The sequence below is a fragment of the Lentzea sp. NPDC006480 genome (genome assembly GCF_040611995.1).
Lineage (GTDB): Bacteria > Actinomycetota > Actinomycetes > Mycobacteriales > Pseudonocardiaceae > Lentzea.
This window is the reverse complement of sequence record NZ_JBEXPJ010000012.1, coordinates 1-99,895: the sequence shown is the minus strand read 5'-3', so window position 1 is coordinate 99,895 and position 99,895 is coordinate 1. Positions and strand designations below refer to the sequence as shown.

The window sequence follows — 99,895 nt, the reverse complement described above, 5'->3', positions numbered from 1 at the left end:
TGCCGCGGCCCATCACCGCGTGACACGACCAATCGACCAGGTTGGGATCTCGGTTCGTTATGCAGTACGCGTAGAAGTCGTCGACGCCCTGCGGCAACGCCCCGCCCGCCGTCATCGACTTCGCCGCGTACTGGCGCCCCGCCGAGTGGGCCGCCGCGGTGATCGCGGTGGACGCCGTCGCGTGGGGCGGCTCGGACCCCGGCCTGTTCAAGCGGTGGAGCCATCTCCCGGAGTGGACGCAGGTGCTCGTGCGCGCGACCCTGTTCCGGCTGGCCGTGCACGCGCTGCACCCGTTGTCAACGCCACAGTCCTTTGCGGGCTTGGAACGAGCTGCTCACCAGGTGACCGCACTGCTCTGAGCTGACAACTTTCCACGTTGGAAACATTGCGGAGCATTTGGTTAACGCGCGCTTCTTAGCGTCAGCGGCGTGACCCATTGCCCCTACTGCGCGCTGCAGTGCTCCATGAGCGTCATCGACGGCCAGGTGACACCTGGCCCCGGTGGGCTGTGCCAGAAGGGCTGGACGGCGGGGGAGTTGCTGCGCCATCCAGGCCGGTTGACGACTCCTCTGCTGCACGGCGAGCCCGCCTCGTGGGACGAGGCGATGGACTTCGTCGTTTCCCGCATCCGGTCCTACGAACCCGACGAGGTCGCCGTGTTCGGTGGCGGCGGCCTGACCAACGAGAAGGCGTACCTGCTCGGCAAGTTCGCGCGGGTCGCCCTGAAGACCTCGCAGATCGACTACAACGGCCGGTTCTGCATGTCGTCGGCCGCCGCGGCGGGCAACAAGGCGTTCGGGCTGGATCGCGGGCTGCCGTTTCCGTTGACGGACCTGCGTTCCGCGGACACGGTGTTGCTGGCCGGCTCGAACCCCGCCGAGACCATGCCGCCGTTCCTGCGGCACCTGGAGGGCGCGCGGCTGATCGTCATCGACCCGCGCCGAACGCCGACGGCCGAGCGCGCGACGCTGCACCTGCAGCCCGCGCCGGGCACGGATCTGGCGTTGGCGCTGGGGTTGCTGCACACGGCCGTGATCGAGGGCGTGATCGACAAGGAGTACGTCTCCTCGCGCACCTCGGGTTTCGACGACGCGTGGCGAGTCGCGGCGCAGTGGTGGCCGGAGCACACCGAACGCGTCACCGGGGTCTCCGCCGCTGATCAACGTGCCGCGGTGCACATGCTGGCCGGGCGGTCGTACATCCTGACCGGCCGCGGTACCGAACAGCACGCGTCCGGCACCGACAACGTCTCGGCGTGGATCAACCTGGCGCTGGCACTGGGTTTGCCTGGCCGCTCTGGTTCGGGTTACGGGTGCCTGACCGGGCAGGGCAACGGTCAGGGCGGGCGTGAGCACGGGCAGAAGGCCGACCAGCTGCCCGGCTACCGCAAGCTCGACGATCCCGTGGCGCGCAAGCACATCATGGAGGTCTGGGGCGTCGACTGGTTGCCCGGCGTCGGGCGCAGTGCGTACGAGCTGCTGAACGCCGACGACCTCAAGGCGATGCTGGTGTTCGGCAGCAACCCGGTGGTGTCGGCGCCGCGCGCGTCCGGTGTCGCTGATCGTCTCCGAGCGCTGGACCTGTTGGTGGTGGCGGACTTCGTGATGTCCGAGACCGCCGCGATGGCCGACGTCGTGTTCCCGGTGACGCAGTGGGCCGAGGAAGACGGCACGATGACCAACCTCGAAGGCCGGATCATCAGGCGCCGCAAGGCACTCGACCCGCCTGCGAACGTGCGCAGCGACCTGCACCTCATCCACGGGCTGGCCGCGCGCCTCGGCTGTGCGGAGAAGTTCCTGACCGAGCCGAAGGAGATCTTCGAGGAGCTGCGGAAGGCGTCTGCCGGTGGTCTGGCCGACTACTCCGGCGTCACCTACGAACGGCTCGACTCCGAGCAGCTGCACTGGCCCGTGCCGTCCGTCGAACATCCCGGCACGCCAAGGCTCTTCCTCGACCGGTTCGCGCACGCGGACGGCCTGGCGCGGTTCATCCCGGTCGACCACCGCGGCCCGGCCGAGCCGCCCGACGAGGAGTTCCCGTTGCAGGCCACCACGGGGCGCGTCCTGCAGCACTACCAGTCGGGTGCGCAAACCCGGCTGATCGGCGAGCTCATGAAGGCAGTTCCCGAGATGTACGTGGAAGTGCACCCCGACACGGCGTCACGTGCGGGGCTCTCGTCCGGCGAGCCCGCGCACGTCGTGTCCAGGCGCGGGACGGTGACGGCTGTGGTGCGGTGCGTGCCGAGCATGCGTGCCGACGCGGTGTTCCTGCCGTTCCACTTCCCCGGTGACGGGCGGGCGAACCTGCTCACCAACCCCGTGCTCGATCCCACGAGCCGGATGCCCGAGTTCAAGGTCTGCGCGGTGCGATTGGAGCGGGCAACATGAGGCGAGTCGTGATCGTCGGTTACGGCATGGCAGGCGCTCGGTTGGCGGACGAGCTGCGCCGCCGTGACCAGAACATCTCCATCACCGTCATCGGTTCGGAGCCGCACGCGGCGTACAACCGGGTGCTGTTGTCGACGGTGGTGGCGGGCGCTATGACGCCGCAGTCGACTCGGCTGCACGACGAGAACTGGGCCGCGGACCACAACATCGACCTGCGACTCGGCCAGGAAATACAGGAAGTCGACCGTCAGAACCGCGCGGTCGACGGAATTCCCTATGACGCCTTGGTCCTCGCGACCGGCAGCACCCCCTGGGTTCCCCCTGCCGAAGGCCTGCTCGAAGACGGCAAGCTCGCTCCCGGTGTGGTGGCGTTCCGGACGCTCGACGACTGCGCCGAGATCGAAGCCAAGGCGCACAAGGGCGCTCCCGTGGCGGTCCTGGGCGGCGGGTTGCTGGGCATCGAGGCCGCGCGCGGCCTGGCCGGACGCGGGTGTCTCGTCACGGTCGTCCACCCGGTCGGCCACCTCATGGAACGCCAGCTGGATCCCGGCGCCGGTGGCGTTCTCGCCCGCACGCTGGGGCAGCTCGGCATCGAGTTCCGCCTCAACTCCACGGCGGCCAAGTACCTCCCCGGCGACGGTCTGATCCTCGACGACGGCACGCACGTTCCTGCTGAGCTCGTGGTTGTTTCCGCTGGTGTGCGCGCTGAGACCTCGTTGGCGGTCAAGGCGGGGCTCACCGTCGACCGGGGCATCGTCGTGGACGACGCGTTGCGCACCAGCGACCCGCGCATCCACGCGATCGGCGACTGCGCGCAGCACCCCGGCACGGTCTCCGGCCTCGTCCAACCCGCGTGGGACCAGGCCGCTGTGCTCGCCGACCGCCTGACCGGCGCCAACCCGGCGTCCCGGTACCGCGGCACGTCTGTTGTCACCCGGTTGAAGGCACGCGATGTCGACCTGGCCGCGTTGGGTGATGTGCACACCGATGTGAACTGCCCGGACTCGGAAGTCCTGTGCTTCCAGGAACCTTCGCGCGGGCGGTACGCGAAGCTGGTGCTGCGCGACGACCGGGTGACAGGCGCGATCGTACTGGGCGCACCCGATGCGGCCGCGACGATCACGCAGCTCTACGACCGCGGAATCCCCGCTCCCACCGACCGGTTGGCGTTGTTGCTCGGACGTGCTCTGCCCGCGGAGGCGGCCAGCCCGGCCGATCTGCCGTCCAGCGCGGTGATCTGCCGCTGCAACACCGTTTCCAAGGGACAGATCGTGTCGGCCTGGCGCGCGGGAGCGCAGTCGTTGCCGCAGCTGGCAGAAGCGACCCGGGCGACCACGGGCTGTGGTGGCTGCAAGGACGCGGTGTGCGGGTTGCTCGACTGGCTCGGAGCCTCACAGCCCGCCTCGGCGTGATGTGCGCGGGAGTTGCCTCCGCCGTCATCGGCCAGAACCCCCTGTTAATGCGCACTTCTTAGGTTTCCCGGCAATCGCCGACCCCGCGGAGGAACTCATGAGCTGGATCGACCACTGGGAGCCGGAGAAGCCCGAGTTCTGGGAGTCCACCGGCAAGCGGATCGCCCGCAAGAACCTCGCGTTCTCCATCCTCGCGGAGAACCTCGGGTTCAGCGTGTGGGTGCTGATGAGCATCGTCGTGGTGAGCCTCGGCTCGGTGGGCTTCACCTTCAGCGTCGGCCAGCAGTTCTGGCTGCTGATCGTGCCGAACCTGGTCGGCGCCGCGCTGCGGGTGCCGTACACGTTCGCCGTGCCGCGGTTCGGTGGTCGCTTGTGGACGACGATCAGCGCCGGGCTGCTGCTGATCCCCTGCGCGATGCTCGCCTACGCGGTGTCCACGCCGGGCACGCCGTACTGGTTCTTCCTGGTCACGTCGGCCGCGATGGGCTTGGGCGGCGGCAACTTCTCGTCGTCCATGGCGAACATCTCGTTCTTCTACCCGGAGGGCAAGAAGGGCCTGGCGCTCGGCATGAACGCCGCCGGCGGCAACCTCGGTGTCGCGATCACCCAGCTGATCGTGCCGATCGTCATCACCGTCGGCACCGGGATCCACCTCGCCTACGCGGCGCTGATCTGGATGCCGTTCATCGTGATCGCCACCGCCTGCGCGTGGTTCTTCATGGACAGCCTCACCCAGGCCAAGCCGGACGGCACGTCGTACAAGCTGGCGCTCGCGAACCGGCACACGTGGGTGATGTCGTTCCTGTACATCGGCACGTTCGGCTCGTTCATCGGGTACTCGTTCGCGTTCCCGTCGCTGATCAAGATCAGTTTCGTGGACTACAAGGGCTGGGTGGCGCTCGCGTTCCTCGGTGCGCTGATCGGCTCGGTGGCGCGTCCGTTCGGTGGTTGGCTGGCCGACCGGGTCGGCGGCGCGAAGGTGACGCTCTGGACGTTCATCGGGCTCGGGGCAGGCACGATCGGGGTCATGGCCAGCGTGGAGATGAAGAGCTTCGAGCTGTTCTTCGCCTCGTTCATCGCGCTGTTCATCCTGGCGGGCGTCGGCAACGGGTCCACGTACCGGATGATCCCGGCGATCTTCAAGACGCAGTCGGACTGCGACAAGTCCGCCAAGCGCCAGGCCGCCGCGGTGGTCGGCATCGCGGGTGCGATCGGTGCGGCCGGTGGTGTGCTGGTGAACCTCGTCTTCAAGTTCTCCCTCGAAGGATCGAAGACGCTGACGCCCGCGCTGACCGCGATCCTCGTCTTCTACGGGCTCTGCCTCGTCACGACGTGGTGGTTCTACCTGCGGCGCAACGTGTTCGTGGCGCGTCCTTCGCTGGCCTACGCGGGCGTGTGACGCACACCGCGCTGAGCAGCGGAGAGAGTTTCCTTTAACACCCGCGAAATATCGCGGACCTTGGGATGACACGCTGCCCGGTGAGCATACGGGCAGAAGGAGGTACGCCCGATGACTCAGACTCTGGTCGTGATCGGCAACGGCATGGTCGGCCACCGGCTCGTTGAGATCCTTCGCGACTCGTCCTGGCGAATCGTGGTGTTCGGCGAGGAACCGCACCCCGCCTATGACCGGGTGGCGCTGTCGTCCTATGTGGACACGTGGAGCTCTGCCGACCTGGAGCTCACACCGTTGACCGGCTGTGAGCTCCGGCTCGGCGAGAAGGCCGTTTCGGTCGACCGGGAACGTCGTGTGGTGGTCGGCGCATCCGGTGTCGAGGTGCAGTACGACGCGCTGGTGCTGGCCACCGGTTCGGTGCCGTTCGTGCCGCCCGTGCCCGGCCGGGACCTGCCGGGCTGCCACGTGTACCGGACGATCGACGACCTGGACGACATCCGGGCGACCGTGGAGGCCGCCGACCGGCCCGGACGGCGCTCCGGCATGGTGCTCGGCGGCGGTCTGCTCGGGCTGGAGGCGGCCAACGCGTTGCGCGGCATGGGAGTCTCGCCGCACGTCGTGGAGCTGGCGCCGCGGCTGATGCCCATCCAGGTCGACGACGGTGGTGCCGGCCTGCTGAAGCGGCTGGTCGAGAAGCTCGACCTGACCGTGCACACCGGGACGTCGGCTTCTTCCATCGAACGTGATGGCGCGCGGTTGATCGCCAAGCTGGCCAACGGGCTCGAGCTGGACCTCGACGTCGTGGTGTTCAGCGCCGGTATCCGGCCGCGCACCGACCTGGAGCTGGGGCTGGAGCTGGGGCCGCGCGGTGGTTACCTGGTCGACGCCGCCTGCCGGACCGCTGATCCTCACGTGTTCGCCATCGGTGAGTGCGCTGCTGTCGAAGGCGTGGCCTACGGGCTGGTGGCTCCTGGTTACGCGATGGCCGAGGTGGTCGCTGACCAGATCTCCGGTGGCTCGAAGGTGTTCCCCGGTGCGGACGTGTCGACGAAGCTGAAGCTGCTCGGTGTGGACGTGGCGTCGTTCGGTGACGCGCACGCGCAGACCGAGGGCGCGCTGGAAGTCGTGGTGAACAACGCGGTCGCCGGCACCTACAGCAAGCTCGTGGTGTCCGACGACGCCAAGACGCTGTTGGGTGGCGTGCTCGTTGGCGACGCGTCTTCGTACTTGTCGCTGAGGCCGTTGGTGGGCAAGGAAGTTCCGGCTGGGCTGCTGCAGCCGGGTGGGTCTGTCGACGTCGAGATGCCTGCGGATGCTCAGGTCTGCTCGTGTCACGCGGTGACCAAGCAGACCATCACCGACGCGATCCACTCCGGTGTTGCCTGCGACATCGCCGAGTTGAAGGCATGTACGAAGGCCGGTACGGGCTGTGGTTCGTGCGTGCCGATGCTGAAGAAGCTGCTGACCGACTGCGGCGTCGAGCAGTCCAAGGCGCTGTGCGAGCACTTCACCTACTCGCGGGCCGAGCTGTTCGAGATCATCCGGGCGACCCGCATCACCACGTTCACGTCGTTGATCGAGAAGCACGGCACCGGGCGTGGCTGCGACATCTGCAAGCCCGCGGTGGCCTCGATCCTGGCGTCACTCGGCAACGGGCACATCCTCGGCGAGGCGCAGGTCTCGTTGCAGGACACCAACGACAAGTTCCTGGCCAACCTGCAGCGCAACGGCACGTACTCGGTCGTGCCGCGGATTCCCGGTGGTGAGATCACGCCGGAGAAGCTGATCGTGATCGGTGAGGTGGCCCGCGACTACGGTCTCTACACCAAGATCACCGGCGGTCAGCGCATCGACCTGTTCGGCGCGACCGTCGACCAGCTGCCGGAGATCTGGCGTCGTCTGGTCGACGCCGGCTTCGAGTCGGGCCACGCGTACGGCAAGGCGTTGCGCACGGTGAAGTCCTGCGTCGGGACGACTTGGTGCCGTTACGGCGTCCAGGACTCGGTGGGTCTCGCGATCGAGCTGGAGCTGCGATACCGGGGTCTGCGCTCGCCGCACAAGCTCAAGTCCGCGGTCTCCGGGTGTGCGCGTGAGTGTGCTGAGGCGCGGAGCAAGGACTTCGGCGTCATCGCGACCGAGAACGGCTGGAACCTCTACGTCGGTGGCAACGGTGGCTTCACGCCTCGCCACGCCGATCTGCTCGTGTCCGATGTGGACACGGAGGAGCTGATCCGGATCATCGACCGGTTCCTGATGTTCTACATCCGCACGGCTGACCGGTTGCAGCGCACTTCCGTGTGGCTGGAAGGGCTCGACGGCGGGCTCGACCACCTGCGTGAGGTCGTGGTGGACGACAAGCTCGGTATTTGCGCGGAGCTGGAAGCGGCGATGGCGTCGCACGTCTCCGACTACGCCGACGAGTGGCGTGGAGTGCTTGAGGACCCGGAGAAGCTGGCTCGGTTCACGTCGTTCGTGAACGCGCCGGGCACGCCGGATCCGACGATCTCGTTCCGCGCTGAGCGTGGTCAGCGCGTTCCTGTCCAGCTCGGGATTCCGGAGGTCGTCAGGTGACCGTCGTCTGTGACTTTGAGGTGTTGCGCCCGGAGCAGGGTGTGGCCGCGTTGCTGCCCGACGGCTCGCAGGTGGCGGTGTTCCTGACCGCTGACGGGACCCTGCACGCGTTGGACAACATCGATCCGTTCAGCGGGGCCGCGGTGCTGTCGCGCGGCATCGTCGGTGACCGAGGTGGCGTTCCCGTCGTGGTGTCACCGGTCTACAAGCAGGCGTTCGAGCTGGCGACCGGCAAGTGCCTGGACGAGCCCGCGGTTTCCGTTGCGGTGCACCAGGTGCGTGTGCGTGACGGCGTCGTGGAGCTGACATGACCGAGCCGCTGGCGGGCTTCACCATCGGCGTCACGGCGGCCCGTCGCGCCGACGAGCTCATCGCCATGCTGGAACGCAAGGGTGCGTCCGTGCTGCACGGGCCAGCTCTGCGAATTGTGCCGTTGCCTGACGATGCGACGTTGCACAGTGCGACGTTGGAGCTCGTGTCGTCCCCGGTCGACGTCGTTGTCGCCACCACCGCGATCGGGTTTCGCGGGTGGTTCGAGGCTGCCGAGGGGTGGGGGCTGGCCAGCCGCCTGCACCGCGCGCTTGAAGGTGCCGTGGTGTTGCCGCGGGGGCCGAAGGCGAAAGGCGCGGTGCGGGCGGCCGGGCTGGTCGAGGCGTGGTCGCCGTCGTCCGAGTCGAACGCCGAGTTGTTGCAGTACCTGCTGCGGATGGGGGTGACCGGTAAGCGGGTCGCGGTGCAGCTGCACGGGGAGCCGTTGCCGGACTTCGTGAACACGCTGCGGGCGGCCGGAGCTGAGGTCGTCGAGATTCCGGTTTACCGGTGGGAGCCGCCGGCTGATATCGGGCCGTTGGACCGGTTGATCGACGCGGTGCTGGCCGGGCAGGTGGATGCGTTGACGTTCACGAGTGCGCCGGCTGCGTCTTCGGTGTTGCGGACGGCTTCGTCGCGGTATGCCGATCTGGTGGCTGCTTTGCGGCGGGATGTTCTTGTGGTCGGAGTTGGGGCTATCACTGCCGGGCCGTTGGTGGCTGCGGGGATTCCTGTGGTGCAGCCTGCCCGGTCTCGGATCGGGTCGATGGTGCGGGAGTTGGCGGTCGAGTTGCCGGCTCGGGCCACGCGGTTGCGGATTGCGTCTTTTGATTTGGAGATGCGGGCTCAGGCTGTGGTGGTGGATGGGGAGTTGCGGCCCGTTGCTCCTGCGCCCATGGCTGTGTTGCGGACTCTTGTGGCTGCTCGGGGGCGGGTGGTTTCTCGGCAGGACTTGTTGGCGGCGCTGCCTTCTGGTGGGGAGGAGCATGCCGTGGAGACCGCTATTGGGCGGTTGCGGACGGCTTTGGGGGCGCCGGCCATGGTGTGCACCGTGGTCAAGCGCGGGTATCGACTTGCGATGGAGCCTGCATGAAGCTGGTGTTGGCGTTTCACGGGACTCGGGATCCGCGGGGTGGACTGGTTTGCGAGGAGATCGCGGACTTGGTTCGGTTGCGGATGGATGTTCCTGTCGAGGTTGCTTATGCAGACGTGAGGCAGCCTGACGTTCGGTCTGTGGTGGATGGGCCTTGCATCGTGGTGCCGGTGTTCTTGGCTGCTGGGTACCACGTGCGGGTCGACATTCCGGAGCAGATCGGGGGCCGGCCCGATGTGGTCTTGACGTCGCCGCTCGGGCTGGATGCCGTGCCTGTGGTTCGGGAGCGGTTGCGCGAGGCCGGGTTCCGGCGTGGGGATGCGCTGGTGCTTGCCGCTGCTGGCTCGTCTGATGCTCGGGCGTTGGCCTCTGTGCGGCGTGCGGCGGAACTTCTCGGCGCCTCCGCTGTGGGGTATGTGGCCACGGCGACGCCCCGTGTACCCGAGGTTGTTGATGAGGTGCGGGCTCGGGTACCGGGGCGGCGGGTTGCCGTTGCTTCGTGGCTCTTGGCACCAGGGACATTCCACGGGGCGCTGGCTCGGTGTGGTGCGGACTTGGTCTCCGAACCTGTTGGAGCGCACCCTCTCGTGGTCGATGTGTTGTTGCGCAAGTACTACGAGGCTCGGGCTTTGTTGTTGCAGACGGCTTGAGGCCGCCTGTCGGCGGGGCGCGTCGGTGCCCGTGAAGAGCGGCCTCGGCGTCGCCTCCCCTGCGGCATCGGCATTACCAGAGGCCTGGGGGCTCTGTTTCCTGCTTGCGGGCGTCTTCCCAGCGGTATTCGCGCAGGTTGATTTTGCCGTCCAGGTTCGGGACGCCCTCCTCGTGGAGGAGTTGTAGCTGGGTGTCCCGGAGGTGTGGGGCGCAGGTGCCGTCGGCCCTGAGGACGCGTTGCCAGGGCAGGTCGTGGCCGTCCTCGTTCAGGATGCGGCCGACCAGCCTTGGCGAGGGGGCCTTGGCGAGATCAGCGATGTCGCCGTAGGTGGCGACTCGTCCGCGTGGGATGGCCTTGATGAAGTCGCGGACTCGCTCGTGGATCTCTTCGTCCATGCGCCGAGTTTAGTCAGATCGACCTCGACCACGTGGCCACTGCGGAGAGGTAGCCGGGGGCGTTCGGGGCGTAGTTGATGGAGTGGCCGTAGCCGTCGAGGATGAAGGTGTTCAGGGAGGGGGCGGAGGGGAAGAACTGGCCTTCGTCGGCCTTCAGGGCGGCAGGGGAGGAGCAGTCGCTGCCCATCAGGGGGACGCCGGAGCCGCAGAAGTGGAAGTCGTTGCCGAGGGCGATCATCACCGGGACGTTGATGTTGCGAGAGATCGGGATGATGACGGTGTTCAGGAGGATGGTGTCGACTGCCTCGGTTGCGGCGAAGACGTCCTTGGTGGACTCGTCGAACGCGATGGCGCCGGGGACCAGGGGACCTGGTTTGTGGAACGAGTTGTAGCGGGTGTCGGGCATGGTGGTGAGGTAGCCGAGGTCCAGGCCCGCCGGGACCATGTTGGCCAGGACCGGGACGACGGTTATGTAGTTCATCTTGTGCGTGAAGCCGGTGACCAGGACGCCGTCGACGTCGTGCCAGGTGCCTGCCTCGATCATGGCCATGGCGGAGCCGATCGAGTGGCCCGCGACGATGACCTTGGAGAACCTGGGCTTCAGGGTTTGGATGACCTGGTGGACCGCGCTGGCTTGGGTTGAGGCGGTTACCAGGGCGCTCAGGGGTTTGGAGCTCTTGCCGGTGCCCAGGCGGTCCAGGGCGAGGGTGGCGAAGCCGGCGGCGTTCTGGGCGCGGGTGAAGGAGTGGGCGTCGGGGTCGAAGCCCACGTCCCAGTAGGTGCGGTCGTAGGTGCCGCCCGGGATCAGGACTTGGATCGTGGTGGCGCCTGCCGGCACGCAAAGCCTGGCGGCCATGGTTTCCAGGGAGGTCACCAGTGGGGTCAGGCCTATGCGGACCTGGTAGCTGACGTCTTGGCACGTGGATGTGGCGGCGTTTGCGTGTGCTGGGGCGGAGAACAGGAGAAGCAGGGCCGCGGCGCACAGGCTGCGCAGGCGCATGGGGGACCTTCCGGACTAGTTGCGGGGGACGGCCTTCATGAGGAGGCCGGTGGGGTACGGGGCGGACGTGAACTTCACGCGTGCTGGGCGGGTGGGGGTGAGGCGCCACTGTTGTGCGATGGTGGCGAGGGTTATGACGATTTCGGTGTGGGCGAAGGTGTTGCCCAGGCATTGGCGGTTGCCGCCGCCGAACGGGACGAAAGCGCCACGGGGTAGCGAAGAAAGAAAAGACGGAGTCCAGCGGTCGGGCTGGAAGCGCTGGGGGGACGGGAAGTAGCGCTCGTCGTGGTGCAGGGCGTGGGGGCTGATGATCACCTCGGCGCCTTGGGGGAGCGTTGCTTCGCCTAGTTGGACTTCGGTCAAGGTGCGGCGCATCACGAACCAGATCGGGTAGTGGCGCAAGGTCTCCTGGACGATCTGTCCTGTGTAGACGAGGTCGTCGACGTCGGCGTAGGTCACCGGGCGAGAGCCGAGGACCTGGTCGAGCTCGGTGTGCAGGCGGTGTTCGATCTCCGGGTTGCCGCCCACCTCGTACAAGGCCCAGGCCAGGGCTATCGCGGTGGTTTCTATGCCCGCGGTGAGGAGGGTCAGGACTTCGTCGTAGGTCTGCTCGTCGGTCATGCCTGCCAGGAGGAGCATGGAGAGGACGTCGCCGTGGTCGGTCGAGTCGGCGCGCCAGGCTTCGATCACTTGCAGCACAACGGCTTTCATGCGGGCGATCGCGGCGTCGAACTCGCGGTTGCCCGGGAGCGGGAGCTTCTCGACGAAGGACGGGGAGAGGGCGCGGATCATGCCCTGCTGGATGACGGTGAAGATGGACCGGCGGACCTCTTCGACGGCGCGGTGGCCGATCTCCGTCGAGAAGAGGGTCTCGCCGACGATGGTGACCGCGAGCTCCTGCATGTCGTTCTCGATGGTGCGGGTCTCGCCTGGTTGCCAGCGCGCAGCCAGCGAAGAAGCAGCACGAGCCATTGTCGAGGCATAGGATTCGATCCGTTCCCGATGGAACGCCGGCTGCATCAGGCGGCGCTGTCGCAGGTGGAACTCGCCGTTCGACAGCAGCAGGCCCGTGCCGAGATAGGGCTGGAACTTGTCGAACATCGCGCCCTTGCGGAACTTCGAGCCTTGGGAGACAAGGACTTCGTGCGTCAGGGCGGGAGACGTCACGAAGTAGGCGTGCAACGGGCCGAGGTCCAGGCGCACCACGTCGCCGTGCTCGTGCAGCGCGTCGGTGAACTTGGCGCGCTGGGTGAGCATCGCCGGGGTGTGCCCGAGTAACGGCCAGCGGCGTGGCGCCACCGGGACGGGCATCCAGACTCCTGGGAGTTGGGCCGAATGGGGACGGACCACACTAGGAGCCGTTTGGGGGAGGACGACAGTGCCTGATCGGGTGGTTCCGGGTCACTCTGATGGTTCAGCGCATTGTCCGCACGGGTGACTAAGCTCGTGCGTCATCCTCAGCAGAGCCACGAGACCGAAGAGGTGTTCACCGTGGCAGAGACCCAGAACTGGGTGCCGCTCGGCATCGACACGAACGTGCCCAGCATGGCCCGCGTCTACGACTACATCCTCGGCGGCGCCCACAACTTCGCCGCTGACCGGCAGGTCGGGTCCCAGATCGAGAAGCTGGTGCCCGGACTGCCCAGCGTCGCCCGGCTCAACCGGCGGTTCCTCGGCCGCGCGGTGAACTTCCTGATGGACCAGGGGATTCGGCAGTTCCTCGACATCGGCTCAGGCATCCCGACGGTCGCGAACGTGCACGAGGTCGCGCAGGAACGCGACCCGGCCGCGCGAGTCGTTTACGTCGACAAGGACCCGGTGGCGGTTGCGCACAGTGAGTTGTTGTTGGCTGACAACGAAAATGCCGCGGTCGTGCAGGCCGACATGCGCGACCCCGAGGCCGTGCTGGCGAGTCCGGAGGTGAAACGCCTGCTGCGCCTGGAAGAACCGGTCGGCCTGTTGATGCTGCTCATGCTGCACTGGGTATCGGACGAGGATGATCCGCAGAAGCTCGTCGCCACGTACCGTGACGCGTTGCCGGCCGGGAGCTTCGTCGTGATGACGCACGTGGCGAAGGATCAGATCGACGACACCGTCGACCAGGCCGCCGCCGTGGTGAACCGCAGCAAGAGCGCGGACCAGATGCACATGCGGACGCACGCGCAGGTCAGCGCGTTGTTCGACGGGTTCGAACTGGTCGAGCCCGGGCTGGTCGGCTGTGGTGAGTGGCGGCCGGACGGGCCTGGTGACATCGCGGACGAGACGTCCATGAACATGTTCTTGTATGCCGGGGTGGGTCGTAAGGGCTGAAACCACCCTGTAGTGTCGGAGGTTCACTCCGTCGGCTCAGTGGACGCCGACTCCCGGTAGGTAGACTGCCGGACACTCTTCAACCCATACAGGGCAACGGGAATGACGAAACCAAGCCGAAGACCCGATGCCGCTCCACCTACGGACACCGCCGCCGTCCGGGCGCGAGAAGCCTTGTCGCGCAAGTGGAGCTACCTGCTCAGCAGCGTCGTTGTCGTCGCGTTGAGCAGAGACGAGCTGGACGCCGAACTGAGCGCCCAGCTCGACGCGTTGTGTGCGGCGCTGCACAACGAGCCGTTCGACCCTGCTCCGTTCGAGGAGACGGGCGGGCGACTCGTCGCTCTCGGCTACGTCAACGAGCCCGGCCTCAGGCGGACCGTCGACGTGCTCGGCAAAGGCCTGCTGGCGCTTCCGGAGTTCCGCGCGTCGGACCAGCACACGGTCCGCGTGGTGGGCGGAATCGGTGCGCTGACTTGTGGTTTCACCGCCGCGCGCGCCCGTTCGATCCTGGACCAGCAGGAGAGCATGCAGCGTTCGTTGCTCAAGGCCGCCCATGACGCGCAACGAGATCAGCGGCAGAGCGAGGCCAAGTTCGAGGGCTTCGCGTCCTCGTCGACCAACGGCGTGCTGATCGTCGGCCTCGACGGACGGCTGGCCTGGGGCAACGACGCGATCGGCGTCATCCTCAACCACCGCCCGGAGCCGGGGAGCAGGCTCGTCGAGCTGATCGCGCCGACGTCCATCGTGGTGTTCCGCGAGATGATGGAACGCGTGCTCGCCGAACGCGGTGAGTTCGAGCGGGAACCGATGCAGCTCGTGCGCGGGGACGGCGAGTTCGCCAAGGTCACGCTGACGGCGTCACTGCTGCGCGACGACGAGGGCAAGGCCAGTCATGTCCTGGTGATCGCCGACGACGACACAGAACTTGCTTTGTTGCAAGGAGAACTGCGCCGGCAGTCGCTGCACGACGTGCTCACCGGCCTCCCGAACCGCCAGTTCTTCACCACTCACCTGGAAACCGTGCTGCGCAGGGCCGATCCCGAGTTCGGCGTCACGATCTTCCACCTCGACCTGGACGCGTTCGGCCTGGTGTGCAACAGCCTCGGCGGCCGCGTGGGCGAGAAGCTGCTGCAGCACGTGGCACGCAGGCTGCGCGCGTTGCTGTCGCGCGAGCAGGCGATGGTCGCGCGGTTCGACGGCGACGAGTTCGGCATCGTCGTGGAGAACACGGCTTTCACGCCGGACGTCGCGACGAGGATGGCCGCGATCAACGCCGACCTGGCCGACCCGATCTACCTGGACGACCACGGGCTCGCGATCTCGGTGAGCGCGGGTGTGGTCCACCGGCCGGCCCCTGACGTCGACCCCACCGAGCTGTTGCGCATGGCGGACCTGGCGCTGCGCAAGGCCAAGAAGGACCAGCGCGGCCAGTGGGAGTTGTTCCACCACGACCAGGACACCACGTTCCGCCGGGACGCGGCACTCGCCGTGGTGATGCCGGGAGCGTGGGAGCAGGGCGACATCGGCGTGTGCTACCAACCGGTTCGCGTGCTCGCGACCGGTGGGCTGGCGGGCGTGGAAGCCGTGCTGCACTGGGATCTCACGGATCGCTGCGCCGACCTCGCCGACGAGACCGGGCTCATCCTGCCGATGGGCGAGTGGCTGATCAGGATCGCGGCCGGCCAGGCGCAGTGGTGGCGGCAGCGCGGCGAGATCGACACCCAGTTCGGCGTCCGGCTCACCCGGCACCAGTCGACCGACGCGGACCTGGTCTCGCGCGTGTCGAAGGTGATCGAGGAAACCGGCATGCCGCACGAGAAGCTGACGCTGGCCATGCCGGTGTGCGTGCTGGACGTGGCGGACGCGGCGGAGAACCTGGCCACGTTGGCGGACCAGGGAATCCGGATCGCGCTCGACGACTTCGGGCTCGGGCCGCGGGACCTGGCGTGGCTCACGGAGCTGCCGGTCGTGTCGGTGCTGGTGCCGAAGGATCTGGTGCGGCGGCAGGATCTTCGTTCCGCGGCGTTGATCCCGGCCGTGCACGACCTGGGCGTGAACCTCTGCGTGGACGGCATCGAGACCGAGGAACAGGCGCGGTGGTGGACGGCAGCGGGCGCCGACCTCGCGATCGGCGCCCTCTACGGATCACCTGAGGCAGCAGGCGATCTGCTGAAGAAGCTGAACTAGTGGCGCTTCTCGGAACGTTGGCGAGGTGATCCAGGCTCAGCAGGGCACCACGATGCACCCGTCTGACCGCGAATTCTCCCCGGCACCGTTCCGAGCCACACCCCTAAAGGCTGCGCTGCCAGGCGACCACTGCCTCGTGGTAGCGGTCCGAGTCGGGCGCGAAGTTGAAGCAGTGGCCGTAGCCGGTGAGGACGAGCGCGTCCACTCGCGGCGCGTGTGAGTAGAACGGCCTCTCCGACGCGGCCAGCGCCTCGGACGACGAGCAGTCGGAGCCGAGCGGCGGGGTGCCGCAGAAGTAGTCCGACGTCGTCTGGATGCTCATGACCGGAGCGGTGATGTTGCGGCTGGCCGGAATCACGAGGTTCACCATCAGTGGTGTCGTCACCAGCTCGGCGGTCGCGAAAACGTCCTTTGTGGACTCGTCGTAGTCCACCACGGCGGGGTTCAGCGCGCCCGGCTTGTGGAAGCTGGCGTAACGGGATCCAGGCGTCGTCGTCAGGTAGCCGGGGTCCAGGCCGAGCCGGGCCAACTGCGGGTCGAGCGTGACCGGGATCGAACTGATGATCGTGGGCAACGCCTTGACGTAGTCCCACTGGTTGGTCATGCCGGTGATCAGCACCCCGTCGACGTCGTGGTACGTCGCCGCCTCGACGATCGCGACCACGGAGCCGAGCGAGTGGCCGCCCATGAACACCTTCTGGAACTGTCCGCGCATCCGTTGCACCACTTGGTGCACCGCCTCGGCCTGGCTCGGGACGGTGACCAGCAGGCTGAGCGGTTTGCTGCTCCGGCCGGTGCCGACCCGGTCCACCGCCATGGTGGCGATGCCGGCGTGGTTCATCGCCAGCCGGACGGAGCGGACGTCGGGCTGGACCGGGATGTCCCAGTACGCGCTGGTGTACGTGGCACCGGGAACGAGGACCTGGACCGATGTCGCGCCCTGAGGCACGCAGAGCCTGCCGTACACGGTCTGCTGGGTGAGGCCGAAGCTCACCGGCGTGTAGACGTCCTGACAGCTGATTTCGGCCGCGTTCGCCGGGAGGGGCGCGGTACCGAGCAATGCGAGCACTGCGACGGCACAGAGCCGACGGAGACGCATGAGGGAACAACCTCCAACTAGCGGGGAACGGCCTTCATGAACAGGCCGAGGGGGTAGACGGCGTTGGTGAACTTGGTGCGCACGGGCCGGTCGGGCACCAGCCGGTAGCGGGAGAAGACCGTCGCCACCGCGATGACGATCTCGGTCAGCGCGAAGTGGTTCCCGATGCACTGGTGGATACCGCCGCCGAACGGGACGAACGCGCCCTTGGGCAGCTGCCGGGCGCGTTCGGGGGTCCAGCGATCCGGGTCGAAGCGCTCGGGATCGGGGAAGTGCTCGGGGTTGTGGTGCATCGCGTGCGGGCTGATGATCAGTTCGGTGCCGGGCGCCAGGCGGACACCGCCCAGGTCCACCTCTTCGGCGACGCGGCGCATGAGGAGCCAGAGCGGGTACTTGCGCAGGACCTCGTTGGCGACCTGGCCGACGTAGGGCAGCTTCGGCACGTCGTCGATCGTCACGGGCCGCCCGGCCAGCACCTCGTCGAGCTCGGTCAGCACCCGCTGCTCGACCTCGGGGCCGGCGGCGATCTCGTGGAAGATCCACGCCAGTGCCAGCGCGGTGGTCTCGATGCCGGCCGACAGCAGCGTGATGACCTCGTCGAAGACCTGCTGGTCGGTCATCGGCTCGCCGGCCTCGTCCCTGGCCAGCATCAGCATCGACAGCAGGTCGCCCTGGTCGGTGCCGTCCGCCCGCCAGCTCGCGATGACCTCCTGCACGATCGCGCGCATCCGGGCGATCGCGGCGTCGAACTCGCGGTTGGCCGGGATCGGCAGCTTCTCGACGAACCCCGGCGAGAGCGAGCGGACGATGCCGTTCTTGATGATCACGAAGATCGACCGGCGGGCCTCGTCGACCGCGCGGTCGCCGATCTCGGTGGAGAACAGGGCCTTGCCGACGATGGTGACGGCGAGGCTCTGCATGTCCTCCTCGATCCGGCGCACCTCACCCGGCCGCCAGCCGTCCACCAGCTCCTGGGTCGCGCGGACCATGGTGTTCGCGTAGCCCGCGATCCGGTCGCGGTGGAACGCCGGCTGCATCATCCGGCGCTGGCGCAGGTGGAACGGGCCGTTCGACATCACCAGCCCGTTGCCCATGAACGGGCGGAACTTGTCGAACATTCGTCCTTTGTGGAACTTGGGCGCATCGGTGACCAACACCTGGTGCATCAGCTGCGGGCTGGTGACGAACAACGTTCGCATCGGGCCGAGGTAGATTTCGACCAGATCACCCTGACCTCGTAAATTCGCAGTGAACTCGAATCTTTTCCGCAGCAATGGCAGAGTGTGCCCGAGAAATGGCAGCCTGCCGGGTGCCACCGGGACAGACATCATCGCTCCTCGCGACGTGGAAAGAGACGGCCAACCTTAGGAGTCGTTCGGCCCAGAGTGACAGTGCCCGATCGGGTGGCGTGCGTTCACACCTGTGGACTAACCGCGCGCACTTCGTGCCTGCCTAAGCTGGTGCGTCCGCAACCTGAAGAGGTGGTCACCGTGGCTGACGAGCAGAACTGGGTTCCACAGAGCGTCGACGTCTCGGTGCCGAGTGCGGCGAGGCTGTACGACTACATGCTCGGGGGTGCGCACAACTTCGCGGTGGACCGGCTGGCGGCGGACAGGATGCTGACCGCGATGCCGCACGCGCGCAGTGCCGCCAGGGTGAACCGGGCGTTCCTCGGCCGCGCGGTGCGGTTCATGATCGAGCAGGGTGTGCGCCAGTTCCTGGACATCGGTTCCGGCATTCCCACCGTGGCCAACGTGCACGAGGTCGCGCAGGAGGAAGCTCCGGAGTGCCGGATCGTCTACGTCGACCGCGATCCGGTGGCCGTCGCGCACAGCGAGCTCATCCTCGCGGGCAACGACAGGGTCCGCGTGCTGCAGGCCGACCTGCGGGACCCGGACAGCATCCTGAACAGCCCGGAGGCACGCCTGCTGGACTTCGACCAGCCCATCGGCATGCTGATGCTGCTGATGCTGCACTGGGTGCCGACCGAGGCCGACCCGTGGGGACTGCTCAAGCACTTCCGCGAGGCGTTGCCCAGCGGCAGCTACCTGGCGATCACGCACTTCGCCGACGACCACGACTACGAGGGTGCCAAGAACGCGGCCGCGGGGATCAACAGGGCGGGCGGGGACCAGGTCGTCGAACGCAGCCGGGACGACATCGCGGCGTTCTTCGGTGATTTCGAGCTGGTCGAGCCGGGTCTCGTCAGATTCGCCGAGTGGCGGACTTCCGGACCGGGCGACATCTCCAGCGATCCGGCTATCAACAGGCTCGCTTACGCAGGGGTCGCACGCAAGCCATAGAGAATCTCGATGGAGTGATGCTCATTCACACGGTCGGTCGAAAAGAGACCGACGGACCGTGGGTAAGATGCCGAGTCATCTGAGCCCATTGCGAGGCAGCCCCGAATGCCCGAGCCGAGTCGAATACCAGACGTGACGCCCGCGCCCGAGGACCTGGTCCAGGCGCGGAAGTTGCTTGCCCGGAAATGGGCATATCTGCTGCAGAGCGCAGTGGCGATCCCGATGAGCCTGGACGGTCTCGGCGAGGCGCTGAGCTCCCGGCTCGACGAACTCTGCGCGATGCTGCACGAGGAGCCGTTCACCAGTGATCCGGCCGAGCGGATCGGCGCGGGTCTCGTGGAGCTGGGGTATCTGGGGGCGATCGGGCTGCGGCGCACGACGGAGGTGCTCGGCAAGGGGCTCTTCGCGCTGCCGGAGTTCGGGCAGGCCGGCAAGTACGCGCAACGGATCGCGCTCGCGATCGGCGCACTCGGGTCCGGCTTCACCGCGGCTCACACCGAGTCCGTCCTCACGCAGCAGGAAAGCCTCCAGAGGTCGTTGCTCAAGGCCGTGCGCGACGCCAACTGGAACCTCAAGGAGAGCGAGGCCCGCTTCAACGAGGTCGTCACGTCGTCCACCAACGGCGTGCTGATCGTCGACCTCGACGGACGGCTGCTCAGGACGAACGCGGCGGTCGGCGACATCCTCGAGCACACCCAGGACGAGCTCGTCGGGGTCCCGCTGCTCGACCTCATCGCGCCCGGTTTCACCGAGATGCTGAGTGACGCGATGGCCGACCTGATCAGCGGCACCGCGCAGCGGGTCAGGCAGTCGCAACGGATGCTGCGCAAGGACGGTGAGGCGGCGCGGTTGTCGCTCGCCATGTCGTTGCTGCGCGGTGCGGACGACGAGCCCATCCACTTCGTCGTGGTGGTCGAGGACGGCACCGAGCTGGAGCTGCTGCAGAGCGAGCTCAAGCGGCAGTCGCTGCACGACGTGCTGACGGGGCTGCCGAACCGGCAGTTCTTCACCACCCACCTGGAAACGGTGCTGCGCAAGGCAGATCCGGAGTTCGGGGTGACGATCTTCCACCTCGACCTGGACGCGTTCGGCATGGTGAGCAACAGCGTCGGCGGGCGGGTCGCCGAGCGGTTGCTGCAGCACGTCGCCCAGCGGCTGCGGGTGGTGCTGGCGCCGGAGCAGGCGATGATCGCCAAGTTCGACGGCGACGAGTTCGGGGTGCTGGTGGAGAACACGGCGACCACGCCGTCCATCGGCGAGATCATGAAGAGCATCAACGACGACCTGCTGCTCGAACCGACCTATGTGGACGGTCACGGGCTGGCGGTGTCGGTGAGCGCGGGCGTGGTGCACCGGCCGTCGGTGGAGGCCGAGCCGGTGGACGTGCTGCGGGCCGCGGACACGGCGCTGCGCAGGGCCAAGGTGCGCAGGCGCGGCCAGTGGGAGGTCTTCCACCCCGCGCAGGACGCGCTCGACCGCCGTGACCACGCGGTGGCGGTGGCGATGCCGGCCGCGTGGGAGAACGGCGAGATCACCGTGCGGTACCGGCCGATCGTGCGGCTGGCCGACGGCGAGGTCGCCGGTGTCGAGGCGGCGTTGCACTGGGACAGACCGGATGCCGAGGTGCTGGACCACGACGAGTGCGCGGAGCTGGCCGAGTCGACCGGGCTGATCCTGCCGCTCGGCGAGTGGCTGTTGCGGATCGGCGGCGGGCAGTCGGCGTGGTGGCGGCAGCGCGGGCAGTTCGACCGGTCGCTGGTCGTGCGGCTCACCGCGCACCAGTCGACCGACGCCGACCTGGTGTCGCGCGTGGTCGGCGTGCTGGAGGAGACCGGGCTGACGGCCGAACAGCTGGCGGTCAGCATGCCGGCGTCGGTGCTGCTGGTGACCGACGCGGCCGACAACCTGGGCACGCTCGCGGACATGGGTGTCCACCTGGGGCTCGACGACTTCGGGCTCGGTCCGCTCGACCCGGCCGCGGTGTCGGACCTGCCGGTGAAGTCGGTGCGGGTGGCGCGCAGCCTGGTCGAGCGCCGGTCTCCTTACGTGACAGCGCTGATGCCGTTGCTGAGCGGGTCGGGCGTGACCGTGGCGGTGGACGGGATCCGCAGCGCCGAACAGGCTTCCTGGTGGCTCGCGGCGGGTGCGGACTTCGCGACGGGCGATCACTTCGGGGCGCCCGGGACGCCGGCGGAGTTCCTGAAGACGCTGGAAAAGCGGTGAGGCAGGCGCTCTGGAGCGCCTGCCTCACATTCGCCGCGGGATGCGGAAGTTCTGGAACCCCGGTGACCGGACGGGGTCGGGGTCACGTCCGGCCACCGGAGGAGTCTGCTACCCGGTGAAGCCCGCGAGTGCCTTGGTGAACTCGTAGGTGCCCTGGTTGATGCCGCTGCACGAGTCGCTCATGGCGCCGCAGTTGCCCTTGTCCCGGTTGACCGCCCAGAAGGACACGCGGGACAGGTGCTTCGAGTTCGCCCAGCTGATGATGGACTTGAAGTTCGCCGGAGTGACGGTCTCGCCGGTGTCGGTCTTGCCGTTCATCGAGGACAGACCGCTGCGCCGGTACGCCGCGTCGTCGGAGAGCCCGTACGTGGCCTTGATGTGGTTCTTCAGGCCGTCGACCGCGCTCTTCGTCTTGGCGGCCATGTCGCCGCCGGAGCCGAAGTCGAACGGCATGACCGCGAACGTGTCGATCGGCGCGCCGAGCTCCTTGGCGCGGGTGACCAGGCGCTTGCCCCAGGTGTTCGGGCCGGTGGCCTCGGTCGGCATGGTGATGACGACCTTCACGCCCGAGTTGTTCTGCTTGATGATCTTCAACGCGCCGAGCACGCGGTCCTGGACCGTGTTGTTCTCGAACTCCTGCGCCTCGATGTCGATGTCGATCGCCTTGAGTCCGTAGGCGTCGATGACCTTCTGGTAGGCGCCCGCGAGTGCGCTTGCCGAAGAGCACTTCTGGCCGAGCTTGTTGCCGGACCAGCCGCCGATCGACGGGACCGCTTCACCGCCGGCCGCGCGGATGTTGTTGATCAGGGTCTTGTCGCTTCCGGTCAGCGAACGGGTGCCGTCCCACTTCGGGTTGCAGCCGCCGTCGCTGAGGATGAAGGCGAGGGTGAACGACTTGATGCCCGTCTGCTGCATCACGCTCGTCGCGCTGGGGACGCTGCCCCACTGGTAGAGGTAGGGCGCGGCGAGGATGGGGTTCACGGCAGCTTGAGCCTGCACGGGCAGAAGCATCGCCGTGCACGCGGCAGCGACTGCGCCGACGAGGAACCGCTTCATCAGTCCTCCAAGAACTGCTCGGTCCAGGGCGGCGGAGCTGGCAGTGAGAGGGCTCACAACGTCTTCAAAAATGGACTAGACCACCTCTCTCTGTCAAGAAGGTAGACGAAATCCGCATACGGCCCGTCCGGCGGGCGTCGCTGATCTTGTCGGTGCCGCGTGGTGAAATCGAGGCGTGGCACTTCCGCCCCAGCTGGTCCGCCGGAAGCCGGAGACGCGCCCGCGTCCCCGGTGGGACGCGGCTGCCCAGCGGGTTTTCGGTTCGCCGGGCTTCCTGCGGGTGCTGGGCGGACCGGGTACGGGCAAGACGACGCTGCTCGCCGAGCTGGCCGCGCACGTCGTGCTGGAGGAGGGGGCCTCGCCGGAGAACGTGCTGGTGCTGACCGCGAACCGGCGTGCGTCCGTGGCGTTGCGCGCCCACATCACGCGGTTGCTGACCGGCCGGCTGTCCACTGTGCGTGAGCCTTTGGTCCGGACTGTCCACTCCTACGCGTTCGCGGTGCTGCGGAACCAGGCGGTGTTGCTGGGGGAGCCGCCGCCGCGGTTGCTGTCCGGTCCGGACCAGGACGCGATGGTGCGCGAGCTGCTGGCCGGTGACGTCGAGCTGGGTGCGTCGAACTGGCCTGAGCGGTTGCGCCCGGCGCTGGAGCTGCCCGGGTTCGCGCACGAGCTGCGGGATCTGCTGTTGCGGGCTGCCGAACGCGGGCTGGGGCCTGAGGACCTGGTCGAGCTGGGCGAGGAGCACGGGCGCGACGAGTGGGTGGCGGCCGGGTTGTTCGGGCGGCAGTACGAGTCGGTGAACCTGCTGTCCGGCATGGACTCGGCGACGGCTTTCGCGCCCGCCTACGACGCCGCCGAGCTGGTGTCGTCGGCTTACGCCGCCTTTGTGAACGACGAGGAGCTGCTGTTCGCCGAGCGGCGGCGGGTGCGGTACCTGCTGGTCGACGACGCGCAGCACCTCGACCCGATGCAGTACTCGCTGATCAGGTCGCTGGGGTCGGGTGCGTCCCGGTTCGTGCTGGCGGGCGATCCGGACCAGGCGATCTTCACGTTCCGCGGGGCGTCGCCGGAGATCCTGCGGGACGTGGACGGCGAGACCGTGGTGCTGTCGCGGTCCCACCGGATGATGCCCGAGATCCGGGATGCGGTGGCGCGCTTGGCTGCCCGGCTGCCCGGTGCCTCTCCCGCGCGGTCCGTGCTGCCGGCCGAGGGCGAGGGTTCGGTGCAGGTGCGGCTGCTCGCGTCGTCCGCGCAGGAGGCGACTTGGGTGGCGGACCAGTTGCGGCGCTCGCACCTGGCCGACGAGGTGCCGTGGTCGCAGATGGCGGTCGTGGTGCGTTCGGCGACGTTGTCCTTGCCGGTGCTGCAACGGGCTTTGCTCGCGGCTGGTGTTCCGGTGTCCGTTGCGTCGGACGAGCTGCCGTTGGCGCAGCAGCCTTCTGTGCGTCCGTTGCTGGCTCTGGTGCGTGCTGCGGCGGTGCCCGGGTCGTTGGACGAGGACACGGCGGCGATGCTGCTGTCGTCTTCGTACGGTGGGGCGGATCCGTTGGCGTTGCGGCGGTTGCGCCGTGGTCTGCGCCGGCTGGAGATGGCCGCGGGTGGCGACCGCCCGTCCGGTGAGCTGCTGGTCGAGGTCGTGGAGACGGCCGACCGGCTGGCGGCGCTGGAGGACGTGGAGTCGCTGCCGGCCCGGCGGATCTCGCACCTGCTGGCGTTGGCGCGCAAGGCGATCGCCGATGGCAAGTCGGTGGAGGTCGTGCTGTGGGAGCTCTGGACGGCGACCGGGTTGCAGGACCGCTGGGTGGCGCAGTCGGCCCGGCGCGGCTTGCCGGGCATGCAGGCGGACCGCGATCTCGACGCGATCGTGGCGTTGTTCGAGGCGGCGGCGAAGTACGTCGACCGCCTGCCGGGCTCGGGAGTGGCGGGCTTCGCGGACTACCTGGAATCGCAGCGGATCGTCGGCGACACGCTTGCCGCCTCCGCGCCCACTGGTGAGGCCGTGTCCGTCCTGACCGCGCACTCCGCGGCCGGCCGTGAGTGGGAAGTCGTTGCCGTGCCTGGTGTTCAGGAGGGCAGCTGGCCCGACCTGCGGCTGCGCGGCACCGTGTTGGGCGTCGAACGCATGGTGGACGTCCTGGCGGGCCTCGAACCGTCGGTGTCGGCCGTGGCCCCGATCCTGGCCGAGGAACGCCGCCTGCTTCTGGTCGCCGCGTCCCGGGCCCGCTCGAAGCTGCTGATCAGCGCGGTTCGCGGTGAGGACGAACAGCCGTCGCGCTTCCTCGACGAGATCGAGTCGTCGACCGAGGAGGAACGCAAGCTTCACCGCCCCCAGCGCGGCCTGGTGCTGGCCGAGCTGGTCGGCGAACTGCGCCGGGTCGTGTGCTCGGACGCCGAGTCCTCGGAGCGTCGTTCGCGTGCTGCGGCTCAGCTCGCTCGCTTGGCCGAGGCGGGTGTGCCGGGCGCTCACCCGGAGTCCTGGTACGGCGTGGCTGATGTGTCCACATTGGACTCCTTGTGGACGGAGGAGCAGAAGGTCAGCGTGACGCCGTCGACCATCGAGGTGATCACGAAGTGCCCGCTGCGCTGGGTCATCGAACGCCACGGCGGCCAGGACCCGGCCGAACTGGCCTCGGTCACCGGCACCCTCGTCCACGCCCTGGCCCAAGCCGCCGCCTCGGGGGCCGACTCGGCTCAGCTCCGCGTGAAACTCGACGAGGCCTGGGCAGCCGTGGACGCCGGCGCCCCGTGGTTCTCCCGCCGCGAACGCCTGCGCGTCGAGCGCATGCTGGACACCTTCCTCGCCTGGCTGACCATGAGCCGCGCCCAGCTCACCCAGGTCGCGGTCGAGGAGGAGATGGTCGTAGAGGTCCCGAAACGCGACGGCGGCCCGTGGCTGCAGGTCCGCGGCCGCGTCGACCGCCTGGAACACGACGAGGACGGCCGCCCGATCGTCATCGACATCAAGACCGGCAAGAGCCCGGTCTCCCGCGAGGCCTCGCAGGAACACCCACAGCTCGCGGTCTACCAGCTGGCCACCTCGCTGGGCGGCTTCACCCACATCGGCCTGGGCACCGAACCCGGCGGCGCCCGCCTGCTGTACGTGGCCAAGGAGGACAAGAAGACAGGTGCGGTCGAACGCACCCAGGCACCGCTGGACGAGCAGGGTGTCCGGGCGTGGCTGGAGGTTGTGCAGGACGCGGCGGAGTCGGTGCTCGGCCCGGACTACACGGCGCGGGAGAACGCGGACTGCGACCGCTGCCCTGCCCGGACCACGTGCCCGGTCCACCCGTCCGGCCGGCAGGTGAGCGAGTAGGCCCGAGCAGCTGGGCGGTCGGCGCGAGGCTGCCCGGTACGCGTAGGCTGATCGCGGTTGACCTGCACGTTTCTCGTGTCCGAACGGTCGCCGAACACACGGGCTCGGGTGCTGCGGAAGCTCGTGGCACAGGTAGGAAGATGTATTGGTGACGTTGCTGAGGACCTGCGACCGGACTGTCGCCCCGCGCGACGCTCGGCATCGCCTCGTCCACCGGCATCGCGTCGCGCGGGGCCAGGGCGCCATCCGCGGGTCGTTCGCCGTGCGTCGCGCTGACCGCGGCTCCTCCGTCGTCCCTGAGCTGGCCGGCCGATGACCGTCAGTCCCTTCGAGATCGCCGAAGCGCTCGGGCTCAACAAGCCGACTCCCGAGCAGGCCGAGGTCATCGCCGCCCCCACCCAGCCGGCGCTGGTCGTGGCCGGTGCCGGCGCGGGCAAGACCGAGACCATGGCCGCCAGGGTCGTCTGGCTGGTGGCCAACGGCATCGTGCTGCCGGACCGGGTGCTGGGCCTGACGTTCACGCGCAAAGCCGCACGCCAGCTCGCGGACCGCGTGCGGGCACGGCTCAGAAGGCTCGCCGGCTCCACGCTCCTCGACGAGCTGGACCCCAGCGGCGAGCGGAAGATGGCCGTCCTCACCGGCGAACCCGTCGTGCTCACCTACCACGCGTACGCGGGCCGGTTGGTGACCGAGCACGGCCTGAGGCTGCCGGTCGAACCCGGTGTCCGGCTGCTCACCGAGACGGCGTCGTGGCAGCTGGCGCACCGGGTCGTGTCGACGTGGGCGAAGGACATCGACACCGACAAGGTCCCCGCGACCATCACCGGGTACCTGCTGTCGCTCGCGGGCGAGCTCGGCGAGCACCTCGTCACGCCCGAGGCCCTGCAAAGCCACGCGGACCGGCTGTGCGCGCTGATCGAGAACGCGCCGAAAGCACCCAGGCAACGGGACGCCCTGCCGGAGAAGCTGCAGGAGGTCATCCGCGCGCAACGGCTGCGCGTCGCGCTGTTGCCGCTGCTCGACGCCTACCAGCAGCGGAAGCGGAAGGAAGCCGCACTCGACTTCGCGGACCAGATGTCGCTGGCCGCGCAGCTGGCCGCGTTCAAGGAGGTCGCGGAGGGCGAGCGCGAGCGGTACGGCGCGGTGCTGCTGGACGAGTACCAGGACACCGGGCATGCCCAGCGCGTCCTGCTCAGGAGCCTGTTCGGCGAGGGCAAGCCGATGCCGGTCACGTCGGTCGGCGACCCGGCGCAGGCCATCTACGGCTGGCGCGGGGCGAGCGCCGCCAACCTGCCGCGGTTCGTGGACGACTTCCCGCCGACGAACAAGTTCGGGCTGTTGACCAGTTTCCGCAACCCGCCCGAGGTGCTGGAGCTGGCGAACGCGGTGTCGTTGCCGCTGCGAGAGGCCGGACTGGACGTCGAGGAGCTCAAGGCACGACCGGGGGCCGGACCTGGCGACGTCCGGCTCGCGCTGCACGAGGACATCCGCCAGGAGCTCGACTGGATGGCGGACAACGTCGCCGCGCAGTGGATCGCGCACCTCGACGAGGAAGGTGTGCCGCCGACCGCGGCCGTGCTCGTCCGCAGGAGGTCCGACATGTCGGCCATCGCGGCCGCGCTCAGGGACCGCGGGCTGCCGGTCGAGGTCGTCGGCCTGGGCGGGTTGCTGGACGAGCCCGAGGTGCGTGACCTGGTGTCAGCGCTGCGGGTGCTGGTGGATCCGCTGGCGGGAACGGCGGCCGCGCGCCTGCTCACCGGATCGCGCTGGCGGCTCGCGGCACGAGACTTGGCGGCGCTGTGGAGCCGGGCGCGCGACCTGGCTGGAGTCCAAAGCAGACAGTCTGTCGTGGACGATCCGTTGCTGGTGCTGGCGGACGCGCTTCCTGGCGAGCACGCGGAACAGGCCGGGCTGGCGGACGCGCTGGACGACCCCGGCGACCCGGACGCGTACTCGCCGGACGGCTACCGGCGCATTCGCAGGCTCGGCGGCGAGCTGGCGATGTTGCGGCGCAGGCTGGACCAGCCGCTGCCGGAGCTGGTGGCGGACGTCGAACGGACGTTGTTGCTGGACATCGAGGCCATGTCGCGGCCGGGCATGGTCGGGCGGGCGCATCTCGACGCGTTCTCCGACGTCGTGATGGACTTCGCGGCGGCCAGCCCGAGCGCGACGCTGCCGTCGTTGCTGGACTACCTGTACGCGGCCGAGCACGCCGAGGACGGGCTGGAGCCCGGCGAGGTCGAGGTGTCCGAGGACCGCGTGCAGATCCTGACCGTCCACTCCGCGAAGGGGCTGGAGTGGCGGATCGTCGCGCTGCCGCACCTGGTCAAGGACGTCTTCCCCGGCCGCAAGAAGTCGTCGTGCTGGCTGAAGGCGGTCACGGAACTGCCGGCTGACCTGCGAGGTGACGCGCAGGACCTGCCGGAGCTGAGGCTGAGTGCGGGCTTCAACCGCAAGGAGATCGACGAGGCGCTCGCGATCCACGCGGAGGAGTTCGAGGACCGCAGGCTCGTCGAGGAACGCCGGCTCTTCTACGTCGGCGTCACGCGCGCCGAGCACACGCTGTTCATGTCGGGGCACTGGTGGGGCGAGGCGGGCGAGAAACCCAAGGGCCCGTCCGTGTTCCTGCAGGAGATGCACGAGGTCCTGCAACGGGACAACCCGCCCGGCGACATCAGCACGTGGGCCGACGAGCCGGAGCCGGACACCCCGAACCCGCTCGCCGAGGACGTGAAGACCTCGCAGTGGCCCGCGGATCCGCTCGGCAAGCGCCGCGACGGCGTGGTCGAGGGCGCCGAGATGGTGCTGGCCGCGATCGACGCGCTCAAGAACGCGCCGCCCGAGCCGTTGCCGCTGATCTTCGACGAGCCGGAGCCCGAGCTGGTGGAGGACGAGGACTACCCGCCGCCGGACGAGCCGCCGGACGACGACTTCCCGCCGGAGCCCGAGCCGCTGCCGGACGACGTCGTGCCGGACGACCCGGAGATGCCCGAGGAGGACGACCCGGACGGCTGGGCGAAGGACGTCGACGTGCTGCTGGCCGAACGCGCGGCGTCGATGAACCGCCGCGAGCAGGTCGAGCTGCCCGACCACCTGTCGGTCAGCCAGCTCGTCGAACTGGCGAAGGACCCGGACCTGCTGGCCCGCAGGCTGCGGCGCCCGCTGCCGTTCCCGCCCAACCCGCTGGCCCGCCGCGGTACGGCGTTCCACACGTGGCTGGAGAACCGGTTCGGGGCGACGCGGCTGCTCGACATCGACGAGCTGCCCGGCGCCGGTGATGCCGACGCGGCGCCGGACGCCGATCTCGACCGCCTGAAGGAGGCGTTCCTGCAGAGCGACTGGGCGGACCGGACACCGCACGACGTCGAGGTGCCGTTCGAGGCGGAGTTCGACGGCATTTCGGTGCGCGGGCGGATGGACGCCGTCTACAAAGATCCGGACGGCTGGACCGTGGTGGACTGGAAGACCGGCGCGGTGCCGGACGCGGAAGCGCTCCCGGCGTTGTCGGTGCAGCTCGCGGCCTACCGGCTGGCGTGGGCGGCGTTGATGGGGGAGCCGTTGGAACGGGTCCGGGCCGCGTTCCACTACGTGCGGCACGACCACACGCTCAGGCCGACGGATCTCCTCGACGAGCAGGGCCTGAAGGATCTGATCAGGACTGTGGGCTAGGGATCTGATCAGGACTGTGAGCTCGTGATCGTCAGGACCGCATGCTCATGATCGCGAGTTGTCCACAGGTTGCGGCGCGCTGACCTGCGGTGATGCCGGGCGCGGTAAGCTGTGGACAGTCAGGAACCGAAAGTGCGTTTCAATCGTTGCGTGACAAGGAAGCGCGCGGGGGCAGCAGCGGCTCAGGTGCTCGCCGGCGCGTGCGACTCCTTGAGGACCCGTTCGTACAGCACCTCGAGCAGCCACCGTCCGAAGAGCGACGGCCCGAACTCCGGCGAGCGGTCCTCCGGCGGCACCATCAGGTCCGCCGTGGAGTCGTCCGCGACCACGACGCCGATGCCGTAGTAGTCGAGCTCGATGTACGACCAGGCCTGCGACTCGTCCGACCGCGGCAGCATCACCGCGCACGGGGCGAGCGTCAGCAGGGTGCCGCACGACTGCAGGGCGCGGTCCGTGGTGGACTCGCTGACCAGCACACCGACGAGCTCGACGGCCGCGACGGGCAGGCGGTCGTGGGCGGCGGGTTCGAACCAGGAGCGGAACCACGACGGGTCGGCGCGGGGCGGCCAGCCGTTCTGGGTTCTCCACTCGTGCACGTCGGGCAGCAAACGCACCACCGCGGACACCTGCTGGCCGAGCACGGCGACGTCGGGTACGACGACTCCGTCCCAGGCGAGCGCGTGCGCGGCGCGCTGAAGAAGCGTTTGCACAGGGCGCATCCTAGGGTTCCTCGCGCGAAAAATGACAGCGTTTGCGGGATACTTGGTTAAGGATTACCCAGGGTGGTCATGGGGCTGCTTTCGCCACTTTCCAGGCCCAAGCGACGAGTGGGATCTGCAGTGGCAGGCGACCATACGCCAGTGCGCGCGCTTTGGGCGACTTGGTGCGGAAATCCAGAGCCATTTTCACGTTTGCCGGGAACACCGCGACGAAGAACGCGGCGGCCAGCACACCGCCCAGCTTCCGCGTGCGAGGGACCGCGACGGCCGTGGCCAGGGCCAACTCGGCGACACCCGACACGTAGGTCCACTGCCGCGGGGTGCCCGGCAGGGAACGCGGGACGATCGCGTCGTAGTTCTTCGGCCTGGTGAAGTGGGTTACCCCGGCCAAGCCGAGCAGTGCGGCGAGCGCCATCGCCGACCGCGCTCGGGAACGGTTCGGTTCCATGCGGTCACCCTGTCATGCCTACGCCGCGTAGGCGAGACGGGGCTGGCCTATTCTCCACGGGCGTGGCAGGTGATTCTCATCATCCCGAACGCGCCCCAGAACGCGCCCCGGAACGTGCGGCAGAACGCGCTGCGGTCGCTGCGCTGAGCGATTCCTTCGTCGCCGGACTCCGCGAGTGGATCAAGATCCCGTCGATCGGCGTCGATCCTGACCATCGCGTTGACGTGCAGAGATCCGCCGAGTGGCTGGCCGATCAGCTCCGCGCGGACGGCTGGCCGGAGATCGAGATATGGGACCGCGGACCAGCGCTTCCCGCCGTGTACGCCTGCTGGCCGGCCGCAGATCCCGGTGCTCCGACCGTGCTCGTCTACGGACACCACGACGTGCAGCCCGTCGACCCGGTCGAACGCTGGCGCCACCCGCCGTTCGAGCCCGTGACCAGCGGCGACGAGTTGTTCGGACGTGGGGCGAGCGACGACAAGGGGCAGGTCGCGATGCACCTGCTGGCCGTGAAAGCACATCTGGCAGCAACTGGACAGAATGCGCCCAGCGTCACGCTGAAACTCTTCGTCGAAGGTGAGGAGGAATCGGGATCTCCGCATCTGCGAAAGCTGCTGGAGGATCACGCCGAGGCTCTTGTTTGTGATCTTGTGGTGTTCACCGACACCGCGTTGCACGAACGGGACGCGCCGACGGTCAACACCGGGCAGCGCGGAGTTCTCGGCGGCGAGATCACGTTCTTCGGCGGCACCGAAGACGTTCATTCTGGCCGGGCCGGTGGCGCGATCCCGAATCCCGCGACGGCGCTGGCGAAACTGATCGCCGCGCTGCACTCCGACGACGGCCGGATCGCGCTGCCGGGCTTCTACGAGGACGTGCGCGAACCGTCCACACAGGAGCGAGCCGACTACGCCGAGCTGCCGTTCGACGAGCAGAAGTGGTTGGCGCACAACGGCGGTGGCGCGCAGGCGATGGCCGGCGAACCCGGCTACACGACGCTGGAACGGATCTGGGTGCGGCCGACCGCCGAGGTCAACGGGCTGAGCAGCGGGTACACCGGGCCTGGCCTGAAGACGATCATCCCGGCGAGCGCGACGGCGAAGATCAGCTTCCGGCTCGTGCCAGACCAGTTGCCGGAGAAGGTCGCGGGCCAGCTGCGCGAGTTCGTCGCGAAGCACACGCCGGCGGGGATCCGGGCGGAGGTCGACTTCCGCGGTGAGGGCGTGCCGCCGTACGCGATCAGCCCGGACGACCCGGCCAACGCGACCGTGAAAGAGGCGATGGAGCTGGCGTTCGACCAGCCGGTGCGGTTCGCGAGGGCGGGTGGATCAGGACCGGCGGCGGTGCTGCAGGCGTGGCTCGGGGTGCCCCTCGTCTACCTCGGAGCGACCTTGCCGGATGATCGCGTCCACGCGCCCAACGAACGCGTTGTAGTGCCACTGCTCCTCAAAGGTGCGGAAGCGGCGGCTCACCTGTGGCGGATGCTCCCCGAGAGGTTGGCTTGATGGGCCTGTCTGACGAAGCGTCGCACTCGCTCGTCGGCGTGATCAGGATGCCGGACCAGGCGCAGAGCCCTGGCCGCGCCATCCTCAAACGCGTCATCGGTGCGATGGCTGCGCTGCTGCTCGCGGTCCTGATCGTCTACCTGGACCGGGACGGCTACCGCGACGTCAACGAGGACGGCGTCTCGCTGCTCGACTCCTTCTACTACGCGACGGTGTCACTCTCGACGACCGGCTACGGCGACATCACGCCCGCGTCGTCGTCGGCGCGGCTGATCAACGTCCTGGTCATCACGCCGTTGCGCGTCCTGTTCCTGATCGTGCTGGTCGGCACGACACTCGAAGTTCTCACCGAGCGCTCCCGTCAGGCGTTGCGCATTCAGAAGTGGAGGCGGGTCGTGCGGGACCACGTGGTGGTCGTCGGTTATGGCACGAAGGGGCGCTCGGCGGTGCAGGCACTGCTCGGCGACGGCGTCGAGCCGGGCTCGATCGTCGTCGTGGACACCGTGCAGGAGTCGCTCGACGCCGCGTCCGCCATCGGACTCGTGACCGTGCATGGGTCCGGTACGCGCAACGACGTGCTCCGCGTCGCCGGTGCGGCCCGTGCGCGCGCGATCGTCGTCGCCCCGAACCGGGACGACACGGCGGTGCTGGTGACGTTGACCGCCCGCGAGCTCGCCCCGAAGGCGCAGATCGTGGCGTCGGTGCGGGAGCGCGAGAACGAGCACCTGCTCAGGCAGTCCGGGGCGGACTCGGTGGTCGTGTCGTCCGAGACGGCCGGCCGGTTGCTCGGCATGGCCACGGCCACGCCGTCCGTGGTCGCGATGGTGGAGGACCTGCTCACGCCCGACGCCGGGCTCGCGATCGCCGAGCGCGACGTGGAGTCGAGCGAGATCGGCGGGTCGCCGCGGCACCTGTCCGACATCGTGCTGGGTGTGGTGCGGGGCGGGACGCTGTACCGGGTCGACGCTCCGGAGGCCGACGCGATCGAGCCGGGCGACCGGCTGCTCTACGTCAAGAAGGTGACTCCGCCCGGCGGGGAGTGACGGGCGTGCCCGCCTCGGCTGGGCCGAGGCGGGGCATCCGGCTCGTCACCGGCCCCAGGACGGGTCCCACTGGGTCCACGCCTGGTCCGGGTAGCGGAGGCAGGTGTACTGCACCAGCTGGGTGTTGTCGTTGTTCCCGCGAACGAGCAGGCACTTGCCGCTGTTGACGTTCCGCACCCAGAAGTAGACGGCGGGGTCCGTGTAGGGGATCAACTCCCAGTACTGGTCGGCGTAGTCCAGGCATTGGAACTGGACGACGGGTGCCTCGTTGTCGGAACCTCGGACGAGCAGGCACTTGCGGCTGTTCGCGTTGCGAATTTGGAACTTCCCCGCGCCCCTGTCGTCGAACAGCCACCTCTGGTCTTTGTAGTCCAGGCACTGGAACTGGACGATGCCTGTCTGGTCGGCCGTGCCCCGGGCCAATGCGCATTTGGTGCTGTTCCAGTTGAGCAGCTGGACACCGAGGTCGATCGGCGGAGCGCCACTGGCAGGCTGAACGACGCCTGCCAAGACGAGCGCTACCGCGAAAAAAGTGGTCGTGATTCGATTTCTTGCGCGCTTCACCGAGCCCCCAGGCTGAAAGATGCGACGACAGACCACGGTATTGGGGAGCCAGGTGGGGCGGAATCAGCCGAACGGAGCTAAGAAACCGGTTCCTGCTTGGGAGCGGGCATGACCGCGGGCGCGCGCAGAGGCGCGTAGCGGAAGAGGAACGCGTAGAAACCGCCCGCCAGCGCGGCCATGCACAGCAGCAGCGCGGTGAGGCGGCGCCCGACCGGCAGTCCGGCCGGCAGCGAGGCGGCGGACTGGACCATGTCGTTGCCGGTGGGGACGACCTCGACGGTCTCACCCTTGCGATGGCCGCAGCCGTCGAGCTTGGCCTGCTTCTTCTCGCCGCCCGCGTCCCACTCGACGGTGTCCGTGCCCTGGCCGCACGAACCGGTCTCGACGACGGTGGCGGCCACGGGTCTGGGGGGTTCCTCGGCGCCGAGCACCTTGGCAGGCGCCAGAAGAGCGATCGCGACCCCGATCCCGACCAGTCCGACGACCAGCAGGATGAACACCCATCTGTCCGGGCTTCGCGGAACCGCCACACTGCGATGTTCGCAGACGCGGCGGTCCGCGTGGAGGCCAGGTTTACTTGGGCAGCTGGCGCAGCTGCTCGACCTTGATGGTCTTGCCGTCGGACACGGTTCCGGTCAGCGCGACGAGGTCGCCGTTCTTCGGCTTCTCGTTGACCGCGGACAGGTCCAGCGGCGTCTGCAGGCCGTCGACCTGCACCAACGTGGCGTTGTTGCCGTTGACGTCCTTGATCGTGCCCCGCTCCTGCGCCTTGGCCAGGGCCACGTTCAGCGCCTTGCCGTCCTTCACGCGCACGGTCACGCGCTGGTCGGCCTTGAGACCGTTGAGGTCGCCGCCGCGCAGCTTGGTGGAGCCGTCAGTGGTCAACGACACCTCGCTGCCGTCGTCCTTGGTGATGTTGAGCTTGCCGGACTCGACCGACTTCACCCGTCCGACGACGAGCGTGCTGTCCTTCAGGTTCGCCTTGCCGGGCTTGCCGGGCTTACCGGGGTGGCGCTCCGCGAACGCCGCGGGCGGACCGTCGGAGTTGTCGGCCGCCGTTGCGACCGCGATGCCGCCGACGGTGAGTCCGACGGCCGCGACGATGGCGCCGGCCCACGCAGATTTCTTCGACATGGGGTTGAGGATCCGCGCGCATGCTGAGCGCGAGCTGAAGGCGAGTCGCCCGAAGTCCGGATGATCAGCAGAATGGTGAGGTGTCCGCCAGGGTGTTGGTGATCGAGGACGCCGAGGCGATCGGCGCCGCGGTGTCGTCCGCGTTGCGCGAGTCCGGCTATGAGGTGCAGCACCGGCTGGACGGGCGGCAGCTGGAGGCCGACCTGGGGCGTTTCCGGCCTGACCTGGTGGTGCTGGACGTGATGCTGCCGGGCCGGGACGGGTTCGCGCTGCTGGAGGTGATCCGGCGGTCGTCCGGGGCGGGCGTGGTGATGCTGACCGCGCGCGACGGCGTTCCTGATCGGCTGCGCGGGCTCTCGGGCGGGGCCGATGACTACGTCGGCAAGCCGTTCGTGCTGGCCGAGCTGGTGGCGCGGGTCTCGGCGGTGTTGCGCCGGCTCGGCCGGACGCCGTCCACCGTGCAGGTCGGGGACCTGGTCGTGGACGCCGACGCCGGTGTCGTGATGCGGGCTGACCAGGCCATCGAGCTGACCGCCACCGAACTGCGGCTGCTGGTGTACCTGGCAGCTCAGCGCGGGCGGGTGGTGTCCAAGACGCAGATCCTGACCGCGGTGTGGGGGTATGAGGACTACGACCCCAACCTGGTCGAGGTGCACATTTCCGCGGTCCGGCGGAAGTTGGAGGAGCACGGGGGCCGTCTGGTGCACACCGTGCGCGGCCTGGGGTACGTGTTGCGGGCTGACGAATGAGCCTGCGCACGGTGTCGTTGCGGCGGAGGGTCGCCGTTTCGGTGCTGCTGGTGCTGTTCCTGGTGCTGGTGGCGTTGGTGATCTCGGTGGACCGGACGTTCGCGGGGCAGTCCAACCGGGACGTCGACGTGGTGTTGATCGACGCTGCCAACCGGGCGACCGCGGCGCTGAACCGGGGGGCGCAGCCTCGGGACGTGGTTCGGCAGCTGACCAAGAAGAACCTGCACGTCACGGCTGAGCTGCCGAACGGGAACCGGTTCGGGGAGGCGCCCGACGAGGGGCCGTTCACTCGGAAGGTCCAGGTCATTCGCGGGACACGGTTCACGTTCTACGCCGATACCGAGGCCATTTCGCAGGCTCAGGGCCGGTTGCGGAAGCTGCTGATCCTGCTGGGGCTCGGGGCCATCGCGGTTACCGGGGTGTTGATGATCTGGGTGGTTCGGCGGGCGTTGGCTCCCTTGGACGCCATGACTTCGTTGGCTCAGGCCATTGCGGCTGGGCATCGTGGCGGGCGGTTGAATCCGTCTCGTACGGATACGGAGTTGGGGCGGACTGCGGCGGCGTTCGACGGGATGCTGGATTCGTTGGAGGGGTCCGAGCAGCGGACTCGGCGGTTTGTCGCTGATGCTGCTCATGAGTTGAGAACGCCGATCACCGGGGTGCAGGCGGTGGCTGAGGCGTTGGTGGCTGCGCCTGTTGACTCGCCTGATCGGGATCAGATGTCGTTCTTGCTGGTTCGGGAGGCTCGCCGGGCTGGGCGGTTGGTGGATGACCTGCTTGCGCTGGCCCAGCTTGACGCTGGGTATGAGATGCAGCGGGAGACCGTGGATCTGATGGGGCTGGCGCTGGCCGAGGTGGCTCGGACTCGGTTTGTGGCGCCTGATTTCGACATTGCCGCTGATGGGGTTTCGGCGGTTGTGGTGGGGGATGGGCAGAGGCTGGCTCAGGTTTTGGTCAACCTGGTGGACAACGCTCGGCAGGCTTCTGGTCCGCAGGGGGTGGTGCGGATTTCGGTGGATTCGTTCGGGTTCGTTGTTTCTGACAACGGGCCTGGGGTGCCGGAGGCGGAGAGGGAGCGGATTTTCGATCGGTTGGTCCGGTTGGATGACGCTCGGGATCGGCGGTCCGGTGGGTCTGGGCTGGGGCTTGCCATTGCCCGGGGGGTGGTGCGGGCTCACGGCGGGGATTTGATTTGTGAGCCGTCTGCGGGTGGGGCGGTTTTTCGGGTTTTCTTGCCCGGGGTGGTTTTGGGGCCTTTGGGGGAGCCGCCTTCGGCGGACGCGTCGGTTTCGTAGGTCGTCCGCTGGTTTCGTTGGCGGGCGATTCGGCGTCTGCAAGTACTACCAACACATGATCAAAACGCCTGTAACTACCGCCAACCGCGGTCAGGCGACTTGGGCCGCCGGGGCCGCGAAGGTGTTGCAGGCCGTGGTGGTGTTGGACTTGAAGCCCGTGCTTGCCCAGGTCGCCTGGTTGTTGGCTGAGCCGTGGGCGTTGTTCTCGGGCTTTTCTTCCACGGCGTACTGGAAGTCTTCCTCGGCCTGGCGGGCGAGGCTGGTGGTGACCGAGCCCCGGCCGGAGGTGCTGGTCAGGAACATGCCTGCGAAGCAGTTGGCCTGGAGTTCGATTCGGCGCGACATTTCCAGGCCCGCTGGGGTTTTCTCGCCCGCGTCGGTGATTTTGAGGTCGGCGGCGCGGAGGAGGCCGGTCAAGGCCTGGACGTGGTGGCCGTACTCGTGGCTGAGGGTGGCCAGGTGGGTCGCCGGGGCGTCGCCGCCGCCGTTGTCGCGCAGGCGCGAGGTCGGCATGTAGATGGTGCGGTTGCGGCCGCAGTAGTAGGCGACCGCGTGGTCGGATTCCGGGGCCGCGCCGCAGGGGCCGTCCTTCAGCGTCGGGGACGCGTCGAGGGAGGGCCTTTCGAAGGGCATGTTCGCGGCGGTCAGCAAGGGGCCCCAGGCGGCGTCCAGGCATTCGACGCCTGCTGTGTAGTAGGCGGCGAGTTGTTTGTCGGAGATACCGAAGACCGGGAGTTGGCAGGTCACTGGGGACAGGGAGGCCGCGGTGATGAGGAACGGGTGGTCTGCCAGGCGGTAGACGGCTCGCGGGCGGACCGGGGTCGACGGCTCCGTCGAAGGCGAGGGGGCTGGGCGGGAGCCCGCGAGGGCGTGGCCCGGTACCAGTCTGGGGCGGCTCAGTTGACCGATTCCGAGGACGAAGGCGACCACCAGCACGAACACGGCCCCGAGCACGACCGGGTTGTTCTTGGCTGGTTGGGTCACGATTTGTCCCTTTCGGGTCTAGGAGACTGAGCCCGCGTCCGCTGCCCAGGTGTTGCACTCGGAGGCCTTGTTCGAGCGGTAGCCGCGGTCCACCCATGCCGCGTTGTTCTCCGGAGTGCCGTGGTCCTTCGTCGGGTAGATGTCGTAGTCGCCTCGGTTGCCCGCGTCGGTCAGGCCCACTCGGATCACGTCGATGGGTATCGCGCCGTGGGACAGAGGGGCCAGGCTCATACCGCCGAAGCAGGTGGCTTGCAGCTCCATCCGGCGGTTCAGGTCGAGTCCCTTCGGAGTATCCCACCCACCGGCGTCGTACTGCGCGCGGTCCGAGGCTTTGAGCATGCCGGTGAGCCATTGGATGTGGTGGCCGTACTCGTGGGCGAGCTGGCCCAGGTACTTGCCGGGATGGTTCGGGTTGTTCGGGTTGCGTTCCGCGGCGTAGGCGTTGGCGGTCCAGTAGATGCCGCCCTGGCAGTAGCGCGCGGTGGAGTCCGGGCGGACGGTGCCGCACGGGTACTGCATCTGCTCGGTGACGATGTGCAGCTCAACTGGTTGGTAAGGCAGGTTGGCCGCGGCCAGGGCGGGCTTCCACATGCTCTCGATGCACGGGAGGGCGGCGCGCAGGAAGCGGTCCTGGCCCGCCGGGGAGTAGTCCATGGCCGGGAGCGGGCAGCCGCTGATGTTGTTCGCGCCGAAGTTCGGCTTCAGGAACGGGTGGTCGGCCAGGGTGTAGACGGCCTTCGGGCCCACCGGGGTCGCTTCGCTGGAGGGCGTGCGGGAACCCGACGGGCGGGACGACGGGCTCGTCGTGGTCGTCGTCGTGGCCTCGGTCGTCGTCGTGCCGGCGTAGGTGGGGCTGTAGGTCGTGTAGTTCGAGTAGCCCGCGTCCTTGACGTTGCTGTTCAGGGTGGCCGCGAAGACGCCGACGGCGCCCAGGCCGAGGACCACGACGCCGCCGATGATCAGGGCGATGATCGGGCCGTTGCTCTTGCGGCGGGATGGCGGCATGACCGGGTACGGCGCGTAACCACCGGGAGGCGCGCCCCAGGAGGGCTGCGGCGGTGGCATGACCGGGCCCGGTGGGGGCGGCGGGCCGTACTGGCCGTAGTGCGGCGGCGGAGGGCCCTGTGGGGGCATTCCGTACTGCGGTGGTGGTGGGCCTGGTGGCGGACGCTGCCCCAGTGGTGCGGGCATCGGCGGTGGGCCGACCGGGCGTGGCGGTGGCCAGTTGCCCGGTGGCGGAGGTTGCGTCATCGCCTGAGGTCCCCCCATTGGTGAGCCAGGGTCGGGTACGAGCATATGCGGAGCGAGATCGCGCGTCCCCCGACCGGGCTAACGCGTCCCGTCCACGTTCTTGAGACGCGCGGGGCGGGGGATCGGTTCATGCGACGTCGGCTGAGCTGGCGGCCCAGGTGTTGCATGCCTTGATGTCGTTCTGCTTGTGGCCGTGCATCACCCAACGGTCGTTGTTGGGCGCGCTGCCGTGATCTGCCGGCGTGCGGTCGTAGTCACCGCGGGTGCCCGCGTCCTGCAGACCGGTGTTCACGACGTCCATCGGGATGACGCCCTTGTGCGAGAACGGAGCGAGCGTCATGCCGCCGAAGCAGGTGGCCTGCAGTTCCTTGCGGCGGTTGAGCTCCAGGCCCTTGGCCGTGTCGAAGCCGCCGGCGTCGTACTGGGCCTGGCTCGCGGCCTTCAGGAAGCCCGCCAGCCACTGGACGTGGTGGCCGTACTCGTGGCTGAGCTGGCCGAGGTAGACGCCGGGGTGCCGGGTGCCGCCCTGCTCGTTCGCGTAGAAGCCCGCGGGCCAGTAGATACCGCCTTGGCAGTAGCGCGCGGTGGCGTCGGTGCGGACGGTGCCGCACGGATACTGCATGGTTTCGGTGACGAGGTGCAGCTCAACTGGTTGATAAGGAAGGTTGGCGGCCTTCATCGCGGGCTGCCAGGCCTTCTCGATGCACGGCAGCGCGGCGGACAGGAACGTCTCCTCGCCGGCCGGGTCGTAGCGCATCGGCGGCAACGGGCACGCGGCGAAGTCGTTCGCGCCGACGCCGGTGCTGAAGATCGGGTGGTCGGCGAGCTTGTAGACCGCCTTCGGGCCCGGCGGGGTCGTCGGCGTGGAGGACGACGTCCGCGTCGACGAGGTGCGGGTGGACGCCGTCGTCGTCGTGGTGGTCGTGGCCTCGGTGGTGGTTGTGTAGTTGAAGGTCGGGCTGTAGGTCGTGTAGTTCGAGTAGCCCGTGTCCTTCACCTTGTGGTTGAAGCTGGCCGCGAACACGCCGACCGCGCCGAGGCCGAGGATCACCACGCCGCCGAGCACCAGCGCCAGGACCGGGCCGCTGCTGCTCTTCCGGCGCGGCGGCATCATCGGGTACGGCGCGAAGCCCGGCTGCGGCTGGTGGCCCCAGGTCGGCCGCGGCGGCGGCATCACGGGACGCGGCGGTGGCAGGGGAGCGCGGCCGGGAGGCGGGCCGTAGGGCGGTGGGCCCATCGGAGGCCGCGGCGGGCCGGCGGGCGGAGGGCCGTACGGCGGCGGGCCTTGCGGCGGCGGGCCTTGCGGGCGGGCGCCGGGCGGCGGGCCTTGAACAGGGCGGGGAGGGATCGGCGGGCCGTACGGCCGTGCCGCGGGCACGGGTGGTGGGCCTACCGGGCGTGGCGGCGGCCAGTTGCCCGGTGGCGGTGGTTGCGTCATCGCCGAAAATCCCCCAGATGGCGTCTGTTCGAAAGTCCGCCGGAGCATATGAGGACTCCGCTATTGTCCGCAGCCGTGTTGAAGAACTGGGGAGTGACGATCTTCGCCGCCGCAGCGATGTCCGGATTGCTGACCGGAATCCCGGCCGTCGGCGCGCTCGCGCAGCCGCTTCCCGGGACGGTCAGCACCGAGGTGCGGATGAAGCTGGAGCGCGACTCCAGGCTGACCATCACCGAGACCGTCCACGTGCCGGACGGCAAGACGGTCAAGCGGACCGTCCCCTTGCGACTCGCGGTGGGCAACGACCTGGAGCGCCAGTACCAGGTCACCGACGCCCGCGTCGAGGGCAAGGGCAGTGCGTCGGTCAGCAGTGACCAGTTCACCACCACGTTCGAGGGCGGCCAGGCGACGCTGACCTACACGGTCGTCGGCGCGGTCGCCCCGGTCGGTGACGCGCTGGAGGTCCGCTGGCAGGTCGCGGGCGGCTGGGACACCGAGCTGGACAAGGTCGCGGTCACGTTCTCCGCACCGGACTCGCCGACTTCGGTCAACTGCCTCGCGGGCCCGGTCGGGTCGTCGCAGCCGTGCACGAGCGCGGATCTCGCGGACGGCAAGGGCGTGCGGGCGCAGGAGATCAAGCTCGGCGCCGGCGAACGCGTGGATGTCGCGATCGGACTGTCCGCCGGTGTCGTGCCGCCCAACGCGGTCGTGGTCGAGCAGTCCGGACTGGCCGCCGCGTTCGCGCTGACCCCGGTGAGCGGGATCGCGCTCGGCGGGCTGCTGGTGTTGCTGCTCGGCGGTGTCGCGCTGCTCTGGTACCTGCGCGGCCGGGACGTCGCGGCGCTCTCCAGCGAGGTCGGCGCGGTGTCCGTGCTGGTCCGCGACCAGGGCGGCCGGGTCGCGTTCGCCTCGCCGGACGGGGTGCTGCCCGGTCAGGTCGGCACCGTCGTCGACGAGCACGTGGACGTCGTCGACGTGACCGCCACGGTGATCGACCTCGCCGTCCGCAACTACCTCTGGATCGCCGAGACCGAGGGCCACGACTGGCAGATCGTGCGCCGCAACCCCGTCGACGCCTCGCTGTCCGGGTACGAGAAAGCCGTCTACGAAGCTCTTCTGCCGCAGGGTGTCGAGGCCGTGACGGTGTCCGAGCTGCGCGGGCGTCAGGTCGACCTGGCGCGGGTCCGCGACGAGCTGTACGCGGACGTCGTCGAGAAGCGCTGGTTCGTGCGCCGCCCGGACGCCGAGCGCAGTCTGTTCTGGTGGGTCGGCATCGGCATCGCGGTGCTCGGTGTGGTCGCCACGGTCGTGCTGGCGCTGACGATCGGCAACGCGCTGTTCGGCCTCGCGGTCGCCGTGGGTGGGGTCGCGCTGGCGTTCGGCGCCCGGTCGATGCCCGCCCGCACCAAGCGCGGCAGCGAGCTGCTGGAGCACGTCCGCGGTCTGCGCGGGTACCTCCACGGGGTGACGCCGCAGGACGTGCCGGAGGACGACCGCGAGCTCGTGTTCTCCCGGTCGCTGCCGTACGCGGTGGTGCTCGGCGAGACCGAGCGCTGGCTCACCACGTTCGGTCAGCAGGACCTCTATTGGTACGGAAATGCGTCCGACTTCCGGCGCAGCTTCCCCGCGTTCCTGGGGGCGCTGGACGGCGTGCTCGCCCAGGCGGGCCACCTTCGATCGCTCCGGACGCCGAACCCGTAGGCTGGCGGGCATGGCCTCACCCGAACTGCACAGGTTCACGCTGCCCAACGGCCTGCGGGTGGTGCTCGCCCCCGACGCCAGCGCACCGGTCGTCGGCGTCAGCGTGCACTACGACGTCGGCTTCCGCTCCGAGCCGGAGGGGCGCACCGGTTTCGCGCACCTCTTCGAGCACCTCATGTTCCAGGGCAGCGAGAGCCTGGAGAAGCTGGCGCACTTCCGACATGTGCAGTCGTCGGGCGGCACGTTCAACGGGTCGACGCACCCGGACTACACCGACTACTACCAGGTGCTGCCCTCGGCGGCGCTCGAGCGGGCGCTGTTCCTCGAGGCCGACCGCATGCGCGCGCCGAAGATCACCGAGGAGAACCTCCGCAACCAGATCGACGTGGTGAAGGAGGAGATCCGGCTCAACGTGCTGAACCGCCCGTACGGCGGGTTCCCCTGGATCCTGCTGCCCGCGGTGCTGTTCAAGACGTTCGCCAACGCGCACAACGGCTACGGCGACTTCGTCGACCTGGAGAGCGCCACGGTCGACAACTGCGCGGAGTTCTTCGACACGTACTACTCGCCGGCCAACGCGGTGCTGACGGTCGCGGGCGACCTCGACGTCGAGATCGCGAAGGCGTTGGTGGAGAAGCACTTCGGCGACGTGCCCGCGCGGCCGAAGCCGGAGCGCCCCTCGTTCGCCGAGCCGGCCCCGCAGGGCGAGGTGCGGCACGAGCACGGCGACGCGCTGGCCCCGCTGCCCGCGATCGCGATCGGCTACCGCGTGCCGGACCCGGTCACCGACATCGACGGCTACCTCGCGTACCTGGTGCTGGCCGGCGTGCTGACCGACGGCGACAGCTCGCGCCTGCAGCAGCGGCTGGTGCACCGCGAGGGCATCGTGATCGACCTGAACGCGGGCTGCGGCCTGTTCGGGCCGCTCGAAGCCCGCGACCCGGACACGTTCAGCATCACCGCGATCCACACCCCCGAGGTCTCCCACGAGCAGGTCGTCGCGGCCATCGACGAGGAGCTGCAGAAGCTCGCGCAGGAGCCGCCGTCGGCCGAGGAGCTCGCGAAGGTCACCGCTCGCTGGGCGTCGACCATGCACAAGGAGCACGACCGGCTCACGAACCGCACGCTGGGCCTCGGCTCGGCGGAGCTGCTGTTCGGCCGCGCCGAGCTGATCTACGAACTGCCTGAGCGGATCGCCTCGGTGACCGTGGACGAGGTGTCCGCCGCGGCTAAGGCGCTGCGTCCGGACGCTCGCGCCCTTCTTCTCGTCAAGCCCACCGGAGGAGCCCAGTGACCGCGTCCACTTCTGCGGCCAAGACCCACCGTTCCGCCGAGGAGATCGGTCGCACCGCCGTCGGCCCGCGTCCGTTGCCGGAGCTGGGCTTCCAGAAGGCCGCCGCAGATCTGTCCACTGTGGACACGACGCTGCCGAACGGCCTGCGCGTCATCGCGATCCGCCGCGCGACCGTGCCGATGGTCGAGGTGCGCCTGCGGGTTCCGTTCGCGGACCCGGCCACCTCCAGCGTCGGCTCGCACCACTCCGCTCAGGCCGAGGTGCTCGCGAACACCGTGCTGACCGGCACGGCGACCCGTTCCCGCGTGCAGATCGACACCGAGCTGGCGCTGGTCGGCGGCGAGCTCGACTCCGTGGTCGACCCGGAGCGCCTGAGCTTCACCGGCAACGCCCTGGCCACCGGTCTCGGCACCGTGCTGGACGTGCTGCGCGACGTGCTGACGTCCGCGTCGTACCCGGCCGAGGAGCTGGAGCGCGAGCAGGCCCGCCTGGTCGAGCGCATCGCTCTCGCCCGCTCGCAGCCGAGCGTCATCGCGCGCGAGGCCCTGCAGAAGCTGCTGTACGGCGACCACCCGTACGCCAAGGAGATGCCGGAGGCCGACGAGGTCGCCGCCGTCACCCGCGACGACGTGCTGGCGTTGCACCGCAAGGCGTTGCTGCCGCGCGGCTCGGTCATGGTGGTGGTCGGCGACGTCGACCCGTCCGAGGCCGTCGCCCAGATCGGTGAGGCGCTCGGCGCGTGGCAGGGCGAGGGCGAGGCCGTCCAGCTGCCGCCGCTGCCCGCCGTCTCCGGTGGCGACGTGCTGCTGGTGCACCGCGCCGGTGCCGTGCAGTCGCAGATCCGTCTTGCGGCACAGGCAATTCCGCGCACGGACCCGCGTTACCCGGCGCTGCAGCTCGCGAACCTGGTCTACGGCGGGTTCTTCTCCTCGCGGCTGGTCGAGAACATCCGCGAGGACAAGGGCTACACCTACAGCGCTCGTTCGCACCCCGAGTTCACGATCCACGGCGCGACTCTGCTGATCGACGCGGACACGGCCTCGGACGTGACGGCGGCGGCGTTGCTGGAGACCCGCTACGAACTGGCGCGGCTCGGCATGGTCCCGCCGTCCGAGTCCGAAGTGGACGTTGCCCGCAGCTACGCCATCGGCACGCTGCTGACCACCACGTCGTCGCAGTCCGGGCTGGCCTCGTTCGTGGTGAACCTCGTCGGTCTCGGGCTCGGGATCGACTGGCTGATCGCGCACCCGCAGCGGCTGCAGGCCGTGACGCCGGAAGAGGTCGCCGCGGCGGCGCTGGAGTTCTTCGCTCCCGGCAACTTCACCGGTGTGCTGGTCGGCGACGCCGAGACGTTGAAGCCGAAGCTCTCGGCTCTGGGCGGGGTCTCGTTCCAGTGAGCTTCGATCTTGTCGGTCTGCCCGCGCTGTCGCGGTTCGCGATCGACCGGTGTGAGCCGTTGCGCGGTGACGAGGAGAAGCTCGCCGCGCTCTGGCCCAAGGCCCGGATGATCGTCGTCGACACGCGCGGGCGGACGCTGGTCGCGGATCGCGGTGCGCGGGTGGTTGACCGGCCCGCACTGGATTTCGGCGACCAGCCGCCCGTGAACGCCGTCCTGCTGGGAGAGCAGGACGGCGTGGCGTACTTCGCGGTGCTGATGCCGGCCGAGGACGGGGACGAGGTCCCCGCCTCCCGTGCCTGGGGTCCGCCGGAGCTGACGGACGAGCCGCAGTGGCTGGACCTGCGGCAGGCCGGGGCCACTTTGGACGACATGTCCGCGGGGTTGTTCACGACCGCGGCGGCGTTGTTCCAGTGGCACCGGCTTGGCAAGTACTGCGCGAAGTGCGGTGCCCGGACCGTGCTGGAGAAGTCCGGGTGGACCTCCGTCTGTTCGGGGTGCGGGCGCGAGGAGTACCCGCGCACCGACTCCGCGGTGATCTGTCTCGTGCACGACGGCGCGGACCAGGTGCTCGTCGCTCGCGGTCCGGAGTGGCCGGAGGGTCGCTTCTCCGTGCTGGCCGGCTTCGTCGAGGCGGGCGAGTCGTTGGAAGCCTGTGTGGCGCGGGAGATCTTCGAGGAGGTCGGGGTGTCCGTGCGGGACATCCGGTACCTCGGGTCGCAGCCGTGGCCGTTCCCGCGGTCGTTGATGATCGGGTTCGAGGCCGTGGCGGATCCCGCGGAGCCGTTGCGGCTGGCCGACGGGGAGATCGCCGAGGCCAAGTGGGTCTCCAGGGCCGATGTGCGCCAGGCGATCGAGGTGCCGGGGAGTGTTCCGGGGCTCGGGCTCGCCGGCGGTGCGTCGATCGCGTTCCGGATGCTGCAGAGCTGGGCGGCCAGCTGACCGAATTGCGCTGAACGGCCTCTTCCGGTGTGGTCTAGTTGGACAGATCACACCCATTCTGAGGGGGCTGGATGAGCAACCCGGAGCTTGAAGCGCGCAACGCGGCGTTGCGCGGCCAGGTGGACACGATGCTGGCGAACCTGGAACGGCAGACCGCACAGCTGAAGCAAGCCCAGGCCGAGGCGATGTCCAAGACCGGGCGGGCGACCTCCCAGGACGGCCTGGTCGAGGTCACGGTCAACGCCGGTGGCATCGTCACCGGGGTCACCTTCGCGCCGGCCGCGTTCGAGCGCAGCACGCCCGAGAAGCTGGGCCAGAGCGTCGTGGCGACGATCCAGCGCGCCGCCCTCAACGCGCGCGAGCAGGCAGACGCCGTGCTCGCCCCGTACCAGGAGGGCATTCCCGACCTGCCCGACCTGTTCCCGGGCATGCCGTCCATCAAGGACCTCATCCCGGCTCCGCCGCCGATCGTGCCGCCGACACCGCAGCAGCACAACGAGGACGAGCCGCCGGAGTCCTTCATGGACCGTCGCGGGAGCCAGTGGTGACCGGCTTCGAGGTAGATCCCACGGCACTGCGCGCGGCCTCGCCGAAGTTCTCGGCGGCGGGCGACAAGCTGCAGACCGCGTGGGAGGCGCTGCGCGGCGTGCTCGACGCCAACAACGGCTGCTGGGGCGGCGACGACGCGGGCAAGCAGTTCCAGCAGTCGTACCTGCCGCTCGCCGACCAGGCGCGCCAGGCGTTTCCGGTGCTCACCGAGGGCATCCACTCGATCCGCACCGGCCTGGACGCCTCCGCGGACACCTGGGAGGCCGCGGACAAGGGCGGCGCCCAGTCGTTGGGAGGTAAGTGAGTCGTGGGCATCGAGATTCCGGGCGCTGTTCAGTGGCTCACGCCGATCGTGGTGGGCGCGGACTGGCCGGAGGGCGACGAGACCAAGCTGCGCGCCATGAGGGACGCGTGGCAGGCGGCCTCGAAGGCGGTCGAAGAGGTGCTCGGCGACGGCAACGGCGCGTCGTCGGCCGCGCTGGGCTGCATGAGCGGGCAGACCGCGGAGAAGTTCAAGGAGTACTGGCAGAAGTACACGGAAGGCGACGCCTACCTCGTCAACCTGCAGCAGATCTGCGCGGACCTGGTGCAAGGCTGTGACAGCGCCGCGCTGGGCATCGAGTACACGAAGCTCAGCATCATCGCCGCGCTGATCATCCTGGCGGCGCAGATCGCCGCGATGATCGCCTCGGCGGTGGCCACGTTCGGCGCGTCGACCGCCGGTATCCCGATCGCGCAGGCCGCCACTCAGATCACCGTCCGGATGGTCTTCCAGCAGCTGGTCAGGCAGATCATCATCAACGTGGCGATCAACGTCGGCGTCGACGCGGCCATCCAGACCCTCCAGTTCGCCACCGGCGAGCGGAAGTCGTGGGACGTCAGCAAGACCGTGGACGCGGGCATCGCGGGCGTCGCCGCCGGTGTCGCGTCGGGAGCGGTCGGCGTCGCGAGCCCGCTCGGCGGCGCCAGCAAGAACTTCGTCCAGGCCGCCGCGACCGGTGCGGTGGAAGGCGCTGCTTCCGGTGCGCTGGGCAACGTGCTCAACAACGTCGCGCACGGCAAGGTCAGCGGGGAGGACTTCCTCAGCGCGGCCGTGTCCGGCGCCACCTCAGGCAGCGTCGGTGGTGCGATCGGCGGGATGCAGACCCGCCACGAGGGGCTCTCCCAGACCTGGGAGACCGGGACGTCTCCGGACGGCCAGTACACAGCGGGCGCGAACACCCAGGGGCACGGCTTCCAGACGCCTGACGGGTCGATCGTCCGCGCCAACACCGACACCAACCCGTACGAGGGAGGCTGGCGCTCGGACAACGCCGGCAAGTACATCCCCAGCGACGGCGGTCCGAACAACGTCAACGATCCCGAGGACAGCGACTACCAGGTCAAGTCCTCGGCGAACCCGCCGCGGATGGTGGGCCGGCTCGATCTGCCGGACCCACCACCCAGGAAGTAGCTAACGCCAGGGCTGCCAGCCGGGGATCGGGGCGTGATCCGCGCGGATCTCGCCCCAGTCCGGGCTCGCCGGCGGCAGAACGTGGTGCTCCGCGACGCGCATGCGTTCGCGCACCCGCCACCAGTCGGCCAGCAACCCCGTGGTCAGCGCCGCCGTGATGAGGATGCCGACCCAGAAGCGCGGGCCGATGCTCAGGAACGACCACGCGAAGTTCGCCGCGACGGATGCGGCGAGCAGCCGCCACCCGATGCCCGCGGTCGTGTAGTTGCCCCGCCGGTTCGCGGTCGTCTGGCGCACCGCCCACGAGCGCAACTTCCGCCATTCCTCATACGACATCGAGGTCGGCTGCGTCGGCGTGCCCTGCCGCGACCTGATCAGCTCCGCTAGCTCACCAGGCCGCGTCGCGGGCAGGATCCACTGCTGCGGTCGTGCGACCAGGCGCAGCATCGGGCTGTTGCCGACCGGCATCCTGATCCCACCGGGAACCGGCCACGCGTGCAGGTCAGGAGAGGTGCCTGGCTGGATCAGCGTGAGGTCGCCGAGCCACATCGCCCGCGGGTGGACACCACCGTCGTGCGACTTGTTCAGCTTGTGCACCAGGCGATCCCGCTGCACGTACAGCGATGCCCCGTCGCGCAGTGGCACGCGCACCTCGACGTTGCGGCCGAGGTGGGCGCCCAGCCGGAACATCCGGCCGCCCAGGTACCCCAGCAGTGGACACAACACCAGCAACACCGGGATCCAGACGTAGCCGCCCTTGCCGATCAACCAGAGCACGCTCACCGGCACCGGCAGCAGCGCGACCCGGCCCCAGGTCCGGGGCACGTTCCGGTTCAGCACCCACACCACGCCCGCGACAGCCGCGAACACAGGCGCGATCCACGGCACGCCAGGTGTGGTGAGCAGTGCGATCGCGGGCAGCGCAACGGTTCCCGCCAACGCGAGCGTCGCGCCGACCAGCCACCGCATCGCGAGAGGCGGCCCGGTGAGCTCCACGGCGGGGCCCTGGACCGGTGTGGTGCGCTCGCCCACGGGCGGTGGCGCTGCACCGGCTTCACCACCGTTGTCCGTGACGACAGCTGTCGAGTGGACGTCGGGCAGACCTGAAACCCGTGATCGCACAAGGGCGACGAACCTCTCCGGCTCCTCAACCGGCAGGACCTGCTCGCCCTTCGTGGTTCGCAGCACCACGACATCGCCTTCGGGCACGGACAGGCCGCGGCCGTCGGTCAGCGTGATCCACGGCGCCTCGCCCGGTACCGCGGCTCTCGTGCTGATACCGAGCAGGTCGTTGAACCCGTACGACACCTTCGTCGGTCCGCTGGACGCCATCCGCCCGCCGCCGGACAGCGCGGTGATCTCGAGGCCGTTCGCGGTGACCTCGACCGCGTCGTTGTACCAGCTGGGCTTGGGGTCGGCGCGGAACTCGAACAGCACCTTGTTCGGCGCGCGTTTCGAGACCAGGTGCGCGAGGTAGGTCGCGACGAACGGGACGCCGAGCAGGATCGGCATGTTGACCGCGGGCGACTTGCTGCCCACGACGATCACGGCGGTGATCGCGACGACGGCCGACCCGCCCAGCGCGACGAGGGGCCAGTGGTGCGGTTTCACGGCCCTCATGATGGCAGTGGACGGTCGTCGACGACGTTCTTCATGACCAGTGTCGACCTCATCCGCTGCACACCGGGCAGCTTCACCAGCTCCTCGTCGTAGAGCTGTTGGTAGGCGGCGAGGTCTGTGGTGGCGATGCGCAGGAGGTAGTCCGGCTCGCCGAAGAGTCGTTGTGCCTGCAGGACGTTCGGGATGGCGGCGACGGCTCGTTCGAAGTCGGCGACGGTGCTCTCGTTCTCCCAGTGGACGGTGGCGAAGACGAGGGCCTCGAAGTTCAGGCCGACCGCTGCCGGGTCCACCACGGCTCGGTAGCCGCGGATCGCGCCATCGCGTTCCAGGTCGCGCAGGCGGCGGTGGCACGGGGAGATGCTCAGGTTCACCCGCGCGGCCAGGTCGGTGACAGTCAGGCGGCCGTCCTGCTGCAGCTCGGCAAGAATCTGTCGGTCCACGGCGTCCATGGGGTCATTCTTCCCCCAAAAGCGGCTTCTGCGGGGTAAAGACGGAAACACCTTTGGGGCGTTGCTTCCTAGTCTTTCGGGTGTGGAACTGAGCACGGTGGTGGCGTTTCTGGCGATGGACCTGTTGCTGGTCCTCACGCCCGGCGCGGACTGGGCCTACGCGATCGCGGCGGGGTTGCGCGGCCGGTTCGTGCTGCCCGCAGTGGCCGGGCTGGTGGCCGGGTACGCGGGCTACACGGTGCTCGCGGTGGCCGGGCTCGTGGTCGTCGTGGCGAGCTCGAAGGGGCTGCTCACCGCGTTGACCGTGGCTGGAGCCGCGTACCTGGTGTGGCTGGGGTTCGGGGTGCTGGCGCGTCCCGCGAGTCCTGGTGCGGCCGAGGAGCTGGCGGCCTCACCGGGACGGGTGGTGCTCAAGGGGGTGGGGATCAGCGGATTGAACCCCAAAGCGATGTTGATGTTCGTGTCGTTGTTCCCGCAGTTCATCGACCCGAGTGCGGGCTGGCCGGTGGCTGCGCAGACCGCCTTGCTCGGGGCGTTGCACATGGGGTTGTGCGGGGTGGTCTACCTGGCGGTCGGGGTGTTCGCGAAGGCCGTGCTGACCACCCGGCCGGGGGTGGCTCGGGTGGTGTCGCGGGTCAGCGGGGCGATGATGATCGGCATCGGTGGGGTGTTGCTCGTGGAGCGGATGGTCGGGTGAGTGCGTGGACGTGCGGGAGCGGATTCAGAGCAGTTTCGACCGGCAGGGGTTGATGGCTCACCTCGGTGCGCGGCTCGGGGAGGTCGTACCTGGACGGGTGCACGTCCTGTTGCCCGCGCGGGCCGAGGTGACGCAGCAGAACGGGTACTTCCACGCCGGGGCCACCAGCGCGATCGCCGACAGCGCCGGTGGGTACGCGGCGTTCACGGTGTTCGACGCGGACACCTCGGTGCTGACGGTCGAGTTCAAGATCAACCTGTTGGCGCCCGCGATGGGGAAGTACGTCGAGGCGGTGGGGACGGTGCTGAAGCCCGGGCGGACGTTGACCGTGTGCCGCCTCGACGTGTTCGCGGTGCAGGGGGAAGAGCGGAAGCTGGTCGCCGCCGGCCAGCAGACGCTCATCCAGGTCGACGCTCGGCCCGACCGGTGATCCAGTCCGCGTAGCTGTGCCAACCGACCTCGGGGAACTCGGCGTGCAGGGCCGGGATGTCGAGCTCCAGGCCGGTTTCGGTGAAGTAGCGGAACATCGCGGCCAGGTCCGGGGAGTAGGTCTCGGCCTGGGCGAGCGATAACTCGATGAACTCGGTGCCGCGGATCGCGGCCATTTCGGGACCGGTCAGCCGGTCGCTGGCGATGTCGACGCGCCGGTTGCGGAAGCGGGCCGGTTGTTCGAAGGCCAGCGCGGCCATGGCGGCGATGTCTTCCGGGGCGATGAGGTGCAGCTTCAGGATTGGCGGGATCGGTAGTGCGACTGGGCCTTCGCGGCCCATGAAGGCGGCCGGGCCGAGCACTGTCCAGTGTGGATGGTTGACGGCCAGATGCCGTTCGATTTCGGCTTTGGTGTCGAAGTGCGGGATTCCGGTGTGGCGATCGGCGTTGGTGGCCGAGGTGAAGACGACGTGCGGGACGTGCCGGGCGGCGTCGACGGCGGCTTTGCCCTGAGCTGCTTCGGACGGGCCGCTGAGCGGTGTCATGAGGAAGAGACCGTCGACGTCGGCGAAGGCTTGTTCGAGCGTGGCCGGGTGGTCGAAGTCGCCGTGGACGTCGTTGGGGTGCTTGGGGTTCCGGGTGACGCGGCGGACTTCGTGGCCGCGTTCGGTCAGGAGCCGGGCGACCGCGCCGCCCTGGGTGCCGGTCGCGCCGGTCACTGCGATTTTCACGTGGTGATCCTGGAGATGTAGCCGTCTGGGCGGATGGTGGCCTCCGCGCCGTCGATCGCGATGCTGGTGCCCTTGCCGTCGGAGAGGTCGAGGCCGGGGACGAACGTGCCGGCGAGCGGGTGGTCGGAGCCGGTGTCGTAGCGGATGTCGGTGCCCTGGACCATGGCGGAGACGCGCTCCTTGACCTGCGGGAGGTCGAGGAGGTCGCTGAAGAGCGAGTAGAGCTCGCGCGTGTGCGGGTCCGGGCGGGTCAGGGCCACCTGGGCCATGGTGTTGTGCAGCACGCGGGCCGCGACCGGGTGGCGTTCGGTGGTGTAGGTGTCGATCAGGCCGGAGTCGCCGGTGGCGAGCTTCCAGCCCAGGTTGAGCACGTCCTGCAGGCCCAGGTTGAGGCCCTGGCCGCCGAACGGGGAGTGGATGTGGGCCGCGTCGCCCGCGAGCAGGACGTTGCCGCGGCGGTAGGTGCCGGCCTGGCGGGTGTTGTCGGTCCAGATCGTGGCGGTGTGGACGGCGGAGATGCGCACGTCCAGGCCGCTGACCCGGCGAAGGGCGGCTTCGAGGATCTCGGGCGTCGCCTCGCGGTCGGCGGGCGGGCCGTCGAACTCGAGGATCATGACGCGGCCCTTGAGCGGGCCGGACGCGAAGACGCCGGTGGGGGTGCGGTGCCAGCCGCGCGGGAGTTCGCCGTCCAGGTCGACGACGGCCTGGTAGCCGGTCAGCGTCGGGTCGGTGCCCGGGAAGTCGAAGCCGGCGAGCTTGCGGACGGTGCTGCGGCCGCCGTCGCAGCCGACCACGTAGTCGGTGCCGAGGTCCAGGGAGCTCACCTCGACGCCGCGGCGGATCTCGACGCCGAGCTCCAGCGCGCGGGCTTCGAGGATTCGTTCGAGTGCTTGCTGCGTCAGCATGACGATCGGCAGACCGTCCAGTTTGAACATTCCGGCGAAGTGGCCGGTGGAGCCGTTGGGGCGCCAGGCGAGGCCTTGTGCTTCGGCTTCGCTCGCGGCGTCGATCGCGGGACCGAAGCCGCGCATGGCGAGCATCTGGTAGGTGCGGCCGCTGATCATCTGGGCCTTGATGGTGTCGGCCTGGGTGGTGAGGCGTTCGAGCACGGTGGTGCGGACGCCTTGGAGGGCGAGTTCGGTGGCGAGCAGGAGGCCGACCGGGCCCGCGCCGACGACGGTGACGTTCCCAGAGATTTTCATGCTCAACATTTGAGCGTGAAAACGTCGCGGCGTCAAATCTGATTTAGGATGGGGAGGTGACCGAGCCGATCTTCTCGTGGCTGTACGTGCAGCAGGGCGTCGATGCCGTGAAGGCCGCGATGGGGCGGCGGATGGAGGCGGAGGCCGGGTGCTCGTTGCTGGAGCACGTGGCGCTCTACCAGCTGTTCCGCAACGGCGGACGGCTGCAGATGTCCGAGCTCGTGGAGCTGCTCGACGTCAGCCCGTCCGGCATCACGCGGCTGGTCGAGCGGCTGGTCAAGCGCGGATGGGTCACGCGCGAGCAGCCACCGGACAACCGGCGGCTGGTCTACGCGGTGCTGACTTCTGCCGGCGAGGAGGCGTGCCGGGGCGTCACCGCGCGGGTGTACCGGGCGTCGGTCGCCGAGGAGTTCACCGGCCTGCTGAACGAGCGCGACCTCGCTGACCTGCGCCGGATCGGGCGCAAGCTGATGGAGGGGCACGGGCGGTGGGACGTGAAGAGGTTCGCGCCGTCAGAGGAGTGACGGCAGGACGTGCTCCTCGGTGACCATCAGGCCCGTGGTGGCCATGGTCTCGGCCAGGTGAGGATCCCAGCTCGCGGCTTCCGGCCTGGTGTTCAGAGTGGGCAGCTCGACACCGCGGGCGATCAGCGTGGCGACGGCCTCGCGGTAGTCGGCGGCGGACATCCGCCACGCGGATCCGCCGGTGTGAGCCAGGATCTCGTTCGTCGTGCGGATGCCTTCTGGCGTGAAGTCGTTGTGGCAGTGCACGATCTTGCCGTCGAGGTGGTGCTCGGCCTGCGGGGTCAGGCCGTTCGGAAGCACCATCAACGGCCCGGGCACGCCTGATTCGAGCAGGCGAGGGCTGCGCACGACGGTGATCTCCCGCGCTTCCAAGGTGTCGTTGAGGGTCAGGTAGCCCTGCGAGGTCAGCACCGGGTTGCGGTAGGCGTCGGGGAGGACGCCCGCGCCTTCCCAGTCGGTGCCCATGAGCTGCAGTGCTTTGTGGACGATCCGGGTCAGCGGCCGGCCGTCGTCCAAGTCGTTGCCCGCCAAGGCGAAGCGGGTCGTCCAGCGTCCTGGCTGGAGCCGCGCGAGGATCGCTGCGGCCTGGTTCGCGATCATCGGCAACGCGGGCTGCGGGATCTTGCCGTACCTGCGGACGTGCTCGATCCACTCGGCGGCCCACGGAGCTTGCAGCAACCCGTGCTCGCGCAACGCGAACTTCAGCACGGCGTCCGCGGTCGAGGCTTCCTCGTTCGTCGACATGCCGACCGGCCGGCCGTGCACGGACTCCAGCACCTCGGGCAACGTGCTGCCGTGGGCGCGGAGGTGTTCGTCCAGGCGCGCCAACGAGATCTGCCGGCGGGCCGGGTGTGCGATCGGCTTGCGCAGCAGTTCACCGAGGGCCGTGGCGGTGTTTTCGTCCTCGACGCGGAAGCTGAACGCCGAGCGGCCGCCGCCCTCCATCGTCTCGCGGGCGAGGCGCCAGAACTCGGCCAGCTCGGGGCGGTCGTGCTCGATCACGAGGCCAAACATAGGCCTTGACACGCGCAGGGCGTGAGCGGACCGTACCTAACCATGAGCGCCGTACCTAATCGCGATAGGCAAGCCGAACGGCGAGAGGCCACCCGAAGAGAGATAGTCGACGCCGCGTGGGAGATCGCGCGCCGCGACGGGCTGGCCGCTGTCACGTTGCGCGAGGTCGCGGCCATGATCGGGATGCGCTCACCGTCGCTGTACTCGCACTTCGACTCCAAGAACGCGATCTACGACGCGATGTTCGGCCAAGCGTGGACGCTCTTCCTGGCCGAGATGAAGGAGAACCTCGCGCTGCTGCCGGAGGCACCGCGCGAGGCGGTCCTGACGATCGCCGAGCAGTTCTACGCCTTTTCGCTCGTCAACGTCGCGCGCTACCAGCTGATGAACCAGCACGCCATCCCCGGCTTCACGCCTTCCGAAGCCTCCTACGCGCCGTCGTTGGAGGTGATGGGCCTGCTGCAGGACACGTTCCACCGGCTCGGCATCACCGACGGCGCCGACATCGACCTCTTCCTGGCGCTCGGCGGTGGGCTGCTCGACCGGCAGCTCGCGAACGAGCCCGGTGGCGACCGCTGGCTCCGTCAGCTGCCACGCGTGATCGACATGTTCGCCGACGACATCGGCCTGCCCGGACCTCCGCTGAGGAGCACACGATGACTGCCGCACTCGACACCAGACCCAGAACGTCCGCCCTCGACCGCGACACCGCGATGGAGCTCGCCAGGACCGAGTACGAACGGGTCGTGGCGCTGTTCGAAGGACTCAGTGCGCAGGACTGGGCCAAGCCCACGGACTGCCCGGAGTGGGACGTGCGCGAGATGGCCGCGCACATGCTCGGCATGGCGGAGATGTCCGCCTCGATCCGCGAGAGCGTGCGCCAGGTCAAGGCCGCGGAGAAGGCCGCCGGGGTGTTCATCGACGCGCTGACGGCTCTTCAGGTGACTGAGCGCGCGGACATGTCCCCGGCCGCCATCGCCGCCCGCTTTGCCGCGGTCGCCTCTCGCGCGGTGAAGGGGCGCCGCCGCACGCCGTGGTTCGTGCGCAGGCAGAAGATGGGCGCCTCACAGGAGATCAACGGCCGAGACGAGACGTGGTCGCTCGGCTTCCTCATCGACGTGATCATGACTCGTGACCCGTGGATGCACCGCGTCGACATCTCGCGGGCGGCCGGGGTGCCGTTGGTGCTCACGGCGGACCACGACGGCGTGCTCGTCGACGACGTCGTCCGCGAGTGGGCGGCACGGCACGGTCAGCCGTTCACGCTGAGGCTGACCGGACCTGCGGGTGGCCGCTGGGGTTCTGGCGGGCCGCAGCTGGAGTTCGACGCGGTCGAGTTCTGCCGCGCGTTGTCCGGAAGGGGACACGCCGCTCTGCAGACTGAAGTACCGTTCTAAGTGATCATCTTCTCATCTGCGTCGCCGGGGCATCCTGGGCGGCCCGACTGGCGTGTAGGGGTCATGAAAAGAATTCGGCTGCTCGCCGCAGGGGTCACCGCGGCAGTCACGGCACTCCTCCTGGCGCCAATGCCCGCGCACGCGGACCCGCGGGCCGAGATCGCCCCCGATGCCCAAGCGGCGTTCGCCGTGTTCGACCGCAAGACCGGGCGCACCACGATCGCGTGGGACGAACACAAGCAGTTCCGTTCGGCGTCGGTCGTCAAGATCCTCATCGCGCTCGACTACCTGGAGAAGCGCGGCCCTGACGCCGAGATCCCGCCGGCCGACCTGGTGCGACTGGAGCCGATGCTGAGGTCGAGCGACGACGACGCGGCTTCGGAGCTCTGGGTCCAGGAGGGCTGGGAGAAGATCGTCGAACGCATGGTCGTGAAGCTGGGACTCGAGGACACCGCACCGCCGGTCAACGTCGGGTTCTGGGGCTACACGGCACTCAGCGCGGCCGACGTCGTCAAGATCTACCGCTATGTGCTCGACCAGGCACACCCGAAGTTCCGCGACTTCATCATGGGCAACCTGCACCAGGCGACGAAGTGCGCGACCGACGGCTTCGACCAGTCGTTCGGCCTGCCGAGCGTCGTGCACGGCGAGGTGGCCTACAAGCAGGGGTGGTCGCGGTTCGGTGACACGCCGCCCAGGCCGTGTGTCGAAAAGCCGAAGCCGCCGACCTACCCCGGTGTCGGCAAGGACGGTCCGGTGGGCGAGGGGCAGCGTTCGGCCGCCGACGTCGACCTGACGCGCCCGGCGATGCACACCACCGGCACCTACGGGCACGACGACCGCAAGATCATGGTCGTGCTGACGCTGGAGCCGGTGGGCACCACCTGGGACGTCTCCGCCGATCGGATCACCAGGCTCACGCACGCCGTGCGCTTGGCGGACCTCATCTTCGACTGATCCCGCGAACCATGAACGGCTCTTTCATGGACCTCAGGTCCGCGAAAGAGCCGTTCATGGCAGCTGTTCTAGGGGTCGATGCGGTCAAGGGCGGCGCCGTCCCAGGTGGTCTGGGTGCAGGCGACGCCGCGGCCGTTCTTCGGGCGCAGCACGTCGTAGATGTGCATGCGCGGGATCTTGTCGGACACGCCCCAGCCGCTCGGCCAGGTGATCACCCAGTCCATGTCGAGGTCGACCAGCAACCCCAGCATGCGCGCGATGGTCGGGTCGTCGAGCCGTTCGAACGCCTCGTCCAGCAGCACCAGGCGCAGCGGGTCGAACTCGTCGCTCACCGCGTCGTAGAAGCTCGCCGCCGCCGCGAACAGCGTCACGTAGGAGATCAGCCGGGTCTCGCCGGACGAGAGCTGGCGCAGCCGCCGTTCGCGCGGGTTGCCGTCCGGGCCGGTGTCCGCCACGGTCACGGTGAACTGGTGCCACGTCCGGTAGTCCAGCGCCCGCGACAGGATCTCCGCGTAGCCGCCGGAGTGCGTGTCGCGCTCGTTCTCGATCCGTTCGGTGAAGACCCGGCGCAGCGTGGCGTCCTGCTCGGGCGTGCGCTCACCGAACGGCAACCGCACCAGCGCAAGCGCTTGCCTGGTCGAGTCGTCGAGGGCGCTGGACGACTTCCAGGCCAGCTTGACGTGCACGCCCTGGCTGGAACGGGCCTGGCCGAGCACCTCGTTCATGCGCTTGGTCAGGTCCTCGGCGACGGTGATCTGACCGCGCAGCCACTCGGCCAGGTCGCGGATCAGGTAGTCGGCGAAGATGCCCTGGTACTGCTCGTCGAGGAACCCGCGCTGCTCGGCGAGCTTCGTGGTGACCTGGCGGGCGGCGACGGCGACGGGCTTCGCGCCCTCCTCGCCGGTCACCGTCACGGTGAGCAGGCCCGCGTGCTGCTCGGCGGCGATGTCGTGGCTGCCGGCGAGCGAGGTCTGCAGGGCCTGGAGCTTGGCGATCACGGTCGCCTCGGTGCCGCCTCGACGGTCGCCCGCCTCGGCGATGGCCTGGCGCACCGACGACTCTTCCGGGACTTCCTGGAACGCCGCGGCCAGCAAACCGGGAGCCTTCAGCGTGGCCTGGAAGTTCGCCGTTGCACGCTCAAGGCCCTCCTCGGACTCGGCGACCTGCGTGGAGTTGGTCTCCAGCAACGCTTCCAGCTTCGCGGCCTGCTCACGCGCCGTCGTGATGCTCTCGCGCACACCCTTGAGATCCTCGCGCATCTTCTTGCGCGACTTCTCCAGCTGCGTGAGCTGCTCGCTGATCTCCTTGGCCTCACCGCCGACCGCGTCGGTCAGTTCGGCCAGCGTCCCGGCCTGGGCCGCGTAGTCGATGCACCGGGCATCGGCGTCGGCCTCCGCGGTCTGCCGGTCCGCGACGGCCTCGTGGTAGCGGTGCGAGGCATCCGTGAGGTCGGAAATCGTGCCCTGACAACGCCTCTTCACCGCGTCGCCGAGCAGGTCGGCCGTCCGCTGGGCTTCCGACGCGGCCGCTTGGGCCTGTCGGAGAGCCTCGGTGTCGGAAGGCAGGCCGGCATCGCCTGCCTGGCGGGTCAGCTCGCTCCGAGCCGCTTCCAACCGTGCGTTGGCGTTCTCCAGTGCGTCACGCAGCTCGAACGTGCGCTGCTGCGACCGGGCCGCGGACTCCTCGGCGGCCTGCACCCGGCTGTGCTTCGCGATCAGCTCGCTGTCGCCGGGGAACGCCGCGACGTGCGCCTCCCACGTGGCGACGTGCTCGTGCGCGCGGGCCAGTTCGTCCTCGGCGGTGCCGAGCTGCGCGCGCAGCTCGGCGAGTTCTTCTTCCAGGGCGGCGATTCGGCGGCCACGGGCGGCTTCGCGCGCGCCCGCACCGATGAACTCGGCCTCGGGCTTGGTCCACTGGCCGGTCAGCACGCCCGCGCGCCAGTCACCGGTGGTCGTCATGTCGTCCAGCGACACCGCGCGCAGCAGGTCCGCGACGAGCGACTCCGGCACCGGCGACCCCTCGACCGCGGGCACCAGGAACTCGGCCAGCGACCGGCCGTCGACCGCTTCTCGTGGCACGGCGAGGACATCGTTCAGGTCACTGCCTTGAGGCGTCACCCAGGCGTCGAGCAGGCCGCTCGCCTGCAGTGCCGCCTCCAGCCCGGCGCGCTCGTCGTCGTTGAGCGACGGCGCGAAGTCCACGAGCCGGTAGAAGGGTGCGCCGACAGCGGTGTCGCGCGAGGCCGACGTGTACTGGCCCGGCACCGGCACCCGCTCGTTGCCCGACCGCAGGCCAACGAGTTCTTCGTCGAGCGTGTCGAGGCGGGTGCGCAGTTCGGTGCGCTGCTGGGTGAACGCGTGCGCCGCGTCGCGAGCCGCCTGCACCAACGGGCCGACCCACTCGCGTGCGGTGCTGCTCAACGCCTTCGCCGCAGCCGGATCCGGGGTTTGGGGCAGCACCAACGCGTCTGCCGGGCGTTCGTCGAGCAGAGGCCCGCTCGACGTCCACGCGTCGACCTGGTCCAGCCAGGTCTGCACGACCTCGGCCAGCTCCTGCAGCTCCTGGTTGCGCAGCGCGGTCGACTCGGTCGCGCCGAGCTGGGCGTCGCGGGCCTTCTGGCGCAACGACTCCACCTCGCGCTGCTGCGCGTCCAACGCCATAGCTTGCTCGTGCAACGACAGCGCGAGCGCACCTCGTTGGCGCGCAAGGGAAGCGATGCCCGAGGTCTGGTCGGTCACGGACGCCAGCGCGGCCAGCACGTCCTCGGTCGCGGCGGCGGGAGGCACGCGGCGTTCGATCGGCAGCGGTCCGGCCTCGGGATCCGGCTTGGCGCGCACGGAGTCCGTGGTCACCGTGGCCTCGGCGGCCGGCACCTGCGGGACGTCCGGCGCGAGGTCGGAGTCCATGCCCGCGAGCCTGAGGTTCTCGCGCAACGGGTCGCTCAACGCGTCGGCGGCCTGAAGGTCTTCCGCCAGCCTGCGCAGCAGCCGCAGCACGTTGTCGACGGACGCGTCTTCCTGGGCGCGCTGGCGGTGAGCCGTTTCGAGGGCGGCGACGGCGGAAGAACGCTTCTCCGCAACGAGGTTCTCGCGCGTCTTGAGGTCCTGGAGATCGCGGAACGCCGGCAGTTCCTTCAGCGCCGCGATCGTTTCCTCGGCCTGTTGCTCGCCGGTCTCCATGTCGACAAGTGCCTGCTCGGAGGCCGCGCGCTCCATCCGCGTGACGTCCAGCTCCTGCGTGAGCTTCGACTGCTCGCGCCGCAGCTTCGTCACGGACCTCTCGGCGGCTTCGAGCCGTTCGGAGGCACTCCTGAGCCCGCCGAACGCGTAGTCGCTGTAGGTCTTGAGGAACGTGCTGAGAGCACTGTCCGCGGAGGACAGTCGCACGATGTTCTCGCGGATCGACTCCAGGTCGTCGAACGACGTCGCGAGCTGCTCGACCATCGTTTGGTCCAGCGGCGGCAGGGCGTCGCTGAGGATCTGCTCCAGCTGCCCTTCCAGCACCTTCAGGCCGACGTCGGGGTTGCGCAGCGTCCGCTGGAGGTGCAGCAGGTCGCCGTAACGCGCGGCGGGCACGCCGTAGACGGCGTCGGCGATCTTCGCGCGGAACGCCGGCTCCTCGAACATGCAGTCCGCGCCGATGAGATCACGCAGCTGAGCCGGGCCGTGCGGGACGCGTTCCGGGCCCGCGAGCTGCAGTTCCGTGCCGACGCGCATCGGCGTGACGAAGCGCCACGAGTCCGTGATGGCCTGCGAGGTCTTGGACGCCTTCACGCCGAGTCCGCAGGTGAGGTACTCGTTGCCGGAGTGGTCAGCGGCCTCGCGGATCAGCTCGACCCACGCGTAGCCGATGCGGTTCGGGCCGCCGTCGTAGTCGTCCAGCATGAGGCGCCGGATGCTGACCGTGTCGAAGCCCTTCGAGCCGAGCTGGCGCAGGTCGCCGTCCAGGCACAGCGGCAGCAGCAGCTCCAGCGTGCGGGACTTGCCGGAACCGTTGGTGCCCTGGAAGATCGCGCGGCCACCGGAGAAGTCGAACGTCTGCTCGGTGTACTGCCAGATGTTGACCACGCCGCCGCGGTGCAGCCGCCACCTGCTCATGAAACATTCTCCTCGTCGAACAGGGACCAGCCAGGCACTTCCGGCACCACAACGGGTTCCGGTTGTTCACGTTCGGGGTCGCCGTCGGGTTCCGGCAGCCAGCGGTTCGCGGCCGCGCTGATCGACCAGCCTTCGTCGGTCTTCACCGCGAGACCCATGCGGCGCAGCAGTTCCGTCACCTCGGCGACCAACCGGTCGAGGTCGTCGGTGAACTGCTTCGACCACGCGGCAGGGTAGTCCTCCACGAGTTGGGCGCAGACCTCGCGGATCCGTTCGGTGGCGACGACGTGTCGTGCGGGCGGGTCCTCGGAGTCGTCCTCGACCAGGTCGGGCAACGCCAGCAGGGCGATGCGCGCGACCGTGGAGACGCCGGGGAACGACAGGTCGGTCAGGAAGTCCTCAGGGTCGGCGGCGAGCACGCCCTCGACGCGGCACTCGGTGTAGAGACCGAACGCCTGCTCCAGCAGCGCGGTTTCCTTGCGCTGGTTGCGCCTCAGCCACTCGGCTTGCTCGTCCGGCAGGTCCGCGTAGAGCACGAGCGGCGTTTCGACGAGCTTGCGCCGGACCGCGTGCTCCGTGCCGCGGGGGCCTGGCCTGGCGGCGAGTTCGATGAGGTGCTCGGGGCTCTGGGCCTCGCCGACCGGGCCGGTCACGAGCTGGCCCAGCAGGTCGGTGTCGATGGTGATCAGAGCTTCCTGGGGGAGCACGTCCTGCGCGACCGAGCCCTCGGTTTCCATCAGCACGCCAAGGGAGACGAGGTGGCGGAGTGCTGCCGTGAGCGCTCGCCGTTCGGTGACGTCGTCCGGTGCGTCGATGCCTGCTTCCGCTGCGGCGGAACGGATGTCGGCCACGAGCCTGGACAGCAGCGTCTGGCGGCCGATGCCGGTGAGGACGGCGAGAGTGAGCGCCAGGTAGGCGTAACCGCGCGGGGACATGCTGAGCACGCCGCGGGTGTCGTCGTGGCCCGGGCCGGACTTGTAGAGGCGGGCGAACCGGCGCTCCACGACCAGGCGGTAGCCGAGCAGGCCCGCGAACAGGTCCTGGAGCACCACGCGGTGCCGGTAGACGAGGCTGAGCAGTTCGCCGTCCGGGCCGTCACTGCGCAGGAGCGGCCTGCGCAGCAACGTGCGGGCGCACCGCACCACGTTGGCGGCGTCGATGTCGGAGAGGTTGTCCAAGTGGTTCATTGCTTCAGGGCCACCGTCGCGTCGTGCAGGGTGAGCGTCCCGGCGGCGGAGCGGATCTGCGTCGTCGTGCCGTGGGCGATTTCGAGTTTGAGGCCGCGCACGGGGTCGCTGGCCGATCCGCTGTCGTGCGGCGAGTCTCGCTGGGCCATCGCGAGCGTCAGCAGCTCGCAGAAGACCTCCAACGCGCCGTGCGTGAGCGTGGTGTTCTCCAGGTTTCCGGCGGCCTTTGTGAGCTCCGAGACGTGCCTGGCGCGGATCTCGTCGGCTTCCCGCGCCTCCGCGAGCAGCGACTGCTCGGTCATCGGGTCGTCGAGAATCCTGGACGGCTTGCCGCGCGCGCCGCGGTCGCCTCGGGTCCGCACCGACACCGTGACGTCGCAGGCCGGGCCGTCGCGCCACGGGGTGCGCTCGTTGTCCGAGTCGTGCTCCGGAGCGGGGGAGAGGTGCCGGGAGCTGTAGAGCCCGAACGCCGACGCGTAGATCTCGTGGGCTTCCTCTCGGGTTGAGCTGTCGAACCAGCCGGCGAGTTTGAGCAGCTCGGCGCGCCTGCCGGGAAGGAGGCCGCCGCCGGACGTCGCTCGCTTCACGCTGGCCAGCAGGCTGCCGATCGCGCGTGCGGTGGCTTCGCGGAGAGCTGTCACCTGGCTCGGACGGCCTGGGCGGTCGACGAACCAGTCCGTGAGCTCCTGCCAGTCCTCCGGCGTGCGGCCGCGGGCGCGTTCGACGCTTGCGCCCAGGTCGGTGCTGAGCAGCCGCAGGAGTTCGGTGCGGGCCTTGGTGAAGCCGGCGAGGGCTTCGGCGATCGGGGGCGTGTACTTCAGAACGTCCTCGACGACGCGCTGGATGTACTCGACCAGCAGGTTCCGGAAGCCCGCGATCTCCTCGGGCGCTAGGTGGTTCCTGGTGACGACCTGGCCGAGGTAGGCGTAGAAGTCGCGGACCGTCGCGGCCAGTTCGGCGTGCTGCAGGAACAGGGTGGTGACGCGTTCGGCCAGGAGTTCCTTGGTCTTGTCGCCTTCGTTGAGCAGCGCTACCGACAGGCTGCCGCCCAGTTCGTTGAGGCCGCGTTCGATGGCGGGGAGCAGCTCGCGGGAGACCTCGCGGGCGCCTTCCGGGACCCTGAGCAGCTCGTCGACGTCTCGCTGGACGCGGACGGCGAGCTTCGAGACCTGGTACCTGACGCTGCCGTGCTGGAACTCGGCGATGCTGGCCGCCACGACCTCCCTGCGGCCCTGGACGAGATTGCCCCACTCGACCAGCTGCTTCAGCCGGTTGATGACGTTCTCGATGCGGCTCTCGCCCTGTTCGACCCTGCCCTCGCGCTCCTGGCCCGCCAACGCGCCGGCGACCTCGCCCGCGGACAGGTCGGCCAGCAGCGTGGAGGTGAACAGCCGCATGATCGCCAGGTACGTGCGCTGATGATCGCGCGCGTCCAGATAGGCGTACAGCTTCAGCCGCTTGTGCTCCACGACCGGCCACCCTAATGCGCGCGCCGCTGTGCTGCGGCGCTACCGTGCCTTCGACGAGCTGGGGAGGATGCCGTGGGCGCGGGTCGCGCGTTGGGGTTGTTGCTGGGCGTGGCGGCGGACGCGGTCTTCGGTGATCCGCGCCGATTTCACCCGGTAGCGGCATTCGGATCCACTGCTTCGGCTCTCGAGAAGCGCTTGTACGCCGACTCACAGGCCGCCGGTGTCGCTTATACGGCCGTGCTGGTCGGCGGAACCGTGGCAGCTGGTGTCGCTGTTGAGCGGCTGGCCCGGCGGCACTGGCTTCTGCAGACCTTGACCACGGCCGTGGCGACCTGGACCGTGCTCGGCGGCAGCTCGCTGGCGGGTGAGGGCACCTCGATGGGCCGCGAGCTGGCCGATGGTGACCTCGAGGCAGCTCGTTCGCGGCTGCCTTCGCTGTGCGGCCGGGACGCTTCCCGCCTGGACACGCTCGGTCTGGCGCGGGCGACCGTCGAATCCGTGGCCGAGAACACCTCGGACGCCGTGGTGGCGCCGCTGTTCTGGGGTGCCCTTTTCGGCGTGCCCGGTCTGGTGGGCTACCGGGCGGCCAACACGCTGGACGCGATGGTCGGCCACAAGTCGCCGCGCTACCTGCGGTTCGGCTGGGCGTCCGCGCGCCTGGACGACCTGCTGAACCTGCTGCCGTCGCGGTTGGCTGCTGTGCTGACCGTCGGTGGCGCGCCGGTGGTGGGCGGCTCGGCTTCGGCGGCTCTGGAGACGTGGCGCCGCGATGCCTCAGCGCACCCGTCGCCGAACGCCGGCCAGGTCGAGGCGGCTTTCGCGGGTGCTCTGGAGATCCGCCTGGGCGGCCGGACCGTGTACTCGCACGGTGTCGAGGAGCGCCCGGTGCTGGGCCACGGCCGCAACCCGGACTCAGGTCACGTGACGCGTGCCGTGGAGCTGTCCCGTGTCGTCGGCTTCGGCGCCGCTCTCGTCAGCGCCGTCGTCGCCTTCTTCCGCAAGTAGCTCGGCGATCGACTTCCGCTTCTTGGTGTTCTCGTAGAGCACGCCACCCGGCCGTGCCTCGCGAATCGTGAAGTACAGCCAGCCGCCGACCGCCATGACCCCGAACGCGATCCACTGCAGCGCGTACGAGAAGAACGGCCCGCTCTCGATCCGCGGGAGGGGCAACGTGTCGAGCGCGCCCGGCTGGTTCTCGATGAGCTGGAAGTAGCCGGGCTCGATGTTCGCGCCGACGGCCTTGTTGTTGATCGAGTAGATCTGCTTCCTGCCGTCCTGCTCGAACGCGGGCTGCTCGTTCGACTCGTTCGGCCTGGCCAGGCCGATGATCGTGACTTCGCCTTGTGGGGGTGCGTCGAAGTTCGGCGGCTTGATGCCGTTGACCGGCCGCACGTACCCGCGGTCGATGAGGACGGTCTGGCCGTTGGTGGTCTTGAACGGTGTGATGACCTCGAACGCGGCCTCACCCAGGACGGTCCGCAGCCGTGCGAGCGCTTCCAGTTCCGGGACGTAGTGGCCCTTGATCTCGACCTTCTGCCACTCGTCGTGCTGCGCGCCGAACGGGACCGGGTCGCTCTTGAGCGACTTGGTGATGGCGGCGTTCTGCGCCTGGCGCTCGTCGTTGCGGCCGAACTGCCACGGGGACAGGAAGTAGACGCAGGCGCCCGCGAACACCCACACGGCCAGGGTCAGCGCCAGCCAGCCCGGCTTGAGGAGGAACTTGAACCGCACGACCTCACGGTAGTTGCGTGAGCCGGACCTCGTGGAACTGGGTCACGAACCCCTCACCGTGCGGGCTGGCGGCCATGATCCCGACGAACGCCTCGGTCGACGGCGGGAAGTAGGCCTTCCGCATCATCACCGTCGGCTCCGCGCCGTCCAGCCCGTACTTGACGACCACCGCGTCGCCCTTGCGCTCCGCAGTCACCGTGAACGTCTCGAAGGCGTCGACCACGGCCAGGTTCCAGTCCGAGAACCCACGGGCCACGACCGTGCTGGCCTGCCGCTTCCCGTCGAACACCTCGACGCCCGCCTTGATCCAGTTCTCGTCGTCGATGACGAGACCGATGCCCGCGTGGTCGTACTGGGCGGGGAAGTCGCCGCTGAACGTCGCCGTGACGGTGAAGTCGCCGGCCAGCCGCACACCGTAGACGTGACCGTTGGTGTGGATCTCGCCGTTGCCGGTGAGGCGCCAGAAGTCAGTCTTCGGTTCGGCGTGCACGGTCAGGGGATCGGTCGACCAGTTCCGCGGCTCGTTCAGCCACGTCCACCCGGAGAGGTCCATGAACGCCATCGTGGCACGGCCCTGCGGAACGATCGGCGTTCCGCAGAGCCGCGAACACTCACCTGGTCAGGGTGAAGTGGGCGATCAGGTCGGTCCGAAACCCGTCGAGGTTGAACTCCAGCGGAGCAGTGGTGTCGATCGACGAGCCGTCGAGTTCCCAGTGGTCCATCTTCCAGCCGGGCAACGGTACGGCCACCGCCTTGATGTCGACGCCGTGGCCGTAGGTGTGAAGGGGCGAGTCGTAGCCTTCGGGCTCGACATCCGGATAGAGAAGTATCGAGCCCCCTTCGCCAAATCGGTTGCCCTTGACACGTGCTTCGAGCACGACCGCGTCGACGCCCGGCACGAAGTGCGCGGTCACCGAATGGGATTGGCACATCGACACCGAGAGCTCAGGCTTTCGGTGTTCGCTGTCGGTGCCGTCGATCGTCCAATGGTCGAAGACCCAGCCCGGTGCGGGCTTCGCGGTCAGCGTGGCTGACGTGCCCGCCGCGAACGGGCCGGTCGACCCGACGACCTCGCCGGCTCCTCGCGGGGACGCGGACAGCGTGAGTGCGTGCTGCGCGGGGGCGGCCGGGTCGACCCGGTACTGGGCGAGCACCGGGGCGGTGAGGTTCAGCACTCTGGCCGAGTTGGCCGCGTTCGGCTTGCCGAGCCTGACTCCCGTCGGAACTTCGTTGTAGCTCAGGTCCGGGTTGGAGTACCGCATGATGCCGACGCAGCCGTAGCAGGCAGCCGGGTAGGTCATGATGTCGTACCAGTTCCCGCCCACGCTGAAGTGGCCGCGGTTGTCGAGGTAGGCGGTACCGCGGCGGGCCGAGGCGCTGTCGGGCAGCGTGTAGTAGTCGTGGTCGAGCCCGAAGTTGTGGCCGAGCTCATGGGCCATGATCCGCCTGACGTTCCACAACGAGGACGCGCCGAACGCGAGTCCGTCCGTCTTGGCCGTCCCGGCCATCGACGGCTGGCTCGGCTTGTCGCCGACTCCCGCTGCTTTCGCCGACTGGGGCTGCGACACCACGATGTGCACCAGGTCCGCGTGGTGCTCGTCGCGCAGCGCGGGCACCTGGCGGAACGCCGGATCCTCGGGGTCCTTCAGCCTGTCCCGCGCGGTCTCGACGTCCTCAGGCCTGTCGCAGGACGCCAGGCCCGCCGGACAGGAGTTGTACTCGGTCGCCTCGAACGTGTGCACCAGGCGCACCTGGGCGGACACGTCGCTTTCGGTCAGCGCCTTGTTCATGGCGGCCACGGCTTCGGAGATCGCGGCATCGATCGGTTTGGCGTCGCAGTCGGCGGCGCGGGCTTTGGTGCATGCCTCCTGCTTGGCCGCCGGGGTGTAGGCGACCATCACCGTCACCTCCGAGATCGCCTTGGCCGGATCCTCGGCCGGCTTCGTGAGGCGACGGACCGGGGCAGGAGCGGGTCCGTGTTCGGCACCTGTCTGCCGCACCACCGCCTGTCCGCGCCCGGCGCCAGTGATGTCGTACTTGGTCGCGCCGCGGTCCACCGTGCCGGACAACGCGGCAGAGCCGGTGTCACCGCCGCAGACCCCGGACACCGCGAAGGTGACGTCGTGGTCCGGTTCACCCGTGACGTGCCCGCTCCAGGTCAGCACTCCGATGTCGTTGACAGCGACTTCGTCGGCGGTCGCCCGCACCGAGACACCGGGGAACAGCGCGACCTCGCGCTCGTCCGGTGCACCGGTGCGGGGTGAGCAGAGCCCTGCGAACGACGACGGGTCCAGCTGAGTGGTGCCCTGCCGGACGACCTGGGGCGCCGCGGCCTCCTGGACGGCGGCCTGACCGCTGGAGATGTGGAATCCTGCCGCGAGCGTCAGAGCCGCTGTCACGCCTGCGATCCGACGACTGGGTCTCACCATGCCACTTCTCACTTTCCGTGATGAATTGGACACGGCAAGTATTGGGCGGCTGGTCGGGGACCGCAGATGACCTGCGGTAGCCCGGTCGATTGCTTTTTGACCGCGTCGCCGGGCGGTGTCAAGCCACGAGGGTCACGCCTTGCTGAAGATTCGCTGAGGCTTCAGAGCTGTTCGCGCACCCACGTCAGCATCCCCGGCATCGCCGCCTCGATCATGACCAGCACCTCGTCGAACCCGGAAGGGTCGCCGTAGTAAGGATCCGGCACGTCGACGCCATCAGCGTCGGGATCGAAAGAGCGCAACAAACGGACGCGATCAGGATCCGCCATCCGGCGCAACGCACGTGCGTGTCCGGAGTCAAGTGCGATCAACAGATCGGCGTCCAGATGCGACGGACCCACCTGCGCGGCCACGTGCGAGGTGGGATATCCGTTGTCCGCCAACGTCTTCAGTGCCCGCGGGTCGGCCGGGTCGCCCACGTGCCACCCACCGGTCCCCGCGCTGGACACGGTGACGAAAGACGACAATCCTTCGCGCGACAGCCATTCTTCGAAGACGAGCGCTGCCATGGGGGACCGGCAGATGTTGCCGGTGCAGACAAAGGCGACCTTCACACGCCACACGGTAACGCTCAACCGCTGTCGCAAGATGTACGGACAAACGACATGGAGGCCGCCCATGCAGACAGGTACCGACGTGCCCCCGCAACGGGAGATCATCGGGTGCACCGACGCCCTCGGGCGCCGTCGCGCGTTCGAGGTGTACCTCAACGAGAAGGGTCGCGTCTGCTTCCGCACCCCGCCCGGTGAGTCGGCGCAGCTCGACGCTTTCCAGCTGGACGAGCTGATCAGCCACCTGACTGAGCTCCGCCGCTACATGCAGTGACGCGCCCGTCTGAGCTGGTCGCCTAGAATCAGCCGCGATGACCAGCCCAGACCTGCGCCACCACGGTGACGTCGACGCCGCACCGGGCCTCGCCGACTTCGCCGTCAACGTGCGGGTGCCGCGCCCGCCGCGTTGGCTGCGCGACCGGCTGGCCGCGGCGCTCGACGACCTCGGGCGTTACCCCTCGAAGCAGGCCGAACGAAGAGCACGTGAGGCCGTCGCACGCCGTCACGGACGCTCGCCCGACGAGGTTCTGCTGCTCAACGGTGCCGCGGAGGGCTTCGCGCTGCTGCCGAAGCTCTCCCCGCGCCGCGTCGCCATCGTGCATCCCGGGTTCACCGAGCCCGAAGTGACCTTTCGCGATGCCGGAATCCCGATCGACCACGTGCTGCTCGACGGCGACTTCCAGCTGCGGAACACGCACGTGGAAGCCGATCTCACCGTCATCGGCAACCCGACGAACCCCACCTCGGTGCTGCACGCCGGAGAAGCCCTCAAGGCCCTGCCCGGCAAGCTCGTCGTCGACGAGGCGTTCATGGACGCCGTGCCGGGCGAACCGGAGTCGCTCGCGCACGACCCCGACGTGCTGGTCCTGCGCAGCCTCACCAAGACGTGGGGCCTGGCGGGGCTGCGGGCCGGTTACTTCCTCGGCGACCCGGAGACGCTCGCGAAGCTGGCCCACGGACGCCCGCACTGGCCCGTCGGCAGCCTGACGCTCGAAGCGATCACCGCGTGCTGCGAACCGGAAGCGCTCAACGCCTCCGCGCAGTTCGCGAAAGAAGCCGAAGCGCACGCCGCCTACGCGGTGCAGCAGCTCGAAGACCTGGTCGTCGTACCGCCGAAAGCGCCGTTCGTGCTGATCAGGGTGCCGAGAGGCACGCGTGAGGCGTTGCGGGACAAGGGGATCGCCGTGCGCAGGTGCGACACGTTCCCCGGCCTCGACGACACGTATCTGCGCGTGGCGATCCGGCCGCCGGAGGAGTTCGCGGTGTTCGTGGACGCGTTGCGCGTCGTGATGGAGGAACTGGCGTGAAGCTCGCCGACGTGATCGTGGCGCTGGAGACCGCGTATCCGCCGAAGACCGCCGAGAAGTGGGACGCGGTCGGCCTGGTCTGCGGTGATCCGGACGAGGAGGTCACGAAGATCCTCGTCTGCGTCGACCCCACCCGGTCCACTGTGGACGAGGCGGTCGAACAGCACGCGCAGCTGCTGCTCGCCCACCACCCGCTGCTTCTGCGCGGCGTCAACGGTGTTCCGGCCGACGAGCCCAAGGGTGCGTTGGTGCACAAGCTGATCCGGAACCGCGCCGCCTTGTATTGCGCCCACACCAACGCCGACAGCGCCCTGCCGGGTGTCTCGGACGCGCTCGCCCAGGCCATCGGACTGACCGTCCTGAGCCCGCTCGAAGCGGCGGAGCCGGGCGGCGACACCGGATCGGGCCGCATCGGTGAGCTCCCGGAAGCCGAACCGCTGCGCGTCTTCGCCCAGCGCGTGGCCGACGCACTGCCCGTCACCGTCCAGGGCGTCCGCGCCGCCGGCGACCCGGAACGCCTGATCAAACGGGTCGCGGTGTGCGGCGGCGCGGGCGACAGCTTCCTCGCCACCGCGGCCGGTGCGGGTGTCGACGCCTACGTGACCGCCGACCTCCGCCACCACCCGGCGAGCGAGCACATCGAGTCCGGTGGGCCCGCGTTGGTGGACGTGGCGCACTGGGCCAGCGAGTGGCCGTGGTGCGAGCAGGCGGCGGAGATCCTGCGAGCGGCCTTCGGCGGTAGGGTCGAGGTACTCGTCTCCACCCGGCGGACCGATCCGTGGACCGTCGGTGCGACGAGCTCAGCAGCAGGAGGACATGCGTGAAAGCCGATCCCGCAGTGCAGCGCAGGCTGCTCGACCTGGCCCAGGTCGACGCCGAACTGGCGCGCGTGACCCACCGTCGCCGCACGCTGCCGGAGATCGCGGAGATCGCCGAGGCCGAGCAGCAGGTGCGCGCGAAGCAGGACGCGCTGGTCGCCATCGAGACGACCCTCGGCGACCTGGACCGCGACGTGAAGCGCCAGGAGACCGAGATCGACCAGGTCCGCGCCCGCGAGGAACGCGACCGCAAGCTGATGCAGTCCGGCTCGGTCGGCGCCAAGCAGCTCACCGAGCTCGAACACGAGCTCGCCACCCTCCAGCGCCGCCAGGGCGTTCTCGAAGACGACCTCCTGGAGCTGATGGAACGCCGCGAGGCCGTCGAGGCCGACGTCTCCTTCGCCCGCGTGGAGCTCGACAAGTCCCGCGAGACCCACGAGGACGCCACCCGCCGCCGCGACGCCGCACTGGCCGACCTGGAGGCGACCGAGACGCGTCGCACCGCCGACCGCTCGACGATGACCAAGGGCTTCCCGGACGACCTGCTGAAGGCCTACGACCGCCAGCGCGAGCAGCGCGGCATCGGCGCCGCGCTGATCCAGTCCCGCCGCTGCGGCGCGTGCCGGATCGAGCTGGACCGCAACGCCGTCTCGAAGCTCAAGGACGCCGCGGCCGACGAGGTCGTGCGTTGCGAGGAATGCGGCGCCATTCTGGTCCGCACCGCGGAATCGGGTCTCTGAGCGTTTGTAGGGGACGTGTAGAGAGGCTGGCTAGCTTCCTCCCGTAAATCGTATTTCGGGAGGTAGACGTGCTGCGCAACACCTTGTCCCTGGCCGCCGCCGTGGCGATGCTGGCCCTGGCCGCTCCCACGGCGTCGGCGGCCACCAGCGTCAGTTTCACACCGCAATCCGTCCTCGGCCCCGGCGTGCCGAGAGACGGCAGCCGCACCGACCAGAACGTCGTGGCGCTCGGCTCGGTCACGCTGGACCTGACCGCCACCCAGTCCGCGCAGGTCGTGTCGGTGATGCGGGTGAACTCCGCGACCATCCGCACCCTGTTCGACAACGAGATCGTCTGCTCGTGGGCGGGCGGGAGCAAGAACGCCGTGCTGGGCCAGAACGTCTACCACAAGGGCAGCGGCTCGCCCCAGTGGGAAGACCTGACGCTGACCACGAGCCAGCTCGTCCACCCCGGCGTCGCCGCCCGCGTCACCTGCACCGCGTACATCCGCACGGCCTCGCTGGGCTGGGACGACTCGACGGTGAACCTGGTCAGCGGCTCCCTGCGCAGCACCCCGATCGCGGGCAAGGCGATTCAGGCCGCGGTGCCGGTCACCGTCCCGCTCGACGCGCAGAACCCGATCACCCGGCAGCCCGCGGTCCCGATGTTCGACGCTCCGGCCAAGACCCTCGACGTGGTCGCCGACACCGAGTACATGGTCTGCAACACAGCCACGCCGTGCGACAAGACGAAAACGTCCAAAGCCGCTTTCACGCTCATCGTGAACCAGTGGAAAGCCGACGGAACGCTGTGCCAGACCGACTCCGTGGCCGCTACCCCCGACACGCCCTACTGGGTGCACCACGCCGTAGTCCCGTTGAAGATGACCGGGTTCACGGTGAAGACCGACAACGGCTGCATTCCGCGCTTCAACGCCTACGTGCTGGTGAAGTGGCTGTCCGGTGAGACCGGCGCCGTGCAGGGCGTGGCGGCCAACCTGACCGACGCGCGCGGCTCGGCAGGCCGGCACAACTCGGACATGAGCGCGATCTACGTGGTTCCCAGGTAGCCACCGCTGCGGATCAACCGCGGTGGATGAGGCCCAACTGCTGCGCGCGCAACACGGTCGACACGCGATCGTTCGTGCCGAGCTTGCGGTAGAGGTTCTCGCGGTGCTTGTTGGCGGTGCCGGGCGCGATCTTGAGCCGCCGCGCGATCGCGGTCGCCGTGAGGCCCTCGCACATGAGCGTCAGCACGGTGAGCTCGCGAGGCGTGATGCCATGTGCGGCGGGGTCGGTCCCGCCGGACACCTTGCGAGACCGTCGCAGCTGGCGGTGATGCGCGTCCGCCCGCAGCAACAGCGGCTGCACGCGCCGCAGGTACGCGCGCTCTCTCCGGTCGAAGTCACGCCCGGCCCGGCCGAGCAGGATCGAGTGGAGCACGCCCGCCGGCGCGCCCAGCGGTAGCGCGATGTTGTGCGTGGCGCCGGTGAGCGAGTGGACGCTGTCGTACACGCCCGTCTGCCGCCAGACCCGCTGGCTGACGAAGTCCGTGACGGCGAGCGGCGTCCGGTCGCCGGTGGAGACGTAGTGGCGGGCGAGCACGTGTTCCGGCGCGTACTCGGTGAGCAGGTCGTTCAACGGCAGCTCGCCGATGTGGTGCGGCGCGAAGGCGGTGATCCGGCCGGCATCGGCGAGGATTCCCATGCAGCAGTCCAGCGCGTCGGCCAGCTCCGCCACGACCATCGGCCAGGGCGGCTCGCCACCGGGATCTTCGAGCAGTGCGACGGCGAGGTCGAGCATCCGTTCGTAGTCGCGGGCGAGCAGGTCGGACATGCGCACGAGTATGCCGATCAACGCCCGCGACGAACATGCGGGCCCAGCCCTCAACTAGCGGTTGGCACAGCCGGTGCGGGCGGGGCCATACGCAGACTTTCCCCTGACCCGCGAGGCTCGGCTCGACCATGCTCACGGGCGCCGGAAGCCACCGAGGGGGTGGGGGCGCAGGGGCGGGTGCGCGGCGGCATCCGCCCCTTCGGTCAGTCAGCTCTTCGGTGTGTCAGCCTTACGGCGTGGCGACCCAGAACGTGTAGTCGGCCGTGTAAGGGATCGACGCGGTGGCACCGTCCTTGCACGCGCCGGTCGGCGAGACACCTCCGGTGGTGTTCAGCCGCTGGACGAAGGTGACCTCGCCGAGCAGCCCGGGAGCGCGGTTGGCGGTGGCCCTCAGCAGCACCTGGGGAATGGCGAGCGGCACCGGTGAGCTCGCGACGGCCGCCGCGGTGACCGAGCTGCCGTCCACGACCGAAGTCCACACGGGCCCTCTGCTGTGCAGCACCACGGCCCGCCCGTAGCTCTCCAGGATCGCGTCGGGCTGCAGGAAGCCCCAGGAACCGTTGGCGCACTGGTAGGTCTGGACGCCGTGCGCCTGCAGTACGGCGATCTGTCTGTTGCCGGCCGGCACCTTGATCGCGTCCGGGACCTGCGTCGCGGAGGTGTTCGGTGCGCCGCCTGCCGGTGCGGTGGCGGCCACGAGCCCCACCGCTGCCATCGCGGCGACGGCCAGCCCGGCGGCGATTCGTTGGATGTTCGTCATTTCCCCCTCTTTCGTCTGGATCCTCGATCCGAGACGGGCACCGTGACACGGAGGGCTGACGTGGTTCGGAAACGGCGCTGAAACCCGCTGCTGAAACCTACTGGGGTCGTTCGTCGGCGTGGAGCTTGGCGCGCAGCCGGTCGGCGTCGGGGTGGGCGAGGTCTTCCAGGATCGCGAGGGCTTCCCGCCAGGCCTCACGTGCCGCGCCCGGCTGACCGGCTGCCTGCCTGGTGTCGCCGAGGTTTCCCAGCGTCGCGGCCACCTCGTAGCGGTCGCCGAGGTCCCGGTACAGGTCGAGTGCGCGCTGGTAGCTGTCGATCGCCTTCGCGTGGTCACCGAGGTGGTGGTAGGTGTAGCCGAGGCTGTCCCAGGCGCCGGCCTCGCCGTCCTGGTTGCCGAGTTCCTGTTGCAGGGCAAGGGCTTCGCGGCAGCATTCGAGCGCTCGCCGATGGTCGCCGAGGTCGACGGACGCCATGCCGATGTTGTTGAGCGCGAAGGCCTGCCCGCTCTGGTGGCGCACCGACCGGTACAGCTCCAGTGCCCGGCACGTGTGGTCGAGCGCCTCGGCGGTGCGGTCCTCCTGCGTGAGGATCCGGCCCAGGTCCAGGTGGATGTCGGCCCGGTTGACCGGGTCGTCGTCCAGCGCGAGGGCCAGCCGCAGGTGCTCGAACGCCTCCGCGGAGTGCCCCAGTTGCAGGTGGGGCCAGGCGAGGCACCGATGGGCCGCCGCCTGGGCGACCGGGTCCGCCAGTCGCGTGGTCGCCTCCACCGCGAGCTGCCAGACGGCGGCCCAGTCGTGCCAGTGCCCCTGACGGTTGAGATAGGTGTGCGACGACCAGGCGAGCCACCAGACGTGGTGGTCGAGGCCCTGGCCCGCGGCCTGGCGCACGGCGGCGAGCAGGGTCGCGTGCTCGGCGGTGAACCACGCGAGCGCCACGTGGTGGTCGGCGAGGCGCTCCACCTTCACGCCGTGCTCGGGCTCGGTCAGCGGGAGCGGGCCTCGTTGCGGGCTGAGCAGCCTGGCGGCGTGGTGCGCGGTGTGCAGGTAGTGGTCGAGCACGCGGCGGATCGCGGCGGCGCGCTGCTCGGCGGAGTCGGTGGTGTCGGCGAGTTCGGTGGCGTAGACGCGCAGCAGGTCGTGGAAGGTGAACCGGGCGGGTGCGTGCTCCACGAGCAGATGCGCGCGGGCCAGCTCCGACAGCAGGTGCCGCGTCTGACGCCCCGGCAGGCCGCTGAGGCTCGCCGCCGCCGCGACCGACACGTCCGGTCCGCCGTGCAGTCCGAGCAACCGGAACAACCGCGCCGCGTCAGGTGTGAGCGTGCGGTACGACCAGGAGAACACCGCGCGCACGTCCGCAGCGGGGTCACCACCCGCGAGCGCGTCCAGCCGCTCCCGGCTGTCACCGAGCTCGGCGGCCAGCGCCCGCAGGCTGAACTGCGGATGGGTGGCCGCGCGGGCAGCCACGACGACCAGCGCGAGCGGAAGCCGCACGCACAGGTCGCCGATCTCGTCGGCGGAGTCCGGCTCGGCGGCGATCCGGTCGGCACCGACCCGGAACGCCAGCAGCTGCCGCGACTCGCCGGTGGTGAGCAGCCCGAGCGTCAGCGGGCGCGCACCCTCGACCCCGACCAGGCCGGACAGCTGATCCCTGCTGGTCACCACCACGACGCTGCCCGGCGCACCGGGCAGCAGAGGCCGCACCTGGCCTGCGTCGCGGGCGTTGTCCAGCACGATCAGCATCCGCCGTTCGGACAACAGGCTGCGGAACAGGGCCGCCCGCGCGTCCACGTCGTCCGGAACCTGTTGCGGTGACACGTCGAGCGCCTGCAGAAACCCCAGCAGCGCATCGGCCGGGCTGGTCCGCGAGCCGCCGGGGTCGTACCCGTGCAGATCCACGTACAACTGCCCGTCGGGGAACGCCCCGGCCACCCGATGCGCCCAATGCACCGCGAGCGCGGTCTTGCCGACCCCCGCGGATCCTGCCAGCACCGCGACGACAGCCGTGGACGACACCTCCGGCAGCGCGTCCAGCCAGGCGATCTCCCGCGCACGCCCGGCAAAGCCCCGCACCTCCCGCGGCAGCTGTGCCGGCACCTTCGGCCGCGTGGTCAGCCGCACCGGACTCAGCTCGGCGTCCTGGCGCAGGATGCCCGCCTCGAGATCACGCAGCGCCGCACTCGGGTCGATGCCGAGGCTGTCGGCGAGCGTGGTCCGCAGCCGGCGGTAGACGCCCAGCGCGTCCGTCTGCCTGCCGCTGCGGTACAGCGCGAGCATGAGCTGGGCGTGAATCCGCTCGTCCAGGGGCTGTTGCTCGGCGAGCTGTGTCAGGTCCGGCACGAGCACCGCGTGCTCACCCAGTTCCAGCCGGACCTCCAGCAGCGCCCGGACAGCCTGCGACCGCAACTGCTCCAGGCGTCCGGCCTGCCCCTCCAGCCACGCGAGCCCGGCCACGTCCGCCAGCGGCGCACCACGCCACAGCTCCAGCGCGGTCCGCAACCGCTGCGCGGCGGCCGCTCCGTCCTGCACCCGCATGCCCTGGCGGATCAGGCTTTCCGCGTGCTCGACGTCGGTCCCGTCGGAACCCAGGTCGAGCAGGTAACCAGGCGGTCGCGCGACGATCGACGTCTTGTGCCCCAACAGCTGACGCAGATACGACACGTGCCGCTGCAGCGTGTTCACCGCCGCCGAATGCCCGTCGTCACCCCAGACGCCCTCGACCAGCCGCTCAACGCTCACGACCTGGCCGTGGTGCAGCGCCAGGACGGCCAGCAGGGCCTTGCGCCGCAAGCCCCGAACCGGCCGCGACTCCCCGTCCACCACTACATCGATCGGTCCGAGCAACCGAACCCGCACGTGGTGCGCTCCCCTCGCAGCCCGAACCCTCGAGGGTAGTCCGCGGGCGCGGTGCTGTGAGCGGACTTCGACACAGGCCCTAGCTCGCGAGAGCCGGCTCGTTCGCACCGGACAGACGCTGTGCCCTGAGCGCGAGGACGATCAGGACCGCGGGCGCGAGCACGTCGTAGACCAGGATGCCGCCGGTGTTGCCCGGTGCGTGGTTGCCGGCCGCGAACCACTGGTGGACGTGCCCGATCACCGCGCCCCACAGGAACATCCCGGCACCCAGGCCGACGAGCACGCGTTCCCTGGTGGTGGCCGACGAGGACGCCGCGCGGAAGGCCAGCACCGCGAGGGCGAGGTTGGCGAAGGCGATCTCGAACTCGAACGGCGTGCGGGCGAAGCCGATGGTGGCCGCCATCTCGTCCGGGACGACGAGGAACGCGATGACGAGCCACAGACTGCCGCAGCCGAGCGCGGCGCCGGCCCACCACCGCTGCCAGGTCTCGAGCGTCGCCGCGCGGGACGGGCTGTGGCGGGTGCGCACGACCGCGCCGACAACCGCGATCAGCAGCCAGAGCAGGGGAAACGAGGTCTTGGTGAGGTAAGAGAGCATGTCCATGACATCGAGTCTTGCATGGTTAATATTAACCGCGCAACATTCATGTATGATCGACACCGTGGACGACGGACTCGCGGACCTGTTGCACCGGGTCGTGTACCTGCTGGGAGAAGCCGCCCGGCAGCGGGAGGGCGACCAGGACGGGCTCACCTACAGCCAGCTGCGGCTGCTGGGCACGCTGGAGGAGATCCAGCCGGCGACGCAGCACCAGCTCGCGCAGGCGTTGTCGGTGTCCGACCCGGCGATCAGCAGGGCCCTGCGACCGCTGGAGGCGGCAGGCCACGTGGAGGTCCGCGTCGACCCCGAGCACGCGCGGCGCCGTCTGGTCAGCCTCACCGAGGCCGGCGGCAAAGCGTTCCACGACAACGGGAAGCCGATGTACGACGAACTGCGCACCGCCCTGCTCGGCGCGGGCTTCCCCTACGAGCGGTACCTCAGCGACACCCTGCGCCTGGCCGAGATCCTGGAGGACCCTCCGCGGCGGACCTGAAGCGGGTCATCGCGTCGTAGGCTGGTTTCCGTGACCACGACCTCAGCCGCCGCGACGATGAAGATCGGTGAACTGGCCCGGCTGACCGGGGTCAGTGCCCGCTCACTGCGGTACTACGAGCAGCAGGGGCTGATGCACAGCACGCGGTCGACCGGCGGGCAGCGGCACTACGCGGCGACAGAGGTCGCGCGGGTCGAGATGATCCGGCGGTTGTTCGACGCGGGACTGAGCAGCAAGGTGATCGCCCGGCTGCTGCCCTGCGTCGACAGCGACGACGGTGAGGTCGCCGAGGACGCCTTCACCACGATGCGCGGGGAACGCGACCGGCTGACCGCCGACATCGGCCGGCTCGTCGAGGCGAGGTCCGCCCTCGACGAGCTGATCGAGCTCAACACCCGGTACCGCGACCGGATCGGCACCACCTGAGCGCGAGTCAGAGGCTCAGGTCGATGACGAGCTTGCCCGAGGTGTGGCCTGACTCGACGAGCGCCAGAGCCTCGTCCGCGCGTGCGAGTGGGTACGTCCGCGTGATGTGCGGATCCAGTCGACCGGCGGTCATCAGCTCGGCGACGCGTTCGAGATTCGCCCGGTCGAGGCGGCGGCGCACCACCTCACCACCCAGCTCGGTCACGGACGGGTCCCCGACGGAGACGATCGCCCTCGCCAGCGGCGCGACGGTGCGCAGAGACTCGCCGCCGACGTTGTCGGCCACGGCCGCGAAGCCGTCCGGAGCGAGTGCGCGGAGCCGGCCCACCACGTCGCCGTCGGTGTAGTCGACGAAGATCGCGCCGGTCGCCGTGACGAGATCTCTCTTGGCCGCACTGGCCGTGCCGGTCACGACCAGCCCCCGATCCCGCGCGAGCTGGGCCAGCGCGATGCCCACGCCACCGCCGATCCCGTTCACCAGCAGCGACGCTCCGGCGGGCAGGTCGAGGTGGTCGAGCACGTCCAGCGCGGTGGTGCCGGCGACGGGGATCGTCGCCGCCCAGACGTCCGGCAGCGCGTCGGGGATGCGGGTGGTGGACTCGCCGAGCAGCAGCGTGGTCTCCGCGTACGTGCCCGCACCGGTCAGCGCGAACCCGGTGACCCGGTCGCCGACGGCCAGCCCCGTCACGTCGGCACCGACGGCGAGCACCGTGCCGGCCGCCTCCATGCCGAGGACCTGGGGGAAGGGCACGTGGCCGTTCAGAGCGGTGCCGTGGCCGGACCGCAGCTTGTGGTCGAGCGGGTTGACCCCTGCCGCCGCGACGCGGACGAGGACCTCGGCAGGGCCAGGCGCGGGATCCGGCCGCTCGAAGAACTCCTGCACTTCGGCACCGCCGAACGCCTTGTACCCCAACGCTTTGCCCATGGTGGTTCGCTCCTCGCGCCGTCAGTTCCAGGACGACGCGAAGCTATTCGCTGACACCGGTGTCAGCTTCCACCCGTTGTGACGTAGGCGACTGAACACTGTTGGTGGGGGTCGAGCTTCGGTGCGAAAAAGCAGAAGAGGCCGTCTACAAGACGACCTCTTCTGCATCTGTGTCCGAGAGGGGACTTGAACCCCTACGCCCTTTCGGGCACTAGCACCTCAAGCTAGCGCGTCTGCCATTCCGCCACCCAGACTTGCTCAACCATCATAACGGATGCTTCGAGCTGGTCTGCACGGGGGTCGGGCTCGGGTGGCCGGAGGAACGACGGTGCGCTCGACGAACGGCAGGCAGGTGGCGACTTCGTTGCCATCACGGGAAAATTCCTGTCTGACTGGACTTGTGTTGCCCACCGCGCGAGGTGTGTCGGCAGCGCTCTTCCTCCTGTGGTGATGCATACACTCCGGCGATGTCGACAGGTCATCGACCGCACGAGGTGCGCAATCAAGCCGACCTCGCCAATGCCATGGCGAGCATCAGGGCCGGTGCGCAGATCAGCTTCGGTGCGATCGCGGAGAAGTCCGGCTCGTCGACGGTGTCGCGGATCTCCAAAACCACTGCGAAGAACTTGACCACACCGGGGAAGTCGCTGCCTGCGGAAGGAAGCCTCCGGGCCTTCTTGCACGCCTGCGAGGTCGAGGAGGTGTTGGTCGACGAGTGGTGCGAGGTGCTGGGCAGGCTCCGGGATGACGGTGGCGGATCCCCCTACGTCGTGGCGCGGCAGATTGCGGTGGCGGTACCACTCGAAGGTGCTGTGTGGACGGACATGGTCTCGCAGGCGCTCTTCAAAAGAGTCCTGGCCGGAGACGCTGCCGGAATCCTGTCGAAAGTCAAGGATCTCGTCGAACTTGCCGCCACGGTGCTGGGCGCTGCGTATGAGACAGGCCCGGCCTACACGCTGCACGGCGTCTCGCACGCCATCGCTGTGGTGGGCAGGCTGGGCGAGCTGTTGGGTGCGGATGTCAAGAAGCTCAATCCACACGAGGCAGGACTGCTGGTGGTGGCCTCGTTCCTGCACGACGTGGGACGGGTTCCCTTCTTGCCGGTGGACGTCTCGCCGCGGAACGTCCGCCGGTACCTCGAACAGGCGGGCGAAGCCGGACCGCATCTAGACGTGGACTCGCTGACTGGTCCTGTGCTGGAGGACTACTGCAGGTGGGACAGGGCGCGCCGACTGGACGAGTACCTGAAGCAGGTGCCCCCTGGGCTGCTGGTGTGGGACGGCGTGCCGATGCGGGAGTCGATCAGCGTCGTGTGCGCCGGACAGGCTCGTGCCCGAGGCGAGGGTTCGCCGCCGGATCGGTTCCCTGGTGTCGACCTCGCGTTGTGCGTGAGCTTGCTCAGGCTGGCGACGCGGCTCGAGCTGTGCAGCGTCCGCACCGCTCGCGACATCTTCAGGAGACTGGGCGTCGAACGCCGAGCCGAGCCCCGGCGCGGTCCGGACGACCTGGAACTGCGGCACGACATCCGTCGCCTGGTCCTGAAGCCCAGGAGGGGCAACACGGACTACGTCGTGGAAGCCGAAGCCATCGTGCTGCGCCCCGTGGTCGAGTTCGACCTGCGCGGCCTCCTCGGTGAGCTCAAGGACGAGTTCGTGCGCTGTCAGGCCGACAGGGCAGCTTGGAGCAACGTGTGGCGGAGGTTGCCGCTGCCGAACTCCGTCGACCTGTCTGGGGTGAAAGGGGTCGGCTACACCTACGAGAAGCTGTCCTTCGAACTGGTGCGCGACGACGTGCTGCAACTGCTCGGCGGCACCAAGCTCTACGGAAATCCGAACGTCTTCGTCCGTGAGTTGTTGCAGAACGCGATCGACGCGGTGCGGCTGCGCAAGATCGTGGACCCTGGCTGTGACAGCGGGTCCGTGGCGATCTCCTCGTGGGAGGAGGACGGCGCGATCTGGTTCCGGATCGACGACAACGGCACCGGCATGGACATGCACACCATTCGCGAGTACTTCCTGCAGATCGGCAGGTCGTACTACAACTCGGATGAGCTGCACCGGGAGCTGGGGCAGCTCGGCGCCCGCCGATCGAGGTTCAGTGCGATCGGCAGGTTCGGCATCGGGGTGATGTCCTGTTTCATGCTGGGCGACCGCATCGAGGTGAGCACGCGCAAGTTCACCTCGCACGGCGAGCGCGGCAAGGCCGTGCGGCTGTCGATCGACCGGCAGGAGGATTTCGCGACCCTTCGCTGCGAGGGGCAGGGTGACGACCCCATTCCTGCGGGACCGGGCGTCGAGCCGCTGGACTTCCGTGAGACGAGCGGCACCACCGTTGCCGTCCGCATCGACGCGGCGAAGCACTACGTGCCGCCGAAGGTTCTGCTGGAACATGCCGCCTACTTCCACTTCACGGCGGAATGCGCCCTGACCCTCAACGGAACGGAGCACCAGGGCGTCGACCTCCACACCCAACTCCTCGGAGAGGTGCAGTCCAGAAGCATTGGCTTCGGGAAGAACGATCATGCCGAGTTCACAGGCCGTTACCTGAGGAAAGTCAGGGTGTTCGCCGTGCCGCTGGATCTCACCCGGCACTCTCCGGATCCTCGCGTGCAGGGACAGGTGGCGGCACTTGTCGCGTTCGCGCCTCCGGCAGAAGGCGTGACGCTCCTCCACCTGTTGTCACCTGCCAAGCGTGCGAAGCTGACTCCGCTGGTCCGCGAGTCGATCGCGGGGGTGCCGATTCGTATCGAGGTGAAGGTCAACCTCGAGCGCGTGACCCTCGTGTGTCATCTAGAGGAGCCGATGCACGAGATCCGGCAGAAGCTGGGCGTGCGAGGCACCCTTCCCCGTGATGTGGACGACCGGCAGGCCTACATAGCTGCGGCCCTCGAGAAGAAGCACGGTTTCAAGTTCGGCAGCCTGGACTGCAAGGTCTTGGCTGTACAATCAAGCGAAATAGAGTTTGCGGAGGATTTTGACGGATTCGGATTGGCCACACTCATCTCCAAGAGGCGGTGGTGGGCGCACAACGGTGTGACACTTCCTACCCTGCGTCGGTACGAATATGTGGACGATGATCTGGGCAAGGACTATCAGGATTACGAAATCGATATGACGGAGGTGCAGCTGACGTCATCGCGCCCTTCGCTCGCGGGGCCGATCTTTCTGGTGGGAAATCTGAGCTACCTGGATGACCTTCGCCCAGATCTTTCTCTCGCCAGGAACGAGCTGGAATTGATTTCGCCCGCCATGGTCGCAGCGCTGGTGCTCGCGCTCCGCAAGGCGATTCCGCCGGACCTCGCCGCAGAAGCGGCGGAGGCTTTGTACTCGTACAGCAGGACTGATCAGCCGATCGAGTCGTATGAGTCGGTGGACCTAGAGTCCGTCCTGCCTGTATTGGATGAGGGTTACGATGGTTGGACGGCGGAGCCGGTTCTTCCGATGGGCTTCGCGCGAGTAACTGTCGCTGATGTGGTGGAAGCGGCCACGCGGGGTGAAGTGGTTCTGGACTTCAACGACCGCTTGTGGAGTTACTACCCGCAGGTGTTCGATCTGATCGGCGCTGCTCTGGCGCAGAAGTCGCTCAACTTGCGGTGGCGTGCACATGCCGACTCGTGGCCGCCGGGGGAAGTTGTGGTGACATCTGGTCTGCCGGCGCCGGTCGCGGACGTGCTTCGGTTCTTTCCTCCTCTTTCGTTCATGCTCCACGAGACGGACGTGAGCCTGCGTGCCAACTTTGGTCCGTGGAACACCTCGCATCCGCTGTGCCGCTGGTTCATCGCTCGAGGTCCCGAGCTGAAAAGGCGAATGCCTGGACATTTCTTCGAGTTGCGCGAGGTGTTTCTGTGCTGCTCGGCTTGGCCACTTTTCAATCTTGCTGTCAACAACGAGAAAAAAGGGTTGCTGAACTTGTCGGACCTCATCGCCGACTACGACGGAGACGAATATTACGATGGCGACGGTCTCTCCGATGCCGAAGCGCTCAAGATCGCGGTCGAGCTCGTGAAGCTCGTCGTCACTCGCATCGTCGCTGCCGCGCCCGACCTGGCTCCACCACGCGAGGTGCTGCAGTTCCTCGGCCTCTGACGATCAGCTGTGTCCCTTGGGCGACTGCGCCAGTACGAACCCGAGGATCGCGAGCAACATCGCCTCGGTGCCTGCGAACGTGACGGCGCCGGCGACGATCGCGTCCACGAGGCCGTGGTCGGTGGCGCGAGAGAGGATCCCGCCAGCCAATCCGGTGATGATGCTGGACAACACCGTGATCGTCAGCCACATGATGCGTTCTTTGGTCGTCATGCCGGTTCCTCCGAAGGTGCTCGTGCTGTGCCCTCAGGAGATCAGTTCACTTCGTTCATCAGGAGGAGTTGAACGAAGTGCACGGGTGGTGAACGGTGAACGACTTCGCTCGGATGCCTACTATCGACGCGTGAAGGTCATCGTCGAGGCTGACGGCGGCTCGCGGGGCAACCCCGGGCCGGCCGGTTACGGGGCCGTTGTCCGCGACAAGCTCAGCGGGGAGACGCTGGCCGAGCGCAAGGGGTTCATCGGGGTCGCCACGAACAACGTGGCCGAGTACCAGGGGCTCATCGCCGGGCTCAGGGCGGCGCAGGAGCTCAACGCCGAGAGCGTTGACGTGCGGATGGACTCCAAGCTGGTCGTCGAGCAGATGTCCGGGCGCTGGAAGATCAAGCACCCCTCCATGCAGCCGCTCGCCCGAGAGGCGCAGACACTCGCCAGAGCGTTCGGGAAGATCACGTACGAGTGGATTCCGCGCGAACGCAACCGGCAGGCCGACCGGCTCGCCAACGAGGCCATGGACGGGGAGACCAAGACCGACACGACAAAAGAGGGCGACAAGCAGCCGCACTGGAGCGGCGCGACAGGTGAGCCCACCAGGCTGATCCTGCTGCGGCACGGGCAGACCAAGCTGTCGGTCGAACGCAGGTACTCGGGGCGCGGCGATCACGAGCTGACGGAACTCGGGCTGCAGCAGGCCGAGAAGGCCGCCGGCCGTCTCTCCAAAGTGGACGGCATTGCGGCGGTCATCTCCTCGCCGCTGCGACGAGCGAAGCAGACCGCGGAGAAGCTCGCGCAGAAGACGAACCTCGAAGTCGTCACCCACCAGGGGCTCATCGAGACCGACTTCGGGACGTGGGAAGGCCTGACGTTCGCGGAGGCGGCGGAACAGGACCCCGAGATTCACCGCAGGTGGCTGAGCGACACGAGCCAGAAGCCGCCCAACGGGGAGAGCTTCGACGAGGTCCACGCGAGGGTCCGGAAGGCCCGTAGCGAGATCATCGCCAAGTTCGGCGGCAAGACGCTCGTGGTGGTCAGTCACGTCACGCCGATCAAGACCCTGCTGCGCCAGGCCCTGGACGTCGGGCCGCAGTTCCTGTTCCGGATGCACCTCGACCTGACGGGTGTGTCGATCGCCGAGTTCTACCCGGACGGGCACGCGTCGGTGAAGCTGGTGAACGACACCTCACACCTCGGTTGACCAGGGGCGAAGTAGTCCTTCGGCGGCTTGCCGGGCGGGCGGGCGGCCGACACGATCCGAAGACATGAGAGCCAACACCCTGCGCACGACTCTCGTTGTCCTCACCCTGGTCGCGGCCGTTTCGCCGAGCACGGCGGTCGCGGCGCCGGAGAACGTCAGCCGGATCCTCGACCGGTACGCCCACGACCTCGCCACGAACACGGCCGACAAGGCGAACACCGAACGGCAGATCGCCAGAGCCAAAGGCCTGCCGGACCACGAGAAGCTGATCACGGAGAAGCGAGTCGGTGCGGCGAAAGGCGAACTGCTCGTCGCGGCCGCACCCGACGACGACAACGCCAAGACCATCACCGCCTACGACCGCGTCGGCCGCAAGCACGAACTGACGACGACCGAGGAACCTGACCAGCCGCTGCTGCTCGTCGACATCGACGTGCAGAAGGTGGTCAACCTGGGCATGGACGTGATCCGTCAGGCGATGCCCACCACGCAAGCCGCGCAAGCCGGCTACTGGGCCACCCAGGTCACCAGGGTCCGGGTCAGCGACGTCCAGGAGCCCTGGTTCAAGGGCGACGCCGAGATCTTCTCGCTGGTGTCCGGTTTCGGGCTCGACGGCAAGGTCCGCGTCGACCCGGTGACCATGCCGTACCTGGACGAGGAGAACACCACCTACTCGCCCAACCAGCTCCTCGTGCACTGGAACAACTACAAGTACGACCTCGCCGACGTCGTGATGATGGAGGACGACGGCGACACCAACTACAAGGCGCTCGCCCAGGCACTGGCAGCCGCGTTGCTGACCATTGTGGACGGTGGCGCGTACATCCCGTTGGTGAGCGCGGTTCTCGACGCCATCCCGGACAGCTGGTACACGGACGACCCGGACTACGTCGAGTCCTGGTACACCCTGGCCGAGCAGGGCTCCGGCGTCCTCAACGGCGCATCCGGCAGAGGCTGGCTGGAGACCAGGCCCTACTGGGTTCGCGAACTCTAGGAAGCCCGGCGCAACCGAGGAGTCAGGGCAGCGACGAAACGGTCGGCCGCCGCGTCCAGCAAGGCGGCCGACTCGGGCGAACCCACCAACCGGTCCAGCACGAACTCGCCGCGCACCACCTGGTCGGCGCCCTTGGCCGCGAGCAGCGGGTGCAGCGCGTAGTCCATCGCCACCAGGAAGCCCTGGTTGCCGCCCGTCGCCAGCGGCAGCACCGCGCGGCCCCGCAGAGCCTTCTTCGGCAGCAGGTCGAGCAATGCCTTGACGAGCCCGCTGTAGGCGGCGCGGTACACGGGCGAGGCGACCACGACCCCGTCCGCGGACAGGACAGCACTCACAGCCGAGGTGATCGCCGGGTCGCGGAGATCCTCGGTGAGCAGCGACAACGTGGGCAACGAGCGCACGTCGAGCAACGTCACGTGGTGGCCCGCGGCCTCCAGGACAGAGGACACGTGCGACACGACGACACCGGTCGGCGCGCTGTGGGACGGCGCGCCGGAGATGATCAGCAGCTCGGACATGTCAGGTCCACCCCGTCGCGACGTCGTGTGATGGCACCGAGTGAACCAACGTCCGGACCAGTGAACAACCAGTCCCAGAGCCTGGGATATCCTGGCGGGCGCGGATGAGTCGGCAGGGCGGCCGCGGCGAGGTGACTTGTCGAGGAAAGTCCGGACTCCACAGGGCAGGGTGGTTGTTAACGGCAACCAGGGGCGACCCTCGGGACAGTGCCACAGAAAACAGACCGCCTCGCTTGTCGAGGTAAGGGTGAAACGGTGGTGTAAGAGACCACCAGCGCCCCAGGTGACTGGGGCGGCTAGGTAAACCCCACCCGGAGCAAGGCCAAGAGGGCCCGCGAGGGCCTGCGCGAGCGTTCGAGGGCTGCCCGCCCGATGCTCGCGGGTAGGCCGCTAGAGCCTGTCGGCAACGGCAGGCCCAGATGGATGGCCGCCAAGTGGGACTCCGGTCCCATGAACAGGATCCGGCTTACATGCCGGCTCATCCGCCTGTTCGTGAGAAAACCCTGTATGCATGAATGCATGCTGTCCCACCTGGAGTGCGCCCGCTGCGGCCGCCGGCACGACGCCGATGTCGTCCAGAACCTCTGCCACGAATGCGCGTCGCCACTGCTGGCCCGCTACGACCTCACCCGAGTCGGCAGGCCCACCCAGGACAACAGCCTCTGGCGCTACCGGGACGTCCTCCCGGTGCGCAACCCGGACCCGAGCTTCAGCCTCGGCGAGGGCATGACCCCGCTGGTTCCGCTGCCCGCGCTGAGCCGGCAGCTCGACGTCCACCTCCTCATGAAGGACGAGTCGCTCATCCCGACCGGCTCGTTCAAGGCCCGCGGCGCGGCGGTCGGCGTGGCACGGGCGAAGGAACTCGGCGTCGAAGGCATCAAAATGCCCACCAACGGCAACGCGGGCGCCGCCTGGGCCCTCTACGCGGCACGGGCCGGCCTGCGCAGCGTCATCGCCATGCCCGAGGACGCCCCGCTGATCACCCGCGAGGAGGTCGAGGCGAGCGGAGCCGAGCTCCGGATCGTCCCCGGCACCATCGCCGACGCTGCCCAGGCCATCAAGGACGTCGATCTGTTCGACGCCTCGACGCTCAAAGAGCCCTATCGCATCGAAGGCAAGAAGACGATGGGCTACGAGATCGTCGAGCAGCTCGGCTGGCGCGTCCCGGACGTGATCATCTACCCGACGGGCGGCGGGGTCGGTCTGATCGGCATCCACAAGGCGCTCAACGAAATGCGCGAACTCGGCTGGATAGAAGGAAAACTCCCGCGTCTCGTCGCGGTGCAGTCGACCGGTTGCGCGCCGATCGTCAGGGCGTTCGACGAAGGCGCGACCGAGTCGGCCTTCTGGGACAACGCCTTCACGGAAGCGTTCGGGATCAACGTGCCGAAACCGTTGGGGGACTTCATCATCCTGCAGGCCATCAGGGAAACCAATGGCACCGCGATAGCCGTGGACGATGGGCAGATCCAGGAAGACCGCACCGAAATCGCGCGCACAGAAGGTGTTTTCCTGTGCCCGGAAGGCGCCGCCACCATCAGTGCCGTGCGGACACTCCGCAAGGACGGCTGGCTGAACGAGAACGACGAAGTCGTCGTGCTGAACACCGGAGCGGGCATCAAGTACCCAAGCGTCCGCCTCTAGGTACTCGCAACCCCTAGGCGCGTTACAGAATTTCGGCCGTTCGAGTGGTGCCGCGACGGCAACGACCCACTCTCGGTATCACGGCACAGCACGGCAAATCCTCCTGTCAGACGGCCGGCCCCTGCAGCCGGTCGTCCCCAAGGGAGGGAAGAGACATGCAACGCAAGCTGACCGTGGTGCTGGCCCTGTCCAGCCTCGTCACGGCTGGGGCGGTGGGCGTCGCCACCGCCGACGCCGCGGAGCTCCCCGTCTACGGCGTGAAGAGCGCCGGCCTCGACCAGGAGCAGGCGCAGAAGCTGCAAAGAGCCTTCGGCCTCAAAGACGTCCAGAGATCCGAGTACGGCGCGGTGTCCTTCGCGGACGAGCAGCGCTTCCAGTACCTGCCGACTGTCGACAAAGGACAGGGCAGGCCCGACGAGGACGGCAACGAGACCAAGCAGAGCGGACTCGATCTCGAAGCCATCAAGCGCATCAAGACGATCCCGGCGGACGAGGCGGCCAAGCGCGCGCAGGAGGGCCTCAGGGCAGCCGGTGTGTTGCCGGAGAACGCCACGCCCACCGCGCAGTACACGACGTTCGAGCTCGCGGATGCCAACGGGCGCACCGCACTCACGGCGAACCTGGACACGGCGGTCTCGTACTCGTTCCAGCTCGGCGGCATCCCGCTGGAGGGCGAGGGCGCGAACATCCGGGTCTCGTTCGACGCGCAGGGCGTGACGTCGGTCAGCCACGCGGCCCGCACCTACGGCCAGGCGGGCACGGCCAAGGTGTACGACCTCGCCACCGGCGCGAAGCTCTGCCAGAAGTACCTCGGCGCCGAGGTGAAGCCGGACGTCAGCTACGTCTACGTGGCCCCGGCTCTCGAAGACAAGGTCGACCGGATCGAGCCGTCGTTCCGCTGCGCCGGCCGCACCCAGGACGGTGGGGCACCGCAGGCCATCACCCTGCCCGCCACGATCGGCGCCGAACTGCCGCAGCCGGGACCGGGCCAGGAACCCAGGCCGGACGCCCAGTTCAAGATCCAGGCAGCCGGCACGCAGGTCGGCAGCGAGGGCACCGGCAACTGCGCCGGCCTGCCCAACACCGCCGCCAACATCGGCACGTTCAACTCCGAGGCGAGCAGCCACGGCATCGCCCGCGACTTCAGCTGGCTCGACGGCAACGCGTGGGAGAGCGACTTCAAGGACCCGATGTTCGCCGGCGGTGACGACACCAACTGGACCGACGACGTCGACATGACCTACTGGCAGGGCCACGGGTCGGGCACCGGCTTCTACTTCTCCGGCTGCTCCAACCACAACGACACCAAGCTCGCGAACACCGACGCGCGCTGGGGCCAGAACGACGTCGAGTGGATGAGCCTCTTCACCTGCCTGATCCTGGAGGACGTCACCGGCGGCCAGACCTGGGCGCAGCGCTGGGGCCAGGCGTTCCGCGGCCTGCACCAGATCAACAGCTTCACCACGGTCAGCTACAACTCGGCCAACCACGGTGGCAAGTTCGGGCACTACATGTGGCGCTCGCCGTTCCTGTGGTGGAACAACCCGATGAAGGTCCGCGACGCGTGGGCGCAGGCCAGCATCGACACCCAGCCCGCCTCCGTCCGCTGGGCCACGATGGGTCCCGTCACGTCCACGGGCGCGCTGGGCAACTACGACGACTACTTCTGGGGCAAGGGCTCGGTCGGCCCGGACTACACCGCCGGCAACCTGTTCTGGCGGATCTCCGGCGCCTCCTGACCGAGGTCCCGCAACCCACCAGCTGAAATGAGGAACAAGGCCACCGCCGCGACCCCGACCGGGGACGCGGCGGTGAGCTGTGCCCCGGCATCGCCCACCGCTACCGTCCGCCGCGAACCGAACGGCCTACGACACGCCGGGCACGCTGAACGCGATCAGGTTGGATGTCGCCGCCCGTTCGGTGAGCGTCAGGGGCCCAGGCGCTTGGCCGGCCGTCCAGAAGGCATGCGCAGAACAGGCCTGAAGGGCTCGCCCGCGTTGTAGAGCTCCTCCAACTCGGTCACATAAGCCAGCACGGCGGGATTCACGATGTCGGCCAGCGACCGCACCCCGGCCTGTGGCTCGTAGGACGCCAGATAGGTGGCCGCCGCACGCGCGCGCTCCAGCACGGACCTGTCGAAGTTGATCGTCCTTTGGACCCGGCGGGTGGTTTGTCCGCCCTCCCCGGTAGGCTGATCCACGCCTGGAGCACTAGGGGAGGCTGTGATTCCGTCCACACTTCCGTCCGGCGCGAGGTCAGGTTCGAGCATGGGCGAATCTCCTCGGAGTCGTCACTGCGGGTCGCCCCCTCGGAGGGGCCGCGAACCGGCCGATCAGGGCTTTCACATGAGTGGACACGTGCGCGTGTTTAGGACGCACGCACTGTGTGTGACCAGGGCGTTCGCAGTCGGGTGAACATTGCCAGCGACGGAGAGAATCTTGGTCCGGGTGTTCCCCACTGACGTCTCCTCAGTGATGATGTGTCGGCCAGATTAGACGTAATTCCTCCCAGGGGGAACGGCCAGATGATCTACAGCCCGCACCAACAGCTTCACACCTCGTGACGAACTCGTGTTCTACTCGTAGCGCAAGCCCGAGCGCACTCTGGAGTACCTAATGACCGCCATGGACCTGGTGACACTCGCTCAGCAGCAGCCGACGGTGCCGGGCACAGGCAATGTCCGCGGCTGGATCCTGGACAACATCGTTCCGCTGCTTCTCCTCACCGTCGCGCTCCTCCTGCTCTGGCTGGGAGGTGGCAAAGGCGACAACGCGGGCGTCATGCGCCGCCTCGGTGGTGTGATCGTCGCTTTGGCCATCATCGGCCTCGCGGTCACGACCGACGCGGGCTCGAACATCGGCAAGTGGCTCGCCGGCTTGTTCGTCGGAGGCTGACACGTGCGGGTTCGCACTGACGACGAGGTCTACCGGGTCGACGCCGTCTGGCTCGGCCCGCCCAAAGCGACTTTCCCCTGGCGCGCGCGATACGTCGCGTGGGGCGTCGGGATCGTCGTTTTCCTCGTCGTACTCACGATCGAACGGCAGATGGGCGTCGGGTTCGGGTTCTTCTCGACCGCGTGGGCCCTCGTCGCCACGATCCTCCTCACTCGCTTCATCACCCAGCGGATCAGTCATGAACGGCCCCTCACGGCCGTCATGTCGATGTGGGTCCGCGAGCTCACCGCACCTCGAGAGCGCACGGCAAGCACCGGCGGAGCGGCCAGTGCCGCCCGGATCCGGGTCAGTCCGCAGCGGCCTCGTCCCAAGTTGAGCAAGAAACAACGGGCGAGACAGCAGGCCCAGCACCGCCGGACGTCAGCCAGCCGTAAGAAGGAGGTTCGCGGTGTTCGGACGCCGGCGAGACCGTGACCGTCGCTCCGCCCAGCACATCGCCCAGCACGCCGCGGCCGACCCCCGTGAGCGTGACCGAGCCGCATACTCCAAGCGCGGACGCCGCCTGCCCGGCGAGCAGTCCGTGCCGAGCTACACCCCGTCGATCGCCGCCCGCAGCATCGACGGTCACCTGCTGCGCACCGGCCAGGAGGTCTACGCCTGGTACCGGCTCGCGCCGCAGCGCTGGTCGTTCCGCAGCGACTCGCAGCGCCAGGACCTGATCGCCGCGATCGCGGGCCAGTACGCCGAGCTGCAGGGCCGCTGGATGCACCTCCGCGTCACCACGCGGCCGTACCCGATCCGCATGTGGGCCGAGGCGCACGTGCACAACGCCGTCAAGCGCCTGCCGGACACGCCCGGCACGCTGTCGTTCGACGACTACATGGTCGGCGAGCAGCAGCAGCTGATGGGCCGCTCGATGGCCGAGAAAGAGGTCTACCTGGGCGTCCAGGTGCAGACCCGCAACATGATGGACCGCGCCGTCGAACGCGCCGCCCCCGTGCTGCGCAGGGTCTTCCCGGACGCCGTCGACGCCGAGCTGGTCGCGCTTGACTCCGAGGTCGAGCACCTCGACCAGGTGATCGGGTCCGCGGGTCTCGAAGGCCGTCCCGCGACGGCCGAGGAGATGTCCTGGCTGATGCACCGGTCGTGCTCGCTGGGCCTGCCCGCGCCGCGCAACCTGCCCGCCGTGCCGGGTGCCGCGTGGGAACCGGAGGACCTCGCGTCGTTCACCGACGCCGCGGACTTCCACCAGGAGCCCTACTCGCCGACGGTCACCGTGCGCGGCCGCACCGGCTCGAACGCGGGCATCAAGCGGCACGTCGCGGTGCTCACCGTCGGGCTGATGCACGGCCTGCAGATCCCCGAGGTCGACGACCCGTGGGTGCAGCGCGCCGACCGGCTCCCGGCTTCGGTGGAGTGGTCCGCCCGCATCTACGTGCGCAAGCCCGAGGAGGTCTCGGGCGAGCTGTCGCGGCAGATGAGCAAGGTGCGCTCGCAGGTCCGCCACTACACCGACGAGCACGAGCTCGACCCGCCGCAGTCGCTGGCCCGCCAGGCCGGGCGGGTGCTGGAGATCGACGACGAGATGACGTCGGGCTTCACCGCGCTGGGCACCAGGGTGCGGTCGTGGTGGCGGCTCGCGGTGAGCGGCCCGACCGAGCGCGAGGCACTGCGGCTCGCCCAGTCGTTGCTGGAGCTGTACAAGCCGAAGATCGCGATCGAGCACCCCGAGGCGCAGTACGCGATCGCCCGCGAGTTCATCCCCGGCGAACCGCTCTCGAACGGCGCGTACCTGCGTCGCGGCTCGGTGTTGTGGGCCGCGTCGGCTGTTCCCACCGCCACGGCCGAGGTCGGTGACCGCCGCGGGATTCTGCTCGGCGAGACCGTCACGGCCACGCGCCGCCCGGTCGCGTGGGACCCGTGGATGGCGCAGGAGCTCCGGGACGCTTCCGGTCTGACGGCCATGGTCGCGGGCCTCGGTGCCGGTAAGTCGTTCCTCGGCGGCGGCATGGTCTACAAGACGCTGCGGGCCGGCGCGCACTGGACGTTGCTCGACCCGTCCGGTCCGCTCTCCGCGCTCTGCGACCTGCCTGAGCTGCGGCCGTACGCGCGGCCGATCAACCTGCTCAACGCCCAGCCCGGCATCCTCAACCCGTACCGGGTGGTCGCCGAGCCGATGCTCGACCACTTCCTCGACGAGGAGGACCCCGAGCGGGCCTGGCGCCGGGAGAAGGCGCTGGCGGCGGCGACCCGTCGTCGTCTCGTGCTGGACGTGCTCACGGGCCTGCTGCCGTACGAGGTGGCGCGGCTGCCGCAGACGCGCATCGTGCTGCTGCGTGCCGTCCGCACGGTCGGTGGCCGCTTCGACGCGCACCCGGGTCTCGTCTTCGAGGCGCTGCGCCGGGACGCGTCCGAGCACCACGAGCACGCCGTCGTCGTCGCGGACTTCCTCGACGAGATGCGCGAGCGCATGTCGTTGCTCATCCCCGAAGAAGACGACGACCCGTACAACGAGCAGCGCGACGACCGGCTCACCGTCCTCACCATGGCGGGCCTCAACCTGCCGAAGGACGGCGTCGGCCGCGAGCACTGGACGGACGCGGAGTCGCTCGGCGTCGAGATGCTGAACCTCGCCGCGTGGCTCACCCAGCGCTCGATCTACGAGAAGCCGAAGGACCAGCGCAAGGGCGTCTGGATCGACGAGGCGTTCTTCCTCTCGGAGGTCCCGACCGGTCGCGTGCTGATGAACCGCTTCGCGCGTGACTCGCGAAAGTGGAACGTCCGCGTGCTCCTGTCGTCGCAGATCCCCGCTGACTTCCTGAAGATCCAGGGCTTCGTCACGCTGCTCGACTCGGTCTTCGTCGGCCGGCTCGACGACGACCAGGCGCAGGCGGACGCGTTGCGGCTGCTCAAGGTTCCGATCGGCGCCGGGTACGAACAGGTCGTCGCGTCGCTCGGCCGCCGTCCCGGTGGCGAGCGCACCGCGACCGAACGCGACCGCGCGCCGCGGCAGTTCATCTTCGGTGACGGCGCCGGCGGTGTGGAGCGCATCCGCATCGACTTCAGCGGCCCGCACCTGGAACACCTGCGCAATGCCCTCGACACGACCCCCGATGCCAAGCGCGACAACGGCAAGGGCGAGCTCGTGCCGACGGACGACAACGCGGCTCCGCAGCCGCCCGCCTACGTGCCCGACGAGATCGACGACGAACTGGCGGCGGACATGGAGCTCGGACTGACGGAGGACGAGGCCCATCTGGTGGGTCACGGTGACGGCACCAACCGCCACCGGGACGGCGCTGCATGACCGCGCTGACGATCGTGCTCGCGATCGCCGCCTTGCTCTGGGCAAGGCGGCGGTTCTGCCCAGGATCGTCATTGTTGGGCACGTCAGCACGTTCGCGTTCGGTCATCGCGGTCGCGGTGATCTTGGCTCTGCAGGTCGTGATCGGCGCCCCGGCGCACGCGCAGTCCTGTGGAGAGGCACCAAATCCGGAACGGCCGGGCGCGGGCATGGTCGGCGCGCTCGACCCGCCCGTCGGCAACGGTCTGCCCGGCTCGCCGTACCTCGAGTACGGCTACGCGGGCATGGTCTGGCACACCTACCAGGCCAAGTGCAACATCGTCCCGGACGCCAACGCCACGATCGACACGTGGGCGGGCAACGAGCTGTTCAGCATCGGCAAGAACATCGTCGGTGCCACGAACGCGTTGCACTACACGGTGATGGGCCGCGGCCTGCTGGTCCCGCTGGACGACGCCGTGAAGAACGGCGTGCAGAAGGTCTACGACAACGTCTACCTGCGCTGGTTCGGCCTGGTGGCGTTGATCCTCGCGATCATGATGTTCCGGCAGATCTGGACCGGCGACTTCGCCACGATCTCCAAACGCGGGCTCTGGGCGTTGGCGGGCATGTGGCTGGCAACGTCCACATTGGCCTTGCCGCAGTTCTACAACCTCCTCGACAACACGCTGGTCTCCAAGACTTCCGAGATCCAGGCGGGGTTCATCGAGGCACCGGAAGAGCAAGGCACACTTCACGTTCTGCCGACGAAGCTGCACGACGCGGTCGTCTACCAGAGCTGGCTGCGCGGTGCGTTCGGCACGCCGGAAGCACCGCAGGCCGCCGAGTTCGGCCCGCGGATCCTCAAGGCGCAGGCGTGGACGACGACCGAGATCGCCGAGCACAAGGACGCGGATCAGGCGGCTCTGGAAGCCAAGAAGGCCGAGTGGAAGGCGCTTGAGGCTCAGCTCGGCACCTCGAAGGGCTACTTCGACGGCACCGACGGCAGCCGCACCGGCGCCGGCTTCCTGGCGTTGCTGCAGTCCATCGCCTTCTCGTTGTTCCAGCTGTTCGCGAAGGCCGCCGTGCTGCTCGCTCAGCTGTTGCTGCGAATTTTGACCTTGGCCGGACCGTTGATCGGTCTCGTCGCGTTGATCCACCACGACCTGCTGCGCAAGGTCGCTCGCGCGGCCGCCGTGACGGTGTTCAACGTGCTGGTGCTCGCGGTGCTCGCGGGCGTCCACGCGTTGCTGCTGCAGGCGATCTTCAACGCGACCGGGCTTTCGTTGCTCACCAGGACTTTGCTCGGCCTGATGCTGACACTCGTCTGCTTCGTGATCGGCAAACCGTTGCGCCGCATGTGGCAGATGGTCGAGATGTCGGTCGGCTCGGCGAGCAACGTGCTGCCGATGAGCGGTGGCGTCCTGTCGAAGATGATGGGCCGCAAGAAGCAGACGGGCCCGACGCCGCAGGACGAGTTCTGGGAGTCCGTGCGGGAGAACGAGACCGACGAAGCGGCACCGCAGCGCGGCCGCAGCCGGGTGCGCCCGGAGGCTTCCAGCCCCGTCATGGCCACGGCTCAGCGCCTCGACCGCGACTCGCAGCCCGGCCAGATCGTCAGCGGTGGCGACGGCTACGGCGTGCGGGCGGGTGCACTGCCCGCTGGATCGGGCCCGGCCGCGTTGCCGGCCGCCCGGTCGCGCGTGGTGGACAGCCCGCCGGTCACCGACCGGCAGTGGGACCGGGTCGACGACGCGGTGCTCGTGCCGTCGCGGTCCACGAGCTACTCGGGTCCGGTGCAGGAACCTCGCAGGGCCGAGACAGAAGTGGTGGCAGGGCGTCAGGTGCACGTGATCTACCGACCGTCGCGCGGCTTCGAAGTCCGGGACAACTGAGAGGGGGCGTAGGTGCCGATCCGTACCAACCGCGGCCGTGCCGCGGTCTACCGCAGGCTCTGGGGCTGGCCGCTGCGTTCCCCGCGGCACCTGGCCGCGTCGATCATCATCTTCGTCGTGGTCGTCGTCGCTCTCGGCGTGATCATCCCGAAGGTGCTGGACCGCAAGCCTTCCGCGCCCACGACGGCCGCCGGTCAGTCGTCGTCGCAGGGCACCCAGGTGGGTCAGCTGCCGTCCAGCGGCGCCTCGCTGCCGACCAAGCAGCCGCCGCCGTCGAACACCGCCTCCGCCGCGCCGCCCGCCGCTGACGCGCAGCTGATCGCGGAGCTGTGGGCGGAGAACTGGATCAAGCCGCCGCCGGACAACGACGTGAACAAGTGGCTCGCGCAGCTCCGTCCGTACACGACGGAGGAGTTCCTCGCGCAGATGGCGACGATCGACCCGAAGAACGTGCCGGACAAGATCACCCAGAAGGTGACGCCGAAGAAGTCCTACGTGTCCTCGGCGGACTTCGAGATCGGCACGGACATCGGCAAGGTCGTCATCACGCTGGTGAAGACGCCGAGAAACGAGTGGCGGGTAAACAGCTACACGAAGGCGAGCTGACCATGCGCCTGATGCTGCTGATCGGAGCTCTCGTCGCGGTCGTCGTGATCGCGGTGGCCACGTCCGGTGTCACGCAGGTGGTCAACAACTCCACGAACCCGGCGGCGCAGGGCGGTCTGCGGCTGACGAGCTGCAACGCGGCGATCGGGCCGTGGGACGCGGGTGGTGGCGACAAGGGCCAGCACGACGCGTCGCGGCTCAACGACGACCAGCGCAACATCGTCGCCCGGATCATCTCCATCGGCCAGGAGCGCAAGCTGCCGCCGCTCGCGTGGCAGGTCGCGATCCAGGCCGGCATGACCGAGTCGGGCCTGCGTCCGCTGAACTACGGCGACCGCGACTCGCTCGGCATCTTCCAGATGCGTCCGTCGATGGGCTGGGGTTCACCGGAACAGGTGACAGACCCGACGTACGCGATCAACAAGTTCTACGACGTGCTGCTGGCCGTGCCCGACTGGGAGAGCAAGCGTCCCGGTGACTCGGCGCAGGCGGTGGAGCGGTCGGCGTTCCCCGACCGGTACCACAACTGGGAGTCCATGGCGGCGTTCCTGCTGGGCGAGCTGGGCCAGATCACCGACCCGGCGGGCTGCGGTTCCGGCGCGGGCCAGTTCCTGCTGGCGTCGAACGCGGCGGGCATCGCCATCGCGTTCACCAAGGAGCAGCTGGGCGAGCCGTACCTGTGGGGCGGCAACGGGCCGGACGCGTGGGACTGCTCGGGAATTCTGGTGAAGGCGTTCGCGGCGGCCGGTGTGAAGATCCCGCGCGTGGCGAACGACCAGTACGAACAGGGCGGCGCTCATCTCCCGGTGCGCGACGCCCAGGCAGGCGACCTGATCTTCTGGGCGACCGACCCTGCGGACCCGCGTTCGGTGCACCACGTGGCCATGTACCTCGGCGGCGACGAGTACATCCACGCCCCCGAAACGGGTGACGTCGTGAAGATCAGCAAGATCAACTGGAATTATCACGAGTTGATGCCGCTGGCCGTCCGGCCGGGCGTGTAGATCGCGGGGAGGCGCTGCATGTTCAACCACGACCCCATCCCGAGGCCTTCCGGACCGCCCGCGTCGAGCACACCAGTGCGTGACTACATGGCGGCCGGTGCTCCGGGTGTGTCGTCCGACTACGTGGTGGTGCCGCGGGCGCTGGCGGAGGCGATGCCGTTGCCCTGGCAGCAGCACTTCACCCACCTGCTCGCGGAGTTCCACCGCACCTACGGCCACCTCAACTGGCCGATCTACCGGGTGGTGCCGTCGCGCTACGAGAAGCTCGCCGATCTCGACGAGGAACAGCTCGCCGAGGTCGGCGTGATCATGGAGATCGACTCCGACGGTTCGCTCGTCTACCGGGACCGGTCCGGGCGTAAGATCGAGAACGCCGAGGACCGCACGGTGCTGGTGTCGTGTTTGGACCCGATCCCGTCTGAGTACGCCAACGCCAACCAGTCCACGCCGCCGAGGGGATTCCCGGCGCCATTGGGAGGCGAACGCGTATGAGCGACAGCAGCGGTTGGTACTACTGCCTGACCCACCAGACGGTCGAGCACGGCAAGGGCTGCAAGGGGCCGGACCGGATGGGCCCCTATCCGGACGAGGCCACGGCGGCTCGCGCGCTGGAGATCGCGCGCGAACGCACTCGTGCCGCTGACGAGGCGGACAAGAAATTCCGCGGCGACGACGAGGACTGAGTTTTTCGGGGGCGAGGCCCGGAGCGCGTGCTCCGGGCCTCGTTCTCAGCTCAGCAGCTGGTGATGTTGAAGCCGAACCCGGCGATCGTGGTGCCGTCGAAGCGGAAGAACGCAAGTCCGTTCATAATTAGCTGGCAATTGCGCCACAATTGAGATTTGACGCGCTGGCGAAATGGTCCGAAAATGACGTGGAATTGACCGCGACTTGAGGTTCTGGCTTGATCGCCTAGTCTGTGCGCCGTGGCCTCAATGGTGATCCGCACCGGTCGTGCTGACCTGGCGTTCGACGGCATCCGGACCGAGTTCGGACTGCGGTCCTCGTTCCCCGCGGCTGTGCTGGCCGAGGCTGAGGCGGCGGTGTCCCGTTCCGCGGGCGATCGTCCCGACCTCACCTCGATCCCGTTGGTGACGATCGACCCGCCCGGCGCGAAGGACCTGGACCAGGCGCTGTGCCTGGAGAAGACGGCTTCCGGGTTCGTCGTGCACTACGCGATCGCCGACCTCGGGCTGTTCGTGACGCCCGGTGGCGCGCTGGACCTTGAAGTCCGGCAGCGCGGGCAGACCATCTACCTGCCCGATGGCAACGTGCCGCTGCACCCGACCGTGCTGTCCGAGGGTGCGGCTTCGTTGCTGCCCGGCGTCGTGCGGCCCGCGGTGCTGTGGACATTCACATGTTCGGCGGCCGGCGTGCCCACTGCGGTCGAGGTGCGGCGGGCGTTGGTGCGGTCGCAGGCGCAGTTCGACTACGCGGCGGTGCAGGAGTCGTTCGACGCGGGCAATCCGCACCCGTCTGTTGCGGCGTTGGCCGAGTTCGGGCCGTTGCGGCGGGCGTTGGCTCGCGAGCGCGGGGCGATCGAGCTGCAGCTGCCCGAGCAGGAGATCGAGTCCAACGGCTCCGGGTGGAAGCTCGTGATGCGGCCGCGGGCCGACGTGGACGCCTGGAACGCCGAGATCTCGTTGATGACCGGCATGGCAGCCGCGTCGATCATGCTGGAGGCCCGGGTCGGGGTCCTGCGGACGCTGCCGAATCCAGATGCCGCGGCGGTTTCGTCCTTGCGGAAGTCCGCGGCTGCGTTGAAGGTGCCGTGGCCTGCTGACGTGTCGCCGGGTGCGTTCCTGGCCGGGTTGGACGCCTCGACGCCGGAGGCGTTGGCTTTGTTCACGGATGCGACTCGTCTGCTGCGAGGTGCTGGGTACTCGGCGTTCAATGGGTCCGTGCCTGACGTGACCACGCATGCGGGCGTTGCGGCGCCGTACACACACGTGACCGCGCCTCTCCGTCGGTTGGTGGATCGGTTCGCCACGGAGGTGTGCCTGGCCGTTTCCGCTGGTCAGGAGCTTCCGGTCTGGCTGGCCGAGGCGTTGCCGCAGCTGCCGTCGCTGATGGGGGCGTCGGACTCGCTCGCCTCGAAGGTCGAACGGGCGTCGTTGGACCTGGTCGAGGCGTGGGTGCTGGCGGGTCGCGTCGGCCAGGAGTTCGACGCCGTGGTGCTCCGCTCCGGCGACCACGAGGCCGAGATCTTCATCGCGACTCCGCCGATCCTGGCCAAGTGCGCCGGCCCGCGCCTGCCCGAGGCCGAACGCATCCGCGTCCGCCTAACTGAAGCCAACCCCACCACCCGCCAGGTCCGTTTCACCCGTTCGTGACGCCACGCGGGGCGCTTTCGTTTGGTTTCGCGCTCACCGGGTTCTTCGCGGCGGCCACGCTCGGCGTCCGGCCGCGGCACGCCGGCCTGGTCGCCGGGGCGGCCG

General features: G+C 68.9%; 86 protein-coding genes, 1 tRNA gene, 1 other RNA gene and 1 pseudogene. 54 read left to right on the top strand and 35 right to left on the bottom strand.

All coding sequences use genetic code 11. The features are described from left to right. Window positions 1-92: 92 nt before the first annotated feature. The 8 genes and pseudogenes from ABZX92_RS07745 to ABZX92_RS07710 all read left to right on the top strand — a co-directional run. A pseudogene (locus ABZX92_RS07745) lies at window positions 93-359 on the top strand (TIGR02569 family protein); the annotation flags it as partial. 105 nt (window positions 360-464) lie between these two features. Beyond that, the gene (locus tag ABZX92_RS07740) at window positions 465-2,387 is read left to right on the top strand and encodes a molybdopterin oxidoreductase family protein (protein ID WP_355555174.1); all 1,923 of its coding nucleotides are present in this window, start codon (window positions 465-467) and stop codon (window positions 2,385-2,387) included. Beyond that, window positions 2,384-3,799 (top strand): FAD-dependent oxidoreductase, encoded by a 1,416-nt coding sequence (locus ABZX92_RS07735; protein WP_355555168.1) that lies wholly within the window; start codon window positions 2,384-2,386, stop codon window positions 3,797-3,799. The genes ABZX92_RS07740 and ABZX92_RS07735 overlap by 4 nt, the downstream gene beginning before the upstream one ends. A gap of 97 nt (window positions 3,800-3,896) precedes the next feature. Further along, on the top strand, window positions 3,897-5,198 hold the full coding sequence (locus tag ABZX92_RS07730) for a nitrate/nitrite transporter (protein ID WP_355555166.1): 1,302 nt from the start codon (window positions 3,897-3,899) through the stop codon (window positions 5,196-5,198). A 111-nt stretch (window positions 5,199-5,309) separates the two neighbouring features. Then, entirely contained in the window at window positions 5,310-7,766 is a 2,457-nt protein-coding gene (gene nirB, locus ABZX92_RS07725) for a nitrite reductase large subunit NirB (protein WP_355555164.1), read from the top strand. Continuing rightward, complete coding sequence (gene nirD / locus ABZX92_RS07720; RefSeq protein WP_355555162.1) at window positions 7,763-8,077, top strand: nitrite reductase small subunit NirD; 315 nt, start codon at window positions 7,763-7,765, stop codon at window positions 8,075-8,077. The genes nirB and nirD overlap by 4 nt, the downstream gene beginning before the upstream one ends. Next, window positions 8,074-9,168 (top strand): uroporphyrinogen-III synthase, encoded by a 1,095-nt coding sequence (locus tag ABZX92_RS07715; protein WP_355555160.1) that lies wholly within the window; start codon window positions 8,074-8,076, stop codon window positions 9,166-9,168. The genes nirD and ABZX92_RS07715 overlap by 4 nt, the downstream gene beginning before the upstream one ends. Beyond that, on the top strand, window positions 9,165-9,818 hold the full coding sequence (locus ABZX92_RS07710) for a sirohydrochlorin chelatase (RefSeq protein ID WP_355555158.1): 654 nt from the start codon (window positions 9,165-9,167) through the stop codon (window positions 9,816-9,818). Before ABZX92_RS07715 ends, ABZX92_RS07710 begins: the two co-directional genes overlap by 4 nt. Before the next feature lie 73 nt (window positions 9,819-9,891). On the opposite strand, the gene ABZX92_RS07705 is transcribed toward ABZX92_RS07710, so the two are convergent. From ABZX92_RS07705 to ABZX92_RS07695, 3 genes are all read right to left on the bottom strand, one after another. Then, a complete protein-coding gene (locus ABZX92_RS07705) occupies window positions 9,892-10,215 on the bottom strand; it encodes an MGMT family protein (protein WP_355555157.1) in 324 nt (107 codons plus the stop codon). Window positions 10,216-10,228: 13 nt separating this feature from the next. Next, window positions 10,229-11,071 carry an alpha/beta hydrolase gene (locus ABZX92_RS07700; RefSeq protein ID WP_355555153.1) on the bottom strand — a complete coding sequence of 281 codons (843 nt, stop codon included), beginning with the start codon at window positions 11,069-11,071 and terminating at the stop codon, window positions 10,229-10,231. A gap of 159 nt (window positions 11,072-11,230) precedes the next feature. Next, a complete protein-coding gene (locus ABZX92_RS07695) occupies window positions 11,231-12,526 on the bottom strand; it encodes a cytochrome P450 (RefSeq protein ID WP_355555151.1) in 1,296 nt (431 codons plus the stop codon). Between the two features lie 180 nt (window positions 12,527-12,706). Between ABZX92_RS07695 and ABZX92_RS07690 the strand changes: the two genes are divergently transcribed. Together ABZX92_RS07690 and ABZX92_RS07685 are read left to right on the top strand one after the other, a co-directional pair. Beyond that, entirely contained in the window at window positions 12,707-13,525 is an 819-nt protein-coding gene (locus ABZX92_RS07690) for an SAM-dependent methyltransferase (protein ID WP_355555149.1), read from the top strand. 174 nt (window positions 13,526-13,699) lie between these two features. Continuing rightward, a complete protein-coding gene (locus tag ABZX92_RS07685) occupies window positions 13,700-15,712 on the top strand; it encodes an EAL domain-containing protein (protein WP_355555148.1) in 2,013 nt (670 codons plus the stop codon). Window positions 15,713-15,815: 103 nt separating this feature from the next. On the opposite strand, the gene ABZX92_RS07680 is transcribed toward ABZX92_RS07685, so the two are convergent. Together ABZX92_RS07680 and ABZX92_RS07675 are read right to left on the bottom strand one after the other, a co-directional pair. Next, the gene (locus ABZX92_RS07680) at window positions 15,816-16,811 is read right to left on the bottom strand and encodes an alpha/beta fold hydrolase (RefSeq protein ID WP_355555146.1); all 996 of its coding nucleotides are present in this window, start codon (window positions 16,809-16,811) and stop codon (window positions 15,816-15,818) included. Window positions 16,812-16,828: 17 nt separating this feature from the next. Next, a complete protein-coding gene (locus ABZX92_RS07675; protein ID WP_355555144.1) occupies window positions 16,829-18,139 on the bottom strand; it encodes a cytochrome P450 in 1,311 nt (436 codons plus the stop codon). Window positions 18,140-18,301: 162 nt separating this feature from the next. Between ABZX92_RS07675 and ABZX92_RS07670 the strand changes: the two genes are divergently transcribed. Both ABZX92_RS07670 and ABZX92_RS07665 read left to right on the top strand, forming a co-directional pair. Next, window positions 18,302-19,114 (top strand): SAM-dependent methyltransferase, encoded by an 813-nt coding sequence (locus ABZX92_RS07670; RefSeq protein ID WP_355555142.1) that lies wholly within the window; start codon window positions 18,302-18,304, stop codon window positions 19,112-19,114. A 132-nt stretch (window positions 19,115-19,246) separates the two neighbouring features. Further along, window positions 19,247-21,337, top strand: coding sequence for an EAL domain-containing protein (locus ABZX92_RS07665; protein ID WP_355555140.1), 2,091 nt, complete (start codon window positions 19,247-19,249; stop codon window positions 21,335-21,337). 108 nt (window positions 21,338-21,445) lie between these two features. Here ABZX92_RS07665 and ABZX92_RS07660 read toward each other — a convergent pair whose 3' ends face one another. Further along, a complete protein-coding gene (locus tag ABZX92_RS07660) occupies window positions 21,446-22,393 on the bottom strand; it encodes a chitinase (RefSeq protein ID WP_355555138.1) in 948 nt (315 codons plus the stop codon). Window positions 22,394-22,568: 175 nt separating this feature from the next. Here ABZX92_RS07660 and ABZX92_RS07655 point away from each other — a divergent pair, with 175 nt between their 5' ends. After that, window positions 22,569-25,706, top strand: a complete 3,138-nt coding sequence (locus ABZX92_RS07655; RefSeq protein ID WP_355555136.1) for an ATP-dependent DNA helicase — start codon at window positions 22,569-22,571, stop codon at window positions 25,704-25,706. 312 nt (window positions 25,707-26,018) lie between these two features. Next, window positions 26,019-29,375, top strand: coding sequence for an ATP-dependent DNA helicase (locus tag ABZX92_RS07650; RefSeq protein ID WP_355555134.1), 3,357 nt, complete (start codon window positions 26,019-26,021; stop codon window positions 29,373-29,375). A gap of 182 nt (window positions 29,376-29,557) precedes the next feature. Here the strand turns inward: ABZX92_RS07650 and ABZX92_RS07645 are convergent, their stop codons facing one another. Further along, window positions 29,558-30,085 carry a hypothetical protein gene (locus tag ABZX92_RS07645; protein WP_355555133.1) on the bottom strand — a complete coding sequence of 176 codons (528 nt, stop codon included), beginning with the start codon at window positions 30,083-30,085 and terminating at the stop codon, window positions 29,558-29,560. A 76-nt stretch (window positions 30,086-30,161) separates the two neighbouring features. Further along, on the bottom strand, window positions 30,162-30,542 hold the full coding sequence (locus ABZX92_RS07640) for a hypothetical protein (protein ID WP_355555131.1): 381 nt from the start codon (window positions 30,540-30,542) through the stop codon (window positions 30,162-30,164). A 62-nt stretch (window positions 30,543-30,604) separates the two neighbouring features. Here ABZX92_RS07640 and ABZX92_RS07635 point away from each other — a divergent pair, with 62 nt between their 5' ends. Together ABZX92_RS07635 and ABZX92_RS07630 are read left to right on the top strand one after the other, a co-directional pair. Then, window positions 30,605-32,047, top strand: coding sequence for a M20/M25/M40 family metallo-hydrolase (locus ABZX92_RS07635; RefSeq protein ID WP_355555129.1), 1,443 nt, complete (start codon window positions 30,605-30,607; stop codon window positions 32,045-32,047). Continuing rightward, on the top strand, window positions 32,047-33,090 hold the full coding sequence (locus ABZX92_RS07630; protein ID WP_355555127.1) for a potassium channel family protein: 1,044 nt from the start codon (window positions 32,047-32,049) through the stop codon (window positions 33,088-33,090). Before ABZX92_RS07635 ends, ABZX92_RS07630 begins: the two co-directional genes overlap by 1 nt. 45 nt (window positions 33,091-33,135) lie before the next feature. Here ABZX92_RS07630 and ABZX92_RS07625 read toward each other — a convergent pair whose 3' ends face one another. The 3 genes from ABZX92_RS07625 to ABZX92_RS07615 form a co-directional block, all read right to left on the bottom strand. Further along, window positions 33,136-33,600 carry an RICIN domain-containing protein gene (locus tag ABZX92_RS07625; protein ID WP_355555126.1) on the bottom strand — a complete coding sequence of 155 codons (465 nt, stop codon included), beginning with the start codon at window positions 33,598-33,600 and terminating at the stop codon, window positions 33,136-33,138. 131 nt (window positions 33,601-33,731) lie between these two features. Next, window positions 33,732-34,184 (bottom strand): hypothetical protein, encoded by a 453-nt coding sequence (locus ABZX92_RS07620; RefSeq protein WP_355555124.1) that lies wholly within the window; start codon window positions 34,182-34,184, stop codon window positions 33,732-33,734. A 43-nt stretch (window positions 34,185-34,227) separates the two neighbouring features. Then, entirely contained in the window at window positions 34,228-34,788 is a 561-nt protein-coding gene (locus ABZX92_RS07615) for a hypothetical protein (RefSeq protein WP_355555122.1), read from the bottom strand. Window positions 34,789-34,868: 80 nt separating this feature from the next. Here ABZX92_RS07615 and ABZX92_RS07610 point away from each other — a divergent pair, with 80 nt between their 5' ends. Further along, complete coding sequence (locus tag ABZX92_RS07610; RefSeq protein ID WP_355555120.1) at window positions 34,869-35,537, top strand: response regulator transcription factor; 669 nt, start codon at window positions 34,869-34,871, stop codon at window positions 35,535-35,537. Continuing rightward, on the top strand, window positions 35,534-36,832 hold the full coding sequence (locus ABZX92_RS07605; protein ID WP_355555118.1) for a HAMP domain-containing sensor histidine kinase: 1,299 nt from the start codon (window positions 35,534-35,536) through the stop codon (window positions 36,830-36,832). Before ABZX92_RS07610 ends, ABZX92_RS07605 begins: the two co-directional genes overlap by 4 nt. A 90-nt stretch (window positions 36,833-36,922) precedes the next feature. Here the strand turns inward: ABZX92_RS07605 and ABZX92_RS07600 are convergent, their stop codons facing one another. From ABZX92_RS07600 to ABZX92_RS07590, 3 genes are all read right to left on the bottom strand, one after another. Then, window positions 36,923-37,816, bottom strand: coding sequence for a neutral zinc metallopeptidase (locus ABZX92_RS07600; protein ID WP_355555116.1), 894 nt, complete (start codon window positions 37,814-37,816; stop codon window positions 36,923-36,925). Window positions 37,817-37,834: 18 nt separating this feature from the next. Next, entirely contained in the window at window positions 37,835-39,067 is a 1,233-nt protein-coding gene (locus ABZX92_RS07595) for a neutral zinc metallopeptidase (protein WP_355555114.1), read from the bottom strand. Window positions 39,068-39,194: 127 nt separating this feature from the next. Then, complete coding sequence (locus ABZX92_RS07590; protein ID WP_355555112.1) at window positions 39,195-40,241, bottom strand: neutral zinc metallopeptidase; 1,047 nt, start codon at window positions 40,239-40,241, stop codon at window positions 39,195-39,197. Between the two features lie 339 nt (window positions 40,242-40,580). Between ABZX92_RS07590 and ABZX92_RS07585 the strand changes: the two genes are divergently transcribed. The 7 genes from ABZX92_RS07585 (at window position 40,581) to ABZX92_RS07555 (ending at window position 47,840) form a co-directional block, all read left to right on the top strand. After that, the gene (locus ABZX92_RS07585) at window positions 40,581-42,206 is read left to right on the top strand and encodes a DUF2207 domain-containing protein (RefSeq protein ID WP_355555110.1); all 1,626 of its coding nucleotides are present in this window, start codon (window positions 40,581-40,583) and stop codon (window positions 42,204-42,206) included. 10 nt (window positions 42,207-42,216) lie between these two features. Continuing rightward, window positions 42,217-43,500, top strand: a complete 1,284-nt coding sequence (locus ABZX92_RS07580) for a pitrilysin family protein (protein WP_355555108.1) — start codon at window positions 42,217-42,219, stop codon at window positions 43,498-43,500. Next, complete coding sequence (locus ABZX92_RS07575) at window positions 43,497-44,897, top strand: pitrilysin family protein (RefSeq protein WP_355555106.1); 1,401 nt, start codon at window positions 43,497-43,499, stop codon at window positions 44,895-44,897. Before ABZX92_RS07580 ends, ABZX92_RS07575 begins: the two co-directional genes overlap by 4 nt. After that, window positions 44,894-45,838 carry an NAD(+) diphosphatase gene (gene nudC / locus ABZX92_RS07570; protein ID WP_355555104.1) on the top strand — a complete coding sequence of 315 codons (945 nt, stop codon included), beginning with the start codon at window positions 44,894-44,896 and terminating at the stop codon, window positions 45,836-45,838. Before ABZX92_RS07575 ends, nudC begins: the two co-directional genes overlap by 4 nt. A gap of 71 nt (window positions 45,839-45,909) precedes the next feature. Next, window positions 45,910-46,386 carry a YbaB/EbfC family nucleoid-associated protein gene (locus tag ABZX92_RS07565; protein ID WP_355555103.1) on the top strand — a complete coding sequence of 159 codons (477 nt, stop codon included), beginning with the start codon at window positions 45,910-45,912 and terminating at the stop codon, window positions 46,384-46,386. Next, a complete protein-coding gene (locus ABZX92_RS07560) occupies window positions 46,383-46,691 on the top strand; it encodes a WXG100 family type VII secretion target (protein WP_196778111.1) in 309 nt (102 codons plus the stop codon). The genes ABZX92_RS07565 and ABZX92_RS07560 overlap by 4 nt, the downstream gene beginning before the upstream one ends. 3 nt (window positions 46,692-46,694) lie before the next feature. Further along, window positions 46,695-47,840: a hypothetical protein gene (locus ABZX92_RS07555; RefSeq protein ID WP_355555102.1), complete on the top strand. Its 1,146-nt coding sequence runs from the start codon at window positions 46,695-46,697 to the stop codon at window positions 47,838-47,840. Here the strand turns inward: ABZX92_RS07555 and ABZX92_RS07550 are convergent, their stop codons facing one another. Both ABZX92_RS07550 and ABZX92_RS07545 read right to left on the bottom strand, forming a co-directional pair. Further along, entirely contained in the window at window positions 47,841-49,451 is a 1,611-nt protein-coding gene (locus tag ABZX92_RS07550; protein WP_355555100.1) for a hypothetical protein, read from the bottom strand. A 5-nt stretch (window positions 49,452-49,456) separates the two neighbouring features. Continuing rightward, complete coding sequence (locus ABZX92_RS07545) at window positions 49,457-49,909, bottom strand: Lrp/AsnC family transcriptional regulator (RefSeq protein WP_355555098.1); 453 nt, start codon at window positions 49,907-49,909, stop codon at window positions 49,457-49,459. Window positions 49,910-49,991: 82 nt separating this feature from the next. Between ABZX92_RS07545 and ABZX92_RS07540 the strand changes: the two genes are divergently transcribed. Next, entirely contained in the window at window positions 49,992-50,606 is a 615-nt protein-coding gene (locus ABZX92_RS07540; RefSeq protein ID WP_355555096.1) for a LysE family translocator, read from the top strand. 4 nt (window positions 50,607-50,610) lie between these two features. Beyond that, on the top strand, window positions 50,611-51,036 hold the full coding sequence (locus tag ABZX92_RS07535) for a PaaI family thioesterase (RefSeq protein ID WP_355555094.1): 426 nt from the start codon (window positions 50,611-50,613) through the stop codon (window positions 51,034-51,036). Here ABZX92_RS07535 and ABZX92_RS07530 read toward each other — a convergent pair. Continuing rightward, window positions 51,005-51,766, bottom strand: coding sequence for an NmrA family NAD(P)-binding protein (locus tag ABZX92_RS07530; protein ID WP_355555092.1), 762 nt, complete (start codon window positions 51,764-51,766; stop codon window positions 51,005-51,007). The two genes, ABZX92_RS07535 and ABZX92_RS07530, sit on opposite strands and share 32 nt — an antisense overlap. Continuing rightward, window positions 51,763-52,968, bottom strand: a complete 1,206-nt coding sequence (locus tag ABZX92_RS07525; protein WP_355555090.1) for an FAD-dependent monooxygenase — start codon at window positions 52,966-52,968, stop codon at window positions 51,763-51,765. The genes ABZX92_RS07530 and ABZX92_RS07525 overlap by 4 nt, the downstream gene beginning before the upstream one ends. A 56-nt stretch (window positions 52,969-53,024) precedes the next feature. On the opposite strand from ABZX92_RS07525, the gene ABZX92_RS07520 reads away from it, so the two are divergent. Next, window positions 53,025-53,492 carry a MarR family transcriptional regulator gene (locus ABZX92_RS07520; RefSeq protein WP_355555088.1) on the top strand — a complete coding sequence of 156 codons (468 nt, stop codon included), beginning with the start codon at window positions 53,025-53,027 and terminating at the stop codon, window positions 53,490-53,492. On the opposite strand, the gene ABZX92_RS07515 is transcribed toward ABZX92_RS07520, so the two are convergent. Further along, window positions 53,481-54,494 (bottom strand): DUF2399 domain-containing protein, encoded by a 1,014-nt coding sequence (locus tag ABZX92_RS07515; protein ID WP_355555086.1) that lies wholly within the window; start codon window positions 54,492-54,494, stop codon window positions 53,481-53,483. The genes ABZX92_RS07520 and ABZX92_RS07515 overlap by 12 nt on opposite strands. 54 nt (window positions 54,495-54,548) lie before the next feature. Here ABZX92_RS07515 and ABZX92_RS07510 point away from each other — a divergent pair, with 54 nt between their 5' ends. The 3 genes from ABZX92_RS07510 to ABZX92_RS07500 all read left to right on the top strand — a co-directional run bounded on the left by ABZX92_RS07510 (window position 54,549) and on the right by ABZX92_RS07500 (window position 56,860). After that, window positions 54,549-55,166 carry a TetR/AcrR family transcriptional regulator gene (locus ABZX92_RS07510; RefSeq protein WP_355555084.1) on the top strand — a complete coding sequence of 206 codons (618 nt, stop codon included), beginning with the start codon at window positions 54,549-54,551 and terminating at the stop codon, window positions 55,164-55,166. Then, complete coding sequence (locus ABZX92_RS07505; RefSeq protein ID WP_355555082.1) at window positions 55,163-55,903, top strand: maleylpyruvate isomerase family mycothiol-dependent enzyme; 741 nt, start codon at window positions 55,163-55,165, stop codon at window positions 55,901-55,903. Before ABZX92_RS07510 ends, ABZX92_RS07505 begins: the two co-directional genes overlap by 4 nt. A gap of 63 nt (window positions 55,904-55,966) precedes the next feature. After that, on the top strand, window positions 55,967-56,860 hold the full coding sequence (locus ABZX92_RS07500) for a hypothetical protein (RefSeq protein WP_355555080.1): 894 nt from the start codon (window positions 55,967-55,969) through the stop codon (window positions 56,858-56,860). A 68-nt stretch (window positions 56,861-56,928) separates the two neighbouring features. On the opposite strand, the gene ABZX92_RS07495 is transcribed toward ABZX92_RS07500, so the two are convergent. From ABZX92_RS07495 to ABZX92_RS07485, 3 genes are read right to left on the bottom strand one after another with little or no spacing between them, the layout of a single operon-like run. Then, a complete protein-coding gene (locus ABZX92_RS07495; protein ID WP_355555078.1) occupies window positions 56,929-60,957 on the bottom strand; it encodes a TIGR02680 family protein in 4,029 nt (1,342 codons plus the stop codon). After that, window positions 60,954-62,144: a TIGR02678 family protein gene (locus tag ABZX92_RS07490; RefSeq protein WP_355555076.1), complete on the bottom strand. Its 1,191-nt coding sequence runs from the start codon at window positions 62,142-62,144 to the stop codon at window positions 60,954-60,956. Before ABZX92_RS07490 ends, ABZX92_RS07495 begins: the two co-directional genes overlap by 4 nt. Further along, window positions 62,141-63,613, bottom strand: a complete 1,473-nt coding sequence (locus ABZX92_RS07485) for a DUF2397 domain-containing protein (RefSeq protein WP_355555074.1) — start codon at window positions 63,611-63,613, stop codon at window positions 62,141-62,143. Before ABZX92_RS07485 ends, ABZX92_RS07490 begins: the two co-directional genes overlap by 4 nt. A gap of 72 nt (window positions 63,614-63,685) precedes the next feature. On the opposite strand from ABZX92_RS07485, the gene ABZX92_RS07480 reads away from it, so the two are divergent. Beyond that, entirely contained in the window at window positions 63,686-64,618 is a 933-nt protein-coding gene (locus tag ABZX92_RS07480; RefSeq protein ID WP_355555072.1) for a cobalamin biosynthesis protein, read from the top strand. Here the strand turns inward: ABZX92_RS07480 and ABZX92_RS07475 are convergent. The 4 genes from ABZX92_RS07475 to ABZX92_RS07460 all read right to left on the bottom strand — a co-directional run bounded on the left by ABZX92_RS07475 (window position 64,526) and on the right by ABZX92_RS07460 (window position 68,387). After that, the gene (locus ABZX92_RS07475; protein WP_355555070.1) at window positions 64,526-65,344 is read right to left on the bottom strand and encodes an SURF1 family cytochrome oxidase biogenesis protein; all 819 of its coding nucleotides are present in this window, start codon (window positions 65,342-65,344) and stop codon (window positions 64,526-64,528) included. The two genes, ABZX92_RS07480 and ABZX92_RS07475, sit on opposite strands and share 93 nt — an antisense overlap. A gap of 4 nt (window positions 65,345-65,348) precedes the next feature. Further along, on the bottom strand, window positions 65,349-65,897 hold the full coding sequence (locus ABZX92_RS07470; RefSeq protein WP_355555068.1) for a DUF1349 domain-containing protein: 549 nt from the start codon (window positions 65,895-65,897) through the stop codon (window positions 65,349-65,351). A gap of 58 nt (window positions 65,898-65,955) precedes the next feature. After that, entirely contained in the window at window positions 65,956-67,743 is a 1,788-nt protein-coding gene (locus tag ABZX92_RS07465) for a M12 family metallo-peptidase (RefSeq protein WP_355555066.1), read from the bottom strand. 191 nt (window positions 67,744-67,934) lie between these two features. After that, a complete protein-coding gene (locus ABZX92_RS07460) occupies window positions 67,935-68,387 on the bottom strand; it encodes a low molecular weight protein-tyrosine-phosphatase (protein ID WP_355555065.1) in 453 nt (150 codons plus the stop codon). Between the two features lie 64 nt (window positions 68,388-68,451). On the opposite strand from ABZX92_RS07460, the gene ABZX92_RS07455 reads away from it, so the two are divergent. From ABZX92_RS07455 to ABZX92_RS07435, 5 genes are all read left to right on the top strand, one after another. After that, on the top strand, window positions 68,452-68,658 hold the full coding sequence (locus ABZX92_RS07455) for a hypothetical protein (RefSeq protein ID WP_030472678.1): 207 nt from the start codon (window positions 68,452-68,454) through the stop codon (window positions 68,656-68,658). A gap of 37 nt (window positions 68,659-68,695) precedes the next feature. After that, entirely contained in the window at window positions 68,696-69,691 is a 996-nt protein-coding gene (gene cobC, locus ABZX92_RS07450; protein WP_355555063.1) for an Rv2231c family pyridoxal phosphate-dependent protein CobC, read from the top strand. Continuing rightward, window positions 69,688-70,515 (top strand): Nif3-like dinuclear metal center hexameric protein, encoded by an 828-nt coding sequence (locus ABZX92_RS07445; protein ID WP_355555061.1) that lies wholly within the window; start codon window positions 69,688-69,690, stop codon window positions 70,513-70,515. Before cobC ends, ABZX92_RS07445 begins: the two co-directional genes overlap by 4 nt. Beyond that, on the top strand, window positions 70,512-71,249 hold the full coding sequence (locus ABZX92_RS07440) for a C4-type zinc ribbon domain-containing protein (protein WP_355555059.1): 738 nt from the start codon (window positions 70,512-70,514) through the stop codon (window positions 71,247-71,249). The genes ABZX92_RS07445 and ABZX92_RS07440 overlap by 4 nt, the downstream gene beginning before the upstream one ends. 68 nt (window positions 71,250-71,317) lie before the next feature. Then, window positions 71,318-72,298 (top strand): hypothetical protein, encoded by a 981-nt coding sequence (locus ABZX92_RS07435; protein WP_355555057.1) that lies wholly within the window; start codon window positions 71,318-71,320, stop codon window positions 72,296-72,298. Between the two features lie 13 nt (window positions 72,299-72,311). Here the strand turns inward: ABZX92_RS07435 and ABZX92_RS07430 are convergent, their stop codons facing one another. The 4 genes from ABZX92_RS07430 to ABZX92_RS07415 all read right to left on the bottom strand — a co-directional run bounded on the left by ABZX92_RS07430 (window position 72,312) and on the right by ABZX92_RS07415 (window position 77,282). Then, window positions 72,312-73,064: a LuxR C-terminal-related transcriptional regulator gene (locus ABZX92_RS07430; protein WP_355555055.1), complete on the bottom strand. Its 753-nt coding sequence runs from the start codon at window positions 73,062-73,064 to the stop codon at window positions 72,312-72,314. Window positions 73,065-73,293: 229 nt separating this feature from the next. Then, on the bottom strand, window positions 73,294-73,824 hold the full coding sequence (locus ABZX92_RS07425; protein ID WP_355555053.1) for a DUF3455 domain-containing protein: 531 nt from the start codon (window positions 73,822-73,824) through the stop codon (window positions 73,294-73,296). Between the two features lie 97 nt (window positions 73,825-73,921). Further along, a complete protein-coding gene (locus ABZX92_RS07420) occupies window positions 73,922-76,678 on the bottom strand; it encodes a BTAD domain-containing putative transcriptional regulator (RefSeq protein ID WP_355555051.1) in 2,757 nt (918 codons plus the stop codon). 79 nt (window positions 76,679-76,757) lie between these two features. Continuing rightward, window positions 76,758-77,282, bottom strand: a complete 525-nt coding sequence (locus ABZX92_RS07415) for a DUF6790 family protein (RefSeq protein ID WP_355555049.1) — start codon at window positions 77,280-77,282, stop codon at window positions 76,758-76,760. A gap of 46 nt (window positions 77,283-77,328) precedes the next feature. On the opposite strand from ABZX92_RS07415, the gene ABZX92_RS07410 reads away from it, so the two are divergent. Together ABZX92_RS07410 and ABZX92_RS07405 are read left to right on the top strand one after the other, a co-directional pair. Further along, window positions 77,329-77,772, top strand: a complete 444-nt coding sequence (locus ABZX92_RS07410; RefSeq protein ID WP_355555047.1) for a MarR family transcriptional regulator — start codon at window positions 77,329-77,331, stop codon at window positions 77,770-77,772. A 30-nt stretch (window positions 77,773-77,802) separates the two neighbouring features. Then, window positions 77,803-78,198, top strand: coding sequence for a MerR family transcriptional regulator (locus ABZX92_RS07405; protein ID WP_355555045.1), 396 nt, complete (start codon window positions 77,803-77,805; stop codon window positions 78,196-78,198). Window positions 78,199-78,205: 7 nt separating this feature from the next. Here the strand turns inward: ABZX92_RS07405 and ABZX92_RS07400 are convergent, their stop codons facing one another. Both ABZX92_RS07400 and ABZX92_RS07395 read right to left on the bottom strand, forming a co-directional pair. Further along, entirely contained in the window at window positions 78,206-79,123 is a 918-nt protein-coding gene (locus tag ABZX92_RS07400; protein ID WP_355555043.1) for an NADP-dependent oxidoreductase, read from the bottom strand. A gap of 171 nt (window positions 79,124-79,294) precedes the next feature. Then, window positions 79,295-79,377, bottom strand: a tRNA-Leu gene (locus ABZX92_RS07395). A gap of 213 nt (window positions 79,378-79,590) precedes the next feature. Here ABZX92_RS07395 and ABZX92_RS07390 point away from each other — a divergent pair. Continuing rightward, complete coding sequence (locus ABZX92_RS07390; RefSeq protein ID WP_355555041.1) at window positions 79,591-83,208, top strand: ATP-binding protein; 3,618 nt, start codon at window positions 79,591-79,593, stop codon at window positions 83,206-83,208. Between the two features lie 3 nt (window positions 83,209-83,211). Here ABZX92_RS07390 and ABZX92_RS07385 read toward each other — a convergent pair whose 3' ends face one another. Beyond that, on the bottom strand, window positions 83,212-83,421 hold the full coding sequence (locus tag ABZX92_RS07385; protein ID WP_355555039.1) for a hypothetical protein: 210 nt from the start codon (window positions 83,419-83,421) through the stop codon (window positions 83,212-83,214). Between the two features lie 130 nt (window positions 83,422-83,551). Here ABZX92_RS07385 and ABZX92_RS07380 point away from each other — a divergent pair, with 130 nt between their 5' ends. Together ABZX92_RS07380 and ABZX92_RS07375 are read left to right on the top strand one after the other, a co-directional pair. Next, the gene (locus ABZX92_RS07380) at window positions 83,552-84,622 is read left to right on the top strand and encodes a bifunctional RNase H/acid phosphatase (protein ID WP_355555037.1); all 1,071 of its coding nucleotides are present in this window, start codon (window positions 83,552-83,554) and stop codon (window positions 84,620-84,622) included. Between the two features lie 64 nt (window positions 84,623-84,686). Further along, entirely contained in the window at window positions 84,687-85,616 is a 930-nt protein-coding gene (locus tag ABZX92_RS07375) for a DUF3103 family protein (RefSeq protein WP_355555035.1), read from the top strand. Here the strand turns inward: ABZX92_RS07375 and ABZX92_RS07370 are convergent. Continuing rightward, a complete protein-coding gene (locus ABZX92_RS07370) occupies window positions 85,613-86,134 on the bottom strand; it encodes an NAD(P)H-dependent oxidoreductase (RefSeq protein WP_355555033.1) in 522 nt (173 codons plus the stop codon). The two genes, ABZX92_RS07375 and ABZX92_RS07370, sit on opposite strands and share 4 nt — an antisense overlap. Before the next feature lie 105 nt (window positions 86,135-86,239). Here ABZX92_RS07370 and rnpB point away from each other — a divergent pair. The 3 genes from rnpB (at window position 86,240) to ABZX92_RS07355 (ending at window position 89,517) form a co-directional block, all read left to right on the top strand. Then, an RNA gene (gene rnpB / locus ABZX92_RS07365) (RNase P RNA component class A) lies at window positions 86,240-86,619 on the top strand. A 34-nt stretch (window positions 86,620-86,653) separates the two neighbouring features. After that, window positions 86,654-87,778, top strand: a complete 1,125-nt coding sequence (locus ABZX92_RS07360) for a threonine synthase (protein WP_355555031.1) — start codon at window positions 86,654-86,656, stop codon at window positions 87,776-87,778. Between the two features lie 155 nt (window positions 87,779-87,933). Then, entirely contained in the window at window positions 87,934-89,517 is a 1,584-nt protein-coding gene (locus ABZX92_RS07355; protein ID WP_355555030.1) for a DUF6345 domain-containing protein, read from the top strand. Between the two features lie 188 nt (window positions 89,518-89,705). Here the strand turns inward: ABZX92_RS07355 and ABZX92_RS07350 are convergent, their stop codons facing one another. After that, a complete protein-coding gene (locus tag ABZX92_RS07350) occupies window positions 89,706-89,978 on the bottom strand; it encodes a hypothetical protein (protein WP_355555028.1) in 273 nt (90 codons plus the stop codon). Between the two features lie 415 nt (window positions 89,979-90,393). Here ABZX92_RS07350 and ABZX92_RS07345 point away from each other — a divergent pair, with 415 nt between their 5' ends. The 9 genes from ABZX92_RS07345 (at window position 90,394) to ABZX92_RS07305 (ending at window position 99,790) form a co-directional block, all read left to right on the top strand. Next, a complete protein-coding gene (locus tag ABZX92_RS07345; RefSeq protein WP_030472642.1) occupies window positions 90,394-90,672 on the top strand; it encodes a hypothetical protein in 279 nt (92 codons plus the stop codon). A gap of 3 nt (window positions 90,673-90,675) precedes the next feature. Continuing rightward, a complete protein-coding gene (locus tag ABZX92_RS07340) occupies window positions 90,676-91,146 on the top strand; it encodes a hypothetical protein (RefSeq protein ID WP_355555026.1) in 471 nt (156 codons plus the stop codon). 19 nt (window positions 91,147-91,165) lie between these two features. Beyond that, window positions 91,166-93,979, top strand: coding sequence for an ATP-binding protein (locus ABZX92_RS07335; protein ID WP_355555172.1), 2,814 nt, complete (start codon window positions 91,166-91,168; stop codon window positions 93,977-93,979). Further along, the gene (locus tag ABZX92_RS07330; protein WP_355555024.1) at window positions 93,976-95,850 is read left to right on the top strand and encodes a hypothetical protein; all 1,875 of its coding nucleotides are present in this window, start codon (window positions 93,976-93,978) and stop codon (window positions 95,848-95,850) included. The genes ABZX92_RS07335 and ABZX92_RS07330 overlap by 4 nt, the downstream gene beginning before the upstream one ends. A 12-nt stretch (window positions 95,851-95,862) precedes the next feature. Continuing rightward, the gene (locus ABZX92_RS07325) at window positions 95,863-96,456 is read left to right on the top strand and encodes a hypothetical protein (protein WP_355555022.1); all 594 of its coding nucleotides are present in this window, start codon (window positions 95,863-95,865) and stop codon (window positions 96,454-96,456) included. 2 nt (window positions 96,457-96,458) lie between these two features. Further along, window positions 96,459-97,460 carry a C40 family peptidase gene (locus ABZX92_RS07320; RefSeq protein ID WP_355555020.1) on the top strand — a complete coding sequence of 334 codons (1,002 nt, stop codon included), beginning with the start codon at window positions 96,459-96,461 and terminating at the stop codon, window positions 97,458-97,460. Window positions 97,461-97,478: 18 nt separating this feature from the next. Further along, complete coding sequence (locus tag ABZX92_RS07315) at window positions 97,479-97,952, top strand: hypothetical protein (RefSeq protein ID WP_355555018.1); 474 nt, start codon at window positions 97,479-97,481, stop codon at window positions 97,950-97,952. Then, on the top strand, window positions 97,949-98,143 hold the full coding sequence (locus ABZX92_RS07310; RefSeq protein ID WP_355555016.1) for a hypothetical protein: 195 nt from the start codon (window positions 97,949-97,951) through the stop codon (window positions 98,141-98,143). Before ABZX92_RS07315 ends, ABZX92_RS07310 begins: the two co-directional genes overlap by 4 nt. Window positions 98,144-98,392: 249 nt before the next feature. Then, window positions 98,393-99,790 carry an RNB domain-containing ribonuclease gene (locus ABZX92_RS07305; protein WP_355555170.1) on the top strand — a complete coding sequence of 466 codons (1,398 nt, stop codon included), beginning with the start codon at window positions 98,393-98,395 and terminating at the stop codon, window positions 99,788-99,790. The last annotated feature ends 105 nt before the right edge of the window (window positions 99,791-99,895 follow it).

What these genes read in the sequence shown, in the direction of transcription:
- ABZX92_RS07740 (WP_355555174.1), top strand. Translation starts at nt 465, where the DNA reads ATGAGCGTCATCGACGGCCAGGTGACACCTGGCCCCGGTGGGCTGTGC.
- ABZX92_RS07315 (WP_355555018.1), top strand. Translation starts at nt 97,479, where the DNA reads ATGTTCAACCACGACCCCATCCCGAGGCCTTCCGGACCGCCCGCGTCG.
- ABZX92_RS07695 (WP_355555151.1), bottom strand. Translation starts at nt 12,526, where the DNA reads ATGCCCGTCCCGGTGGCGCCACGCCGCTGGCCGTTACTCGGGCACACC.
- ABZX92_RS07510 (WP_355555084.1), top strand. Translation starts at nt 54,549, where the DNA reads ATGAGCGCCGTACCTAATCGCGATAGGCAAGCCGAACGGCGAGAGGCC.
- ABZX92_RS07355 (WP_355555030.1), top strand. Translation starts at nt 87,934, where the DNA reads ATGCAACGCAAGCTGACCGTGGTGCTGGCCCTGTCCAGCCTCGTCACG.
- ABZX92_RS07345 (WP_030472642.1), top strand. Translation starts at nt 90,394, where the DNA reads ATGACCGCCATGGACCTGGTGACACTCGCTCAGCAGCAGCCGACGGTG.
- ABZX92_RS07375 (WP_355555035.1), top strand. Translation starts at nt 84,687, where the DNA reads ATGAGAGCCAACACCCTGCGCACGACTCTCGTTGTCCTCACCCTGGTC.
- ABZX92_RS07565 (WP_355555103.1), top strand. Translation starts at nt 45,910, where the DNA reads ATGAGCAACCCGGAGCTTGAAGCGCGCAACGCGGCGTTGCGCGGCCAG.
- ABZX92_RS07495 (WP_355555078.1), bottom strand. Translation starts at nt 60,957, where the DNA reads ATGAGCAGGTGGCGGCTGCACCGCGGCGGCGTGGTCAACATCTGGCAG.
- ABZX92_RS07640 (WP_355555131.1), bottom strand. Translation starts at nt 30,542, where the DNA reads ATGGAACCGAACCGTTCCCGAGCGCGGTCGGCGATGGCGCTCGCCGCA.
- ABZX92_RS07650 (WP_355555134.1), top strand. Translation starts at nt 26,019, where the DNA reads ATGACCGTCAGTCCCTTCGAGATCGCCGAAGCGCTCGGGCTCAACAAG.
- ABZX92_RS07490 (WP_355555076.1), bottom strand. Translation starts at nt 62,144, where the DNA reads ATGAACCACTTGGACAACCTCTCCGACATCGACGCCGCCAACGTGGTG.
- ABZX92_RS07715 (WP_355555160.1), top strand. Translation starts at nt 8,074, where the DNA reads ATGACCGAGCCGCTGGCGGGCTTCACCATCGGCGTCACGGCGGCCCGT.
- ABZX92_RS07735 (WP_355555168.1), top strand. Translation starts at nt 2,384, where the DNA reads ATGAGGCGAGTCGTGATCGTCGGTTACGGCATGGCAGGCGCTCGGTTG.
- ABZX92_RS07400 (WP_355555043.1), bottom strand. Translation starts at nt 79,123, where the DNA reads ATGGGCAAAGCGTTGGGGTACAAGGCGTTCGGCGGTGCCGAAGTGCAG.
- nirB (WP_355555164.1), top strand. Translation starts at nt 5,310, where the DNA reads ATGACTCAGACTCTGGTCGTGATCGGCAACGGCATGGTCGGCCACCGG.
- ABZX92_RS07310 (WP_355555016.1), top strand. Translation starts at nt 97,949, where the DNA reads ATGAGCGACAGCAGCGGTTGGTACTACTGCCTGACCCACCAGACGGTC.
- ABZX92_RS07370 (WP_355555033.1), bottom strand. Translation starts at nt 86,134, where the DNA reads ATGTCCGAGCTGCTGATCATCTCCGGCGCGCCGTCCCACAGCGCGCCG.
- ABZX92_RS07660 (WP_355555138.1), bottom strand. Translation starts at nt 22,393, where the DNA reads ATGAAGCGGTTCCTCGTCGGCGCAGTCGCTGCCGCGTGCACGGCGATG.
- cobC (WP_355555063.1), top strand. Translation starts at nt 68,696, where the DNA reads ATGACCAGCCCAGACCTGCGCCACCACGGTGACGTCGACGCCGCACCG.
- ABZX92_RS07415 (WP_355555049.1), bottom strand. Translation starts at nt 77,282, where the DNA reads ATGGACATGCTCTCTTACCTCACCAAGACCTCGTTTCCCCTGCTCTGG.
- ABZX92_RS07525 (WP_355555090.1), bottom strand. Translation starts at nt 52,968, where the DNA reads ATGAAAATCTCTGGGAACGTCACCGTCGTCGGCGCGGGCCCGGTCGGC.
- ABZX92_RS07630 (WP_355555127.1), top strand. Translation starts at nt 32,047, where the DNA reads ATGGGCCTGTCTGACGAAGCGTCGCACTCGCTCGTCGGCGTGATCAGG.
- ABZX92_RS07320 (WP_355555020.1), top strand. Translation starts at nt 96,459, where the DNA reads ATGCGCCTGATGCTGCTGATCGGAGCTCTCGTCGCGGTCGTCGTGATC.
- ABZX92_RS07500 (WP_355555080.1), top strand. Translation starts at nt 55,967, where the DNA reads ATGAAAAGAATTCGGCTGCTCGCCGCAGGGGTCACCGCGGCAGTCACG.
- ABZX92_RS07580 (WP_355555108.1), top strand. Translation starts at nt 42,217, where the DNA reads ATGGCCTCACCCGAACTGCACAGGTTCACGCTGCCCAACGGCCTGCGG.
- ABZX92_RS07505 (WP_355555082.1), top strand. Translation starts at nt 55,163, where the DNA reads ATGACTGCCGCACTCGACACCAGACCCAGAACGTCCGCCCTCGACCGC.
- ABZX92_RS07700 (WP_355555153.1), bottom strand. Translation starts at nt 11,071, where the DNA reads ATGGCCGCCAGGCTTTGCGTGCCGGCAGGCGCCACCACGATCCAAGTC.
- ABZX92_RS07430 (WP_355555055.1), bottom strand. Translation starts at nt 73,064, where the DNA reads ATGTCCGACCTGCTCGCCCGCGACTACGAACGGATGCTCGACCTCGCC.
- ABZX92_RS07330 (WP_355555024.1), top strand. Translation starts at nt 93,976, where the DNA reads ATGACCGCGCTGACGATCGTGCTCGCGATCGCCGCCTTGCTCTGGGCA.
- ABZX92_RS07455 (WP_030472678.1), top strand. Translation starts at nt 68,452, where the DNA reads ATGCAGACAGGTACCGACGTGCCCCCGCAACGGGAGATCATCGGGTGC.
- ABZX92_RS07590 (WP_355555112.1), bottom strand. Translation starts at nt 40,241, where the DNA reads ATGCCGCCGCCGCGGCCGACCTGGGGCCACCAGCCGCAGCCGGGCTTC.
- ABZX92_RS07360 (WP_355555031.1), top strand. Translation starts at nt 86,654, where the DNA reads ATGCTGTCCCACCTGGAGTGCGCCCGCTGCGGCCGCCGGCACGACGCC.
- ABZX92_RS07470 (WP_355555068.1), bottom strand. Translation starts at nt 65,897, where the DNA reads ATGGACCTCTCCGGGTGGACGTGGCTGAACGAGCCGCGGAACTGGTCG.
- ABZX92_RS07390 (WP_355555041.1), top strand. Translation starts at nt 79,591, where the DNA reads ATGTCGACAGGTCATCGACCGCACGAGGTGCGCAATCAAGCCGACCTC.
- ABZX92_RS07545 (WP_355555098.1), bottom strand. Translation starts at nt 49,909, where the DNA reads ATGGACGCCGTGGACCGACAGATTCTTGCCGAGCTGCAGCAGGACGGC.
- ABZX92_RS07615 (WP_355555122.1), bottom strand. Translation starts at nt 34,788, where the DNA reads ATGTCGAAGAAATCTGCGTGGGCCGGCGCCATCGTCGCGGCCGTCGGA.
- ABZX92_RS07705 (WP_355555157.1), bottom strand. Translation starts at nt 10,215, where the DNA reads ATGGACGAAGAGATCCACGAGCGAGTCCGCGACTTCATCAAGGCCATC.
- ABZX92_RS07605 (WP_355555118.1), top strand. Translation starts at nt 35,534, where the DNA reads ATGAGCCTGCGCACGGTGTCGTTGCGGCGGAGGGTCGCCGTTTCGGTG.
- ABZX92_RS07305 (WP_355555170.1), top strand. Translation starts at nt 98,393, where the DNA reads ATGGTGATCCGCACCGGTCGTGCTGACCTGGCGTTCGACGGCATCCGG.
- ABZX92_RS07595 (WP_355555114.1), bottom strand. Translation starts at nt 39,067, where the DNA reads ATGACGCAACCTCCGCCACCGGGCAACTGGCCACCGCCACGCCCGGTC.
- ABZX92_RS07710 (WP_355555158.1), top strand. Translation starts at nt 9,165, where the DNA reads ATGAAGCTGGTGTTGGCGTTTCACGGGACTCGGGATCCGCGGGGTGGA.
- ABZX92_RS07680 (WP_355555146.1), bottom strand. Translation starts at nt 16,811, where the DNA reads ATGCGTCTCCGTCGGCTCTGTGCCGTCGCAGTGCTCGCATTGCTCGGT.
- ABZX92_RS07410 (WP_355555047.1), top strand. Translation starts at nt 77,329, where the DNA reads ATGATCGACACCGTGGACGACGGACTCGCGGACCTGTTGCACCGGGTC.
- ABZX92_RS07730 (WP_355555166.1), top strand. Translation starts at nt 3,897, where the DNA reads ATGAGCTGGATCGACCACTGGGAGCCGGAGAAGCCCGAGTTCTGGGAG.
- ABZX92_RS07385 (WP_355555039.1), bottom strand. Translation starts at nt 83,421, where the DNA reads ATGACGACCAAAGAACGCATCATGTGGCTGACGATCACGGTGTTGTCC.
- ABZX92_RS07425 (WP_355555053.1), bottom strand. Translation starts at nt 73,824, where the DNA reads ATGACGAACATCCAACGAATCGCCGCCGGGCTGGCCGTCGCCGCGATG.
- ABZX92_RS07675 (WP_355555144.1), bottom strand. Translation starts at nt 18,139, where the DNA reads ATGTCTGTCCCGGTGGCACCCGGCAGGCTGCCATTTCTCGGGCACACT.